The organism is Sphingomonas fuzhouensis (assembly GCF_034659795.1).
Classification (GTDB): domain Bacteria; phylum Pseudomonadota; class Alphaproteobacteria; order Sphingomonadales; family Sphingomonadaceae; genus Sphingomonas; species Sphingomonas fuzhouensis.
Genome location: NZ_JAXSQY010000003.1, coordinates 220,715 through 333,446, shown reverse-complemented (window position 1 = coordinate 333,446; position 112,732 = coordinate 220,715). Strand labels below are relative to the sequence as shown.

Here is a 112,732-nt window from a genome sequence, read left to right as displayed (position 1 = left end):
GTGACGAAGAGGTGGTCATAAAGGCGCTGCGCACGAATACCGCCTATCTCCAGCGCGAAGTCGCGCACCGGGTGAAGATGAAATATGCCGCGAAGTTGAAGTTCCTGCCGGACGAGAGCTTCGACGAGGGCAGCCATATCGATTCGCTCCTTCGCTCGCCCAAGGTGTCGCAGGATTTGGATGAGGGGGAGTCGTCCGAAGACTGACACCCGCCCGCCGTTCGGCCTGAGCCCTTCGGCTGGCTGGCAAGCCAGCCGCTCAGGATGAACTTCGGCGCTTCCCGCCGAAATCGAAGGTCACGTTTTGACCGTTGGAAAATAGGGTTCGCGCGAAGCCGCGAAGCCGCGAAGCCGCGAAGGTTTTTGGTTCGCGCAGAGGCGCGGAGGACGCAGAGAAGAAGAGCCCTCATCCAATAGGGAACGCCACCCCGGCGAAGGCCGGGGGCCAGTAGCAAAGCGTTGATGGCGCGCCGCGCCAAGGCGTATCCGCCGTAACTGGACCCCGGCCTTCGCCGGGGTGGTGCAGTATGGGGCCGTTTGGCGGAACCCCCTCTGCGTCCTCCGCGCCTCTGCGCGAACCTCATTCAAGCCGTTTCCCTTGGCCTTCGGCTTCGCTCAGGCTGAACGGGGTGAGGGGATGAGCTTATCCCCCGACCGGCATCAAGTCCGCGTCGATCACGATCGTCACCTGCCGCCCGACGATCAGCGGATAGGCGGTCATCCCGAAATCGCGCCGATCGATCCGCGTCGTTGCGGCGATATGGACCGGCTCGCGTCCCGTCATCGCGGTGAAGTCGCGCGAGAAATTGACCGCCAGCGCCGCCGGACGCGTGACACCCCGCGCGGAGATCATGCCTGCTACCGTTGCGCTATGCGGCCCGGTGCGGGTCATGCCGGTCGCGTGGAAGGTCACGCGCGGGTAGTGGTCGACATCGAAAAAGTCCGGCCCGCGCAACCGCGACCGGGTGAGCGCGTCGCCCGCCTCCAGCCCTGCCGCATCGATCCGCACGTCCAGCGTCACCGCCTTGGCATCGCGATCGGACAGCGCGACATGGCCCTCGGTGTGGGGAAAGCGTGCGGTCTTGCTGCCCAGCCCGAAAAAGCCGACCTTGGCCTGCACGCGGGCATGGGCGGGATCGATGGTGTAGCCGATCGCGCCGGTGCCGCTGGCCGAGGCCATGGTCCCCAGCGCCGCGACCACGACGGCCACGAGATTCGCGATTTTCAATCCACCCACCTCATGCTCGAAAAGCGGGCCCCCTTCCGATAAGGGCGGGCGATGGCCAAGCTCTATTTTTACTATGCCAGTATGAATGCGGGCAAATCGACCATGCTGCTGCAGGCCGATTTCAATTATCGCGAGCGGGGGATGAACACGATGCTGTTCACCGCCGCGATCGACGACCGCTTCGCCTATGGCACCATCGCCTCGCGCATCGGCCTGTCGCAGCCCGCGACGCCGTTCCAGGCGACGACCGATCTGGAGGCGTGTGCGCTGGACCGGCATGGTAAGACGCCGCTGGCCTGCATCCTGGTCGACGAGGCGCAGTTCCTGACGCCCGATCAGGTCGACCAGCTGGCGCGGCTGGCCGATGTCCATCGCATTCCGGTGCTGTGTTACGGGCTGCGCACCGACTTCAAAGGGCAGCTTTTCCCCGGTTCGGCGCGGCTGCTGGCGCTGGCCGATGCGCTGAGCGAGATCAAATCGGTGTGCGTCTGCGGGGCGAAGGCGACGATGAATCTGCGTGTCGACGGGCAGGGCAAGGCGATTGCCGAGGGTGCGCAGACCGAGATCGGCGGCAATGACCGCTATGTCGCGCTCTGCCGCCGCCATTTCGGCGAGGCGCTGGCGGGGGAGCCGGTGCTTGAGGGGAAAGCGAAGCCCGACTAACGCCTTGGCGATGCATGGATGGATCATTCTCGACAAGCCGCTGGGGCTCGGCTCGACCCAAGGGGTGAGCGCGGTCAAGCGCTGCTTGCGCCAGGGCGGCTATGGCAAGGGCATCAAGGTTGGGCACGGCGGCACGCTCGACCCGCTGGCGACCGGCGTGCTGCCGATCGCGGTGGGCGAGGCGACGAAGCTGGCGGGCCGGATGCTCGACAGCGACAAGGTGTATGACTTCACCATCCGTTTCGGCGAGCAGACCGCGACGCTGGATGCCGAAGGCGAGGTGGTGGCGGCCAGCGACGTTCGCCCGACTCGCGTGGCGCTGGAGGCGGTGCTGCCGTGCTTCACCGGGCCGATCCAGCAGGTGCCGCCCGCCTATTCCGCGCTGAAGATCGACGGCGAGCGCGCCTATGACCTCGCCCGCGCCGGGGAAGAGGTGGTGCTGGCGAGTCGCGCGGTGACGATCCATTCCCTCCATTCTTCCCCAAGCTCGCTTGGGGAGGGGGACCATCCGAAGGATGGTGGAGGGGCGCCGTCGCAGACGGCGGCTGACGCCGCCGCCCCTCCACCACGCCCTGCGGGCGCGGTCCCCCTCCCCATCGGAGATGGGGGGGAATTGTTGGAGGAGATCACCCTCACCGCGCATGTCTCGAAGGGCACCTATATCCGCTCACTCGCTCGCGACATCGCGCTCGCGCTGGGCACCGTCGGCCATGTCACCATGCTCCGCCGGACCAAGGCCGGGCCCTTCACCCTGGCCCCGGCGATATCGCTGGACAAATTGAACGAAATGGGGCAGGCGCGCACCCTTGAACAGATACTCCTGCCGCTGAGGGCGGGGCTGGACGACATCCCGGCTCTTGCTCTCGACCCCGACCAGGCAGGGGCGCTCCGTCAGGGGCGTGTGCTGGCCGGGATTGCCGTGGACGATGGCCAATATTTCGCGATGCTGGGGGAAACCCCGGTGGCGCTGGTGGAGGCGCTGGACGCAAATGTCCGGGTCGTTCGTGGTTTCAACCTCGATTAAGAAAGGATCACGATGTCGATCACCGCTGAACGCCGCCAGGAAATCATCAAGGATCATGCCCGCGCCGAGGGTGACACGGGTTCGCCCGAAGTCCAGGTCGCGATCCTGACCCAGCGTATTCAGAACCTGACCGAGCACTTCAAGACCCACGCGAAGGACAATCATTCGCGTCGCGGCCTGCTGATGCTGGTCAACAAGCGCCGCTCGCTGCTCGACTATCTGCGTCACAAGGATGGCGACCGCTATCTGGCGCTGATCGCCAAGCTCGGCCTGCGCAAGTAAGCCACGGGCGATACGCCACGCGAAAGGGCACTCCCATCGGGGGGTGCCCTTTTTTGTTGGCTGGTGTATGAAGCACCGGGCCGACCGGATGCCGCAAGTGCGCATCCCCAAAGCCTCTATGTCATGAAACCCGTCGAACGCGGCGGGTAGGATCGGAGGATCGGCAATTCGGCCGAACTCCAGAGCCAATCTTGGCTCAACCCATAGGCCCCGGCGGGATAGGCCCGTCGGAGTGAAGGATATTCCATGTTCAATACCAAGAAAGTGGCCATCGAGTGGGGCGGCAAGACGCTGACCCTCGAAACCGGCAAGGTGGCCCGTCAGGCCGACGGCGCGGTGATCGCGACGCTGGGCGAGACGGTGGTGCTGTGCGCCGTGACGGCCGCGAAGACCGTGAAGGAAGGGCAGGACTTCTTCCCGCTCACCGTTCACTATCAGGAGAAGTTCTCGTCGGCGGGCCGTATCCCCGGCGGTTTCTTCAAGCGCGAGCGCGGTGCGACCGAGCGTGAGACGCTGATCAGCCGCCTGATCGATCGTCCGATCCGCCCGCTGTTCCCTGAAGGTTTCTACAACGAGATCAACTGCATCTGCCAGGTGCTCTCGTACGACGGCGAGAACGAGCCCGACATCCTGGCGCTGGTCGCCGCGTCGGCCGCGCTCACCATCTCGGGCGTGCCCTTCATGGGCCCGATCGGCGCGGCGCGCGTCGGCTATGTCGATGGCGAATATCAGCTGAACCCGACCGACGCCGAGGCGCTGGCCGGTGACCTGGACCTGGTCGTTGCCGCCACCCACGACGCGGTGATGATGGTCGAGTCGGAAGCCAAGGAGCTGTCCGAGGAAGTGATGCTGGGCGCGGTCATGTTCGCGCACAAGGCGTCGCAGCAGATCATCGACGCGATCATCGACCTGGCCGAGCAGGCCGCCAAGGACCCGTGGGAGCTGAAGGTCGGCGACGACCAGAAGGCGGTCAAGGCCGAGCTGAAGAAGCTGGTCGGCAAGGACATCACGGCGGCCTACAAGCTGACCGACAAGCAGCAGCGCCAGACCGCGCTGGGCGAGGCGCGCGCCAAGGCGAAGGCCGCCATGGCCGACCGCACCCCGCAGGAGCAGCTGGTCGCCGCCAAGCTCGTCAAGAAGCTGGAAGCCGAGATCGTCCGTACCGCGATCCTGAAGGACGGCCGCCGCATCGACGGTCGCTCGACCACGCAGATTCGTCCGATCGAGGCGGAGGTTCACTTCCTGCCGCGTTCGCACGGCTCGGCGCTGTTCACGCGTGGCGAGACCCAGACGATCGCGACCACGACGCTGGGCACCCGCGACGCGGAGCAGATGATCGACGGCCTGAACGGCCTGTCGTACCAGCACTTCATGCTGCACTATAACTTCCCGCCCTATTCGGTCGGCGAAGTGGGCCGCTTCGGCGCGCCGGGCCGTCGCGAGATCGGCCATGGCAAGCTGGCTTGGCGCGCGCTGCACCCGGTGCTGCCGTCGAAGGAGGAATTCCCCTACACCATCCGCGTGACCAGCGACATCACCGAGTCGAACGGCTCGTCGTCGATGGCCACCGTCTGCGGCGGCTCGCTGTCGCTGATGGATGCGGGCGTTCCGCTGAAGCGTCCGGTCTCGGGCATCGCCATGGGCCTGATCCTGGAAGGCAAGGACTTTGCGGTCCTGTCCGACATCCTGGGTGACGAAGATCACCTGGGCGACATGGACTTCAAGGTGGCGGGCACCTCCGAGGGCATCACCTCGCTCCAGATGGACATCAAGATCGCCGGTATCACCGAGGAGATCATGAAGGTCGCGCTGGCGCAGGCCAAGGAAGGCCGTGCGCACATCCTGGGCGAGATGAACAAGGCGCTGGGCGAAACCCGCACCGAGCTGTCGGCCCATGCCCCGCGCATCGAGACGATGACGATCGACAAGTCGAAGATCCGCGACGTGATCGGCACCGGCGGCAAGGTGATCCGCGAGATCGTCGCCACCACCGGCGCCAAGGTCGACATCGACGACGAGGGCGTGATCAAGATCAGCTCGTCGGACGGTTCGCAGATCGAAGCCGCGATGAACTGGATCAAGGGCATCGTCGAAGAGGCCGAGGTCGGCAAGATCTACAACGGCAAGGTCGTCAACCTGGTCGACTTCGGTGCGTTCGTGAACTTCATGGGCGGCAAGGACGGTCTGGTCCACGTCTCGGAGATCAAGAACGAGCGCGTCGAGAAGGTCTCCGACGTCCTGACCGAGGGTCAGGAAGTCAAGGTCAAGGTCCTCGAGATCGATCCGCGCGGCAAGGTCCGCCTGTCGATGCGCGTCGTCGACCAGGAAACCGGCGCCGAGCTGGAGGACAATCGTCCGGCCCGCGAACCGCGTGAACCGCGCGGCGATCGTGGCCCGCGCGGCGACCGTGAAGGCGGTCGTGGTCCGCGCCGTGACGGCGGTGATCGTGGCGGCGAGCGTGGCGGTGATCGCGGGGGCGAAGGCCGCAGCGGCCCGCGTCGCGACCGTGGCGACCGTCCCCGTCGTGAAGGCGGCGAGCAGGGCGGTTCGTCCGAATTCGCCGCTCCGGCCTTCCTGACCGGCGATCGCGACTGATCCTTCGCCTTCGGGTGAATGGACAAGGGCTCGGGGGAAACTCCGGGCCCTTTTTCGTTGGGACCCCGCCCCTTCCACCACCCGGCTGCGCCGGGTGGTGGAAGGGGCGGGGACGCTTCCTGGTAAGGTGCTGGCCACGCAAAGACCTCACCGCGAATGCCCGTCCATCCAGCGGACAATTGCATCCACCACCTTATTCTCGATCCCATAATAACCATGCGGGGTCAGCGAGCCGCAGGGATTGGCCGACCGCGCCACCCCGCCCGATACCACGATCACCTTCGCATCCGGACTATGCGTCATCGCCGCCGCGATCCGCGCGGCATTGCCGGGCGGCGCGACCTTGCAGGCGTCATCACTGTTCGCGACCACCAGCGCAGGCACGGTCACGCATGCCGGATCGGCATCGAACACCGTTTCATGACTGCCGCCCAGCACCGACACCGACTCGGTCAGCACGACGCCCGCGATGCTGCCCGGTGCGGCATGGGCGGCGCCGTTCATCGCCGCGATCGATCCCTGGCTGGTGCCGAGCAGAAAGACCGGCCCGGGTCCCTGATGATGGGCCAGCGTGACCATGCGCGCCACCATCTGGGCATAAGCGGGTGTGCTGCGCAGGCCGCGCTGATTGGTGCCGCCGATCGCATCGGGGATGACCACGCCATAGCCTTTCGCCGCCCAGAGCGCGCGGGTGCGGACGGTGAAATTGTCGCCATGGGCGATAGAACCGTCGCGTCCGATCCCGACCTCGCCCGATCCGCCGGGCAGCATCACGATCATGCCGTGCGCGCCGGGCGGCACCGATACGAGGGCGCGCTGTGTGGGGCCACTGGATGGGGTCAGATCGACCACCACGTCGTGCACCGGCTGTGCAGAGATCGCGGCGGCTGCCAGAAGAGCAAAGAGCGTCATCGTCATGTCCCTCCACGCAGCCTCGCTTTATCGACGGTCTTGGCGGAATACGGGCCGACGATGGACAGGGCGGGCGGCGTCACCCTAAGCTGTATCCGGAAACCGACAAGGCAGGGGGGTGCCGTGATCGAGACACTGGCCATATCGGGATACCGCTCGCTACGCGACGTGGTCGTGCCGCTGGGGCCGTTGACCGTCGTTACCGGGCCCAACGGCAGTGGCAAGTCGAGCCTGTACCGCGCGCTTCGCCTCCTGTCCGATGTCGCGCAGGGCCGGGTCATTGGTTCTTTGGCCAGCGAGGGCGGGTTGATGTCGACCCTATGGGCGGGCCCGGAGCGGTTCAGCCGGGCGATGCGCAGCGGCGACATGCCGGTGCAGGGGACGGTGCGGAGCGCGCCGGTCAGCCTGAAGCTGGGGTTTTCGTGCGCGGATTATGGCTATGCCATCGACCTGGGGCTGCCGATTTCGGCTTCGACGGGTTTCCCGCACGATCCGGAGGTCAAGGTCGAGGCGCTGTGGATGGGGCCGGTGATCGGCCGCGCCAATCTGATCGCGGAGCGGCGCGGGCCGCTCGTCCGCCTGCGCCGCACCGAGGATGGCGGCTGGTCCGAACGCAGCCGTGGCATCGCCGATTATGACAGTATCGTCACCCATTGTGCCGATAGTAGCGATGGGCTGGAACTGCTGCGCCTGCGCGAACGGATGCGCGGTTGGCGCTTCTATGACGACCTGCGCACCGATCGCGACGCGCCCGCGCGACGGCCGCAGGTGGGCACGTTCACTCCCATATTGGCGAGCGACGGGGCCGATATCGGTGCCGCGATCATGACCATTTCCCGGATCGGTGAGGGCGGCGCGCTGGCCGATACGATCGCCGATGCCTTTGACGGCGCGAGCCTGGACGTGAACGAACGGTTCGAGGTGCTGATGCGCCAGCATGGCCTGTTGCGCCCACTATCGGTGACCGAACTGTCCGACGGGACGTTGCGTTACATCCTGCTCGCCGCTGCGCTCCTGTCCCCGCGTCCCCCTGAGCTGATGATTCTCAATGAGCCCGAGGCGAGCCTGCATCCCGATCTGCTCGCCCCACTCGCGCGGTTGATCGTGAAAGCTTCGGCGCGGTGCCAGATCGTCGTGGTGTCGCATGCGGCCCCGCTGGTCGATGCACTGGAGCGGAGCCCGGAGGCGCGGGCCATTCGCCTGCACAAGGAACTGGGCGAGACACTGGTCGAGGATGTCGAACGACCGCGCTGGAGCTGGCCGTCGCGGTAAGCCTCAGGCGGGGTCCTTGGCCCCCTCATGCGCGCTATAGCCCAGTCGCGCATGGCCCTGCACCGGCCCCGCCACATCGGCGACGAGGTAGAGCGGCCGCCGTTTCGCCTCGATATACAGCCGCCCCAGATATTCGCCGATCATGCCCAGCACGAACATCTGCACCGCGCCCAGGATGACGGTGACGAGCATGGTCGAGGTCCAGCCCTGTACCGCCGTGCCGGTCAGCCAGCCGATCGCGATATAGACCAGCAGCAGCAGCGACGCCCCGGTCAGCGCCAAGCCGATATGACTGGCCCAGCGCAAGGGCGCCGTCGAGAAACCCGTTACCGCGTCGAAGGCGAGCGCGATCATCTTGCCCAGCGGGTAGTGCGTCTCGCCCGCGTGACGCTCGGCGCGGTCATAGGGGAAGGGGACCTGGCGGAAGCCGACCCAGGCGACCATGCCGCGAATGAAGCGCGCCTGTTCGGGCAAGGACTGCAGCGCGTCGAGCGCGCGGCGGCTCATCAACCGGAAATCGCCGGTGTCGAGCGGGATCGGCGTGTCGGTCAGCCGGTCGAGCATTCGGTAGAAGAGCGCCGCCGTCGCCTTTTTGAACAGCGTTTCGCCCGCCCGCTTGCGGCGCACGGCATAGACCACGTCGGCGCCTTGCGCGGCCATGGTCGCGCGCATCTCGGTGAGGAGTTCGGGCGGGTCCTGAAGGTCGGCGTCGATGATCAGGATCTGCTCGCCCGCGCACAGGTCCAGGCCTGCGGTCAGCGCCAGCTGGTGGCCATGGTTGCGCGACAGGTTGATCGCGACCAGATGCGGGTCGGCGGCGGCGAGCCGCTGCATCACCGGCCAGCTATCGTCGCGCGAGCCGTCGTTGATCAGGACGATCTCATAATCCTCGCCCACCGCCGCCCGCGCCGCGCCCGAGATGCGCGCATGCAGCACGTCCAGACAGGCGGCTTCGTTGTAGCAGGGGACGACGACGGAAAGGGCGGGGCGCTTCATGACGCCGCCGGTTTAGCGGCGTCGAAGCCGTCCGTCACCCATTCACGACCAGCTTGACCAAACGGCCGGGCGTCAGCGCCTGTTCCGGGGCCAGCCCGTTCAGCGTGATGAATCGTTCGCGCTTGTAATCGGGAAAGGCCATGCGTGCCGACAGGCTGTCGATCGTATCCCCCGCCCTGACGGTGACGATGCTGATCTTCTTGCCCCGAATGCTATTGGCCTCGGCGGTGGACAGCGGTGCGACCGAGGCGAGCAGCGGCTGAAACGGCCCGATGCCCGAACCGGCGGGCGTGACCAGCGTGAACGTATAGGTCGCGGAAGGGAAGCGGTACGCGACCACCGTCGCATCGACCGCGCGGTTGTTCGCGGCGGCGCGGGTGGTGACATAGGCATAGGGAATGCCGTTGGCCGTACCGTTCTGAAGCTGGCCCGAGGGGGTGCCGGTGCCGAGCTGGCTGAAACGCTGGGTGATCGCCTGGCCCAGGTCGCTGCCCTGAGCCAGGCGCATTTCCGCTTGTCCGCCCTGTCCGGCGATGGTCACCGCGTCGCTGCCATTGGCGATGGCATAGCCGCTGGGGGCGGTGAATTTCAGCTTGAGGCCGGGATGGCGGAAGGTCTGGCCGTCGACGATCCCTTCCTTGGGATCGTCGCCATAGGGCATGCCGTCAAGCATCCGCAGAAAGGCGGTGTCCTGTGGCGGGGTGGTTTCGGGGCGGCCGGTCTGCTTGGCAAGGGCTGCGGCGCGGCGGACCCGGTCGGCGCTGTTCGGGTGGGTCGAGGCCCAGGTCGGAATCGCATTGGCGTCCTTGCCCGCCGTGCGCGCGGCGAGGTCGCTCGACGCCGCCAGCGAGGCGAGCATGTCGGCCGAGGCGTAAGGATCGTACCCGGCGGCGGTCATGTAGCGGATGCCCAGGCCATCGGCCTGATATTCCTGATCGCGCCCATATTTCAGCGTGTAGAGCTGCGCGCCGGTGCCGACGAGCTGGGTCGCGATATTGCTGCCGGTCAGTAGGCCCGCACCCGCCGCCAGGATCGATCCGATGGTCGAGCGGGTATTGCGGCTCTGCGAGTGGCGCGCGGCGACATGGCCGACTTCATGTCCCAGCACCGAGGCGAGTTCGGCCTCCGAATTCATCAGCGCGAGCAGCTGGCGCGTGACATAGATATAGCCGCCGGGAATGGCGAAGGCGTTCTCGACCGGGGAATTGAGCGTGGTGACGATGAAGTCGCCTTGTGCGTTGGACAGGCCGGACTGGACCGCGACCCGCTTGCCGACACGCTCGACGAACGCCGCCTGCGGACCGGTATAGCGGCCGCCATATTGCGCCACGAGCTGCGGATTGGCCTGTGCGCCCTGCGCCTTGTCGGAGGCGGAAATGGAGCGCGTGGTCTGTGCGGCAACAGGCGCGGCGACGAGCGCGAGCATGGCGGCGGCGGTGGCGAAACGCATGTTAAGATTCCCCTGTTCGCGCTTTTCAAAGCGCGTCGCGCGCGGGGGTTCCAGTATTTTGTGACGGAGGCGTCATTTTCATGTCAGGAAAGGCGAAGCGGGGCGGCCTTTCATTCCTCCCCATCGTCAGATGGGGAGGGGGACCGCGGCCGAAGGCCGGGGTGGAGGGGCATGGCCGGTCCGTCAGGCCCCTCCACCATCGCTGGCGCGATGGTCCCCCTCCCCAAGCGAGCTTGGGGAGGAATGAGGGAAGGCGGTGTCTTAAACCCGCTCCACCGAACTCACCACATCGGCCGCGCGCAAGGCGGCGATCAGGCGCATCAGATGTTGCAGGTCGTGCACCTCGACATCGATCAGGTTGGTGTGGAAGCGCGTGTCGCGCGTATCCAGCCGGACGTTGATGATGTTCGCCTTATGCTGGCCGATGATCGTCGCCAGGATGCCCAGCGCGCCGGGCTCGTTCTTGACCATGACCGAGATGCGCGCAGTCGCGCCCTCGCTGTCGTCGCCCCAGGACACGTCGACCCAGTCGGTTTCCTCGTCGGTGCGGTCGGCCAGTTCGGCCAGCACCGGGCACTGGATTGCATGAACCTCGATCCCCGCATCGGGGCGGCGCAGGCCGACGATGCGGTCGCCCGGCACTGGATGACAGCATTGCGCCAGGTCATAGGCGACGCCCGGCGTCAGCCCCTTGATCGAGATGGCGCTGGACTGCGGCGGTAGCGCGGCGACGTCCGCGCCCGCCGAACCGGGCATCAGCGCCTCCATGACGGCGGCGTCGGACAGGGTGCGACGCGCGATCGCGATCATCAGATGCGCCTCGTCGGGCATCTTCAACCGTTGCAGCGCATGGGTCAGCGCGTCCGCACCGATCTGGGCGGGCAAACGCCGGACGATATCCTCGTACAGCTTGGTGCCCAGGCTGACCTGCTCGGTGCGCTCGGCATGGCGCAGGTGGCGGCGGATTGCGGCCAGCGCCTTGCCGGTGATCGCCAGGTTCAGCCAGTTGGCCTGCGGCGTCTGGCCCGCCGAACGCAGAATCTGGACCTGATCGCCGTTCGAGATCACGGTCGACAACGGCACCACGCGGCCGTTCAGCTTGGCGCCCACCGCCTGGTCGCCCAGATCGGTGTGGACGGCATAGGCGAAGTCGATCGGCGTCGCGCCCTTGGGCAGCTGGATCAGCTCGCCCTTGGGGGTGAAGGCGAAGATGCGATCCTGATACATCGCCATCTTCGTATGTTCGATCAGCTCTTCGGGGCTGTCCGAAGTGTCGAGGATTTCGACCAGATCGCGAATCCAGCTGACCTGCGCATCGTGGCGGGTCGCCTGCTTGTAGGTCCAGTGCGCGGCCAGGCCGAAATCGGCTTCGGCGTGCATTTCGGGCGTGCGAATCTGAATCTCGATCCGCGCATTGTCGGCATGGATGACACTGGTGTGCAGCGAGCGATAGCCGTTGCGCTTGGGCGTCGAGATATAATCCTTGAACCGCCCCGGCACCATCGGCCAGCGGCGATGGATCAGGCCGAGCACGCGGTAGCAATCCTCCTCCGTCGGCACGATCGCGCGGAAGGCCATGACGTCCGACAGCTGCTCGAAATTGATGTGCCGCTCGTTCATCTTGCGGAAGATCGAGAAGGCGGACTTTTCGCGCCCCGTCACCTCGGCATCCACGCCGCCGCGCGACATGAGCAGCTTCAGGCCGGAGGCGATCTTGGCGATCCGGTCGCCGCCGCCCTCCTTCATCTGGGCGAGGCGCAGCGTGATCGATTCATACGCCTCGGGTTCGAGCTGCTGGAAGGAGAGCATCTGCATCTCCTTCATGAACTCGTACATGCCGATCCGCTCGGCGAGCGGAGCATAGATGTCCATCGTCTCCTTCGCGATGCGGCGGCGCTTCTCCGGCTTCGCGATGTGATGGAGGGTGCGCATATTGTGCAGCCGGTCGGCCAGCTTCACCAGCAGGACGCGGATATCGTCCGACATGGCGAGCAGGAATTTGCGCAGATTCTCGGCCGCGCGCTCGCTCTCGGTCTGCGCCTCGATCTTGGACAGCTTGGTGACGCCGTCGACCAGCCGCGCGACATTGGGACCGAACAGCCGTTCGATCTCGTCATAGGTGGCGACGGTATCCTCGATCGTGTCGTGCAGGATGGCGGTGGCGATCGTCTCGTCATCCAGATGCAGGTCGGTCAGGATGCCTGCAACCTCGATCGGATGGCTGAAATAGGGATCGCCCGAGGCCCGCTTCTGGCTGCCATGCGCCTTCATCGAAAAGACATAGGCGCGGTTGAGCAGCGCCTCATCGGCCTGGGGGTCGTAGTCGAGCACGCGGTCGACGAGTTCATACTGGCGGAGCACGATATCAGATTTGCGTGGTAGGGATGGGCATTGCAACATTTTTGATGCGATCAGGGTGATCGGGTGGGGCGGTTTTCCGCTTCTTCAAAGCCCCTCTCCCGGCAGGGGGAGGGGTTGGGGAGGGGCAAGGGCCAAGAACGCTGGTCTCCGTGAGGCCCTGTGCCCTCCCCCATCCCCTCCCGCCTGCGGGAGGGGAGCGGCTAGAGGCGAGGGTGGCCCATACCCAAACCCCCGTTCAGCCTGAGCGAAGTCGAAGGCCAAGGGAATCCCTCAAATCACTCCCCCATCGCCTCCGCCGCCAGCGCCTCGGCCTCGATCAACAGATCGTCGTCCGCACTCCCCGTCGCCACCTTCTCGCGCCCGATCAGCACCAGCACCGGGACCGCCAGCGGACTGACCCGCTCCAGATCGACGTGCAGCATCGTGCCCCCCGCCCGGTCGAGCAGATTCGCCAGCCGCCCCACATCGGTCATCCGCGCCCGCGCATCGTCCCACGCCGCCTGGAGCAGCAGATGGCCGGGCTCGTATTTGCGCAACACGTCGTAGATCAGATCGGTCGAGAAGGTCACTTGCCGCCCGGTCTTGCGCTTGCCGGGATGCTGGCGCTCGACCAGTCCGCCGATCACCGCGACCTCGCGAAAGGCGCGTTTGAGCAGGTGCGATTGCTGCACCCAGTCGACGAACTCGTTTTCGAGGATGTCGGGCGAGAAGAGGCTGGCCGGATCGGTCACCTTCTCCAGCCCGTAACAGGCCAGCGCATAGTCGCTGGCGACGAAGCCCAGCGGTTTCAGCCCCTGCGCCTCCATCCGCCGGGTGATCAGCATCCCCAGCGACTGGTGGGCGTTCCACCCCTCGAAGCTGTAGGCGACCATATAATGCCGCCCTTCGCGCGGGAAGGTCTCGACCAGAAGCTGGCCGGGGCGGGGCAGGACCGAGCGGCGGTCCTGCATCTCCAGCCAGTCATGCACGTCCGGGGGAAAGCGGTCCCATTCCCGCCGGTCGGAGAGGAACGCGCGCACCCGGTCGGCGAGGCTGGTCGACAGCGGCATCCGGCTGCCGCCATAGGTCGGGATGCGCGCCGGGCGGGAGGTGGCGCGGACGATCAGGTCCTCGCCGTCGATCGACTCCACCTCCAGGCTGAGCCCGGCGAAGAAGAAGGTGTCGCCCGGCGCGAGCGTGGCGGCGAATCCTTCCTCCACCCGGCCGAGTTGGCGGCCGTTGCGGAAGCGGACCTTCAGCATCGTCGCCTCGACAATGATCCCGGCGTTCAGGCGATGCTGCGCAACGAATTGCGGATGGGTGACCCGCCATCGGCCGTCTGGTTGCCGGACCAGCCGCTTGAACTTGTCATAGGCCTTCAGCGCATAGCCGCCGTCCGCGATGAAGTTCAGCACCCGGTCGAACGTTTCGTCGGGCAAGGCCGAATAGGGCATGGCCGAGCGGATTTCGTCGAGCAGCGCGCCCTGCTCGAACGGTGCGGCGCAGGCACAGGCCATGACATGCTGCGCCAGCACGTCGAGCGCGCCGGGGCGGAAGAGGTCGGGGTCCAGCTCGCCCGCCTCCACCGCGTCGAGCGCGGCGCGCGCCTCCAGATATTCGAAGCGGTTGCCGGGGACCAGGATCGCGCGGCTCGATTCGTCCAGCCGGTGATTGGCCCGCCCGATCCGCTGGAGCAGCCGCGACGAGCCCTTGGGCGCGCCCATCTGGATCACGCAATCGACATCGCCCCAGTCGACACCGAGGTCCAGGCTGGCGGTCGCGACCAGCGCGCGGAGTTTGCCGTCCGCCATCGCCGTCTCGACCTTCTGCCGCGCTTCCAGCGACAGCGAGCCATGATGGACGCCGATCGGCAGGCTCTTGTCATTGGCCTTCCACAAATCCTGAAAGATCAGCTCGGCCAGACTGCGCGTGTTGCAGAAGAGGATGGTGGTCCGGTTCGCCTCGATCACGCGCATGACTTGGGCGGCGGCATAGCGACCCGAATGGCCCGCCCAGGGGATACGGTCCTCGGGCAGCAGGATGGAGATGTCGGGCGGTGCGCCGGGCTCGCCGGTGACGAGGCCGACCGCATCGATGTCGCCATCCGGGGCCAGCCAGGCGCGATAGCCGTCCGGGTCCGCCACCGTCGCCGACAGCGCGACGCGGCGAAGGTCGGGGGACAGGCGCTGCAACCGCGCCATGCACAGAGACAGCAGGTCGCCGCGCTTGCCGGTGGCGAAGGCATGGACCTCGTCCACGACGATGGTTTTCAACCCGGCAAACATCGTTTCCGCATCCGGGTAGCTCAGCAGCAGCGACAGCGATTCCGGCGTCGTCAGCAGGATGTGCGGCGGCTTCACCCGCTGCCGCGCCTTCTTGTCGGACGAGGTGTCGCCGGTCCGCGTCTCGACCCTGATGTCGAGCCCCATCTCCTCGATCGGCGTCACGAGGTTACGGCGGATATCGACCGCCAGCGCCTTGAGCGGCGAGACATAAAGGGTGTGCAGTCCCTCGCTGGGCTGCTCGATCAACTCGGTCAGGGTGGGGAGGAACCCCGCCAGCGTCTTGCCCGCACCCGTCGTCGCGACCAGCAATGCGTGGCGTCCGGCGCGCGCTTCCTCCAGCATCGCCAGCTGATGGGTACGCGGCTGCCAGCCCTTGGCGGCGAACCAGTCGGTCAGGGCGGGTGGAAGGGAACCGGGGAGCATCCCGAAGGATATAGGTATCATGGTCAAGCTCGGCGACTGGATACAGCCCCATAAACACGGGATTTACGTGGCCCCCGCCGATGTGTGGGTCGACCCGTCCGAGCCGGAGGCCAAGGCGCTGGTCACGCACGGCCATGCCGATCATGCGCGTGGCGGGCACGGCACGGTCTGGGCGACGCCGGAGACGCTGGCGATCATGGAAGCGCGCTACGGCCCGCAGACGGGCGTGGCCGTCGGTTATGGCGAGACGATCCGGCTGGGTGAGGTGGAGGTCAGCTTCGTGCCCGCCGGGCATGTGCTGGGATCGGCGCAGATCGTGCTCGACTATCGGGGCGAGCGGGTGGTGGTGTCGGGCGATTACAAACGCCGTGCCGACCCGACCTGTACGCCCTTCGAGCCGGTGAAATGCGACGTGTTCGTCACCGAGGCGACCTTCGCGCTGCCCGTCTTTCGCCATCCCGAGACGGGCGACGAGATCGACAAGCTGATCGCACGGCTGCGCGCCAATCCGACCCGCTGCGTGCTGGTCGGCGCCTATGCGCTGGGCAAGGCGCAGCGGGTGATCGCCGAGCTGCGGGTGCGCGGGCATGAGGCGCCGATCTATCTGCACGGCGCGCTGGCGCGGTTATGCGGGCTGTATCAGGAACTGGGCGTCGATCTGGGCGAGCTGCGCATGGTCGCGGATACGCCCAAGGCGGAGATGGCGGGGCATGTCGTGCTGTGTCCGCCGGGTGCGCTCAACGATCGCTGGTCGCGGCGGCTGCCAGAGCCCATCACCGCCATGGCCAGCGGCTGGATGCGGGTGCGCCAGCGCGCGCGGCAGAAGAATGTCGAGCTGCCGCTGATCCTGTCCGACCATGCCGATTGGGACGAACTGACCCAGACCCTGACCGAAATCGCGCCCCGCGAGGTGTGGGTGACGCATGGGCGGGAGGAGGCGCTGGTCCACTGGTGCGAGACGCGGCAGATGAAGGCGCGGGCCTTGGCGCTGGTGGGGTTTGAGGACGAGGACGACTGACCGCGCCGTCGTCCCGCGAGGTTCAGGCCAGCGCCAAGGGCCGTACCGGTTCCGCCACCGCCGATCCCGGCACCGCGAACACCCCCTTCTTCGCCAACCGCTCGCCCGGCCGCACCTTGGCCGTCTCCATCGCCAGCCAGGGGGCCAGCAACAGCCCCAGCGTCACCGGCGACAGCCAGGCCCCCAGCATCGGGTTCAGGACCGATACGCCGAGCAGCGCCACGCCCACCCCCAGATGCCAGTAATAACGCGGCATCGCATCCGCCGCCGCCAGCCCGTCGCGCACCCGGCTCTGCGGGCTCCAGCCCGAGGGCTTGCCGCGCACGATGTTGATGAGGTCGATCGTCTGGGTCAGCGCGATCACCGGCGCGGTCAGGATCGACAGCGGCACGTCGAGCGCGACCGACGCCAGGATTCCCCGCGCGCCGCCATAGCTCGCCCGGCGTTCGCGGTCCGCCATCGCCCAGACGATGCTCAGGACCTTCGGCCCGAACAACAGGATCAGGGTGACGATCAGCACCTGTACCGACGTCACCGCGCGCACCGTCCGCGCATCGTCGGACAGGCTCTGCACGATCGAGGTCGCGATCAGGATCAGCCAGGCGGGCGACATCAGATAGGCGGAGGCGCCGATCAGCAGCTGCAACCGGCTGATCCAGTGGAAACCGCTCGCGCCCAGCAGCTTCAGATGCTGGGTATTGCCCTGCGCCCAGCGGCGGTCGCGCACCGCCTGGTCGATCAGGGTCGGTGGGAATTCCTCGAAACTGTCCTCGACCATCAGCATGTGCAGCCGCCAGCCGCGCCGCCGGAGCAACGCCGCCTCGACCATGTCGTGGCTCATGATCGTGCCGCCGAAGGGCGGGCGTCCGGGCAGGTCGGGCAGGCCGCAGCTTTCCGCAAAGGCGCGGATGCGGATCAGCGCGTTATGGCCCCAGAAGGTTGATTCCGATCCCGACCACCAGACGAGGCCTGCGGTCGAGATCGGCCCGTAGAAACGGCTGGCGAACTGCATCCAACGCTGGAAGAAGGTCGTCGCGCCGATAATCATCGGCACGGTCTGGAGGAGGGCGATCGAGGGGCGCTGCTCCATGATCTGCGCCATGCCGACGATCGTGTCGCCGCCCATCAGGCTGTCGGCGTCGAGCATCAGCATGAAGTCGTACGCCGCGCCGTGGTTGCGCACCCATTCGGCGACATTGCCGGGCTTGCGCCCAACATTCTCGGTCCGGCGGCGATAATAGAGCGGCACCCGCAACCGGGGCGCCCAGCATTCCCAGGCGGCGCGTTCCTCGACCTCGGCGGCCTCGCCTGAATCGGACAGTATGAAAATGGCGAAGCGGTCGGCCGCGCCCGCCCGGTCGATCATCGTCGCCATGCGCGCGATCCGGTCGAAGACGGCGTCGACATCCTCGTTATGCACCGGCACCAGTATCGCCGTGCGCGCCGTCGGGGGGGCCGCGCCGCGCGGCGCCGCGGTGATGCCGGGATGCGCGCCGGAGATCAGCAGGATGAACCCGATCGCCGCGGTGACGAAGCCGAACGAAATCCAGGCGAACAGCGGGAAGAACAGCAGCAGCAGCACCCCGTCGAGCAGGCTGAACCCGTCACTCAGCAACGCCTCCTTCACCGAGGCGGCGGCGGCGGTCGCCAGCAAGCCGGTCAGCAGCACCAGCAGCAACCGCCGCGTCAGGATATCGTCGGGGGCCAGGTTGATGCCGGGCCGGGGCTCGGGCGCGGTATGCGGCGGGGGCGGGCCGTCGAAGCGCTGGACCGGCATGGTCAGCGGTGCTGGCGGCGGCATCATGGCGCGGCTGTCGGTCATGGCAGGAAGATCGGCATCAACACCGTCTCGGTCAGCGCCTTGGCCCCCCGCTTCAGGAACAGGCGGACATCGGCGGGGCCCCCTCCACCCTGTTGCCCCTCGGGCGCGATATCGGCGGTGACGCGCCAGCGGTTGGGCTGGCCGACCACCGGATAGGCGGCCTGGGTCAGCAGTTTGCCATGCGTGACCGAGATATCGGCGGTGACCCCGCTCTGCCGGTCGAGCCCGGCCAGCGCCGGACCGACGAAATCGACCACCAGCTTGCGCGCGCCCGGCGTCGGCTCGGCGCCGGGGCGTCCGGCGGCACCGGTCCATTCGTCGACCGCATGCGCGACGGCGGGGACCACGGTCGGATCGGTCGAGGTCCAGCTCAGCCGGTAATCGAATTGCCGCATCTGCCCCGCCTTGGGCGCATCGGCGGGGTTCCAGAAGGCGACGATATTGTCGACCGTTTCCGACGCGGTGGGAAAGGCGTAGAGCATGACCTGCCCCTTGCCCCAGTCGCCTTGCGGCTGGACCCACAGGTTGGCGCGACGGTCATAGAACGCCCCGTCATCCTGATAATGATCGAAGTCGCGGTCGCGCTGGAGCAGGCCGAAGCCGCGCGGATTGGTGTCGGCGAAGCTGTCGAGCGTCGGGCGCGGCGGATTGACCAGCGGCCGCCACAGCCGTTCGCCCGCGCCGGTCAGCAGGGCTAGACCGTCGGAATCGTGAATTTCGGGCCGCCAGTCGGTGCCCGCCGCGCGATTGCCCTCGCCATACCAGAACATGCTGGTGACGGGCGCTATGCCCAGCCGCGCGACATCGCGGCGGAAGAACAGGACAGCCGACACGCGCTGCTCGACCCCGCTTGTGCCCTTGGCCGACTCGATCCGATACGCGCCGGTGACGCTGGGCCCGTCGAGCAGCGCATAGACGGTATAGGCCTGTGCGCCCGTCCGCTCGATCCAGAAATCGGTAAAGGCCGGAAACTCCTCACGCCCGTCAATGCCGGTGTCGATCGCGATTCCGCGTGCCGACAGGCCATATTGGTCCTGCGCTCCTGCGGTGCGAAAATAGGAGGCGCCCTGAAAGGCCAGCCAGTCGCTCTTCCCATCCGCCGTCATCGCGCGGAAGCCCGCAATGCCGAGCGGAGGGGCATGGCCCGCCTCGGCGGTGAACAGCGAGGGGGAGAAGGGAATGCTGCGCGCCTGGCCGTTCTCGACGATATGGATGCCGACCGGGTTGGGCGCGTAGCGGCCCAGCGGGAACAGCCGGATACCGCCCGCCAGCGTCTTGTCGTCGCGGTAACGGATGGTGCCGACCGCGTCGTAATCGATCGCGGCGGCGGCTTCGACCTTGGCCTGGGGGCGATAGGGCTGGCGGGCCAGCGCCTCGGCCTGCGCCTGGAGTTGTGCCCAGGAAAAGGGCCTGGGCGCGCCCGGCGATCCGCTGACTTGCGCGGCCAATCGAGTCGCGGCCCATGGCGACAGTCCCAGAACGGCGAAGGCGGCGACCAGCTCGCGGCGATTGGCCTGCATCATCGGCTCCCACATCTCCCTGCATCGGTGCACGGGCCGTCATGCGTGGCCAGCCCGGCCTTATGTTGCAACGCAACGTGCGATGATCGGTTGCCTAACCGGCATCAAATGCCCTTATCATAGATAAAGTATAATATATTTGACGATTATGACGTTTCCCGTCACATTTTTCCCAATAAAATCAAGATGGGGAAATGGGGTGTACGGAAATTACAAAACGCTGGCCTGTTCGGCCGGTGCGATTGCGATTGCGCTACTTTCCGTGTCGTCGGCGCACGCTCAGACGGCTCAAGCCGCGTCAGGGTCCCAAGCGGCGCAGGTGTCCGACGATGGCGATACCCCCAGCGAGGGCGAGCAGATCGTCGTCACCGGCACCCGCCTTCAGCGCCCCAACTTCACCAGCAACAGCCCGCTGACCGTCGTCGATGCGACCGAAATCCGCTATCAGGGCGCGATCCAGGTCGAGAATGTGCTGAACCGCCTGCCGCAGGTGACGCCGGATTCGAACGAGAATGGCTCGAACGGGTCGGACGGCACCGCGCGCGTCAATCTGCGCAACCTGGGCAGCAACCGGAACCTCGTGCTGATCAACGGCCAGCGCATGTTGCCGGTGCAGGCCAACGACCTGAACTTCATTCCCGCCGCGCTCATCAAGCGGGTCGATGTCGTCACCGGCGGCGCGTCGGCGGTCTATGGGTCGGACGCGATTTCGGGCGTGGTGAACTTCATCTTGCGCGACGACCTGAACGGCGTACGTACCGACGTCCAGTACGGCTTTGCGCAGCACCAGAACGACAACGCCTTCGCCCGCAGCGTACAGCGCCAGGCCAATTACCGGCTGGCCCAGCCGATGATCCTCGACGGGCAGAAGCTGGACGTGAACGTCGCCTTCGGCACCAACTTTCCCGACAATCGCGGCAATGTGACCGCCTATTTCGGCTATCGCGACACCAAGCCGATCCTGCAGGGCGATCGCGACGTGTCCGCCTGCGCCTTCGATCCGGCGGGGGCGGGTAATGCGACGCTGACCTGTGGCGGGTCGAGCAACAACCAGTACGGCCTGTTCGACCCGATCACCGGACCGAATGCCGATACGGGGGCGTTCAACAACACCCGCGACGGCAACCGGACCTGGGTGCCGTATGATTCCAGCTTCCGCTACAATTATGCGCCGCTCAACTATTTCCAGCGCAACGACACCCGCTACACGGCCGGGGCCTTTGCCAAGTACGAGATTTCGCCCGCGATCGAAGCCTATGGCAGCGTCATGTTCATGGACGACCATACCAATTCACAGGTCGCCCCGTCCGCGCTGTTCCAGGGCTATACCTATTCGATCAACTGCGACAATCCGTTCCTGAGCGCGCAGCAGGGCCAGATCCTGTGCGGCTCGGCCTATGGCACCAGTGCGACGCAGCAGGCCTATATCGGCTATCGCCCGGTGGCGGGGAATGCCCGGCCGCGTCGCGACGACCTGCGCCATACCGATTACCGCGTGTCGGGCGGCATTCGCGGCCAGATCGCCGAGGGCATCCGCTACGACGCCAATGCGCTGTTCTCAACCGTGCTCTATAACGAGACCTATGAGAACGACATCGACCCGTCGCGCGCCAATCGCGGCATCCAGGTGGTCAACGTCAATGGCACCCCGACCTGCAAGTCGGTGATCGACGGCAGCGATCCGCAGTGCGTGCCGCTCGATATCTTCCGCTACAATGGCATTTCGGACGCGGCGTTCAGCTATATCTATGCGCCAACCTCGACCCGCGGCGTCGACCGCGAAACCGTGCTCAGCGGCAATATCAGCGCGGACCTGGGCACGTACGGCGTCAAGTCGCCCTGGTCGGACGACGGCATCGGCGTCGTGCTGGGCGTCGAGCACCGCTATGAAAGCCTGGAGTTCAAGGCCGACGCGCTGGCGCTGCAAAAGGGGACCAAGGAGACCCAGGGCCGCTTCGACGTGAACGAGGTGTTCGCCGAAATCGAAGTGCCGATCATCCAGAACCGCCCCTTCTTCAAGGAGCTGGCGCTGAACGCAGGCTATCGCGGATCGGATTATTCCAACCTGTCCAAGATCGTATCGACCTACAAGGCCGAGCTGTCCTGGGCGCCGAGCAGCGACATCCGTCTGCGCGGCAGCTATAACCGCGCGATCCGCGCCGCCAATGTGTCCGAACTGTTCGGGCCGCAGTTCAACGGCAATGTCAGCGCGCAGGACCCCTGCGCCACCGCGACGCCGACCGCGACCTTCGCCCAGTGCGCGCGCACCGGCGTCACCCAGGCGCAATATGGCCGCATCACCGACTGTCCGGCGGAAACCTGCACCGCGCAGTTCGGCGGCAATCCGGCGCTGAAGCCCGAAACGGCCGACACGCTGACCGCCGGTATCGTGTTCACGCCGACCTTCCTGCGCCGCCTGTCGCTGACCGTCGATTATTTCGACATCAAGGTGCGCGACTATATCAGCTCGATCTCGGTGCCGCAGACGATCAGCCAGTGCATCGCGACCGGTAATCCGTTCTTCTGCAACCTGTTCAAGCGTGATCCGCGCGGCGGCATCATCTTCGGCGATCAGGGCTATATCGTCTCGACGACGCAGAATACCGGCTCGCTGCGCACCTCGGGCGTCGATTTCGGGCTCAGCTATCTCCAGCCGCTGGGCGGCGCGGGTTCGCTCGCCGTCGATTTCCAGGGGACCTGGAACCGCAAGCTGGTGAACGAGCCGGTCCCCGGCCTCGGCTCCTTCGACTGCGTCGGCTATTTCGGCCCGACCTGCGGCCAGCCCATGCCGGAATGGCGCCACCAGTCGCGCTTCACCTGGACCGATGCGGCCAAGGTCGGCTCGATCTCGCTGAACTGGCGCTATATCGGTCCGACGAAGCTGACCAACAATTCGACCGACCCGAATTTCGCGAACACGCCGTCGATCTTCAACAGCCGGATCAAGGCGTATAACTATTTCGACTTGGCGGGCACCGCCAAGGTGCAGGACGGCATCGTCTTCCGCGCGGGTGTGAACAACCTGTTCGACCGGGACCCGCCGATCATCGCGCAGGGGCTGCTGGCTGCGTTCGGCAACGGCAACACCTATCCGGGCATGTACGACGCAGTGGGCCGCACCGTGTTCATCGGCCTGACGGCGGAGTTCTGATGCGAAAGGGGGCGGTCGCGCGCCGCCCCCGATCCAACCGCTTTACCCCAGCCTGTCCCGTCCGGTTCATGCCGGGCGGGATTTTTTATGGGGTGGCGTCCGGCTTATTTGGCTTCGGCGAGCAGCTTGGTCGCCTCCGCCCCGGCCCAGTCGAAGCCGCCGGTCACGCGCCAGATTTCCTTGCCGTCCGCGCCGTAGAGGATCGTGGTCGGCAGATTGGCCTTGTAATGGACGCTCAAGGTCAGTTTCGGGTCGAGATAGATGGGCAGCGCGTCCAGCTTCTTGCCCGCCAGGAACGGCTTCACCTTGGCCATGTCGTCCTGCGCGACCGCGATCACCGCGACCTTACCCTTCAGCCGCTGGGCGGTGGCGGCGAGCGTCGGCATTTCCGCCACGCACGGCCCGCACCAGGTCGCCCAGAGGTTGACCAGCACCGGGCGTCCCTGGAAATCGTGAAGGCTGGCCGGTTTGCCGTCCATCGCGGTGAAGCTCAGCAGCGGCGCGGCCTCGCCCTTGTGGCTGCGGTCGACGGCCCCTGCGGGCTTGGGGGCTTCCGATCCGGTGGCCTCGCCGCTGGTGACTTCGCCGCTCGAAACTTCACCGCTGGAGGTGTTGGCGGCTTGCTCCGGCGCGGGGCTTTGCTTATCGCACCCGGCGACCATCAGCCCCAGGAGACAGGCGATCACGGTACGCGACGACATGGGCGGCTCCAACGCAATGTGGGGCGGGCGCTTCGCAGAAGGTCCCGCCGCGGTGATGCGCGAGATAAACGCGTCCATTCCCTTCGACAAGCGATTGTGGAAACAGGACATCGCCGGGTCGAAAGCGCATGTCGCGATGCTGGGCAAACAGGGCATCGTCTCGGCCGAGGATGCCGCGACGATCGCCGCCGGGCTGGACAAGGTCGCCGAGGATTATGCCGCCAACGGCGTGTCCGAGGACCTGACCCTCGAAGACATCCATATGCAGAGCGAGGCGAAGCTGGCCCAACTGATCGGCCCGGTGGCGGGGCGTCTGCACACCGCGCGGTCGCGCAACGACCAGGTCGCGACCGATTTCCGCCTGTGGGTGCGCGATGCGATCGACGAGACGCTGTCGGCCCTTGGCGCGCTGCGTAACGCGCTGCTGACGCGCGCCGAAGAGCATGCCGACAGCGTGATGCCGGGCTTCACCCATCTGCAGTCCGCGCAGCCGGTGACGCTGGGCCATCACCTGATGGCCTATCACGAGATGATCGTGCGCGACGCCAGCCGCTTCGTGGCGGCGCGGGCGCGGATGAACCAGTGCCCGCTGGGCTCGGCGGCGCTGGCGGGGACGGGCTTCCCGGTCGACCGCCACATGACCGCCGAGGCGCTGGGGTTCGACGAGCCGACGCGCAACTCGCTGGATGCGGTCAGCGACCGCGACTTCGCGATCGACTATCTCCAGGCGGCGACCAACTGCTCGCTGCACCTGTCGCGGCTGGCGGAAGAGTTCGTGCTGTGGGCGTCGCAGCCCTTCGGCTTCGTGGCGCTGTCCGACCAGTGGTCGACCGGCAGCTCGATCATGCCGCAGAAGCGCAACCCGGATGCGGCCGAGCTGGTGCGCGGCCATGCGGGGCGGATCATGGGTTGCATGACCAGCCTGATGGTCACGATGAAGGGCCTGCCGCTCGCCTATTCCAAGGACATGCAGGACGACAAGCCGCCGGTGTTCGAGGCGCACGACCTGCTGGCGCTGTCGATCGCGGCGATGACCGGCATGGTCCAGAGCGCCACCTTCCGCACGGAGCGGATGCGCGCCGTGGCGGAGGCCGGCTTCTCAACCGCGACCGATCTGGCCGACTGGCTGGTCCGCGTCGGCGGCATTCCCTTCCGCGAGGCGCATCACATCACCGGGCGCGCAGTCAAACTCGCCGAAGAAAAGGGCGTGATGCTGCACCAGCTGTCGATCGAGGACCTGACCGGCATCGACGCGCGCATCAACGACAGCATCTATGACGTGCTGTCGGTCGATGCCTCGGTCGCCAGTCGGGTCAGCTTCGGCGGCACCGCGCCCGCCAATGTCCGCGCCGCGATCGCGACCGCGCGGGGCCTGCGCGCATGAAGCCCGCGCTTGCCCTGCTGGTCGCGCTGGCGCTGACCGGCTGTGGTGCCGCCAACCGGCTGCAACCGGCCAAGGGCGAGAGCCTGCCGGTCGCGCCGCGCGGCGCCACCGCGACCCCGACGCCGCAGCAATTGTTGACGGCCACCCCCCAACAACGCCCGCAACGCTCCGACGAACTGATGACCCAGTCGCAGGATCGGCGTTCGGACGAATTTGATTTGCCCCCCCGCTGATGGACCATTTTCACTTCTCGAACGGCGAACTCCATGTGGAGGACGTGCCCGTATCCAAGATCGCCGCCGAAGTCGGCACGCCGGTCTATATCTATTCCGCCTCGACTTTCCGCCGTCATGCGCAGGTGTTCCGTGAAGGGCTAAGCGCCCTGCCGCGCGTGCACCTCGCCTATGCGATCAAGGCGAACCCAAACATCGCCGTGCTGCGCGTGTTGGCCGACGAAGGTTACGGTGCCGATGTCGTGTCGGTCGGCGAGATGCGGCGCGCGCTGGCTGCGGGGATGAAGGCGGAGGACATCGTCTTCTCCGGCGTCGGCAAGACCCGCGCCGAACTGGTCGCAGCGCTCGAGGCCGGGATCGGCCAGTTCAACCTGGAACTGGAAGAAGAAGGCGCGGTCCTCGCCGAACTGGCGCACGAACGCGGCCTCGTCGCCCCCGCCACGTTGCGGGTGAACCCGGACGTCGATGCGGGCACCCACGCCAAGATCTCGACCGGCCGCAAGGAGAACAAGTTCGGCGTGCCGATCGACCAGGCGCTCGGCATGTTCGACCGTCTGGCGGGGCTGCCCGGCATCGATCTGAAGGGTGTGGCCTGCCACATCGGCAGCCAGCTGGGCGATCTTGCGCCCTTGGAAGCCGCCTATAAGCGCGTCGGCGAACTGGTTGCCGAGCTGCGCGGGGCGGGGCACCGGATCAGCCGCGTCGATCTGGGCGGTGGCTTGGGCGTGCCCTACAAGCCGGGCGACGTGATGCCTGCGCCCGCCGCTTATGGCGAGATGGTCGCGCGCGTGACCAAGGACTGGGATGTCGAACTGATGTTCGAGCCGGGCCGGGTCATCGCGGGCAATGCCGGGGTTCTCGCGACCGAAGTCGTCTGGGTGAAGCCGGGTGTCGCCAACCCCTATGTCATCGTCGATGCGGCGATGAACGACCTGATGCGGCCCGCGCTGTACGATGCCCATCACGACTTCGTCGCGGTGAAGCCCACTGGCGAGACGATGATGGCCAATATCGCGGGGCCGGTGTGCGAGACGGGCGACACCTTCGCCATGAACCGCGAGATCGATGCGGTGAAGTCGGGCGACCTGGCGGTGTTCCGTACCGCGGGCGCGTACGGCGCGACCATGGCGTCGACCTATAACAGTCGTCCGCTGGTGCCCGAGGTGATGGTCGAGGGCGACCGCTATGCCGTTGTCGCCGACCGCATCGCCGCCGAGACGATCATCGCCGCCGAGCGCGTGCCGGAGTGGCTGAAGAAGTGACGGCATTTGCGGCCTTCCTCCCCTGTAAGGGGAGGTGGCAGGCCGCAGGCCTGACGGAGGGGTGTCACCGGTCGGGAGGGTGTATTTCCTCTCCGGCGGTGACACCCCTCCACCAGCTTCGCTGGTCCCCCTCCCCTTACAGGGGAGGAAAGGGGAGGTGAGTCTCGCCAGCCTGCCTTTGTTCGTCCGGCTGAACGGCCGCCCGGTCATTCTGGTCGGCGACGGCGAACCCGCGGACGCCAAGCGCCGCCTGCTCGACCGCGCGGGCGCGCAGGTCGTTGGCGAGGATGCGCAGGCCGCACTGGCCATCGTCGCGATCGAAGATGAGGACGAAGCCCAGGCCGCCATCGCGCGGCTGAAGGCGCGCGGGGTGCTGGTCAACGCGGTCGACCGCCCGGCGGCGTGCGACTTCACCCTGCCCGCCATCGTCGAGCGCGGGCCGGTGATCGTTGCGATCGGCACCGGCGGTGTGTCGGCGGGGCTGGCGGCGGCGTTGCGCCAGCGGTTGGAGACGTTGCTACCCGCCGGTCTCGGCACGTTGGCCGAGGGGCTTTACGCAGCCCGTAGCGCCTTGCGCGCGCGCTTTCCCGATGGGGCGGAGCGGCGACGCGCGATCGGGGCGGCGCTGTCGCCCGGTGGCGCGCTCGATCCGTTGGCGGGGAAGACCGATGTCGCGGGCTGGCTCTCGCAGACCGAGCGTCCGGCGGCCAAGGTCGACTCGTTCGTTCTCACCTCGACCGATCCCGACGACCTGACCCTGCGCCAGGCGCGCGCGCTGGCGGCGGCCGACCGGGTCTATCACCGTGCCGACGTGCCGTCCGCGATCCTCGACCGTGCGCGTGCCGATGCGGTGCGGATCGAAAGCGATGCGCTGCCCGCCGATCCGGGCGAGGGGCAGATCGTCGACCTCGCCATGGGCCGCGGTGCATGACCGGTTTCGCCTATCGCATCGATGGCGGACAGGCCGAGGCGATTCCGATCCGCGAGGCGGTGTCGACGCAAGGGCGGCTGGTCTGGACCCATCTGGAAACCAATGACGCGGTGGCGCAGCGCTGGCTGGGCGAGTCTGCGCATATCGGCGCCTATGTCGTCGATGCGCTGACCGCGACCGAGACGCGCCCCCGGTGCGAGGCGGTGGGCGAGGGGGCGTTCCTGAACCTGCGCGGACGGAGCAGCGCGCCGCTCGACGGATCGGACATGCTCGCCTCGGTGCGAATCTGGGCGGTGAAGGGGCGCGTCTATTCGGTCACGCGCCGCCCGCTGCTGGCGGTCGATACGGTGCGCCAATGCGTCGAGCGTGGCGAGGTGAAGGACCCCGGCGACCTTATCACCGCCTTCGCCACCGCGATCACCAGCGATCTCGACCCCGATGTCGCGGGCCTGGGCGATGATCTGGACGATTGCGAGGAGCAACTGGACGAACGCCGCGTCTTCCAGCTTCGCCGCACGGTCAGCCGGGTGCGCGTCGCCGCGATCGGCTATCGCCGCTTCCTCGCGCCCCAGCGGGCGGCGCTGGAGAAGCTGGCGGCGCTTCCCGGCGACTGGCTGGCCGATGACGACCGGCTGCATCTGTCCGCCGCCGCCGACCGCGCCGCGCGCATGGCCGAGGAACTGGAATCGATCCGCGAACGCTCGGCGCTGATCCACGAGACGCTGACCGACCTGCGCGCCGAACAGATCGACAATCGCGCGCTGGTCATCTCGATCGTCGCGATGGTCTTCCTGCCGCTGACCTTCATCACCGGACTGTACGGGATGAACGTCAAGAACCTGCCCTATGCCGAAGAGCCCTGGGCGTTCGATGCGATCCTGGGCGCCTGCGCGCTGATTTCGGCCGGGATCGTCATCTACTTCGTCCAGCGGCACTGGTTCCGCCGGTAAGGCCGGATCAGTTCTTCGGCGCGGCGTTCATCTTGCGCACGGTTTCCCATGCCTCGGCGATGTCGGCGATGCTCGTGGCGACGTTGCGGAAGATCTGCGCATCCTGACCCAGCGAGGCGTCGACGATCTGCTTGCGCGCGCCGCCATAGAGCTTGGCGAAGGTGATCGACATGTCACCGCCATTGTCGAAATCCAGACCCGCCTCCAGCGCGAACAGGATCGCGGTGGCGCGCGTCACCCGCTCGCTCTTGCGCGCGAGCTGGCCATGTTCGGTCGCCCAGGCGGCCGAGCGGAGCGCGGAGATCAGTTCCTCATAGAGCAGCTGCACCAGCGCGGGGCCGTCGGCCATGGCGGTGCGGCCGACCACGTCGATCTGGCGATAGACGGCGGCGGGATCGGTCAGGAAGGCCGAGGCATAGGTCATATCAGTTGCTCTTCGTCCACATCTTGACCTGCTGATCCATGAAGCTTTGTACCGATTTATACGCCGTGACGCGGCTGTTCATGGCCGAGAAACGCGCGGTCATCGCGTCGCTGGCCCGTTCGCGATTGTCCGACAGGCGGCTTTGCTGGTCCGCCAGATCCTTCTGCGATTCCGTCAGATTGTTGTACGACGCGGTCAGGCCGTACACGCTGCTGGTCGCCGACATCTGAACGCTGTTCATCCGCGCCGACAGACCGATCAGATTATCGCTGCTGGACTGAAACATCTTTTCGACCACGTCGGGATAGGCCGACAGCGTCTTGGCCAACAGCGTCTGGTCGACGGTGAGCGTGCCGTCCTTCTCGGTCTTCACGCCCAGATCGGCCAGCGTCTTCGGCCCCAGATCGACATCGTCGCCGGGCACCAGCTTGGTCGTCGTCAGCGTGCGCATCGTCTGCGCCAGCGACCGCGCGGCCGGATCGCTGCGCAGATCGCCGGTGATCGGGTCGATCGCCTTGTTCAGGGCGGTCATGTTGTCGTTGAAGGTCGACACGAAGTTGGAAACGACGGTGCTGAGCGCCGATGTCGGGCTGGAGCCGGTCAAGGACAGCGGCTTGGACGACACCGCCGACAGGGTCATCGTCACGCCGGATACCAGATCGTTGACGGTATTGGTCGAACGCTCGACGGTGACGCCGTCCATCGTGATGCTGGCATTGGCTGCGTTCGTCGATGTGGTCGTGCCACTGGCACCATTGCCGACGTTCAGCCGGGCAAGGCCCGCCGTATCGCCCTCGGTCGCGGTGATGGTGAAGCTGTTGTCCTTGCCGCTGGCCCCGGTGAAGGAGAGGAAGGCCTTGCCGTTGGCATCGGTGATGACCGACGCCTTGATCCCGGTATTGGCGGCGTTGATCTTGGCCGCGAGCAGGTCGGGCGTCGAATCATCGGCGCTGAACGACACCGAGACGGCATCCTTCGACCCCACCTTGATCGACAGGCTGCCGGTGCCCAGCGAGTCGCTTTTGGAAAAGGAGGACTTGGTCGACGAGACCTGGGCACTCGCCAGCGCGTTGATGGTGATCGACTTGGACATGCCCGACAGCTTGGCCCCGGCCGCCGTCGTCACGCTCATCGTCGAGGGGTCGGAACTGGTCGCCTGGGTGGCAAGCGTCCCTCCGCTGGCCAGCGAGGCCAGCGCCGAGGCGAAATCGGTGATCGCGCTCTTGATCGACGATACGTCCGAAATCTGCGCGGTCAGCGTGTCCGACTGGGCTTTCAGCGCGGCGGTCTTGGCGGCGAACTGCGCCTCGATCAGAGAGGGGACGAGGGTCGAGAGATCGACGCCCGAACCCGTCTGCAACGAATTGAACAGCGCCTGGGCGGCGGTCTTGGTCGCGTTCTGCGTCGCGCTGCCCGAGGTTGTCGAGCTGGAGGAGGACGAGGAGGTGCTCGTCGTGGTGTTCGACGATGTACTCGAGGAAACGGTGGTCATCGACGATACTCCGGCGCGCGCTCACCCTGTGTAACGGCCGCCGCCTGCGGGGATTTAGGCGGATGCGACGAATAAAGGACGGTCATCATGGCTGGGCCACGCCGTTTTCGTCGAAGCGCGCGGTGACCGGCACGTCGACCGGCGGCTGCGACGTACCGCCGGCCCCCGCATTGAGGCCGAAGACGAAGGCGAGGACGACGGCGATCGCCTGATACAGGTCGGCGCGCACCTCCTGGCCCTCGCGGCTGGTATAATAGACGGCGCGGGCGAGCTGGGGATATTCCAGCACCGGGGTCTCCAGCTCGGCGGCCAGTTCGCGGATGGCGAGCGCGGTCGCGCCGCGTCCCTTGGCGACCACCACCGGCACCTCGTCCTGCCCCCGGTCGTACCGCAGGGCGACGGCGAAATGGGTCGGATTGGTCAGGATGACATGCGCCTCCATCACCGCCGCGCGGACCGCCCGGCGCGACATCTCGCGCTGCTTGCCGCGGATATGCGCCTTGGCCTCGGGGTTGCCTTCGCTTTCCTTGTGCTCGTCCTTGACCTCCTGCTTGGTCATCTTGAGCTTGGAGAGCAGCTGGACGATCTGGATCGGCACGTCGAACCCGGCGATCAGCACCAGGCCGAAGCCCATGACCAGCAGGATCGAGATGAAGGTGCCGCCCAGCGAGCCGATCGCGCTGTTCAAATCGGATTGCGCCAGCCCCAAGGTGGTGCGCGACGATTTCCACAGCATATAGGCGCCGATCACGCCGAGCAGCACGATCTTGACCAGCGACTTGCCCAGCTCGGTCCAGCCCTGCATCCCGAAGATGCGCTTCAGGCCCGAGGCGGGGTTCAACTTGGACGGCTTGGGCGCGATCGCCTTCGGGTTGAACTGGAGCGAGCCCAGGCCCGCCTGCGACGCGATGGTCGCGACGATGGTCACCGCGAACAGCGAGGCGAGCGAGGGCAGCAGCTTCCACCCCGCCTCCATCAGCGGACGAAAGGGTTCGAAATCCTCGACATCGGCATGGGTGAACTGAAAGCTCGTCGCCATCACCGCCTTGCACGCACCCAGCAGGGTGGGCCCCGCAAACATCAGCCAGGCGATACCCGCCATCATCACCAGGGCCGCCGCCAGATCGCGGCTGCGCAGGATCTGCCCATCCTCGCGCGCCTTTTGGCGGCGCTTTTGGGTTGGGGCTTCTGTTTTATCGCCGCCCTCCGACATCAGCCGATCACCAGCGTTTCGGTGGCGGCCAGTGCCTCGCGGATGATGACGAGCATATAGTCGCCCATCGCCGGGAAGGCGACGGCGATGGTGATGACGCCGATGGTCAGCGCGGCGGGCATGCCTACCGACAACAGGTTGAGCGAGGGCGCGGCGCGGCCCATCATGCCCATGACGAGGTTCAGGCAGAGCAGCAGGAAACCGACCGGCAGCGCCAGCAGCAGTCCGGCCAGAAAGGCATAGCCGCCGAACAGCGCGATCGCCTTGAACTGCGCCGGAGCCATCCAGGCCTGGCCGGGCGGCAGCGCCTCATAGCTTTTTACGATCGTCTCGACGAGGACGAGGTGCCCGTCGACCGACAGGAACAACAGCGTCAGCATGACGGTGAAGAACTGGCCCAGCGCCTGGCTCGACCGGCCGTTGAGCGGATCGATCGTCGTGGCGAAGTTGAGTCCCATCGACCCGCCGATCAGTTCGCTGGCGACCAGCGGCGCGGTAAAGGCGATCTGCAGGATCAGGCCCAGCGCCAGGCCGATGATCGCCTCGGCGGCGACCGACAGGATGGTGGGGACCGAGAAGATGACGGGCGGCGGCACGACCGGATGGGCGGCCTGGACCAGAAAGGCGATCGAACCCGCCAGGGCGACGCGCACGGGCAGGGGGATCGACACCGCGCCGAACACGGGCGCGGTGATGAAGGCGGCCCCGATGCGGATCATCAGGAACAGGATCGCCCAAGCCTGCGGCTCGATCGAGAGGCCGAAGCCGAGCATCCTATTTTACGAGATCCGGGATGCGTTCGAACATGCTGACCATGAAGTCGCTGAGCAGCCCGACGATCAGGCTGCCGAAGATCAGGATCGAGACGGCGACGACGATCAGCTTGGGGACGAACGACAGGGTCTGTTCGTTGATCGAGGTCGCGGCCTGGATCATGCCGATGACCAGGCCCGATACGAGCACCGGCAGCAGGATCGGCGTGGCGGCGAGCGCCAGCACCCACATGCTCTGGTTGGCCAGCGTCAGGAAATATTGGGCGTCCATGATGCTCGTGTGCTTCCGTGGGGAGAGGGATTCCCGTGAGCGGCTTATGTGGCGAAAATGGTTAACGAAGGCCTGCTGCGCGGTGCCGGAGCGCGATCCATTCCTCCCCTGGAAGGGGAGGTGGCGCGCGTAGCGCGTCGGAGGGGTGTTACCCTCTCGATGGCGCGACACCCCTCCGTCAGGCCTTCGGCCTGCCACCTCCCCTTACAGGGGAGGAATGCTGGCCGCCCCGCCCGCTACGTCGCGAAACTGTTCGCCAGGCTGCCCATGGTCAGCGCCCAGCCATCGACCAGCACGAACAGCAGCAGCTTGAACGGCAGCGAGATGATCGACGGCGACAACATCATCATGCCCAGCGCCATCAGCACGGTGGCGACCACCAGGTCGATGACGATGAAGGGCAGGAAGATCAGGAAGCCGATCTGGAACGCGGTCTTCAGTTCCGAGGTGACGAAGGCGGGCAGCAGCACGGCATAGGGAATGTCGTTGGGGCTGGCATAGGGGCCGGACTTCGCCATCTCGGCGAACATCGTCACGTCCTTCACCCGCGTCTGCTTGGCCATGAAGGCATGGAGCGGAGCGCCGGCGGCCTTGATCATCTCAGTGCCGGGCAGGCGGCCTTGCGCATAGGGCTCGATCGCGTTCGCGTTGATCTGGCTGATCGTGGGCGCCATGATGAACAGCGACAGGAAGACCGACAGGCCGATCAGCACCTGGTTGGGCGGCGTCTGTTGCAGGCCCAGCGCCTGGCGCAGGATGGCCAGCACGATGACGATCCGGGTAAAGCTGGTCATCATCAGGATGATGCCCGGCAGGATCGTCAGCAGGCCCATGATGATGAGGACCTGGAGCGACAGGCTCAGCGAACCCGAGCCGCCATTATTGCCGCCGCCCAGCTGGCCGAGCGCGCGGTTGACCGCGTCGCCGACACCGGGGGCCGGGGCCGCGGCGGGAGCGGCGGCAGGCGTGGCCTGCGCAAAGGCGGGCATCGCGATGACCAGCGCCAGCAGCAGCGCGAGGACGATCCACAGTGGCTTCAGGCTGCGCTTCGGCCCGCTTTGGCCATGGGCGCGGATCAGCGCGGGGCCGGTGCCCCGGCGGGTCACGGAAATGCTCATTGGTCGAACGTCTTGGGCGCGAAGCGCGACACGAAATCGGCGCGGCGCGGGGTGGTCGGTGGGACGGGCCCCGGCGTTACCGGTGCGGTGCCCTTACCCTCGACCTTGTCGACCAGCTGGACGCCGCCGCGCCCGACCGAGACGAGCAGGTTGCGCCCCTCGAACTCGATGACCGCCAGGCGCAGGCCGGGCGAGATCATCATCGTCTCGCGGACATGGATCAGCCGCGTCGCGGGGCGACCCGGCATCCGGCTTTCCAGACGACGCCAGAGGTAGAGGCAACCGATCATCAGGCCGCAGATCAGCGGCAGCAGCACGGCCAGTTTCAGGACATAGGACCAGAGCATCGCCGGATCAGCCGCGCTTGTCGGGATTGACCAGCTCGGTCAGGCGCACGCCGAACCGATCGCCGACCGTCACCACCTCGCCGCGCCCGATCAGCGTGCCGTTGACCAGCACGTCGAGCAGTTCGTTGGCCTGACGGTCCAACTCGATCACGCTCGATTCGGACAACGCCAGCAGTTCGCGCAGCGACAGCTGGGTCGAGCCGATCTCCACGGTCAGCTTGACATCGACATCCTGGAGCAGCCGGAAATTGGCCGCGACCGATGTGTCGACGGGGAAGCCCCCGGCCATGTCGTTCATTCTTCGAATCCTTCGTGAGCGCGGGCCAGTCCTTCGATGGACCGGTTGAGCGAGGTAAGCTGGACGGCGGCGCGGCCATTGGCGGTGCCGACCGTGCCCATGCCGAGCAGGTCGCCGCCGACCATCACCGGTACTTCCGGGCCGAAACTGATCGGGATCACGTCACCGGTCTTCAGCTCCATCAGGCGGCTGAGCGAAATGACGGGCTCGGCCAGCACCGAACGAACCGGAAAGCGCACCGTCATCACCGCGCGGGTCAGGTCGCCGCGCCAGGCGGGGTCGACCTCGGCCTGCTTGTCGACGACCTTGCCGGTCAGGGCGGAGCCGTGCGGCTTCAACGCGCTGACGGGATAGAGGATGTCGATCATGGTCGGGCGGCGATCGCGTCCGGCGATACCGAAGCGGGTGACGATCATCGCATCGTCGCCCTCGATCCCCGCCAGCATGGCGGGCGAGGCTTCGGGGCGGCGGGCACGGAAGTCGATTCGCGCGAGCGATTCCCAGGCGCCGCGCAAGGGCACGGCCATCATGTCACCCAGCTGGGCCACCATCGCCTCGGCCGCGGGCGAGAATTCGGTGGGCAGGGGTTCGGGCACGCTGCCCGTGCCGCCGAACAGCAGGTCGATCAGCGACATGCTGAACGCACCGTCGATGATGATCAGCGCCTGGGCATCGGCGGTGGTGCCGTTGGGCGAGGTCATCTCCATCGGCATCCACGCGCTCAGGCCGTCGCCGCGCTCGGCCCGGTAATCGGCGAAGCGCTGGACGACCAGCGGCTCCGCCCAGCAGCGCAGCTCGTCGCGAAGCAAGGATTCGAACAGCCCCCGCAGCGTCCGCGCCAGGCGCGCGGACAGATGCTGCATCGTGTGCAGGTCGCCGAACGGATTGAGCTTGGTCGCGCCCAGCGCGCCATGATCGGCGGGCTGTTCGCGATTGCGCTCGCGGCGTTCAACCTGAGGGGCGGCGTTAACCATGCCTCACTGAACAACGAAATTGGTAAAGTAGACGTTAGCGATGCCCCCGAAACCCTCCTTTTGCCGCAAAATCTCGTTGATCGAGTCGACCAGCTTGCGTTGCAGCTGGCGCTTGCCCTCGCTGGAGAAGACCATCTCCTCGTTGGCGTCGCCCAGCGTCATCAGGATCGCCGAGCGGACCGCCAGGTCGTTGGTCTTCAGATTGTTGATGACCGTGTCGTCATAGGGGGTCGAAACGGCCAGCCCCACCTGGATGATATGCACCGAGTCGCGCATGTTCGAGGTGAAGTCCTTGGGCAGCTCATAATAGTTGGACGCATAGCGTTCGCCGCCATCGCCCACCGGGGTCGGCATGCCCTTGTTTTCCTTGGCTTCACCGCCGCCTTCGCCGTGACCGCCCTCGCCGCCACCTTCGCCGCCGCCATGGCCGCCTTCGCCGCCTTCACCCTCGGCACCGGCGCGCTTCTGCTCGGACTTCGGGACCAGCTTGGGGCCGGGATGCTTGGCCTCGGCCTCGGCCTCGCCATTGTCTTCCTTGGCATGGCCGCCGCCGATCAGGCCGGAATTGGCCGCATACAGCCCGGCCCCCACGCCCCCGCCCAGCAGGACGAGCACGCCGACCACCATCACGATGATCTTGCCCAGCTTGCCCTTCTTCTTGGGCGCCTTTTCGTCGGTTTCCTTCGCGTCACTCATGGTTCAATCCTCAGGCGATTCGGGTGGAGGCGGCGGCGGAATCTCCGGCGTCGCTGGAAGCGGTGGTGCTGTTGAAAGCCGGGCGGGTGGGCAGCACGGGATCGGGGCGGCGCGGTGGCGCCTGTCGATCGCCGCCCGCGCCGGACTGGCCCAGATCGACCGCCGTCTGGCCCAGCCGCATGCCCTTGTCCTCGGCCAGACGCGCCAGCGTCGGCTGGGCATCGGCGAGCATGGTCGCGGTCTGCGCCTGATCGGCGGTGAAGTGGATATGGGTCGTGCCGCCTTCCTGGCTGACCTTCACCGCAATGCCGCCGAGCGCGTCGGGCGACAGCTGGATGCGGGTATCGGCGGTGGCGGCGTCTTCGCGCATCCGGTCGATCCGGTCGATCATGTCTTGCGGCCAATGCGCCTGCGTCATGTCGAGCGGGGCCTGCTCCGCCCCCGATGTCGCGGTCACCGGCATCGCGGTCAGCGAATCGGCGCGGGTCAGCGTCGCGGGATCGACCGACAGCGCGGCCTCGTCCTTGCGGCGATCCGTGCGTGAGTCGCCGCCGCTCTGCTCGCTGCGCAGCGAAAGGCCGAACAGCTGGGCGGCGGATGCGGTCTGGCCTGGCTGCATCGTCGGGGCAGGGGCCTCGGCGGGCAGGGGCGCGACGACCGGCGCGGACGCGCTCGTCGCGGTAAAGCGGCTGGGTATGTCCTGCCGCCTCGGTGCGGACGCTGCGCCATCGGATGACAGGGTGACGGGTGCGGTGTCGACCGGCGTCGTCGATGCGGATGCGTCGGCGCGGCTGGCGAGCGGGACGGCCGTGCTGGTGTCGCGAGCGGTCGTGGTGGCTTGCGCAGCGGCGGGGATGGCCAGTGGAACGTCCGAACCCGTGTCGCCAGTGGTCGCAGCCGTCATGGCGGGCGGGACCGGCATCGTCCCCTTCGTCGAATCGGGCGTGGCCGTCGTCGTCAGGGTCGCGGAGCTGGTTGTTGCGGACGTGCGAGCGTCGGGCAGGGTCGGCATTGCCGCCAGAAGCGTGGTGATCGGTGCGGCCGACGCGCCCGTCGTCGTGACCGGTGCCGCAACGGGTTCGGGCTGGGCAAGCGGCAGGGTCGGAATCGCGAACGGCATCCCCGGCAAGGCGACGGCATCGCTCGGCAACTCCTTGCCGTCCTTTTCCGTCGTGCTGCCGTCCTCGCCCGCGCCGTCGTCCTTCGTCTTGGACTGGCCATCGCCGGTGCCCGTGGCGGTCGTATCCGCCGCGCCCGGCATCATGGCGAAGAGCATCGCGAAGGCGGAGGCCATGGGATCGCCCGCGCCGGCCCCTGCTGCCGAGCGGGCAGAGGCGGTGCCGGAGGGCGTGGTCGAGGAGATGGAAGACATCATGACACGTCTGTCAGCAAGGATCGTGCCGATTGCGCCGACCACCGCCGCTGGCCGGCATATCCTCCAGCGCGCGCATTTCCGCGCGGATCGCGGCGATCCGCGCGCGGTCGATCAGCTTTTCGACGGCGGTCTGGTCGCGCTTGGCGGACTTGGTCTGTTCGTTCGCCTGGGCGGCACGCTGCTCGGCGGCGTGGACGCGCGCGGTCGCGGCATCGGCCGATTCGAGCAGCCGGTGGCGGAAATGCGCATTCGCCATCAGCGACGCCGCCGATGCGGTCGCCGCCGGGGTCGGCGACACCGCCTCGATCAGCTGGCCGATGCGTTGGGACAGCTGGTGCTCGGTCGCGACACGCTCCTGCGCGCGCGCTTCCTCGGCCAGGGTCAAATTGAGTTGCAACGTGCGGACCCGGTGAAGCCGGGCCAGCATCGTCTGTTGCCGGGATGCCATTCATGTCCCCCCTTGGAACGGGTCAGCCCAGCGGCTGACCGAAAATGCCCACCAGTTCCTCGACCGCATTGTCGAGCGGCACGACCTCGTCGGCGTCCTGCCGGATATATTCCATCACCGCCGGGTGGCAGGCGATGGCGGCGTCGATCGCGGCATCCGCGCCCGCGCGATACGCGCCCATCAGGACGAGATCGCGATTCTCCTCATAGGTCGCCAAATGACGGCGCAGCGTCCGCGCCGCCTGCGCATGCGGGCGGCCGACAATGTCGGTCATCACGCGGCTGACCGAGGGGCCGATGTCGATCGCCGGATAGACGCCGCGCTCGGCCAGATGGCGGTTGAGCACGATATGCCCGTCCAGGATCGAGCGCGCCGAGTCGACCACCGGATCATTGCCGTCGTCGCCGTCCGCCAGCACCGTATAGATGGCGGTGATCGATCCGGTCCCATGTGCATCGGCACCCGCCCGCTCGATCAGATTGGGCAGCATCGCGATGGCGGACGGCGGATAGCCGCGCGCCGAGGCTGGTTCACCCAGCGCCAGCCCGATCTCGCGCCCTGCATGGGCCACGCGGGTCAGCGAATCCATGATGAGCAGGACCTTCTTGCCCTCGGCGCGGAACGCTTCGGCAATGGCGGTGGCGCGCAAGGCCCCGCGGATACGCAGCACCGGCGAGTGGTTGGCGGGCACCGCGACCACGACCGAGCGTGCCCGCGCCGCGCCCGCGACCTTGGTTTCCAGGAAGTCGGCGACTTCGCGACTACGCTCGCCGATCAGGCCGATGACGATGACATCGGCGCGTGCCGCGCGGACCATCATGCCCAGCAGCACCGACTTGCCGACGCCCGACCCCGCCATGATGCCGACGCGCTGGCCCTGGCCGATGGTGAGAAGCCCGTTGATCGCGCGCACGCCGACATCGAGCGGCTCCAGCACACGACCCCGGTCGAGCGGCGACTGCATCTTGCCCGCCAGCGGCCAGTGGCTCGCACCGCGGATGGGGCCGAGGCCGTCGATCGGCTTGCCCGAACCGTCGACCACGCGGCCGAGCATGGCCTCGCCCACTTCCGCCTCACCCGGAGGGCCAAGCGGGCGCACCGGCGCGCGCGGGAGCAGGGGGGCAGGGCCGCCCAGATTCATCATCAGCGTGCGGCCGTTGCGGAAACCGATCACCTCGGCCTCGACGCAGTGGCCGTCCTTTTCTCCGATCGCGCAGACCGTGCCGACCGGCAGCGACAGGCCGACGGCCTCCATGAGCAGACCGTCATAGGAGGCGAGCCGCCCCGCCACCATGGGACGCGGCGCGAAATCCGCCTGGGCCAGCGTTTCCAGATAATCGGTCGTGAAACGGTTCAGCATTGGGGAACGGGCACCTTGTCGATCGCGGCGGCGAGCTGGTCGAGCCACAGCGAGGGACCGTCCTCGATGATGGTCGAGGCGCTTTCGAGGACGAAGCCGCCGCGCTCCACATTCGGATCGCCGACGGGGAAGACGGTTTGCGGCAGGCGCTCGGTCAGCAGCGCGACATCGTCCGGATGGACGCGCAGCATCGCGGCTTCCTTGGCATCGGACAGCAGGTCGATCGCCGCCTCGATCCGGCCGGTCAGCCGATCGGCATCGACGCCGATCTCGCCCACCAGCTTGCCGACCAGCATCAGCACGGTCTGGCGTAGCTGTTCGGCCATCGCCTGGCGATCGATACGCGCGGACAGGGCCTCGGTGATCGACGTGACCATCTGGCCGTCGCGCGCTTCGGCCTCGGCCTGTGCCTGGAACTGCCGGGCGGCCGCAGCCAGCCCTTCGGCATAGCCCTCGGCATGGCCGGAGGCGTGCGCGGCGGTGATCGGATCGACCGCCGGTTCGGCGACATCCTCGCACGCGGCAAAGGGGTCCCAGCCCTGGGTCGGATCGTGATCGCGGCTTGCGGGGTGGAAATGACGTGGGTGGCCGGGTGCGGCGTCGTCGGCCGCCGTCGCGCCCAGGCCGCCGGTCGGCGCCTGGGGGCGAAACGAGATCGGCCCCGATCCCAGGTCGATATTGAGACCCGGCACGCCCGATGGCGCAAAGCCACCCGGCGGCGCAAAGGCCTGTTGCAGTGCTGCCGCTGCGGCGTTCTGCCGGGCGGAGAAGCCAGCGACGAAATCAGACATAATCGTCCTCGCCTCCGCCCATCATGATGGTGCCTTCCTTGGCGAGGTTGCGGGCGGTGGTGATCATCGCCTTCTGCGCTTCGAGCACTTCGGACAGCTTCATGGGGCCGCGCGATTCGATCTCGTCGCGGATACCGGCCGCCGCACGCGCCGACATGCAGCCCAGGAAGCGTTCGCGTGCGCTCTCTTCCGCGCCCTTGAGCGCGCGGGTGAGGACTTCGCCATCGACATTGCGGATGAGCGTGCCGAGATTCTTGTCGTCCATGTCGAGCAGATTGTCGAAGATGAACAGCGCTTCCTCGATCTGCTTGGCGACGTCGCGGTCGATCTTGAACAGCTTGGGCATGACCCGCTGCTCGGTCGCCTTGCGGGCGCTCGACAGGATCTTGGCCGCCTCGCGCGAACCGCCCATCGCCAGACCCTGGCCGCTGCTGCCGCCTTCGCTCCAGCGCTTGAGCACGCCGTTCAGCGTCTCGATCGCCTGCGGCGTCACCGGACCCAGCCGGGCGACACGGTGCAGGATGTCGGGCTGCATCGCATCGGGCAGCGATTCCAGCACCTTGCCTGCAACGGCGGGATCGCAATTGGCGATCAGGACCGCGCCGATCTGCGGATGTTCCTTCTCGACGATCTTGGCGATGTCGGAAGGGTCGAGCCAGCCGAGCATCTCGATCTCGCACTGCGCCTCGGTGGGCACGATACGCGACAGCACGCTGCCGGCACGTTCGGGACCGAGCGCGCGGTTCATCAGATTCTCGACCATCGGCTTGGGCTGGAACGCGATCGAGGAGCGGGCGCGGGCGCAGCCGACGAAATCGTCGAGCACGAAGCCGACATCCTGCTCGCTGACATCGGCGATCGAATACATCGCCTTGCCCAGTTCGCGGACCTCGTCCGGGTCCAGCTTCTGCAGGATGGCGGCGGCCTCTTCCTCACCGACCAGCATCATCAGGACGGCGGCGCGTTCGACTCCGGAATAGACGCGCCCCTCTTCGGCGGTGGCCATTATTGCTGCGCCTCCGAGCGGATCATGTCGCGCACCGCAAGTGCGGCGCGGCCCGGATTGTCACGGGTGAAGCCGCGCACCTTGGTGATCCGTTCGTTGAAATTGTTGGTGTCTTCGATCTCGTCGAGCGTCACGGCGGGTGCCTGGCTGCCGATCATGCCGGGCATGGGCTGACCATCCGCGCCGACCCACATGGGCTGGCCATCGGCACCGATCCGCACGGGCTGGCCGTCCGGGCCGATCACCGGCTGGCCGTCCGCGCCCATCAGGACATTGCCCACGCCTTCGCCCGCCCCGTCGGCGGCCCCCATGGGCAGCGCCTTGGCCGCGTCGGCTGCGTCCTTCTTCTTCGACATCGCCTTCACCAGCGGACGCACGCCCAGCAGCAGGACGAGGAGCGCGATGACCAGCGCCGTCGCATTGCGCGCGACGATGGGCAGCCAGCTATTGTCGTACCAGGCACGCTTCTCGTCGACGCCTGTATCGGCGAACTTGCGGCTGATGACGGTGACATTGTCGTTGCGCTGCTGATCGAAGCCGACCGCCGACTTCACCAGGTCGGAAATCTGGGTGATCTCCATCTGGCTGCGCTTGCCGGTGGCGGGGTCGCGCAGCAGGACGGCGACGGTCAGCCGCTTGATCGAACCCGGCGCGGCGCGGGTCACCGACACTTCCTTGTTCAGGTCATAGGCGCGCTGGAAGGCGTCGGACTGCTTTTCCGGGTTCAGGCCCGGACCACCGGCAACCGGCTTGCCATCGGCGGGCGGCGCACCGCTCGCACCATTGGCGGCCTGCGGCTGTTGCAGCGTGCTGGCGGGCGGCGGCGTGTTGGACAGCGCGCCGGGAATGCCGCCGGGGGTGGTCGGGTCCTTCTGGTTGCCGGTCCAGTTGCCGGTTTCGGCGCGCAGCGCCCCGTCCTTGTCATAGCGTTCGCGGGTCGCGCTGGTTTCGTCCAGATTGACCTCGGTCTGCACCTCGGCGGTGAAGTTGCCCGCGCCGACCAGCGGGGTCAGCAGCTGGATCAGCTGGGTGCGGTACTTCTCCTCCAGGCGGCGCTGGAATTCGATGCGGCGATCGTCGCCGTTCGCGCCCTCGGCACCCTTTTTGGACAGCAGGCCGCCCATCTGGTCGACCACGGTCACGTCCTCGGGCTTCATGCCGGGCACCGACGAGGCGACGAGGTTGACGATCGACTGGACCTGCGATTCCGACAGCGAGCGCCCGGCATTGAGCTTCAGCACCACCGAGGCGGAGGGCGAGGACTTGTCGCGGATGAAGGGCGAGGCATCGGGCGTGGCGAGGTGCACGCGCGCCTCTGCCACCGCGTCGATCTCCTCGATCGAGCGCGCCAGTTCGCTCTCGCGCGCCTGGCGAAGGCGTTCGCCCTCGACCGCGCGGCTGACGCCCATCGGCAACTGGTCGAGGATGGCGTAACCGCCGGGTGCCTGTTTGGGGAGCCCTTGGCCCGCCAGCAGCATTCGCGCCCTGGAATAATCCTCTTCGTTGACGGTCAGCGCGCCGGTGCCGTCGTTGATCTTGCTCTTGATGTTCGCGGCCGACAGCGCGGTCGTCACCGCCTGCTTGTCCGCGTCCGACAGATTGTCGAACAGCGTCTTTTGCGGCGGGCTGGACAGCGCCATCCAGGCGAGCGCGGCGGCGGCGACCAGTCCGATCAGCAGCGCCATGGGCGCGGAGCGACGGACGGCGGGCTGTGCCATCACCGATTTGATCTGGCGAAGCGGGTTGGCGAACTTTTCCGGCAAAGGCGGCAGGGCCGGTGCGGGATTGGTCGATGCGGGGGTGAGGGCAGTGCTCATCTTACACCGGCATGCTCATGATGTCCTTATAGGCGGACAGGAGTTTGTTACGGACTTGCAAGGTCGCCTCGAACCCGACCGATGCCTGCTGGCGGGCCATCATCACTTTCGCGATGTCGACGGTTTCACCACGTTCATAGGATTCGGACAGGCGGGCGGCCTGCTGCTGGCCTTCGTTCACGCCCTTCAGCGCGGACTCCAGCGTATCGGCAAAGCTGGTCGGCGACGCGACCGGCTGAGTCTGGGCGGCCTGTGCCGCTTGGGTGGCACCGGCCTGGCTTGCCGCCTTGAGCGCTTGATTGCGTTCCAGGATCTGGGCGCGGAGCGCCATCACCCGGTCGACGCTCATTGCGCCGCCGACACCGCCGACGCTCATGCCATCACGGCCCGGCTAGACGGGCGGATGATCTCTTCACCCTGTTCGCGCGCCTTGGCGAGACGGTAGCGCAGGGTGCGCTCCGAAATGCCGAGGCGCTTGGCGGTCTCGACCCGGTTGCCGCCGCAGGCTGCCAGCATCTCGCGGATCGCGGCGAACTCGCTCATCTGCACGACCTTGCCGAGCGTCGCTTCCGCGGTCGTCACGGTCAGCGGCTCGTCGTCCAGGTCGTTGGCGATCATCGGACGGTCGAACACGATATGCTCGGGCTCGATCGTCGCGCCACCGGCAAAGAGCAGCGCGCGCTGGATGACGTTTTCCAGCTCGCGGACATTGCCGGGCCAGTTGTGCTTGGCGAGCTTGTCGATCGCCATCGCGCTCGGCCACGGAATGACGGTGCGGCCGGCGGCGTGGCGCAGGATCATCGTCGCGGCGAGCGCGGGGATGTCCAGGCGACGCTCGGCCAGCGCCTTGGTGGTCAGCGGGAAGACCGACAGGCGATAGTACAAGTCGGCGCGGAACCGGCCCGCCGCCACTTCGGCCTGAAGATCGCGGTTGGCGCAGGCGATGACGCGGACATCGACCGACTGCGGCATCGACGCGCCGAGCGGGATCACCTCGCGCTCCTGCAGCACGCGGAGCAGCTTGGCCTGGAGCTGGAGCGGCATCTCGGCAATCTCGTCGAGGAGCAGCGTGCCGCCATCGGCCGCGCGGAAGAAGCCTTCGCCCGCCTGCGCCGCGCCGGTGAACGCGCCCTTCTGGTGACCGAAGAGCAACGCCTCCAGCATCGATTCGGGCAGGGCCGCACAGTTGATCGCGACGAACGGCTTGTTGGTGCGGGCCGATTGCGCATGGATGGCGCGGGCGACGACTTCCTTGCCGGTGCCGGTCGGGCCGTTGATGAGGACGGTGATGTCCGACTGGGCGACCCGCTCGGCCAGCGTGAAGAGCGCCAGGCTCTCCGGGTCGGCGGCGGTCGGCATGGCCGATCCGGCCAGCAGCGCGCGGACGAAGCTGTTGCCCACGCCTGCTTCGGCGGAGGAATAGGTCACCGTCGCGGGATGGCCACCCAGTGCGGGGATGATGGCGGGGACCGGGCCGTCGGTGACGACGACGGTGCGCGCCGGATGCTCGATCACGTCGCCCTCGGTGACGAGGAACAGGTCGCCTGCCTGCGGGGCGGCGCCCTGCTCGGCAATGGCCATGCCCTGGGCCCGCAACCCGGAAATCAGCGCATATTTCTGCTTAACGAGCGCAGCGGAGGGATGAATCGACGACATGTGACGTGGAGTCCTTTCGTGACTCCGCAATGGGCCTTGTTTGGTAAAACCGTGGTTAATGCGGCAACGGCAGCGGCAAGTTTTTTCCGGGCGCGACGCGCGCCCGTATGTGAGCGGGCGTCGCCCGGCCGCGCGCGCGACCGTTCCGGCAATACCGGCAAGCGCTCCGGCAAAAATTTGCATGGCTTCGGCTAAAACCTGCCGGAAAGCGGCCGTTACTCCACTTGGCGGCTCGGTGGTCCAGAGGGGACACAGACGGATCGCCGAGCAGATTTGGAGACAACACATGACCGTTATTGCAAGCAATATCAGTGCTTTGCGTGCTACCTCGGCGTCGACCTCGGCCTCGCTGGCGCTCAGCACCTCGATGGAGCGTCTGTCGACCGGCCAGCGCATCAACTCGGCAAAGGACGACGCGGCCGGTCTGGCCATCGCCGGTTCGATGACTTCGCAGATCAAGGGCATGGCGCAGGGCATCCGCAACGCGAATGACGGCATCTCGATGGCGCAGACGGCGGAAGGTGCGCTGAACGAAGTCAGCAACATGCTGCAGCGGATGCGCGAACTGAAGGTCCAGTCGTCGAACGGCACCTATTCCGACGCGGATAAGGCAAACATCACCAACGAGCAGACGACGCTGGCCGCGCAGATCAAGTCGGTGGTGAACAATACCAAGTTCAACGGTAAGGCGCTTTTCAATGCTGCCTCAACTGTTTCGATCCAGACCGGCGCGACGACGAGCGACACGGTCAGCATCGGCCTGCGCGATCTGACCGCGACCTATGGCGCCGGTCCGCCCGTCGTTGGTTCGAAGCTGAATGTGATCGTCGACTTTGCCGCAGCGGATACCGCCGCACTGAAGTCGTCGGGTGATACTCTGGGCAGCTATGATGATGCGATCGCCGACGTGTCGTCGATCCGTGCAGGCTTGGGTGCGGTGCAGAACCGGCTTCAGTCGGCGGTCAACAGCGCGACCTCGAACATGACCAACCTGGCCGAAGCGCGCAGCCGCATTCAGGATACGGACTTTTCGGAAGAAACCACCGCGCTCGCCAAGGCGCAGATCCTGAGCCAGGCGTCCACCGCGATGCTGAGCCAGGCCAACCAGTCGCAGCAGGGCGTGCTGAAGCTCCTCGGCTAATCGCCCTGGGCGAGTGCCGACCGCGGTTTTCCCCTCGGTCGCGGAAGGTGGACCCCCCGATGCCTTATAATAAGGTGTCGGGGGGCTCCGCCCGAAAAAATGCGCCCATTTGACTTTTTTCTCTAAAGCACGGTTCCAAGCGGTCGTTACCCGTCTTGGCAGCTCGACCTTCGCCTTGGGGGCGGCGGAGAGCTCCGGCTTTGGAGAACGACCATGACGGTTATCGCCAGTAATATTTCGGCGTTACGCGCATCGAGCGCCAACGGCGCCGCATCGGAAGCGCTGAACGTATCGATGCAGCGCCTGTCCACCGGCAAGCGAATCAATTCCGCGAAGGACGACGCCGCAGGCCTCGCCATCGCTGCGTCGATGACCTCGCAGGTCCGCGGCATGAACCAGGGTATCCGCAACGCCAATGACGGCATCTCGATGGCGCAGACCGCCGAAGGTGCGCTGGACGAAGTGAGCAATATGCTCCAGCGGATGCGCGAACTGCAGGTTCAGAAGCTGAACGGCATCTATTCGACCAACGACAAGCTCAACATTGCCTCCGAGCAAAAGGCACTGGCGAATCAGGTGTCGAACATCCTGTTCAATACCCAGTTTAACGGCCAGAAGCTGTTGGACGGTACCGCTGGCGCATCCGGCGTTGTCTCCATTCAGGCTGGTGCCAACGTGAACGACGCGATCAAGATGACGTTCGGCGACTTGACCACCGATGCCGACATTACCAACGCGGTTGCGGTCAACTCGGATGGAAGCAGCGCGGATATTGCTTCGGGCGTCACGCTGGACAAGTTCGATAAAGCCATCGGCAAGGTCGCCAACACCCGTGCAGGCCTCGGTGCCACGCAGAACCGGCTCCAGTCGGCGGTCAACAACCTGACCTCGAACGTCACCAACCTGACGGATGCGCGCAGCCGCATCGAGGACACCGATTTCTCGGCGGAAACCACCGCGCTCGCCAAGGCTCAGATCCTGAGCCAAGCGTCGACCGCGATGTTGAGCCAGGCCAACCAGTCGCAGCAGGGCGTGCTCAAGCTGCTCGGCCAGTAATTCCCGGTTCCTGAGCGCCCCGGCACCGCGCCCCCACTCGGGTGGCGGGGCCGACCGGTCGCGAGATCCTCACGGACCGGTTCGCAGGACAAACCCCGGCGGCAGTCATGCCGCCGGGGTTTACTTGCGTCGACTCACTCGGCGCGCAACACCAGGGCAGGCGGGGTTCGCCCCGCACGCCAGGCGGGATAGAGGCTGGCCAGCACCGCCCCTGCCAGCACGCTCATGGCGATCACCGCCAGCTCGGTGTGCGAAATCCCGATCGGCAATGACAGGAACACGTCCCATTCGGCCTGCCGCGCCGGGGACAGATGGCGCACGGCCGCGACGATCGCGGCCCGCTGCGTCAGCAGGGCGGCGGCCAGCGACAGGCCGATCCCCGCCCCGATCAGCGCGATGATGCTCCCCACCGTGGCGAAGATGCGCATGATACTGCGCGAGGATACGCCCATCGTGCGCAGGATCGCGATCTCGCGCCGCTTGGCCCGCGCGAGCAGGGTCATCGACGACAGGATGTTGAACAGCGCGACCAGCGTGACCAGCCCGACCGCGATCGTCATGCCGATCTTTTCAGTGACGAGCGCGGCGAGCAGCGCGCGATTCGCCTGTTGCCAACTGGTGATCGGATAGCCCGGCCCCAATTGCCGCCGGATCGCCGCGGTCACCGCCGCTTCCCGATCGGCCGCGGTCAGCACCACCGCGATCCGGCGGGTGACGACCGAATTATCCTGCAGAATGGGCAGCGAATCGAGTGGGGCGAACAGCGTCACCTGGTCGCTGCTCGTGTCATCATCCGGGTAAAAGGCCGCGACGCGCGCCGGGGTCAGGTCGAGCGACAGGGTCTGATCGGGGCCGACACGGACTCGGCCGATCGCGATCCGGTCACCCGGAAACAGCCCCAGTTGCAGCGCGGCATTCTGGCCGATCGCCACGGCGCTGGTCGGGTCGGGGCTATGCGCCAGGGCCGAGCGCATCGTCGGCACGAGTCTATAGAGTGTCTGCGGGTCGCGGCCCTGGAGTTTGACGGGCGTGATCCGGCCGTCGATCGACAGCCCGGCGGTGATTTCGCGAATCGGCTCGGTACGCGCGACGCCGGGAATCCGGGCGATCACGGCGGCGACCTGCGCCTCGGTCAGCCTGGCGCCTGCGGGCACGGTGACGCTGAGATGCCCGTCGACCGGCGCGACGCTGTCGGCCAGCTTGGTCTGCGCGCCATTCATGACCGCGACGACCAGCACCAGTGCGGCGACGCCGATCATGACGCCGGTACAGCCGATCGCCGCGACGAGCAGCACCAGCCGCCCGCCCGCACCCGGCCACAGATAGCGCGCGATCAGATGGCGTTCATGGCGTGCGAACATGGGCTCCCCCGGTCAATCGGGGAAGCGCTTAGAGCAAGTTGGGGCGATCGGGAAAGCCACCCATTCCTCCCCTGTAAGGGGAGGGGGACCAGCGAAGCTGGTGGAGGGGTGTCCCGCTATCGAGAGGGCGACACCCCTCCGTCAGGCCTTCAGCCTGCCACCTCCCCTTGCAGGGGAGGAATCAATTCAACGCTGGCTGGCCAGCGCTTTTTTCAACCGGGCATGGGCCGCGCTCTTGATCTGGCAGACGCGCGCCGCGCCGACGCCCAGCACCTGGCCAATTTCCTCCAGGTTGAGTTCCTCGACATAATAAAGCTGGATCACCATCGCCTCGCGCTCGGGCAGGGCGGTGATGGCGGCGATCAGCGCGTCGCGCAGGTCGCTTTCGGCCAGCTGTTCGAAGGCGTCGGGCGTGTCGTCGGCGAACCAGGGCAGATCGTCCGAATAGACATCGTCGATCGCCTCCATCCGCACGGCCTCGGCGGTCTTATAGTCGGCGCGTAGCCGCTCGACCGTGATGCCCAGCTTTTCGGCGACCGCCTCGTCAGCCGGGATTTGACCCCCGGTCTGCGACAGGGCGTTGACCGCCTCGTGATATTGGCGGCGGCGACGCATCGCGCCGCGCGTCGTCGTCGCCTGACGCCGAAGCTCGTCGATCATCGCGCCGCGCAGGCGCGACTTCAGATAATGGCCGAACTCGACGCCACGCTCCTCGAACGAGGCGGCGGCCTCGACCAGGGCGACCAGGCCGACCTGGACCAGATCCTCGACCTCGATCATGCTCGACATCGACCCATGCACATGCCACGCGATCCGGCGGACCAGCGGCAGATGCTGGCGGATGATCGCATTGGCATCGGCGCCGGGGACGCCCGCACGGCGCGGCGCCGGGCGATAGGTCAGCGGTCGATCGACGGCCGTGGGATTGGCCAGGGCGGGATCGAAATTTACCGGGTTGAAGCTCTGCGCGTCCATGAACGCGCCGCTCAGGGGATGTGCGCTCATGCGGCCAACGCCTGTTGCTGGTGATGATGGGGAGAGCCGATGACGGCGACGACTTCGACGGCCTTGTCCTCGGGCACTTCAAAGAAGGAGAGGACGGGGGTGTCGGGCAGGCAGGTGCGGACCAGCTTGCGCATCGCGATGCGCACGCCCGGTTGGACGACCAGCGCGAAGGGCTTGGCCTCGGCGATCAGCGGCTGGGCGGCTTGGGTCAGCGCCTCGGTGATGCGACGGCCCAGATCGGGTTCGATCACATGGCGGCGTGCGGTGTCGGCGCGCATGGCCTGGCCCAGCAGCCCTTCGAGCTGACCGTCCAGCGTCATGACGCGCAGCGGTTCGCGCATCCCGCACAGCTTCTGGATGATGAGCGCGCCCAGCTGCGGCCGGATCAGCTCGACGATCTCTTCGGCGTCGAGCGTCTTCTGGGCCGCCACGGCGATCGCGCTGGCGATGCGGCGGAACTCCTTCAAGGTGATATTCTCCGAAAGAAGGCCCTTGAGAACCTGGGTCAGGGTGGTGAGCGGCAAGGGGTTTGGGCTGAGCGAGGCGGCGAGTTGCGCGGCGCGCTCCTTCAGCCCGTCGAGCAGCGACTGGACCTCGTCGGGGCCGAGCAGCTCGGCGGCGTTCGAGGACAGGATGTGGTTCAGGTGCGTCGCCATGACGGTGCCCGGATCGACGACCAGATAGCCCATGCCGGTGGCGGCATCGGCGTCGCCCTTCAGAATCCAGGTGGCGGGCAGGCCGAAGGTCGGGTCCTTGACCGGCTTGCCGCTGAGCGAGCCGAACGCCTGGCCGGTGTCGAGCGCCAGCATCTCGTCGGGCGACACCTGATCCTCGGCGGCGACGACGCCGTTGATGAGGATGCGATAGCTATAGGGCGCCAGGTTGATGTCGTCGCGGACGCGGGCTTGCGGCACGACGAAGCCGAGATCCTTGGACAGCTGGCGACGGACGCCGGTGATGCGGGCCATCAGCGGCGCACCGCGACGCTCGTCGACCAGCGGCACCAGGCCGTAGCCGATGTCGATATGCACCTGCATCCCGTCGATGACCTCGTCCCAGCCGATGCGCGACGGATCGACCGGTTCGGCGGCGGGGGGCGGGGGGACGGGGACCGGGCGCTTCTCGATCTGGCGCAGCTTCCAGGCGGTGAACCCGGCGATACCGGCGGCGGGCAGCAGCACCAGATGCGGCATGCCGGGCAGGACGCCCAGCAGGCCCAGGATCGCGGCGACCGGAATCCAGGTCTTGGACGCGCCGAACTGCGACCCGATCTGGCCCGCCAGATCCTTGTCGGACGACACGCGCGTCACAATGGCGGCGGCGGCGATCGACAGCATCAGCGACGGCAACTGCGCGACCAGCGCGTCGCCGATGGCGAGCAGGATATAGGTCTTGGCCGCGTCGGCGATGCCCATGCCATGGCTGACCGGACCCAGGATCAGGCCGCCGATGACATTGGCCGCCAGGATCAGCATGGCGGCGACCGCATCGCCCTTCACGAACTTGGACGAACCGTCCATCGAGCCGTAGAAATCGGCCTCGGTCGACACCTCGACGCGGCGCGCCTTGGCCTGGTCCGGCGTGATCAGACCGGCGTTCAGATCGGCGTCGATCGCCATCTGCTTGCCGGGCAGCGCGTCCAGGGTGAAGCGGGCGGACACTTCCGACACGCGGCCTGCGCCCTTGGTCACGACGATCAGGTTGATGATCATCAGGATCGCGAAGACGAAGAGGCCCACGACATAGTCGCCGCCGATCAGGAAGGTGCCGAACGCCTCGATGACGTGACCCGCCGCGCTCTCGCCCTCATGGCCATGGACCAGCACGATGCGGGTCGAGGCGACGTTCAGGCCCAGGCGGAACAGGGTCGCGAACAGGAGGACGGTCGGGAAGGCCGAGAAGTCGAGCGGCTTTTCGGCGTTCAGCGCGACCATCAGCACGGCCAGGCTGATCGCGATGTTGGCGACGAAGAAGATGTCGAGCAGCGCCGGCGGGATCGGCACGACCATGACCAGCACCAGCAGCAGGATCGCGGCGGGCAGGGCCATGGTACGGCCGCTGGAGAAGAGCTTGCCCATCGCTTAGCCACCCATCCGTGCGAGCATCATATAGGCGAGGCGCGCATGATCGGGCTTGGGCCGCAGCACGCTGTCGCCGGTGGTGTTTCCACGCATGCCCAGCTGGTTCATGGTGCTGTTGGCCCAGGCGATCGCATCGGCGGCGCTTTCATTGTTGCCGGTGACGACGGTCGCCTCGCCATTGGTGCCGGACAGGGCAAAGGCCTGGGCGGCGAATTGCAGATTGGCGGCGCGCGTCTCGTCGCTATCCGCCTGGGTTCCGGCCAGCTTGGCGGAAAAGCGGTCGTAAATGTCCGAGAGCGAACGCGGCTGACCGTTCGAGGCGTAGAAGACCGAACGGTTGGCACGCGCGGCGGCGGGGAAGAGCGCGGCACCGCTGGCCTGCGGGTTGCTGGCCATGGTGCCCAGGAACTTGGTCGCGCCGCCCAGACCCAGGAAATGCGCCATGTACAGGTCGGTGCCATTGGCGTCGCGGCCCAGCGTCGATTCCAGCGCGGCCTTGTTGTCCGAGGCATGTTCGGCCGCCATCAGCGAGGCGGCGGTGGGGTCGTTGCGCAGGCCCATCACGGCCGAGCGCGCGCCGCCGGAGACATAATAGCGTCCGCCCGACTGGCCGATCGCATCGGCGGCCCAGCCCAGGCCATGTTCGGCGCCGTGCTTCTTCACGACCGCCAGCCAGCTCTGCTCGACGAACTGGTACAGTCCCGAGGCCGAGGAGGTGCCCGCGCGGGCATTGGCGTTCAGGCCGGATTCCAGCTTCGCCTGGCCGAGCAGATAGCCGAAATCGACGCCCGTGCGGCTGGATGCCAGCGCGATGGCCGATTGGATTCTGGCGTGGGAGACGGGTTGGACGGTCATGCTGTATCAGAAAAGCCTTTGTTCGGGCTCTACACAGCAAGGGGCGTGCCAATTTCTGACGGTGCCGACAGATGTGCGACATGAATCGGCGCGGGGCACAAAAAAAGCCCGGAAAACCGGGCTCTTGTCGATCTGGGGTTTCAGGTATGGCCAGGGGGGCTGCCGCCATTGCCGCTGCCGATCCGGCAAAGCGGCAACGCGTTGCCGCCCGGCAAGCGGCAATCAGGCATAGGCGCGCATGGCGGGGCGATAGCCCATGCCGGAGTCCCCGGTCAGCGTCTGCAACCGGCGGCGGACATTGGCCGCCATCAGGTTGACATAGATGCGGCAGGTCTCGTTCAGGCGATTGGCCTCGTCGGCCAACTCGCGCAGTTCGGGGCCCGCAGGGCCGGTGCCGAGGGCAGCGACCTCTTCGATCGCGGCCAGCTTGTCGGTGGTCGCGCGTTCCAGCGCGGCGACGTCGTTGACCTTCAGTGCCGCGATTTCGCGATGAAGGGCCTCGATGACCCGGATCAGAGCGTCACGGCGCGTCATTTACCATTCCAATCGAGCTTCAGCGCAATCATCTGGTCGGCGATGGTCGCCGGCAGGATCGGAAAATCGCCATTGGCGATGGCCTTCTTGATCTGGGCGACACGATCCACATCGACCGGCGGTTGCGCGGCCAAGGTGCGGGCCATGTTACTGACGCCGCTCATCTCGTTGTTCGCCTTGACCGGGGCTTGCGCGGTCTGGGTGGTGCCAGCGAGCGCGTTGGGACGCGCCACGGCGGCGACCCGCCCGACCCTCGCTTCCCCGGCACTCAGCCTTGTTACATCCACCATGCCCGCACCCTCTGGTTCCGCTGACATGAGGTATAACGGCCGAGCGCCCGTATTCTTTAGCGGGAATTTACGCTCCCTGTCGGGATTTTCATGGTCATTCCGACCAGCCGGGCAGGGTGGCGCGACCGCTGGCGAGGGCCACCGCCTGGATCGGCTGGCGGGCGGATTCGATGCGCACCGGAAAGTGCGCGCCGGGGGCTGCGTCGGCCATGGCAACCCCTTCTCTTGTAATGGAAAATCCGTCCGATCCAGCCTCGATCACGATCGGGTCGCCGCGTTTGATGACGGGTTCGGCCTTCACCACGGCAGCCGCGACCACGCGCGGTTCGGCGGGCTTGGGGGTGGAGAGGACGGGCACGAAGATGCGCCATTGCGGGCTGGAACAGGTGATGACGACCGCGTCATGCGCCTCCGTCCGCCAGGACAGCGCGACCGTGGGGCACTGGGCCAGCTTCAATCGATTGTCGATCGGCGAACGTGGGCCGCCCTCTATGCCGACCGGGCGGCCGGTAAAGGCGGTGACGGCGGCATCGAGCGCGGCGATATCCTGGAAACCGGCGGCACCGGCCAGAAGCAGGGACAGGATCATCATCAGGGTCTCCGTGAAGGCTCGCCGGCAAAGACGAGCGTGACCATCGCGACGCGAGGGCCCGGCTTTCCGGCGGTGGACAGGATCAGGCGGTCGGCGGCGGCGGGGCCGATCAGCGCGGCGGCGGCGCGCGCGCGGTCGGCGGCCAGCACGACCGAACTATGGCTCAGGGAATCGACATCGGCGGCGCTGCCATCGGTGGACCCGACGATCGCCAGACGGACGCGCGGATCGGCCAGCGCCTCGCGCGCCCAGGGGCCGAACAGCGGATCGGGTTCGATCGGTACGGCCGACCCGGCGGCAAAGCTCAGCGAGGCGGCGGCGACCGGCATGGCCGGGGGCGGGGCAGGGGGCAGGCGCAGCGCCTGATCGGCATGGTCGCCCGCGCCGAACTGCGCGCGCAGCCCGTTGAGCAGCGCGGGCCGCCGCTCCGCCCCGGTCGCCTGGACCAGAACGAGGAAGCCGACCAGCAGCAATGCCAGGTCGGCCAGCGTCATCAGCCAGATCGGGCGCGTGGGTGGCGCCTCGGGGAAGAAGGGTTCGGTCATGCGACGCTCACCAGATTGGGGGCGGCTTTGGCCGCGGGGCTCGTCCCGCGCGACGGGCGCGGCGCCTCGCGCGCGGCCAGTGCGGCCAAGGGGGCCACCAGGCGGGTCCGCTCGAACGCCTCGATCCGTGCCGCGCGGCGCAGCCGCATCGCGATCGGCTGGGCGACCAGATTGGCAAAGAGCGCGCCGTACAGCGTGGCGAGCAAGGCGATCGCCATCGCGCCGCCGATCCGCTGCGGATCGTTCATCGTCGCGAACATCGTGGCCAGACCGATCAGCGTGCCGACCATGCCCATGGCGGGTGCGATCTCGGCCGCGCCGGTCCAGGCATCGGCGACCGCGACATGCCGCTCGACCCGCGCGGTGCGCGCCATGGTCAGGCGGTTGGCGACGGCCTCGGCCGCTTCGCCATCGACGATCGCGGCGACCGCCTCGGCCATGTCGGGATCGGTGATGACCGAGCGGTCGAGCGTCAGAACGCCGTGGCGCTTGGCCATGCGCGAGAGATGCGCGATCTGCTCGACCAGCGGGTCGGCCGAAAAGGGGCGTCGCGCCAGCACCGCCAGCGCCCGTATCGCGCGCCTGGCATCGCGCCAGGGCGTGCGGAGCAGCGTTGCGATCAGCGTTCCGCCCAGCACGATGGCGAGCGCGGCGGAATCGAAGAACTGGTGAAGCGGAGGAAGTGCGGTCATGCGCGCTCCCACGCAAAGACCGGGCCAATTCGGCATCGGCCCGGCAGGGCGGCCAATGGAGCAGGGCGCGCTGCCGCCGCATTGCCGCCGACCGGCAAAAACCGGCAACCGCTTGCCGAACGACGTGCCGGAAGCGCTGCCGCCTCTCCTGCACAGGCAATTGGCACGGTCATTGCGTGAACCCGGCCATCGCGATGTTCCGCGTGGGAAAGGAGGTTGAACGATGGCCGCAGAAACACTGTTCGGCGTGCACGGTGCCGCACTGGAGGTGCGGGCGCAGCGCATGGGTGTCCTGGCGTCGAACATCGCCAACGCCTCCACCCCCGGCTTCAAGGCCCGCGACATCGACTTCAAGGCGGCGCTCGCCGCGGTCGAGGGCGGTCAGGATCAGGGCCGGGGCATCGCGGATGCGATGAAGTACCGCGTGCCGATCCAGACCTCGCTCGACGGCAACACGGTCGAACTCAACCAGGAACAGACCGCCTTTGCCGAGAATGCGGTCCAGTATCAGACGACGCTGTCGTTCCTGAACGGCCGCATCTCCACCATCACCCGCGCGCTGAAGGGCGAATAAGCGATGCCGAACGGACCGCTTTCCATCTTCCAGGTCGCCGGGCGCGCCATGTCGGCGCAGCTGGTGCGGATGAACACCACCGCGTCGAACCTGGCCAATGCCGGTGGCATCGCCGGGTCGGTCGAGACCGCGTACAAGACGATGAAGCCGGTGTTCCGCACCAGCTTCGACGCCGCGACCGGCCTGTCGACCGTCGATGTCGAGAAGATCGTGACGGCGGGCGAAGACCCCACCAAGCGCCACGATCCCAACAACCCGGTCGCCGACAAGGACGGCAACGTCTTCGAGGCGGCGGTCGACGAAACCCGCGAGCTGGTCGACATGATGGAGACCGCCCGCACCTATCAGAACAATGTCGAAGTGATGCAGACCGCCAAGTCGCTGATCCTCGATACCCTCAAGCTGGGCCGCTGATCATGACCTCCACCGCGATGGACTCGACGCTCGACAATCTGGGCATCAAGCGCGCCGGTAGCACGACCAGCGGCACCGCCGCCTCGTCCTCGGCCAAGAAGACGACGCTGGGCCAGTCCGACTTCCTCCAGCTGCTCACCGCGCAGTTGAAGAACCAGGACCCGTTCTCGCCGATGGACAATACCCAGATGGTTGCCCAGATGGCGCAATTCTCCAGCGTCGCGGGCATTTCCGAGATGAACAGCACGCTGTCCTCGATCGCCACCAAGCTGAACGCCACGACGCCGTCGGACGCGATGAACTATGTCGGCAAGACCGTGCTGACCCAGGGCAACACCGCCTATGGCCGGACCAGCGGCGGGCTGGCGGGCCAGGTCGAACTGGACGGCGCGGCATCGGACGTGTCGGTGACGATCGCGGATTCCAGCGGCGCGGTGGTCAAGTCGCTGTCGCTCGGCAAGCAGACCGGCGGCACCGCCAGCTATGACTGGGACGGCAAGACCGATGACGGCAAGGAAGCCGGTTCGGGGCCCTTCACCATCTCGGTCTCGGCGATGAACGGCAGCACGACGATCGGCAGCCGCTCGCTCGTCTGGGCGCCCGTCCAGTCGGTTTCGATGCCCTCCACCGGTTCCCCCGTCCTGACCGTCGCCGGTCTCGGCCAGGTCCAGCTTTCCGCCGTCCGCTCGGTCGGTTGATCCCCCTTTACGCACCAGGAAGATAGCCCATGTCCTTCTACACCTCGCTCAGCGGCCTTCAGGCTTCGCAGACCGACATGTCGGTCATCTCGCACAACCTTGCGAACGTCGGCACCAACGGCTTCAAGAAGAGCCGCGCCGAATTCGCCGACGTGATGGCGGCCAATTTCTCGACCGATCCGTTCAAGCAGGTCGGCTCGGGCACGGTGGTCAAGGCCAACCGGCAGGAGTTCAAGGAAGGCAATTACACCAGCACGTCCAACGCGCTGGACCTCGCCATCTCGGGCGACGGCTTCTTCACGGTGCAGTCGGGCGGGACGACCGGCACGCTGCAATACACCCGCAACGGCTCGTTCCAGGTCGACACCAACAACTATGTCACCGACACGCAAGGCAACCGGATGCAGGTGTTCCCGGTCGACAAGGACGGCAACGTCACCTCGTTCGGCAATGACGGCCTGACCAGCCTGCAACTGCCGCCGACCAGCGGTACGCCGGTCGCGACCAAGAGCGTGACGCTGGACATCAACCTGTCGAGCACCGCGGTCGCGCCGACCGGCGCGTTCGACCGGACCAACATGGGCACGTACAACAACACGACCCAGACCAAGATCTACGACACGTCGGGCAATGCCATGACGCTGACCAACTATTATGTCCTTGAGCAGTTGCCGACGGATTCGAACGGCAAGCCGATCCAGCCCGCCGACGGCAGCAGCAAGTGGAAGGTCTATAGCTACGTCAACGATCAGCAGATGACCCAGAACGGCTCGACCGCGCCGATCGAGATGGTCTTCGATTCGGGCGGCAACCTGAAGTCGCCGTCGGCCCCGGTGAAGTTCGACAACTACACCCCGCGCACCTCGATCATCTCGCAGCCGCTGACCCTGGACTATACCGGGTCGTCGCAGTCGGGTTCGATCTTCTCGGTCGCCTCGCGCACCCAGGACGGCAAGGCGGTCGGCCTGCTCTCTGGCGTGTCGGTCGGCGAGAACGGCCTGGTCACGGCGTCCTTCACCAATGGCGAGACCGCCAATCTGGGCAAGGTGGCGGTGGCGACCTTCGTCAACATGCCGGGCCTGCGCCAGGAAGGTAACAGCTATTGGGAAGCGACCGGCAAGTCGGGCGACGCCAAGTTCGGCACCGCCAATGAAGGGGCTTACGGCGCGATCCGGTCGAGCACCATCGAGGGGTCGAACGTCGACATCACCGAGGAGCTGGTCAACCTGATCGCCGCACAGCGCGACTTCCAGGCGAATGCGAAGGCGCTCGATACGTCGAGCCAGATCTCGCAGACCATCTTCAACATCCGCAGCTAAGCACGCCAGGGGGCTAACGGGGAACCGCGATGGACAAGCTGGTCTATACGGCATCGACGGGCATGCGGGCGCACATGGCGGCACAGACCGCGATCGCCAACAACATGGCCAATGCCTCGACGATCGGGTTCCGCGCCGACCGCGTCGTGTTCGACCGCATCGACCTGAAGGGCGGCGGCGCGGCGTTCGAGGCGCGGATGCCCACCGCCGAGGAAGTGACCGACGCCGACCGCGCGCCGGGCACGGTCCAGCATACCGGCAACGCCCTGGACGTCGCGATCGCGACGTCGAGCGCCTGGCTGGCGGTGCAGGCCCCGGACGGTTCGGAAGCCTATACCCGGCGCGGCGACCTGGAGGTCACGGCCTCGGGCGTGCTGCAGACCGGCGACGGCTATCCGGTGATCGGCCAGAACGGCCCGATCACGGTGCCGCCCTATAATTCGATGACCGTCGCCCCCGACGGCACGCTGTCGATCATTCCGCTGGGCGCCGGGCCCGATACCCAGCCCCAGGTGATCGACCGCATCAAGCTGGCCGACACGCGCGGCACGCAGACGGTGAAGGGTCTCGACAATCTGCTGCGCGTCAAGGGCGGCGGCACGATGCCGCAGGACATGGACGCCACCGTCCAGTCGGGCGCGCTCGAAGGGTCGAACGTCAACATGACCCAGACGCTGGTCGACATGATCGAGAACCAGCGCAGCTACGAGGTGCAGGCCAACCTCATGAAAGAGGCCAAGTCGTTGGATGAGAACAGCGCATCGCTGATGCGTCTGCCGAGCTGAGGAATAAAGGTTTATGTCTTCCGCCGCTTTGCACGTCGCGCGCACCGGGCTCGATGCCCAGGATATGCGCATGCGGGTCATCTCGAACAACCTGGCCAACGTCAACACAACCGGGTTCAAGCGCGATCGCGCCGCGTTCGAGACGCTGGCCTATCAGACGATCACCGCGCCCGGCGCGGCCAGCTCGACCGAGAGCAAGTACGCGACCGGTCTGAACCTGGGCACCGGCGTCCGTATTCAGGGGACCGCGCGCATCAACACGCAAGGGTCGATGCAGACCACCAACAACAGCCTCGACATGGCGCTGGACGGTGACGGCTTCTTTCAGGTGCAGATGCCCGGCGGTACGCTCGGCTATACCCGCGCGGGCAATTTCTCGCGCTCGGCCGAGGGACTGTTGGTCACCGCCGAAGGCTATCAGGTGATGCCGGGTATCACCATCCCCGAGGGCACGACCCAGATCACCATCGGCACCGACGGCACCGTCTCGGCGACCCTGCCGGGCCAGACCGCGGCGGCCGAGATCGGCCAGATCCAGATCGCCAGCTTCCCGAATGCCGCGGGGCTCCAGTCCAAGGGCGACAATTACCTGACCGAAACCGCCGCCTCGGGCGCCGCGAACATGGGTGTCGCCGGGCTCGAAGGGCGCGGGCAGATTCGTCAGGGCATGCTCGAAGGCTCGAACGTCAACGTCGTCGAGGAGCTGGTCGACATGATCGAGACCCAGCGCGCCTATGAGGTCAACTCGAAGATGATCAAGTCGACCGACGAGATGCTCCAGTACGCGAACCAGAATCTGTGACCATGACCATCCGCTTTCCCACCTTGCGTTTCGACTATTGGACCGAGCTGGCGCTGTCGGCGGCGGCGGGCACGATGGTCGCCGCCGCGCTGATCCCAGCACCCGCCCATGCCAGCCTGTTCGGCCGCAAGAAGCCCGCCGAGGACTTCACGACGGTTCGTCCCGCGCCGATGCCGATGCAGCCGGTCGCGCAGCCCGCCCAGCCCAATGGCGGCATCTTCCAGGTGTCGGACGGCTATGCCGCGCTGTACGAAGGCTGGCGCGCGCGCAAGGTCGGCGATCCGCTGACCATCGTGCTCGTCGAGCGGACGGCGGCGTCCAAGTCGGCCAATTCCAAGCTCGGCTCCAAGGGCGATCTGGGCATCAACCCGCCGACCACCGGCCCGCTCGGCTCGCTGCTGAAGTCGACCGATATCGGCATGGGCGGCAGCCGCAACTTCAACGGATCGGGCGCGGCGGATCAGTCCAACTCGCTGTCGGGCGAGATCACCGTGACCGTGGCGCAGGTGTTCCCCAACGGCACGATGCTGGTTCAGGGCCAGAAGCGCGTGACGCTGAACCGCGGGGACGAGTTCATCCAGATCAAGGGGCTGGTCCGCATGGCCGATGTCGGCATCGACAATCGCGTGCCGTCGACCCGCGTCGCCGATGCGCAGATCGCCTATACCGGCAAGGGCGATGTCGCCCGCGCCAGCCGCCAGGGCTGGCTGAGCCGCTTCTTCCAAGCCGTCAGCCCGTTCTGAGGCCTTTGACCATGATCGTCCGCTTCCTTCTCGCGCTCCTCGCCACCTTCGCGATCGCAGGCCCGGCCTCGGCCGACCGGATCAAGGATCTGGGCGGGTTCCAGGGCATTCGTTCCAACCAGCTGACCGGCTACGGCGTCGTCGTCGGCCTGCCGGGCACGGGTGACGACAATCTGGAATATACCGTCCAGTCGCTGAAGGCCGTGGTCTCGCGCTTCGGGCTGCAGCTGCCGCCGACCGCCAATCCGGGCATGAAGAATGCCGCGGTGGTGATGGTCACGGCCGAGCTGCCGCCCTTCGCCAAGCCAGGGCAGAAGCTGGACATCACCGTCGCCTCGATGGGCAAGGCCAAGTCGCTTCGCGGCGGCAGCCTGATCCTCACCCCGCTTCAGGGTGCGGACGGCCAGATCTATGCGATGGCGCAAGGGAATCTGGCGGTCGGCGGTCTGGGGGCCGAAGGCGCGGACGGATCGAAGATCGTCGTCAACATCCCCTCGGTCGGTCGTATCCCCGAAGGGGCGACGGTCGAGCGGGCGGTCGCCACCGGCTTTGACACCGCGCCCAGCCTGACCTTCAACCTGGCGCGCGCCGACTTCACCACCGCGCAGAATGTCGCCCAAGCGATCAATGCACGGCTGGGGCTGGGCACCGCCCAGGCGATGGACGCCGTGTCGGTCGCGGTGCGCGCGCCGATGGGCGCCGATGTCCGCGCCACGCTGATGTCCGAGATCGAGAATCTCAACGTCACCTCGGCCGAGCCGCCCGCCAAGGTCATCGTCAACGCCCGCACCGGCACCGTCGTCATCAACTCGGCAGTCCGCGTCGGCCCGGCGGCGGTCACCCATGGCAAGCTGACCGTGAAGATCGACGAGCAGCAGCGCGTCAGCCAGCCCGGCCCGCTCAGTGGTGGCCAGACGGCGGTGACGCAGAAATCCGGCGTCTCGGTCGAGGAGGAGAAGCGTCCGATGTTCATCATGGCCCCCGGTCCCAAGCTGGCCGACGTGGTGAAGGCGGTGAACGCGATCGGCGCGGCCCCGTCCGACCTGGTCGCCATTCTCGAAGCGCTGAAGGAAGCCGGCGCGCTCAAGGCGGAGTTGATCGTCCTGTGACCCAGAGCATCGCACCCACGTCCCCCGCATCGGCGGCCTCCGCCATCGCGGGCACCGTATCCACCGACACCCGCCGCCTGTCGACCGGGGCCAATCTGGACAAGGCGGGCACCCAGTTCGAGGCGATCTTCACCGGCATGATGCTGAAGGCGATGCGCCAGACCAAGCTGAGCGAAACCATGTTCGACTCCAAGGCGCTGGACACGTTCCGGGACATGCAGGATCAACAGGTTGCCCAGACGATGGCGACCCAGGCGCCGCTGGGGATCGGCAAGGCCGTGACGGCATTCCTCGCCAAATCTCAACCTGTCGTTAACCAGACATAACGTACCGCAGTAACCATGAGCGATCTGCTCTCTATCGGCGCTTCGGGCGTCCGCGCATACCAAACCGCGCTGACCGCCGTTGGTGAGAATATCGCCAATGTCGGAACGGACGGCTATTCGCGCCGGACGGTCTCGATGCAGGAAGTCTCCTCCGCCGCTGGCCTGTCGGCGAACAAGGTTTCCGCAGGCTCGGGCGTCATGGTGGTGGGTATCGCCCGCGCCACCGACGTCTATGCCAGCGCCGCCGTGCGCGCCGCCACCGCCGACCTGTCGCGCACCACGACCGGCGCGACCTGGCTTAGCCGGGTCGAGAGCGCGATGACCGGCGATCAAGTCCAGACCCGCCTGACCTCCTTCTTCACCGCCGCGCGCACGCTGTCGGCCGACCCCTCGTCGCAGGCGCTTCGCTCGACGATGCTGGAGGCGGCCCGTTCGACCGCGACGGCGTTCAGCGCGACCAATGGCGCATTCGATCAGATTCAGGCCGATTTCGACGGACAGGCGCGTCAGGCGGCGCAGGACCTGTCGTCGCTCGCGACCTCGCTCGTCCGCGTGAACGACGGTCTGGGCCGGACCCAGCCGGGCACGGCGGCGGCGGCGCAGCTGGCCGATCAGCGCGACCAGATTCTGGCCAAGATGAGCGGGCTGTCGGATATCACCAGCACGACCGACGAACTCGGCCGCGCGACCGTGCGACTCGGCTCCCAGGGCGGCCCGGTCCTCGCGTCGACCGACAATGTCGGCTCGGTCGTCTATGATCCCAATGTCCGCCAGTTCGCCGTCGCGATGAAGGGGCAGGTGCAAAGCTTCACCCCCTCGGGAGGATCGATGGCGGGGATGCTGGACGGCTGGGAGCGGATCGAGACGACCCGCAAGGCCTTCAACACGGTCGCCGAGAATTTCGTCGACCAGGTCAACGCGCTGCAAAGCTCGGGCAAGGACCTAGGCGGCTATACCCTGGCCAATGGCCAGGACGCGCAGGGCAACACGGTCTTTCAGAGCAAGATGTTCGTGCTCTCCGGAAACACCGGCGATACGTCGCGCAATATGTCGCTGGTGATGACGGACGGCGCGCGTATCGCGGCGTCGACCGCCACCGGGTCCACGTCGGGTGTGCGCAATTCCGACACGCTGTCGGCGCTGGAAAACCTGCGCTCCAGCACGTCGGGCGGCAATTACGAGAACCGGCTGACGGCGATCGTCACCGACAACGCCACCGCCCTGAAGCAGCGCCAGACGGTTGCCGATGCGCAGTCGGCGATCAGTGACGGGGCCAAGGCGACGCTGTCGGCGGCCTCGGGCGTGACGCTGGATTCCGAGGCGGTGACGCTGATGCGGTTCCAGCAGGCCTATTCCGCGACGAGCCGGGTGATCCAGGCCGCCCGCGAAACCTTCCAATCCATTCTCGAGCTTCGGTAAACGCGATGCAGATTTCGACCAACGTCTTCTATGACATGGCGGCGCGTCGCATGACGTCGCTGACCGGCAAGGCCAATACGCTGCAGGTCGAATTGTCGACCGGCAAGAAGCTGCAATCGCCCTCCGACGATGCCGCGGCCTCGGCCCAGATCGCCGAATTCGATCGTCGCGATGCCAATGACGCGGTCTACAAGACGAACCTGACGCTGGCCAGATCGCTGCTGCAACAGTCCGATACCGCGCTGGGCCAGCTCGGCAATCAGGTGCAAAAGGCGCTGGAACTGGCGACCCAGGCGGCGAACGGCACGCTCAACGCGGCCAATCGCGCGAGCATCGGCGATCAGATCGCCTCGATCCGCGACGCCATGATGGGGCTTGCCAATTCCAAGGACGCGCGCGGCCAGCCGCTGTTCGGTGCCACCGCGCAGAACGCCGTCCAGGTCGATGGCAACGGCAATTACAGCTATTCGAGCGCGAACTCCTCGGAAATCCCGATCGCCGACGGCCAGTCGGTCAGCGTGTCGGTCGGCGCGGATCAGGTTTTCAAGGCGGGCGGCAGCGACACGTTTACCGTGCTTAACAACCTGGTAACCGCGCTTAAGTCAGGAACTGGTAGCACCCTCACGTCCACAATCCAGGACGCGATGACCAAACTCAGTGCGTCCAACGACAATATCGCCAGCGTGCAGGCCTCGGTCGGCGCGCGTCAGGCGCGTGTCGAACTGCAACAGGGGTTGCAGCAACAGGCGAGCACGGACCGCGCCACGCTGCGGTCCAGCCTGGAGGACGCAGACGCCACCACGACCATTACGCAACTGCAACAGACGATGACCGTGCTGCAGGCGACCCAAGCCAGTTTCACCAAGCTGAGCAGCCTGTCCCTGTTCGATTATCTGAAATGATTGCGGCCGGGCTGGGGCTCGGTAACTCTATTTTGACGGAACCTGTCTAGGCCGGTGATCTGATTGGCACTGCGGCTGGTCTTCGGGAGAATCGGTTCACCATGTTTCCTGCCATTGGCCTTGTCATCCTGCTCGGCATGGTGTTCGGCGGCTTCGCCATTACCGGCGGCAAGCTGGGCCCCGTGTTCGAGGCGATCCCGCACGAAATGCTCATCATCGGCGGCGCGGCCGTCGGCGCGCTCGTCATCGGCAATTCCGGCAAGGAGCTGAAGGCGCTGGGCGGCGCGATGGGCAAGATCTTCAAGGGCCCGAGATACAAGAAGCAGGACTATCTCGACGTCATCTTCCTTGTCTCAAAGCTGATGAAGATGCTGCGCACCGAAGGCCCGATCGCGCTGGAGCCGCATGTCGAGGACCCCAAGTCCTCCTCGGTTTTCGCCGAATATCCGCGCCTGATCGCCGACCATACGCTCGTGAACCTGATCGCCGACACGCTGCGCCTCGTCGTCGTCTCGTCCGGCACGCTCGACGTGCATGCGGTCGAAGAGGTGATGGATAACGCGATCAAGACCCATCACCACGAGACCGAGGGGCCGCAGGGTACGCTCCAGAGCCTCGCCGACTCGCTGCCCGCACTCGGCATCGTCGCGGCGGTGCTCGGCATCGTGAAGACCATGGGGTCGATCGACAAGCCGCCGAGCGTGCTGGGCGGCATGATCGGCTCGGCACTGGTCGGCACCTTCATGGGCGTGTTGCTCGCCTATGGCATCGTCAATCCGTTCGCGGGTCGCCTGAAGCAAGTGATCGATGCCGACGCCGCCATCTATCACGTCGTCAAGCAGATCATCATCGCCTCGCTCCACGGCCATCCGCAGCCGCTGGTCATCGAAGCCGCCCGCTCCGGCATCGCGCACAAGGACCAGCCCGGTTTCGCCGAAGTGTTCGACGGCCTGCGGGGCAAGTAAGCCATGGCCCGCGCACCGCACGGCAAGAACGAGCCGCCCAAGATCGTCATCGTCAAGAAGATCATCGCCGATGGTCATGGCGGGCATCATGGCGGCGCATGGAAGGTGGCCTATGCCGACTTCGTGACGGCGATGATGGCGTTCTTCCTGCTGCTCTGGCTGCTGGGTGCGACCACCGAGAAGCAGCGCAAGGGCATCGCCGACTATTTCGCGCCGACGCTGATCGATACAAGGTCGATGGGTATCGGCGGCGGCGTGCTGAACGGTGGTCCCGGCGCGGGACGTCAGCAAAGCGGTGTCACCGGTCGTATCCAGCTGATCGTGCCCAAGGCGTCCGAGGGTGGCGGCGACAAGGCCGGGACCGGCGACAAGGGCTCGTTGCGCAACCCCAATTCCAAGGCGCAGGACCAGAAGACGTTCGACGCGATCAAGCGCGAGCTGCTGAAGAAGATGGATGTCACGCCCGAGCTCAAGAAGCTGGCGCAGCATGTCCGCTTCATCCCGACCGATGACGGGTTGCGGATCGATCTGGTCGACAATGCCGATTATTCGATGTTCGCGACCGGCACCACGACCCTGTCCCCGGCTGCGTCCGAGCTGATCGGCACCATCGCCAAGACGGTCGCCGACGTGCCCAACACGATCATGATCCGCGGTCACACCGACAGCGTACCATATGGCGACCCGCGTGCGATGAACAACTGGCTGCTCTCGTCCAGCCGCGCCGAGGCGACCCGGCGACGCCTGGCCGCCGGTGGCCTGCCCGAAGCGCGGTTCGAACGGATCGAGGGCGTTGCCGATCGCGAACCGATGATCACGGACAACCCCTCCGACCCGCGCAACCGCCGCGTGGCGATCACCCTGCTCTATCGCAAGGGCGTGTTCGGGCAGTGACCCGCAGGAACGTTCGGTGGACGGTCGTCCGCCGAACGGCCTTGCCCGTTCCAGACGCTGTCGCCATGGCGAACGTCGTTCCGGTCCGGTCATGTCGGGGATGGCGACGATGCTGCCGATGTTGAAATTCGACGGTCCTGTCTGGCGGCTATTGCCAGAGGCGAGCCTTGCTGATCCGGCGGTTCCGGCGCGTGCGCCCGAGGGGCGATTCCACCATGATGGGCAAATCGCAGCCTATGCCTCGTTGACGGCGGAAGGAGCGGGTGTCGCGATCCGGCGCTATCTCGGCGACGGGGTCGCACGGGTGCTCATCCCAATGTGGTTGACCGCGCAGCGCGTTGCGGACGCCAGGGGATTGGTCTCCGCCTCGGTCGTTTGGCAGGATGTGACGGCGGCGAAAGGGGTATCGCCGACCTGGGCGATTTCGGACATGGCGCGGCAAGCGGGGGCGCAGGCGATGCTATATTCGTCGCGGTCGCGGCCCGATCTCTCGCATATCGTGGTGTTCCGCCCGGAATGCCTCCATGGCTTTGGAGACGCCACGGCCTATGTCCCCTAACCGCAAGGGCGGGCTTGGGTGCGGGGGGGGGAAGCGACCTCATAGAAAAGGGCCCGCCCGGCGATCATCCCCTGGGAGTCGGGTGATGACGGCCGGGCGGGCCCCTTTATAAGGCGGAAACCGCGCTTATTCGGCGTCGGCGGCTGCCTCGCCCTTGCGCGGCTTACGCGCGGCGGGGGTGGCGGCGGCGTTGCGCGGACCCGGCTTGCGGCCCAGGCCGATCTTCTTGGCCATCGCGCGACGGCTTTCCGAATAGCTTTCGGCAACCATCGGATAATCCGGCTTCAGGCCGTAACGCTCACGATATTCTTCCGGCGTCAGGCCATGGGTGGCCAGGTGACGACGCAGCGTCTTGTAAGGCTTGCCGTCGATCATCGAAACGATGTGATCCTTCGACGCCAGCGACTTGCGGACCGAAACGGCCGGGACATATTCGGTCGGCGCTTCGACGTCGGTCGCCTGCGGCGCGCTGCCCAGAAGCGAAGACACGGTCTCGTGCATCTTGTTTAGAAAGGCCGGAACCTCTTCCGACGAGGTGCGGGTATTGGGATTTCCCAGCCACGCGATGGTCAGTTCGGTCGCCAGTTCTACGGCATTCACATCGATAGGGTCGTCGGCCATGATACGCTCCTGTTGTTTCCGTGTGACCTAACGGTCCATCGCACGGCGTCAACCATCGGATGCAGCATCGGATCAAAAAATACCGGATTATGACCAAATTTATATTTGAGCGATGTTGGGAAATCCGTCCGACCCGGCCGGGATCATTCTTACTATCGTGCGATTTTGACCGACGTGATCGGCCATAATCATCGATAATCCGCCAATATCGCTATCGGAAGATCAGAAGCGGGGTCGGAACATCATTTTGCTTGAGATCAAGATTTGTCGCGCGGAATCAGGGGGATTGCAAAAAATGCAAATGAAATTGATGAGGTTGCATTTGTGTTAATCGGACCCTTTCGGCATAGGGAACGGGCCTTTCAGGCATCCTCTCCTAAAAACTTTCATGGCTGGTCTCACGACCAGCCTTTTTTTGGCTTGCTTCCGCCGGGTATCGGCTTAGGCTACCCCATCGCCGCGCTTCAACGATAGATATAAGCAGGAGTGGAAGCCGCCGGGAAAACCGGCATCGCGCGTCGATGCCGGGGGTTGAGCGACAGCGTCGCTCCCCCCGTTTTGCTTTCTATGGCTGCTGGAATCGCGTGTAAGCGGCGATCGGGTTCATGCGTGTGGGCGTCCCATCCATCCGTCATGGCGTCGCTACGCGCGCAATGACGGATTTGGCCAGGGATGCGCCGTCACGCCTTGGGTTTGTCGTCGGACGGCGCGGGACGATGGATGAACTGGTCCAGCGCCGAGAGCGCCATGCCCGCAAAGGCGGCGACCTCCGACATGCCCGAGCGGGTGGTGCCGCCGTGACCGGGTGTTTCGGACGGTTCGGTCTTCGTCGAATCAGGCGCGGGAGCGGGCGCGTCGGTCGTGCGCCGCCCCGTCTCGCGCGCCAGGGCCGAGGCCGCGACGATCAATCCGGTCGCCAGCACTTGCCGCCCCGCCGGGCTGCGCGCCTGGTCGAGCAGGGCCTGGCCGATCCGGTGCAGCGGCGAGGAGCCGGGCGGCGTGCCGGGCTGTTCGTCCAGCTTGGCCTTTTTCTGCTTTTTCTTGTGCTTCTTCTTGCCCATCGGCCTGGCCTCGCGACGTTGTGTATGTCTGATGTAATACACATGGCGCGCCGTTCAAGCCGTTGACCGTGTTACCCGCTCAGGGCCCGCGCCCGACGCCGCTGCACGGAGCTGCCGATGCCCAGCGACTCGCGATATTTGGCGACCGTGCGCCGGGCGATGTCGAAGCCCTTGGCCTGGAGCAGTTCGACCAGCGTGTCGTCGGACAGGATCTTCGCGCCTTCATTGGCGATCAGCGCCTTAATCGCGCTCTTCACCGCTTCGGCTGACACGGCATCGCCGCCGTCCGCCGCCGCGATGCCGCTGGTGAAGAAGAATTTCAGTTCGAACAGTCCGCGTGCGCAGCTGAGATATTTGTTGCTGGTCACCCGGCTGACCGTCGATTCGTGCATCCCGATCGCCTCGGCGACACGCGCCAGCGTCAGCGGGCGCAGATGCGCGACGCCGTGGAGGAAGAACGCCTCCTGCTGCTTCACGATCTCGGTCGCGACGCGGATGATCGTGCGCTGCCGCTGGTCGAGCGCCTTCATCAGCCAGTTGGCGCTAGCCAGGCAATCGGCCAGCCAGGCTTTCGACCCCTTGTCCTGCGGGCCGTGGCGAAGTTCCTGATAATAGCGGCGGTTCACCAGTACGCGGGGCAGGGTGGCGGTGTTGAGTTCGATGCCCCAGCCCGCCTTGGTCCGGGTGACGAACAGATCGGGCACCACCGCCTGGGACGGTTCGCCGCCATAGCGGCAGCCGGGCTTGGGATCGTAACCGCGAAGCTCGCGGATCATGTCCGCCATATCCTCGTCATCGACGCCGCAAAGCCGCTTCAACCGGGCGAGGTCGCCGCGCGCCAGCAGGTCGAGATTGGCGATCAGCTTGGCCATGCACGGGTCGTAGCGATCGACCTCCTTGGCCTGAAGCGCCAGACACTCGGCCAGATCGCGTGCGCCGACGCCGGTGGGGTCCAGGCTCTGGACGACGGCCAACACCGATTCGACTCGGGGCAGCGCCACGCCCAGCCGCTCGGCGATCTCGGCCAGCGGCACGGTCAGATAGCCTGCCTCGTCCAGCTGGTCGATGATGTGCGCCGCGATGGTCAGGTCGACACCCGACAGGATCAGCGCGACCTGCGCCTCCAGATGCTCGGCGAGATTGGGTGCGTCATCGGGCAGCGAATCCCAGTCGGGCCCGTCTTCGCCCCCCAGTGCGCCGCTGCTCGCCCCGTTCAGCGACAGGCCGCCATCCGGCCCCGTGCCGCCATCGGCGATGCTGTCCTGCTGATGGCTCTCCGTGGCGTAGTCCAGATCGAGGCCACGGTCTTCGGCCGGGGCGGTCCCGGCAACCAGTTCGTCCGCGCCCGCAGGCGCCTCGCGTTCGGGGCGCTCGGGGGTCGCGACCTCGCGCACTGCGCTGGCGTCGAGCAGGGGGTTCTTTTCCACCTCCTCGGCGATGAACGCCTCGACCTCCAGGTTGGACAGCGTCAACAGCTTGATTGCCTGTTGAAGCTGCGGCGTCATCACCAGCGATTGCGACTGGCGGATGTCGAGGCGCGGGGCGAGGCTCATCCTGAAATTCCTCCCCTGCAAGGGGAGGGGGACCATGCGCAGCATGGTGGAGAGGAGTGGCAGGTCGAACCCGCCCCGCGGGTTCGAGGATTGCCGGGGGCAATCCGACCTGCCGCTCCCTCTCGATGGCGGTACACCCCTCCGTCAGGGCTTCGCCCTGCCACCTCCCCTGCAAGGGGAGGAAAGGGGGCCATGCCGATCCGTCCCGCGACGCCCACCACGCCGGTCATGCCATCGGATGCGGATCGACGGGCGGTCCTCATGCGATCAGAGCGAGAAGCCCTCGCCCAGATAGAGGCGGCGGACATTGGCGTCGGCGACCAGCTCCTCCGGCGATCCGCTGAACAGCACGCGGCCGTCATAGATGATGTAGGCGCGGTCGACGATGTCCAGCGTCTCGCGGACATTATGGTCGGTGATGAGCACGCCGATGTCGCGCCGCTTCAAATCCTTCACCAGATCGCGGATATCGGCGATAGAGATCGGGTCGATGCCCGCGAACGGCTCGTCGAGCAGCATGATCGAGGGATCGGCGGCCAATGCGCGGGCGATTTCAGCGCGGCGACGCTCGCCGCCCGACAGCGCCATGGCGGGGGCGGCGCGCAGCCGGGTCAGGCCGAACTCTTCCAGCAGCTTGTCCAGCTTGCGCACGCGCTCGGTCGGATCGGGTTCGGCCAGTTCGAGCACGGCCAGGATGTTCTTCTCGATCGACAGGCCACGGAAGATCGAGGTTTCCTGCGGCAGATAGCCCAAGCCCAGGATCGCGCGGCGATACATGGGAAGGCCAGTGATATCCTCGCCGTCCAGCATGATGCGGCCCGAATCGGGCTTCACCAGGCCCATGACCGAATAGAAGCAGGTCGTCTTGCCCGCGCCATTGGGGCCGAGCAGCCCGATCACCTCGCCGCGCCCGACCGACACCGACACGTCGGTCAGGACGACGCGCTTGTCATAGCTTTTGGCGATCGACACGACCTGAAGGCCTTTGGCGACCGGCGGTTCCGACACGGGGGCATTGCGATGGCCCGCGCGCTGATCGGCCTCGCGAATCGGGGTTTCCATGTCCATCGGCCCGTTCTTTCCTTAGCTGATACCAGGTTAGCGCGGGCCACCCTCCCGCGTCACGCCTCAGTTGCGATCGGGGACCGAGAAGGTGCCCGTGACCCGGCCCGACGGGGCGCGGCTGACCGTGCCGCCATTGCCCGACGCGGCGCCGCCCGCCACCGCCGACCCGTCGATCACCGCGCGACCGGTGTCGAGGTTCAGCGTCAGCCGCCCGCCATTCACCGTATTGCCGCCCTGGGTCAGGGTGACATTGCCCAACATGGTGATGACCCGGCGATTGAGGTCGTAGATCGCGTAATTGCTGCGCGCGGTCTGGTCGGGCCGCTTGACGACGACGTTGCCTGACGCCTCAAAGCGCGACACCTGCGGCTTTCCGCCAATCACCTGACCGGTATAGATAATCACCACCCGAGCCGCCGTCAGCGTCATCTCGGCCTGACGCAGCGAGACGTTGCCCGACAGGACGCCGCGGTTCTGCTTGTCCTGCAATTCGATGACGTCGGCGCCGAAGTCGATCGGCGCGCGGCTGTCGTGCTTGACCTGTGCGGCCGCGGAGACTGCCAGAACGATAAGGGCCGGAGCCGCAGCGGCGAAGAGCTTGTGCATGGGCGGCTATTTCGGGCTTTACGGGACGATGCGCAAGCGGGCGTTGCCTTCCAGGCGGACGGTCCGGTTTTCCAGGTCGGCCCGCAATCGGTTGGCGCTGAACGTGCCCTGCGGCACGCGGCCGGTCACTGCGCCGCCCGATGCGAGCGTGCGCTGTTGCAGATCGATGGTCGCGTCATGGGTCTGGAGATCGTATCCGCCCGCCGATTTGAAATCGAGCGGCCCGTCCAGCTTCACCTGTTCGGTGCTCATGTCATAGCGGCCCGAATTGGCGCTGACCGTGGCGGGGCCGTCCGACAGGCGAATCTGGGCGGCCAGCTTGTTGAGCTGCACCACCGGTTCCGCCGAACTCCGCTGAATAGCCGAGCCTGCGTCCAGCACGAAGGGCTGCCCCTTGTCGTCGACGCCGCGATATTGCGCCGCCTGGATCTTCAGCCGTTCCTTGGCGACCTCGACCTTCTTCTTGTCGAGCACGAAGGAGACTTCGTTCGACGTATAGATGGGGGCCATCACCAGGAACGCGGTCAGCACGCCGATCGCGCTGGGCAGCAGCCAGCGCGCCACCGTCACGAACCGGTCGTGGCGGCTGCCCGGCGCGGCCCAGAGCTGGCGCTGGGTACGGACGCGGTCGGCGATCTCGGACATGATGGCTCCTTACGCGACGCGGGGGATCAGGCGTGGGCGAAGATATCGACCTCGGGCCAGCCCGCCAGATCCAGTTCGGCGCGGGCGGGAAGGAAATCGAAACAGGCCTGGGCCAGTTCCATCCGGCCCTCGCGCGTCAGTCGCTTGTCGAGCTCGACCTTCATCCGGTGCAGATAGCGCACGTCCGAGGCGGCATATTCGCGCTGTGCATCGGACAGCTCGGGTGCGCCCCAGTCCGACGACTGCTGCGCCTTGGACAGCTCGACACCAAGCAGTTCGCGGACCAGCTCCTTCAGGCCGTGCCGGTCGGTATAGGTGCGGATCAGCCGCGACGCGATCTTGGTGCAATAGACGGGGGCGGCGACGACGCCCAGATAATGGCGGATCGCGGCGATATCGAACCGGCCGAAATGATAGAGCTTCAACCGCGCCGGATCGGCGAGCAGGGCACGAAGGTTCGGTGCGGCGTAATCGCTGTCGGGGGCGAAGCGCACCAGATGCTCGTCGGGGCCGCCGTCGGACAGCTGGACGACGCACAGCCGGTCGCGCGGGGTGATCAGGCCCATCGTCTCGGTATCGACGGCGATCGCGGCGCCCGCTGCGAACAGATCGGCGGGAATATCTTCTTCGTGCAGATGAACGGTCATGCTGCCTGCCCTAGCGGCGGCGGGGCAAAGCCTCAACCGCGATCGGGCAGCGGTGGACGTGCGATTCGGCGATTTTTACCGGGGTGATGTGGAGTTTTGGCCACAATTCCGACGTAATCTGCCTCGTTCGCGCCAAAGCGAGACTGGTTCGCACGATTTCGTTCGCGATACTTGTGCTTCTGCGTTATGGATCGCCACTAGGCGCAAAAGGTTTGGCGCCAAAAGATCCGCGCTCTTCGTCCGGCGCACGGTTCTTGATGACAGGATTTGCGGGCGAACCGGGAAGACGAACAGGGCTTATGAGTTTCGATAGAGGTAGCCGGGGCAATCGCGGCACGCGTGGTCGCGACAAGCGGGACAATTTCGGCGGCGACGACTCCGGCAGCAGCTTCGGCGGCGGCTTTGGTGGCGGTGATCGCTTCGGTGGCGGTGGCTTCGGCGGCGGTTTCGGTGGCGGCGATCGCTTCGGCGGCGGCGGCGACCGTGGCGGCTTCGGCGGCGGTGACCGCTTCGGCGGCGGCGGCGGTTTCCGTGGCGGCGGCGGTGGCGGCTTCGGCGGCGGTCGTGGCGGTGGCGGCGGCATGCCCCCCCAGGTCGTTGGCGAAGGCACGGGCGTCGTCAAGTTCTTCAACGCGCAGAAGGGCTTCGGCTTCGTCGTGCGCGATGACGGCGGCGAAGACGTGTTCGTCCACATCTCGGCGGTCGAGCAGGCGGGCCTGACCGGCCTGGCCGAGGGCCAGCCGCTCGGTTTCACCCTCGTCGATCGCGGCGGCCGTATCTCGGCTACCGAGCTGAAGATCGAAGGCGAGCCGCTTCCGGTCCAGGACCGCGCGCCCCGCGAACCGCGTGAAGGCGGCTTCGGCGGCGACCGCGATCGCGGCCCGCGCGGCGGTGCGGCCGGTGGTTTCGGCGGCGCGCCCCAGCGTCAGCTGACTGGCGAGAAGGCGACCGGCACGGTCAAGTTCTTCAACGCGATGAAGGGCTTCGGCTTCATTCAGCGCGACGACGGACAGCCCGACGCGTTCGTGCACATCTCGGCCGTCGAGCGCGCCGGCATGGGCTCGCTGAACGAAGGCGACCGCCTGCAGTTCGAGATCGAGGTCGATCGTCGCGGCAAGTACGCAGCGGTCAACCTGCAGAACGAGGGCTGATCTCCCTCGGCTAAATAAGCCATCCCTTTTCGGGCGACGGGGCCCGGCGTTGCAGCGATGCGACGCCGGGCCTTTTCGTTTGTCCGGGGGGCGCTGCTGAAGGCCCCCGATCAGTGACCTGCCGCAAGGCCAAGGCGCATTCCGACCCGAGTCGTTCGCTGGCGGGCCCTGTCGCCAGCCGCCGTAACCCGTTCCGGGGGGACCTCCTTTCAGGGCGTATCGACATTCCGGCCAGGCCGCCTTCATGCCTTCACGGCAATGGAGGACGAACACTCGAAACACGGTTGAGTGATGTGGCTGGCGGCGAGTCCGGGAAGATCTCGCCCCTCCATCAGACCTTCCGCCTGCCACCGCCGCTCGCAAGGAAGGCGTGACCTGCGTGTCGGCTGCCCCGGTAAGGGGTGGTCATCGCCTTCGTCCGGCGGAGTCGCTCGCCCCTGTGCGGTCGATGACGGCCCTATGCTTTCACCATCATCCTCAGGCCTGGAACCGGGCTTCCCCGCCGCGCGGTATCGCAGATAAGAAGTCATCCGATGCCGCGCTCTTCCATCACCAACGTCCTGTTCGTCTGCAGCCAGAACCGCCTGCGCAGCCCGACCGCCGAGCAGGTCTTCGCGTCCCGCCGCGATCTGGAAGTCTCGTCGGCGGGCACCAACAACGATGCCGAAAATCCGCTGACCGCCGAACTGGTGACATGGGCGGACGTCATCATGGTCATGGAGAAGACCCACCGTACAAAGGTCCAGGAGCGGTTCCGCAAGGTCTTGAACGGCAAGCGCATCATCTGCCTCGACATTCCCGACGACTATGCCTTCATGGACACGGCGCTGATCGCGTTGTTGAAGACGCGGTTGGCACGACACTTTCCAACGCGCGATGATGGTGATGATCGAGTGGCGACGGGGGCGTGATAGCCTGGCTGAAGAGGCTTCTGTCTTCCAGGAAACCGGCGTCACCCATCCGTATCGAGCCGCCGACATGGCTCGAAGGATCGGTGGAACAGCGCTATGCGGCCTTGGCCGATCACTGGGCGCGGGCCGAAGCCGATTACTATACACCGGGCCATGACGAGGATGGCATCACGGCGTTGGAGGCGCGCTATGGCATCCGCCTGCCACCCGAATTCCGCAACTATCTGTCGATCGCGGCCCCGCGCAAACAGTTTATGGACACGGAAACCATAAGCTGGTGGTCGGTGCGTGACATCAAGTCGCTCGCGGACGAATGCGCCCGTTGGGAACCCGGATGGGGCGGCGATGCCGTCGAGGCCGACCAGCATGGCTATCTGGTCTTTGCCGATTACCTGATCTGGTGCTGGGCGTGGACGATCTGTTGCGTGGAGGGGCCGCATTATGGGCGGATCACGGTGATTCGCGGCAGTCCGCCCGATATCTTCGTCGCCGACGACCTGAGCGCTTTTATCGGCATCGCCCTGCACGACGATCCCCGGATACACTGACAGGCGGCCGCCCCTTATTGCGCCATGGCGTCTTCTCCTGTACCGATCGATACAGAATCGACTATTTGGTCTGGAGGTTTCCCAATCATGCGTCCGCCCCTGCCGCCATTCACCACCGAAACCGCCGTGCAAAAGGTCCGCGCGGCCGAGGATGGCTGGAACAGCCGCGATCCCGAGCGCGTCGCGCTGGCCTATACGCCCGACTGTCCCTGGCGGAATCGCGACCACTTCCTGGCGGGGCACGACGCGATCGTCGCCTTCCTGCGCGCCAAATGGGAGCGCGAGCGCGACTATCGACTCATCAAGGAGCTGTGGGCGTATCAGGACAGCCGGATCGCGGTCCGCTTCGCCTATGAATGGCATGACGCGGAGGGCCGGTGGTTCCGGTCCTATGGCAATGAGAATTGGGATTTCGCCGAGGACGGCCGGATGCGGCGGCGGATCGCGTCGATCAACGATCTGGCGATCCGCGAAGAGGAGCGGCTGTTCCATTGGCCGCTCGGACCGCGCCCGGCGGACTATCCCGGCTTGAGCGAGCTAGGCCTCTAACCATGGCGCGAATGATCGCCGAGCGCGCCGATGCGCTGCCGGGGCTGGCCGAGGTGTTTCGCGAATATGGCTATGCGGGCGCCAGCCTGTCGCTGATCGGCACCGCGACCGGGCTCGGGCGGGGGAGCCTCTATCACTTCTTCCCTGGCGGCAAGCAGGAGATGGCGGCGGCGGTGCTGGCCGATGTCGCGGGCTGGTTCGATGCGGCGATCTTCACGCCGTTGGAGCAGGCCGACGACCCGCGCGCCGGGATCGATGCGATGATGGTCGAAGTCGACCGCTATTTCGCATCCGGCCAGCGCGCCTGCCTGATCGGGGCCTGGGGATTGGGCGCCACCCGCGATCCCTTCGCTGAGTCGATTGCGGCCTATTTCCGCCGCTGGATCGCCGCGCTCCAGACGCTGCTGGCGCGGGCGGGCGTGGCGGAGGATCATGCCACCACGCTGGCGCAGGATGTGGTCAGCGGCATCCAGGGCGCGGTCGTCCTGGCGCGGGCGCTGAACGATCCCTCGCTGTTCCGCGCGACGCTGGGGCGGCTGACGGCGCGGCTCTACACCGCGCTCGCCGCCGCCTGACCGGTCAGATCGCCGCCAGCGCCTGTTCGCAATCGGCGATCAGGTCGTCGGCATCCTCCACGCCGATCGAGATGCGCACCAGATTGTCGGTGATGCCCAACGCCGCCTTGCGCTCGTCGGGGACCGACAGGTGCGTCATCGCCGCCGGGTGGCTCGCCAGCGTCTCGGTCCCGCCGAGACTGACCGCCAGCTTGGCGATGCGTAAGTTGTCGAGGAAGCGGAAGGACTCCGCCTCGCCACCCTTGAGGTAGAGCGAGAAGGTCGATCCGCCGCCGGTGCAGTGGCGGCGATAGATATCCGCCTGCCGCTCCAGGCCGGGCGTATCCGCCAAAAAGCCGAGATAGCCGACCCGTTCGACCTTCGGATGATCGCGCAGGAAGGCGCAGACCTTGGCGGCGTTTTCCCCTGCGCGGCTCATGCGCAACTCCAGCGTCTCCAGCGAGCGGAGCAGCATCCAGGCCGTATTGGGATCGCAGATCGTGCCGATCGTGTTGCGCATCGACCGGATGGTGGCGATGTGCGCCTTCGATCCCAGCACGCCGCCCGCGACCAGATCGGAATGGCCGCCCGCATATTTGGTCAGCGAATAGACGACCAGATCGGCGCCGTGCTTCAGCGGCCGCTGCCAGAGCGGGCCGAGGAAGGTGTTGTCGATCGCGATGGGCGGCTTTTCGGGCATGTCGGCAAAGACGGCGTCGCGCGCCGCCGCCACCGCCTCGATATCGACCAGCGCGTTGGTCGGATTGGCGGGGCTTTCGAGGTAGATCAGCGGAACCCGGCCCATGGCGGCGGCCTTGGTCAGCACCGCGTCGATTTCCTCGCGGGTGGCGCCGGCGGGGAAGTCGAGCCACTGCACCCCGAACCGGCCGAGGATGCGCCCGATCAATGTCTCGGTCGCGGCATAGAGCGGACCGGAATGGACGATGACGTCGCCCGGCTGGACCAACGACAGGAACAGGGTGGCGATCGCCGCCATGCCGCTGGAAAAGGTCAGCGCGTCCTCCGCCTCGTCCCAGATCGCCAGGCGATCCTCCAGGATTTCCTGATTCGGCCCGTTGAACCGCGAATAAACGAGGCCATCCGCGCCGCCCGGACGCTTGCCGGTCACCCCCTCGAAATGCCGTTTGCCCGCCGCCGCATTGGGGAAGACGAAGGTCGAGGTGAGGAAGATCGGCGGCTTCAGCGAGCCTTCGGACAGGACGGGGTCGAAGCCATGGCCCATCATCAGCGTGGAGGGTTTCAGCTTGCGGCCGCCGATGCTGGTCGCATCGCTCTTGGTGGAAGCCTTGGCGGGATCTTGGGGCGAAACGCCGGTCAGATCGGATTCGGTCGGCATGTCGGTCTCCTTGCGAACGGATGCCGCTCTGTCGGCGGCCATGTCCCCAGGATAACGCGGCAAACCACTTTAGCGATGCTCAGACGAGGCCGATCAGCGAAATCTGGCGACCGTAGGAGGGTTCGCCGCGATGGGTGGCGCGACGGAAGCTGAAGAAGCGATCCTCCTGCGCATAGGTGTCTTCGCCGAGCGCGGCGACGCGGGCGACCCCGGCGCTGGCCAGGCGGTGGGCGACATAGGCCTCCAGATCGAACTGGTAATGATCCGCGCGGGTGCCGTCGGCGAAGAAGCGTTCATTGTCGGGCGCCTGCTCGACGAAGCGGCGCAGGAACGCGGCGTCGACCTCGTAACTGGCGCGCGCGATGCAAGGGCCGATCGCGGCGGCGATCCGGTCGCGGCGGGCGCCCAGCGCTTCCATGGCCAGCAGCGTGGCGTCGGTGATGCCACCGAGCGCGCCCTTCCATCCGGCATGGGCGGCCCCGACCACACCCGCCTCCGCATCCGCGAACAGCACCGGCGCGCAATCGGCGGTCAGGATGCCGAGCAACAGGCCCGGCCGATCGGTCACCAGCGCATCGCCATGCGGGCGAATATCGTCCTCGGGGGCGGTCAGCACCGTCACCGCCTCGGCCGAATGAATCTGATAGCAGGTGACGAGCCGCGCACCGGGCAGCACCGCATCGCGGGCGCGACGGCGGTTCTCGGCGACCGAGTCGGCATCGTCCTCCGATCCCAGCCCGACGTTCAGCCCGCCGTGAATGCCCGCCGATACGCCGCCGCGCCGTCCGAGAAAGCCGTGCGGAATGGGATCAAGCAGCGGCGTGCGGAGCGTTTCGATGGTCATAGCGACAGCCTCATGATCCGGTCCTCGTCGATCGTCTCACCCACGGGAAAGTCGTAGCGGCCGATATCGACAAAGCCGTAGCGGGTGTAAAAGGCCTTGGCCCGGTGATTGTCGACATAGACCGACAGGATCAACTGGCTCGCCCCGCGTGCCCGTACCGTCGCGATCGCCCAGTCCATCAGTGCCGGGCCGACGCCCGCGCCCAAATGGCTGGAGGCGACATAGAGCTGGTAGAGTTCGATTGCGTCGTCCGGCCACTCGCCGGGAAAGCCGACGGGACCGATCTTGGCGAAGCCGATGATCGCATCGCTCTGGGTCGCCAGCCGGATGGTGAAGGCGGGATGGCCGATCTGGCTGGGCAGGCCTTCGGGACCGAAGGCGTCGTTCAAAAAGGCGTTCAGGTCGGCCGCCGGATAGAGATGGCCGAAGGTCTCGGTAAAGGCAGCGGCGGCCATCGCGGCCAGCCTATCGCCGTCACCGGGTACGGCGTCCCGATAGACGATCATTCGCCATAGCCCGCAGGCACCGGCCAGTCCGGCCGGGTCACCGCCAGCGCCCGGAACAGCGTGCCCATGTCCTGCATCAACCGGTTGCGGTCGGCGAGCAGCGCACCGGCACGGTCGGGATGCGCGCGGGCGAGCGACGCGGTCCGCTGGTCGATGCCGAGTGCGCCGAGCAGATCGCGCTGCGTCACCGGGCCGAAGGCGGCGAGGCCCGATCCTTGCGCGGCGGCGGCGAGCGTCGTGAAGTCGACATGCGCGCTCAAATCCTGCTCGCCGGGCCGGTCGAAGGGGTTGGCGTAAGCATGGCCGCGCACCGCCTGCAACGTGTCGGCGATGGCGGGGCCTTCATAGCCGTAATCGACGATCAATGCCGCCCCCCCTTGTGCCGCGATCCGGGCGGATAGGGCGCGCATCACCGCGACGCTGGCGGGGGAAACCTCGATCACCGACCCGGCTTCCGCCTCGCGCAAGGCTTCCGGGATGATCTCGGACGGGACGGGCGGCCCGGCGATCGGCAGGAACAGCAGGTCCTGCGCGGCGACCAGCCGTTCGTGCCAGCCATCGCCGCGCCGGACCAGCTGGCGGATGGGCAGCGCGTCGAAGAACTCGTTGGCGACGACGATCAGTGGCCGGTCGGTCGGCAGCGTCTCGACCGTATCGTGCCAGGTTGCATCCGCCACCCGCTCCGCCTGGGCGGTACGCAGTGTTGCGCTGGTTTCGACGAAATGGATGCTGGGGTGGAAGCCTGCCTTCGCCATCGCCCGCCTGGCATCGGCGGCGAGCGTGCCGCGCCCCGGCCCCAGCTCGACCCAGTGGACCTCGGGCCGTCCCGCCCGGTCCCACAGATCGGCGCACCACAGGCCGACCAGCTCGCCGAACATCTGGCTGATCTCGGGGCTGGTGGTGAAGTCGCCGCCCGCACCCAGCGGATCGCGGGTGCCGTAATAATGCGCATTGGCGGCGGCCATGAACTGCGCCACCGGGATCGGCCCGGCCAGCGCGATGGCGCGGGCGAGCCGTTCGGGCAGGGCGTCCTCCGGCGCGGGCTTGTGATCGGCGGGGGGGATCAGCGGGTTGGTCATGCCCCCGCTCTGCCGATCCCGTCCCGCCACCGCAAGACTATCAGGAAACGCTCTCGCTGCCCGCGATCGGCTCGACCCGGACGCGGCGCGCCTTGGCCGAGTTCATCAGGTACAGCCCGCCCAGGATCATCGGCACGCACAGCCACTGGCCCATGTGCAGCCCGGTCGCCTGCGCAAAGGCGCGCAGCTGCTGGTCGGGCTCGCGGAAGAATTCGACGATGAAGCGCGCGATGCCATAGCCGAGCAGGAACAGGCCCGACAGCTTGCCCGGATCGTACCGCGCTTTGGTCCGCCAGAAGGCGAAGCTCATGACCGCGAACAGGACCAGGCCTTCGAGACCCGCTTCGTAAAGCTGGCTGGGATGACGCGCCGGATCGGGCAGGCCGAAGGGCACGGTGTGCGGGAAGATGATCGCCCAGGGCACGTCGGACGGCTTGCCCCACAGCTCGCCATTCACGAAATTGGCGAGACGGCCCAGGAACAGCCCGACCGGCGCGGTGCAGACCAGATAGTCGAGGATGCGCAGCCAGTTCAGCTTGTGCTTGCGCGCGAACAGGATGACGCCGATCCCTGTGCCCGCCGCGCCGCCGTGAAAGCTCATGCCGCCGTCCCACAGCCGCAGGATGCGCAAGGGATGCAGGAACATCTCGGGCGCGTAGAAGATCACATAGCCGATCCGCCCACCCAGGATGATGCCCAGCGTCGCATAGAAGACCAGATCGTCGGCATGCGCCCGCGCCATCGGCGCACCCGGCCGGTCGAGCATCTTGCCCAGATACCACCAGCCGAACAGGATGCCGGTGATATAGGCCAGGCTGTACCAGCGCAGCGTGAAGAAGCCGATCGAGAAGACGTCCGGGTGCAACCCCAGATCCTCGAACCGGATATGGCCACCCGCGGCGGCAAGCGTGGAGAGGATCAAGTGCGTTTCCCTTTCTGGCCTGCTTCATAGAGCGGCGGGGCGACAACACCAAGACCATGGGTTCGGTGCCGTCCTTTGCGGGGGCGGGGCATGGCCGCCGGGAAATAGGGTTCACGCGAAGCCGCGAAGGCGCGAAGGTTATTGCGCGCAGAGGCGCGGAGGGCGCAGAGGTGTCTGGTCCGGCCGCAAGGCCAGTCCATAGTCGGTGAGCGGCACGGTCTGCCGATCGATACGGTGGGATGCCCGTGCCGCCGGTCCCCCTCTGCGTCCTCTGCGCCTCTGCGCGCCAAAATCTTCGCGCCTTTGCGTGAACAATCGACCCCCTCGCTTTGAGACAGAGAAACCCTGCGCTTGCCTGCCCGCGCCTGTCCGGTAAGGCTCCGCCGCGATGGAATGGAGCAGGCGCAATATCTTGGTCGGCGGGGGCGTGGGGGCCGGGTTGCTGGTCGCCTGGGGGCTGTGGCCGCGCGCCTATCCGCCCAGCCTGACGGCGCGGCCGGGCGAGCAGGCGTTCGGTGCGTGGCTGAAGATCGGGCGCGACGGCATCGTCACCGTCGCGGTGCCGCAGGCCGAGCATGGCCAGGGGATCGCCACCACGCTGGCCCAGGTCGTCGCCGACGAACTGGGTGCGGACTGGCGCACCGTCGCGGTCGAGCCCGCGCCCATCAGCCCGCTCTACGCCAATCCGATCGGCGTCGACTCGTTGTTCGAAGGCGCGTTCGACCGGCTGCCCGAGGGGATGCGCGACGAGTGGTTGCGGCGCGACCGGGTGATGCTGACCGCCGGATCGAGCTCGCTGCGCATGTTCGAGGCGCCCGCGCGGGCCGCCGCCGCGACCGCGCGCGCGCTGATGGCGCAGGTCGCCGGTCGGCGCTGGGGCATCGACTGGACCAGTTGCAAGGCCAGGAACGGCTTCATCACCCATGGCGATCAGCGGTTGCGCTTCGCCGAACTGGCCGAGGCGGCGGCGAACGAGACGGTGCCGCATCCCCTGCCGCTGGGTAGTGGCGGCGCGGGCGCGCTGGCGGGCAAGGACGTTCCGCGGCTCGATTCGCCCGCCAAGGTGGATGGTTCGGCCAATTTCACCGCCGATATCCGCTTGCCCGACATGGTCCATGTCGCGCTGCGCCATGCACCGCTGGGCCGGACCGCTGCGATCCGGATCGACCGTGCGGCGGCAATGAAGCTGCCCGGCGTGGTCGAGGTGATCGCGGGCGGCGACTGGGTGGCGGTGGCGGCGGCAAGTTGGTGGATCGCACAAAAGGGGCTCGACGCGCTCGCACCGCAGGCGGTGGGCGATGGAGCGGTGCCCACATCGCAGGCCGTCATGCAGGCGCTCGACACCGCGCTCAAGGAGGAAGGACGCACGGTCCTGACGCGCGGCGATGTCGCATCGGCGCTGGAGGGGCAGGGGCTGATCGAGGCCGTGTACCGGGTAGGGGTTGGCGTCCATGCCGCGATCGCGCCGCGCGCGGCGGTGGCGGCGTGGCGCGACGATGGGCTCGAACTCTGGGCCCCCACCCAGGCCCCTGAGAGCGCCCGCACGGCGGCGGCAAAGGCGGCAGGCGTGGCGGAGGAGCGGGTGATCGTCCATGCCATGCCGATCGGCGGTGGCTTCGGCCTTGGGCTGGAAAGCGATGCGGTGGCGCAGGCGGCGATGATCGCGGCGAAGCTGAAGCGGCCGGTCAACGTCCAATGGTCGCGCACCGAGGATCTGCGCCGCGACGCCTATCGCGCGCCCGCCACCGCGCGCATGACCGCGCGGCTCAGCCAAGGCAAGCTGGTCGGCTGGCGGAGCCGGATCGCGACCCCCGCGACCGGCAAAGCGCTGGCCGAGAGGGTGATGCCCGCCGGGTTGGTCCGCTGGGGAATGCGGGGCGAGGGGCGGGGGGACGCCTATGCGATGGGCGGGGCGGTGCCGCCCTATGCGATCCCGGCGCTGGCCGTGCATCACCATGATGCCGTGCTGTCCATTCCGACCGGCCATGTGCGCGGCGGGGCGCATGTCGCCAATTGCTTCATCACCGAATCCTTTGTCGACGAATGCGCACGGGCGGCGGGAGCCGATCCGCTGGCGTGGCGGATCGCGATGCTGGGGCAGGAGCCCCGGCTGGCCCGCTGCCTGTCGACCGCCGCGTCGCTCGGCGGTTGGGAAGGGGGCGCGGCGGGCAGCGGCCAGGGTGTCGCCGCCCACGGCTTTCGTGGCAGCTATGTCGCGGTCATGGCCGAGACGCACCGAGACGAGAAGGGCCGGCCGGTGGTCGACCGTCTGGTCGCCGCGATCGACTGTGGCCGGGTGGTGAACCCCGACATCGTGCGGCAACAGATTGAGGGCGGGCTGATCTTTGGCCTCGCCGCCTTGCGCGGCGGGGCGGTCGGGTTCGATCGGGGCTGGGCCACGCCGTCGCGGCTGGGCGCGCTGAACCTGCCGCGCCTCGCCGACACGCCCGACATCACCGTCGAGATCATATCCTCCGACGAAGCCCCCGGCGGGGTGGGCGAACTGGCGGTGCCGCCGGTCGCGCCTGCCATCGCCAATGCGCTCGCCACCCTGCCCGGCTTCCCACGGATACGAAGCCTGCCGATGGAGTTGTCCGCCTGATGCTGCCGCCCGACCATCCCCCCGTGCCGCGCGCCAAGATCGGCGTGCTCCTGATGAACCTGGGCACCCCCGACGCACCCGACCCCAAGGCGGTGAAGCGCTATCTGGGCGAGTTCCTGTCCGATCGCCGGGTGATCGAGATTCCGGCGCTGCTGTGGCAGCCGATCCTGCGCGGTATCATCCTGAACACCCGGCCGAAAAAGTCGGCCCATGCCTATTCGCTGGTCTGGCGCGACGACGGCTCGCCTTTGGCTGCGATCACCAAGGCCCAGGCGGTGGCGTTGAAGGATGCATTCGGACCGCACGTCATGGTCGACTGGGCGATGCGCTATGGCCGTCCCGCCATTGCCGACCGGGTGCAGGCGATGAAGGATGCGGGGTGCGAGCGTATCCTGCTCGCGCCGCTCTATCCGCAATATTGCGCGGCGACGACCGCCACCGCCAATGACCGGGCGTTCGCGCATCTGGCGACGATGCGCTGGCAGCCTGCGATCCGCACCCTGCCGCCTTATTATGACGATGCGCTCTATATCGATGCGCTGAAGACCCAGCTTGAGACGCAGCTCGCCGCGCTCGATTTCGAGCCCGACGCGGTGGTTGCCAGCTTCCACGGCATGCCGCAGCGGACGCTGGAACTGGGCGATCCCTATCATTGCCATTGCCGCAAGACCGCGCGGCTGCTGGCCGAGGCGATGAAGGAAACGCTGGGCGATCGCGAACTGCTGGTCGCGTTCCAGTCGCGATTCGGCCGCGCCAAATGGCTGGAGCCCGCGACCGACACGGTGCTGGAATCGCTGCCCGCACGCGGCATCCGCAAGGTGGCGATCCTGGCGCCGGGCTTTTCGGCCGATTGTATCGAGACGCTGGAGGAACTGGCGATTCGCGGTCGTGAAAGTTTCGAGGGTGCAGGGGGAACCCATTTTGCCTATCTTCCGTGCCTTAACGACAGCGAGATCGGCGTGGCGATGCTGCGCAAATTGATCGAACGCGAACTGCAAGGCTGGTTGCCGTAACGTAATATTACGTTTCACTTCGGCTTTGCCATTGCGGAGCCTCCCTGCCCATTTTAAGCCACAATCTCACATGGGAGAGGTTTAATGGCTCGGGTTGCGATCGTGACGGGTGGTACGCGCGGTATTGGCGAGGCGATCAGCCTGGCCCTGAAAGAGGCGGGCGTCACCGTCGCCGCCAATTATGCGGGCAATGACGAGCGCGCGCGGGAGTTTTCCGAACGCACCGGGATCAAGGCATATAAATGGGACGTCGCCGATTATGACGCGGTCCAGGCGGGCGTCGCGCAGGTCGCCGAGGAACTGGGCCCGGTCGACATCGTCGTCAACAATGCGGGCATCACCCGCGACGGCACGCTGCTGAAGATGACCTACCAGATGTGGAAAGAGGTCATGGATACCAATCTGGGCGGCTGCTTCAACATGGCCAAGGCGGCGTTCCCCGGCATGCGCGAGCGCAAATGGGGCCGCATCGTCAATATCGGCTCGATCAACGGCCAGGCGGGTCAATATGGCCAGGTCAACTATGCCGCCGCCAAGTCGGGCATCCATGGCTTTACCAAGGCGCTGGCGCAGGAAGGCGCACGGTTCGGCGTGACCGTCAACGCGATCGCGCCGGGCTATATCGACACCGACATGGTCGCCGCCGTCCCCGCCGACGTGCTGGAGAAGATCGTCGCCAAGATCCCGGTCGGCCGTCTGGGCCAGGCGCACGAGATCGCACGCGGCGTCGCCTTCCTCTGCTCGGACGAGGCGGGCTTCGTCACCGGCTCGACCCTGTCGATCAACGGCGGTCAGCATATGTATTGATAGTGCTCGCCTGCTTTCCTCCCCTTGCAGGGGAGGTGGCAGCGCGCAGCGCTGACGGAGGGGTGTTACGGCCAGCGGGGGACACCCCTCCACCGTCCTTCGGACGGTCCCCCTCCCCTTGCAGGGGAGGAATAGAAGATAAGCAAGAACGCCGACCTCCTTGGGGGAGATCGGCGTTCCGCCCTCGATACGCTACGCGAGGAAAACTGGGGCGGGTGGGGCAGATACAGGCCCCGTCCGCCCTAACCGTTTAGCTTAGCGGCAATAGCCGGGGCGACCCGACCGCTCGATCGCACGGCCCGCCAGCGCGCCTGCGCCGCCGCCGATCAGCGTGCCCAGCGTGCGGTCGCCCTGGGTGTCGATGGTCCGGCCCAGCAAGCCGCCCGCCACCGCGCCGACGATCGTGCCGGTCGTGCCCGAGCGGCGGCACTTGCTGGCCTGATACTCGGCCCGCGCGCCGTCATTATAGCCGCGATAATAACGATCCGAATGATGCGCCCGGCGATAGCGATGCGCATCCGCGGCGGTCGCGGGCAGCACGGCGCCACCGATCATCGCCATCGCGGTTGCCGCCAGGGTCAGGGTCTTCATCATGGTCTCACTCCCGAAACTCGTATCGATCGACGGTCCCGTCCGTCGTCGTCGAGGGCCTTTCTGGGCGATTCGGATTGAGCCTTTCCTGAATGTCCCCGTTATCCTCCGTTCATACAATCGGCCCCCGGCGGCCGTGTCGGAAGGGGCTGTCGTGCTGCGCCGCAGCGCGTATGAGGCGTCATGCGCATCCTCTTATCCTGCCTGTTGATATTGGCCCTGGTGCCGGGATGGTCGGGGGAAGAGCGGCTGGCGCTGTTCGAGGGCAAGCCGCAAATGGATGTCCGCCGGGTCGACCTCGATCCCCGCGACCCGACGCGGCGGCGGGTCGGGGCGTTGACCTATCTCGGCGGGGTCGTCCTCACCAGCCGCATGTCGGCCTTTGGCGGCTATTCCTCGCTCGCGGTGGCGGGGGACCATTTCGTGCTGCTCAGCGACGGTGGCAATATAGTGCGCTTCCGCATGGGGGCGGACTGGCGGCCCCATGACCTGCGGTTCGGCAATCTGCCCGCCGGGCCCGCGACCGGCTGGATGAAGGCCGATCGCGACAGCGAGTCGCTGGCGGTCGATCCCCGGACCGGGCAAGCCTGGGTCGGGTTCGAGAATTTCAACCAAATCTGGCGCTACGCCCCCGACTTCACCCGTGCGGAGGGCTATGTCGCGCCGCATGACATGGAAGACTGGCCCGGCAATGGCGGGGCCGAATCGCTCGCCCGGTTGCCCGATGGGCGATTCGTGACCATTTCCGAAGTCGCGGAAATTTCGAAGAAAGCCTGGCGCGGCGGCGAGGCATCGCGAGAGAACAGCCGACAGGGGGTGATCTTCGCAGGCGATCCGCTGAAGGGCCAGGCCCGGCGCTTCGCCTATCGCGTGTCACCGCATTATGATGTCGCCGATGCTGCCGCCCTGCCTGACGGATCGCTGGTGGTCGTCGAGCGGCGTTTCCGGCTGCCGTTCCGCTTCTCGAATCGGATCATGCTGGTCCCCGCCGATCAGATCGCACCCGGCCGGGTGGCGCGGGGACGCCTGCTCGCCGAACTCGACGCGCCGCTGATCCATGACAATTTCGAAGGGGTGGCGGTGACCCGCGAAGCGGGAGCGACCATCCTGTGGCTGGTGTCCGACGACAACCAACTGTTCCTGCAGCACAGCTATCTGCTCAAATTCCGGCTGGACGACCACGCCATAGGGCATTGATTCGACCGCATAGGGGAGATGGCAGGTCGAAGGCCTGACGGAGGAGGCGTCGGGGAGAAACGACCGCTCTCCTGATCGGGTGCACAAGCTCAACGACGAAAACCCGCCGCTCCGGGGAGCGGCGGGCTTCAACCCGTCAACCGACGCGTCGCGGATTAGGCGGCGGCGGCTTCGGTCTTGGCGGCGGCCAGCTTCTTGACGACGTCGCGCTTCAGGCGACGCACGCGCAAGGAGAGCTGATCGTCCGAGGTCTTGACCAGCCAGTTGTCCAGCCCGCCATTATGCTCGACCGAACGCAGGCCGTGGGTCGAAACGCGAAGACGGACGCTCTTTTCGAGCGAGTCCGAAATCAGCGTGACGTTCTGCAGGTTCGGCAGGAACGTACGCTTGGTCTTGTTGTTGGCGTGGGAAACGTTGTTACCCACCTGCCGGCCCTTGCCGGTCAGCTCGCAAATGCGCGACATGATCGTTATCCTGGTTTCAGGCAGTGCCCGGAAAGGCCGCGCCGATACCCCGTCCGGGGGGTGGCGTCAACCGATTCCCGGAAAAGAGGGGTGCAACTGGGCTTCGTCGGCTGCGTTGTTACGGCAACGAACCTTTGGGAGCCAGGGTCATGCGCGCTTTTCTCGTCCTGTTGGGCATCGTCCTTCTGCTGGTTGCCGGTGCCATGGCGATGGGCTGGATCAATATCGACCAGACCCGCCCGGCGGTGGTCCAGGCCCCCGCCTTCCGCGCCGAAGGGCCCAAGGTGTCGGTCGGCACCACCCAGAAGACGGTCGAGGTGCCGACGGTGAGCGTCGAGAAGCCCGCCGACAACGCCCAGTAAGTCCGCCCAAGCGCCCTTGCCCGGAGGACGGGCGCGGGGCAGGGAGGGGCGATGTTTCCGCTCCCCGTCCCGATGCGCGCCGCGCTCGACGCCGCTGCCCAGGCGGGGCTGGCGGGCGAGGTGCCGGTGGGCGCGGTGGTGATACGGGACGGCGCGATCATCGCGACGGGGGCGAACGCGCCGCGTCGCCTGCACGACCCGACCGCCCATGCCGAAATCCAGGCGATTCGCGCCGCCGCCTTGGTGCTGGGCCGCGACCGGCTGGAGGATTGCGACCTGTGGGTCACGCTGGAGCCGTGCGCCATGTGCGCGGGAGCCATCGCCCATGCCCGAATCGCCCGGCTCTATTACGCCGCTAGCGACCCCAAGGGCGGCGCGGTCGAACATGGTCCGCGCTTCTTCGGTCAGCCGACCTGTCACCATCGGCCGGAAATCTACGCGGGGATGGGCGAAGCGGAGGCGGCCAGCCTGCTCCGCGACTTCTTCAGCGCGCGGCGATAGGGATGGGGATGGCCATGGCCGATCGGATAGTCATTGATCCAGACGCGTTTTTGGAAACCGATCACGGGCGGGTGTGGACACCGGAGCGAAACGAGGCGGCTTGGGCATGGGCCTATGGGGCGCTGGAACAGGCGATCTCGCGCGCTCCCCGGTCTGGTAAGGTCATCTTGGTTTGCGGGGTGCAGGGCGCGGGCAAGACAAGCTGGATCGCGTCCCAACCCGTCTGTCCGACGACCATCTATTTCGATGCGGCACTACCCGGCATGCGCCACCGCGCCAGGATCATCGCCATCGCCCGGCAAGCCGACATGCCGATCGAGGCGGTATGGATCGATACGCCGGTCGCGATTGCCCTGGCCCGCAACGCATGCCGCCCGGCCGATAAGGTCGTGCCGGAATCCGCTATCCTGTCGGTCGCCGCGCAGTTCGAGCCACCATCATTGGTCGAAGGGTTCGCGCGCGTTCATGTCCACAAGGGCGGATAAGGCGCGTTCGACTAAGGCAAAGGGCCCGGACGGTATCCCGCCCGAGCCCTTTCCCATCAGCGAATCTCCAAGCGATCAGCGCAGATCGCCCTCGCGGATCGGCACGATCTTGATCTCGACACGGCGATTGGCGGCGCGGCCTTCCTCGGTGTCGTTCGAGGCGATCGGCTGCGACTTGCCGAAGCCGCGCGTGCCGATGCGGGCAGGCTGCACCCCGCGCGACGCCAGATAGTCGGCGACCGCCACCGCGCGCTGTTCGGACAGGCGCTGGTTATAGGCGTCGCTGCCGGTCGAATCGGTATGGCCGTACACGTCGATATAGGTCTGCTTATACTGCGACAGGATGTCGGCGACCTGATCCAGCGTCTGGCGGAACTGCGGCTGCACCTGCGCCGAATTATAGGCGAAGGTGATACCCGAGGGCAGGTTCAGCAGCAGGTCGTCGCCCTGGCGGACCACCTGGACATCGGTGCCCGCGGTGCGTGCGCGCAGGTCGCGCTCCTGCTTGTCCATATAGGCGCCGATGCCGGCCCCGGCGAGGCCGCCGATCCCGGCGCCCAGGATCTTCTCGGTCCGGTCGTGCCGTCCGCCGACCAGATCGCCCAGCAGATAGCCGCCGACCGCGCCGCCGATGCCGCCGATCGCGGCCTTGGACAGGCGCTGCTGGCCGGTTTCCGGGTCGGTGGTGCAGGCCGAGGTGGCGACCAGGGCCGACAGGGCGGCGGCGGTCAGAAACTTTGCGGGCAGTCGCATGAACATGATCCTTCTTGGCTTTTCACAGCGTCTCGTCCCCCGGAACGCCGTGTCGCTTGGCCTTGTTCCGCAGGCGAACTGAACGGAACATGACGACAGGAGTTGTCGAAGCCCTGTCCGCCCCGCTATGAGCACTTCGTACCGATGGCACCGCTGCCCCCCTTTCCGTGGATCGACGTCCTCATCATCCTCGCGCTCGTCGCCCTGAACGGGGCGTTCGCGATGAGCGAACTTGCGATCGTCTCGTCCCGGCGTGCCCGGCTGGAGGCGATGGCGCGGAGCGGGCGCAAGGGCGCGCAGGCCGCGCTGACGCTCGCTGCCGATCCCGGCAAGTTCCTGTCGACCGTCCAGATCGGCATCACCCTGACCGGCATCATCGCGGGCGCCTATTCGGGCGCGAGCCTGGGCACGCCGACCGCGGCGCGGCTGGAGGCGCTGGGCGTATCACCCTCGACCGCCGCGACCCTGGGCTTCGCGCTGGTCATCGGCCTGACCACTTATGCTTCGCTGATCCTGGGCGAACTGGTGCCCAAGCAGTTCGCGCTGCGCAAGCCCGAGCCGATCGCCGCCTTCGTCGCGGTGCCGATGCGCTGGCTGGCGGTCGTGACCGCGCCGATCGTCTGGATACTCGATTCGACCAGCGGGGTGATCTTCAAGCTGCTGGGCCTGAACCGCGATAACGAGGATCAGGTGACGGCCGAGGAACTGCACCTGATCGTCGCCGAGGCGTCCAAGTCCGGCGTGATCGAGGAGCATGAACGCTCGATCATCTCGGGCGTGGTGCGGCTGGCCGACCGGCCGGTGCGCGAGGTGATGACGCCGCGTACCGAGATCGACTGGCTGGACTGCACGCTGGATGACGAGGCGATCCGCGCCAAGCTGCTGGAAAGCCCGCGCACCCGCCTGCCGGTGGGTGAGGGCTCGATCGACGCGGTGGTCGGCGTGGTGCAGGCGCGCGACATCGCCATGGCGCTGTTTCGGGGCGAGCCGCTCGACCTGAAGCATCTGATGCGCAAGGCGCCGGTCGTGATCGACCGGATCGATGCGATGGACGTGCTGCTGGCGCTGCGTCAGGCCGAGGTGCCGATGGCGCTGATCCATGACGAATATGGCCATTTCGAAGGGATCGTGACCCCGTCCGACCTGCTGGCCGCGATCGCGGGCGAGTTCGCCTCCGACGCCGATCCGGGCGAGGCGCCGTCGGTGGTCGAGCGCGACGACGGGTCGCTGCTGGTCGCAGGCACCATGGCGGCGGACGCGCTGGCTGACCGGCTGGGCATCGACCTGCCCGACGACCGCGATTACGCGACCGTCGCCGGGCTGGCGCTGGCGGTGTTCCGCCATCTGCCCGGCGAGGGCGAGAGCTTCGTCGAACAGGGCTGGCGCTTCGAGGTGGTGGACCTGGACGGCCGTCGGATCGACAAGCTGCTGGTCAGCGAGGCTTAAGCGCTTCCGGCTTCGGCGGCGGCGGCAGGGCCACGAAGCCGATCCGCTCGAACCCAGCCTGTTGGGCGAGGTAGATGACCCCGGCGGTGCAGCGATAGGGTATGTCGGCCGCGCTGCCGATCGAGGCTGAAGCCCAGCTCCGACGCGCTTCGCGTAATGCCGTCATCGCGGCCGCATCGTCTTTGGGCAATGTGAAGAGCTGATCCAACACCTTCATCGTACAGATGTCGGGCGGGGTGTGCGCCATCGTGATTTGGAGCGAGGCTTCGGCTTTACGGTCGGAAGGGGCCATGGCCAAAGCCGCCGGGGCCATGGTCATGATCACGGGCAGTGTAGCGATCGACCAAGGCGTCATGCGATGAAGGCTATCAGTCGTTCCTGATGTCGACAATGGCCGGTGGGCTTCGTGCGTCCCGATCATGTCATCCCGCTTTAGAAGCGGCGGCGGCGGCCAGCCTCAACCCTTCAACATGATATCCCCAGACGCCACCACCCGCGCGATGTGGGGGAGGATGTTCTGGATGGTGAAGGCATGAAGGTCCGACGAGCGCGAGGCGCAGGCATCCTCGGCGATGACCACGTCATAGGACAGCTCCCACGCCGAGCGTGCGGTCGATTCGACGCCCATGTTGGTCGAGATGCCCGCGATCACCACCGTTCGCACCCCGCGCCGCCGCAGGTGCAGGTCCAGGTCGGTGCCGGTGAAGGCGCCCCAGTGGTGCTTCAGGACGACGATGTCGCCGGGCTGGCGCAGGTCGGGGACCAGTTCGCTGAACTCGGGCGGGGTGCCCTGGGGCGGCAGGCTGGGGCGGTCGACAGTCTGGCTGGGCATCGTCTCCGGCGTGAAGCCGACATGGACCAGCACCACCGGCGCGCCCGCCTCGCGGAAGCGGGTGGCGAGCGGCTTGGCGGCTGCCACCACCTCGTCGCCTGATCGCGGGCCGCCCGCATAAGGAAGGATGCCCTTTTGCAGGTCGATGAGGATCAGCGCGGTGGTCTTGGGATCGAGCGTCGTCATCGCCCCTCAACCGGCAAGCGGGGCGGCCGTTCCGTTACAGCCGCCCGAACACCGCCTCGAACCCCGCCCGGTCGCCCGCTGCGAGCAGCCGCGCCTGTTCGAGCCAGCGGTCGCGCGCCATACGCCCTGAAAAGGCCCCGAGTTGCGCGTCGAGCGCCTGGGCCTGGGCCTCGCTGAGCGCCGCCATGTCGCCGACCGTGGCGATGCCATGCTCGGCCAGCTTCTGGGTCAGCTTGGGCCCCAGGCCCTTCAACAGCGTGATCGGCTGGTCTTCGGGCCGCGCCGCGCCTGTCGAGGCCGGGGCGGCCTCGGCAGCGGGGCTGGCCGCCATCGGGGCAGCGGCGGCCACCGGCTCGTCGTTGAGCGGTTCGTCGGTGACGACCGGCTCTTCGGGCGCGGCGGGGGCGGGCATTACCGGCGGCGGGGGCGGCGGTGGTGTGACCGGGGTCGGCGTCGGGGCAGGGGCAGGCGTCGCCTTCGGCTCGGTCAGCGAGGCTTCGCTAAGCGGCGTGCTGTCCGGCTGGCGCAGCGCGACGCCCGCTTCTTGCGCATTCTCGTCCACCTGCCGCGCGGCATGGGTGCGCCGCCGCTTCAGCCGCATCCCGATCACGATCACCGCGATGGCGGCGAGCGCGACCAGGGCGATCAGGACGAAATGGATGGTCGTGATAGTGGCCACGCCATCGGGGATCAGGCTTGTCGCTGGTGCTGCGGTCGTGTCGTTCATTGCCTCACCCTATTATCCCATGGCCTTGGTCGCGAGCCCAATCGATCGGATCAACCCTGGGTTCCCGACTCGCGGGCAACCTCGCGCCAGCCGATGTCGCGGCGGCAAAAGCCATCGGGGAAACGGATCGCATCGACCGCGCGGTACGCGGCGGCCTGTGCCTCGGCGACGCTGGGCGCGCTGGCGGTCACGGCCAGTACGCGGCCGCCGCTGGCGACCAGCTGTTCGCCGTCTTGTCGCGTGCCCGCCTGGAACACGACCGCGCCGGTCGCCTCGGCGGTGTCGAGTCCGTCAATGGACCCGCCCGCCTTGGGCGTGCCGGGATAGCCCGAAGCCGCCATCACGACGGTCAGCGCGGGATCGTCGGAGAAGCTGGGCGCAGGGATGTCGGCCAGCCGCCCCTCGGCCACCGCCAGCATCACCGCCAGCAGATCGCCCTGGAAACGCAGCATCAGCACCTGGCATTCGGGATCGCCGAAGCGGGCATTATATTCGATCAGCTTGGGCCCCTGCTCGGTCAGCATCAGCCCGGCATAGAGCACGCCCGAAAAGGGCGTTCCCTCGGCCCGCAGCGTATCGACGGTCGGGCGAACGATCCGGTCGATCGCCTGTTGCTCCAGCTCGGGTGTCAGGACCCGCGCGGGGCTGTACGCGCCCATGCCGCCGGTATTGGGGCCGGTATCGCCATCGCCGACGCGCTTGTGGTCCTGTGCCGAGCCGAAGGGGAGCAGAGCCTCGCCATCGGTCAGGACGAACAGGCTCGCCTCCTCGCCCTCCAGGAACTCCTCGATCACCACTTCGGCGCCGGGCACCGAGAACAGGTCGGTGATCGCGCCCTCGGCCTCGGCCTTGGTGAAGGCGACGGTCACGCCCTTGCCCGCCGCCAGCCCATCGGCCTTGATGACCACCGGCAGGCCGAAGGTCGAGGCGAGCGCGGCCTGCGCCTCCGCCAGCGTGCCCACCCGGACATAACCGGCGGTCGGGATGTCGGCGCGGCGGCACAGATCCTTGGTGAAGCCCTTCGAGCCCTCCAGTTGCGCGGCGGCCTTGCTCGGCCCGAACACGGGCACGCCCTCGGCGCGCAGCGAATCGGCCAGGCCGTCGACCAGCGGTGCCTCGGGGCCGATCACGACCAGGCCGATCGCGTGATCCTTCACGAACGCTACCACGGCGGCGTGATCGGTCGCGTTCAAGCCTACGCAGGTCGCATGGGCAGCGATACCGGGGTTGCCGGGCGCGGCGTAGAGCGTATCTAACCCGTTCGACTGTGCCAGCTTCCACGCCAGCGCATGTTCGCGGCCACCCGATCCCAGCAACAGGACGTTCATGCCCGATCCTTATCCCTATGACGACAGTGCGAGGCTGGTAGCCGAGGAGATCGCTGGCGACAACGCGCTCGCGCTATCGGTGGGCGAACTCAGCCTGAAGCTGAAGCGGATGGTGGAGGGCGAATTCGGCCATGTCCGCCTGCGCGGTGAGATTTCGGGCTATAAGCGCGCCACCTCGGGCCATGTCTATATGAGCCTGAAGGACGAGAATGCGGTCATCGACGCGGTCATGTGGAAGGGGGCGGCGAACACCTTGCCCTTCCAGCCGCAGGACGGGGTGGAGGTGATCGCCACCGGCCGCCTGACCACCTTCCCCGGCCGGTCCAAATACCAGATCGTCGTCGAGCGGATGGAACTGGCGGGGGCGGGCGCGCTGATGGCGCTGCTCGAAAAGCTGAAGGCGAAACTGGCGGGCGAGGGGTTGTTCGACCGCGACCGCAAGCGCGCGCTCCCCTTCATGCCGCCGGTGATCGGCGTCGTCACTTCGCCCACCGGCGCGGTGATCCGCGACATCCTCCATCGGCTGGAGGATCGCTGTCCCACCCATGTCATCGTCTGGCCGGTGAAGGTCCAGGGCGCGGGCTCGGCGGAAGAGGTCGCCGCGGCGATCCGGGGCTTCGACGCGATTGCGCCCGGCGGCACGGTGCCGCGTCCCGATCTGGTGATCGTCGCGCGCGGCGGCGGTTCGATCGAGGATTTGTGGTCGTTCAACGAGGAGATCGTGGTGCGCGCGGTGGCGGAGTGCTCCATCCCGATCATCTCGGCGGTGGGGCATGAGACCGACACGACCCTGTGCGACTATGCCGCCGATCTGCGCGCACCGACCCCCACGGCGGCGGCGGAGATCGCGGTGCCGGTGCTCGCCGACCTGCGCCTGACGGTCGCCAGCCACCGCCAGCGCACCGAACGCTGTGCGCGCCGCTATGTCGAGCGCGGTCGCGAGCGGCTGGATGCGATGGCGCGGTTGCTGCCCAAGCGCGACCAGTTGCTGGGGCCGCAGCGCCAGCGCGCGGACGAAGCGGGCGCGCGGCTCGATCGCGGGCTGGAACGGCGGGTGACGCTGGCGCGCGGCGGGCTGGACCGGGCAGGCGCGGCGCTGCGTCCGGCTGTGCTGGAGCGGCAGGTGGAGCGCGGGCGCGACCGGCTGGCCGCGACGTGGCGGCTGGTCCAGTCGCTCAATCCCGACCGTATCCTGGAGCGCGGCTATGCCCGGATCACCGCGCGGCCCGGCGGCGAAACGCTGTCCTCGGCCGAGGCGGCGCGCGCGGCCGACACGCTGACCCTGCGTTTCCGTGACGGCACGGTCGATGTGGCGGTGGAGCGGGCCGGGGTTGAGCGGCCTGCGCCCAAAATCTATGACAAGCCCAGGCGGGAACCGAAAGCCGACCAGCCGACGCTTCTCTGATGCTTTCGAAAGAGCGAATATGTTGATGTCGAATACCGATCGCCCCGCGCGGCTGCATTATATGGCCAATGGTTTTCGCGTGCTGGCGCCGGGCGACCATGTCGTCTGCGCGGTGACCGGGCGGCGGATTCCGCTGGAGGATCTGAAATATTGGAGCGCGGCGCGGCAGGAAGCCTATGCCGATGCGGAGGCGACGGCCAAGGTGCTCGCGCCGCAATGAGGCTGGGCGGCGGAGGGCTTGCGCTGTTGCTGGCCGGATGCGTCGCGCCCAGCGGGCTGGTCCCGGCCCCGGCCGCAACCCCCGCGCCGCAATCCACCGCCGTGCCTGCCCCGCCGCCTGCCCAACCCTCGGTCGTGCCGCTCACCCCGTTCCGCTGGACCGGGGAACTCAGCCAGGGCGGGTTGATCCGGGGGCAGGCGCCCGCCGGTGCGGTATCGGTGACGCTGAATGGCGAAGCGATCCCGCTCGCCCCCGATGGCGCGTTCCTGGCCGGGTTCGACCGCGATGCCGGACCCGCAGCGGAACTGGTCGCGATGCTGGTCGACGGGCGACAGGTGCGCCAGCCGCTTGCCATCGCCCCGCGCGCCTGGCGGATCGAGCGGCTGAACACGCTGCCCAAATATCCCGTGCCTGATCCCGAGTTTCAGCGGCTGCGCCCCGCCGAACTGACGCAAATCCGCGCCGCCCGCGCGCAAGCGACGGATGCGGACGGCTGGCGACAGACGCTGCGCTGGCCCGCGACCGGCCGCATCTCCGGCCTGTTCGGCGCGCAACGCATCTATCGCGGTGAGCCGGGCAGCTATCACTCCGGCACCGATGTCGCCGCGTCCACCGGCACCATCGTCCGCGCGCCCGCCGAAGGCGTCGTCATCCTGGCGGCCGAGCAGCCCTTCACACTGGAGGGCCATCTGTTGATGCTCGACCACGGCCAGGGCCTGAACAGCGCCTTCCTCCATTTGTCGCGCATCGACGTGCGCCCCGGCGATCATGTCCGCCAGGGCCAGCCGATCGGCGCGGTCGGCGCGACAGGCCGCGCGACCGGCCCGCACCTCCACTGGAGCCTGCAATGGCGCGGCCGCAAGCTCGACCCGCTGCTGGTGACGGGGCCGATGCCGTAGGGGGGGTCGGCGATCAGCGGATGCGTTTGACCAGGATCGACCGCCCTCCCGCGACCGAGGCGCGATAGCCGCCGAGCGGCGCTTCCTTCAGCACGATCCTGTCCCCGGCGTCGGGGGGGAAGCCAAGCGTGTCGATGGTCTGCCACACCGATCCGTTGGCCAATTCCATGTTCCAGCGGCCTTGGGCGTTGGCGGCTTTGACCGCCCTGATGCTGCTGTCCAACTGGCGCACCGCGGTTGCATCATCGGCCTTGCCGCCGCCGAACATCTCGCCCGTCGGCACGGCAAGGCCGAAGCGCGACTGCTTGCGCGCGATAACCGTTTTGCGATCCAGCACCATCAAGTCGCCCGCCGCGCGCGAGGCCAGAATCGTCGTCGCCGCCCGATCGTAACAGGCCAGTCTCGCATGATCGTCGGGTGTCGTTTTGCAACGTTGCAGTTCGTCGAACTGGCGTACGGCCGTTTCGTCCTGGGCCAGGACTGGCGACGCCGCGAGATTGATCAACATTATGGCTAGCGCGCAACATATTCTCATTGTTTCAATCCCTTAGTATGGCGGTCTGGCTCATTTATAGGCATCCCGAGTGCGTATCCGATGAGAACCTGACGGGAGAAAGGCGCCTGTTTTGTTGCAGCCAAGGTGCCCCTTTTGTCATGAATGCCTCGTGAGCTTGCGCCTGTGGCACTTTTGCTACAATATCGTAAAAAGGTAATAATCTAACCAGAACGTGATTGTATATGGTCGTCCGCGGATTACGCTGATGTCATGCAGCAAGGTCAACTTGCGCAGGAAAGGCCCAGATCACGGGCTCTGAAAAGGGGTTAGACATGAAGCAGTTTTTCCGCGGGCAATTGCTCGCGACCAGCTTGCTGGCCGGCACGGCCATTTTGGGCGCCACGCCTGCCTTCGCGCAAACCACGGATCAGACTGGCAATGCGCCCGCCGCCGCGCCGCAGGCCGCTCAGGAGTCCGGCGTCCAGACCAACGAGTCCACCTCGTCCACGACGACCGGCGGTGACGTCGTCGTTACCGGCACGCTGATCCGCAATCCGAATATCGTCGCGACCAGCCCGGTCACCGTCGTCAGCCAGGAGGAAATCCGGCTCCGTCAGGTCAACGTCGCCGAACAGATCCTGCGCGAACTGCCGGGCGCAGTTCCCTCGATCGGTTCGCAGGTCAACAACGGCAATGGCGGTGCGTCCTTCGTCAATCTGCGCGGCCTGGGTTACAACCGCAACCTGGTCCTGCTCGATGGCGCGCGTATTGCTCCGGCCAACCTGACCGGTGCGACCGACCTGAACAATATTCCGCTGGCGCTGATCGAGCGCATGGACGTGCTGACCGGCGGTTCGTCGACGACTTATGGCGCCGATGCGATCGCGGGCGTCGTCAACTTCATTACCCGCAGCGATTTCTCCGGCGTCGATGTTGCGGTGACCGACCAGATCACCGGCAAGGGCGATGGCCACAGCTATCGCGCCGAACTGACCGTCGGCACCAATATGGACGATGGTCGCGGCAATGCGGTGCTGAGCATTGGCTATCAGGAACAGGACCCGGTCTATCAGGGCGCGCGTTCCTATGGCGTGCAGGCAATCGACTCCTACTCCGGGACTCCCGGCGGCTCGGGCACAACCGTTCCTGGCCGCTTCTCGATCACCGGTGTCGGCACGCAGCAGATCAATACGGCGACCAACACGTTCGTCCCGACCTACGCGCCGTTCAACTATAACCCTTACAATATCTATCAGACGCCGTTCCGTCGCTTCAACATCTTCGGTTCGACGAAGTATGAAGTGTCGGATCACCTGGAATTCTATAGCCAGGCGATGTATTCGAAGAACACGGTTTCGACGATCATCGCGCCGTCGGGCACCTTCGGCAATCCGCTGACCATTCCGATCAGCAATCCCTATCTTTCGGGCGGGGTGCGCGACACCTTCTGTCTCAATTCGGTCGATGCCGATCCGGCAACCGCCGGGCGTCAGGCACCGACACAGGCGCAGTGCAACAGCTATTACGCCGCGACCAGTCCGAGCGATCCGAATTATCGTACCTTCACGACCGCGGCATCCCGCCGTTTCGTCGAGGCCGGGCCGCGCATCAGTGAATACACGACGCAGCTGTTCAACATCCGGGCCGGTATCCGTGGTGCTCTGGTCGGCAATTTCAACTATGACGTGTTCGGCACGTACGGTGAGAGCGAGAACGTTCAGCGCCAGTCGGGCAACGGCCTGCTCTCGCGCCTTCAGCAGGCGGCACTGGCGACCAGCACGACGAGCTGCGTCAACACCGCCAACAACTGCGTTCCGATCAACCTGTTCGGCCCGGCGGGCAGCATCACCGCCGATCAGTTGGGCTTCATTCTGGGCGTGAACACCAGCAGCTCCGTCATGACCACGCTCGGCACGTTGCGCGGCGTCATCTCGGGGGACTTCGGCGTGTCGAGCCCGTTCGCCGAAACCCCGGTCAGCATCGCGTTCGGCGGCGAGTACCGTAAGTACACCGCGCGCACGACCTCGGATGCCGCCACTCAGACTCCGTCGGAAGTGTTGGGCAACGGTGCGGCGACGCCCGATGCCAGCGGTCGGTACGACGTTAAGGAAGGGTTCGTCGAACTCGTCGCCCCGCTTGTCGAGGATAAGCCTTTCTTCCGTAGCCTGACGCTCGAAGCCGGTGCCCGCTATTCCGACTATTCGCGGTCGGGTGGCAACTGGACGTGGAAGGCTGGCGGCAGCTGGGAGCCGGTGGCGTCGTTCAAGTTGCGCGGCCTGTATACGCGTGCAGTGCGTGCACCCAATATCGGCGAACTCTTCTCGCCAGCGGTGACCGGGCTCGACAATCTGGCGGTCGATCCGTGCGCTGGTTCTGCACCGGTCAACAATGCCAATCTGCGCGCGGTTTGCTTGGCGCAAGGTGCTCCGGCGTCGACCATCGGCAACATCAACAACGGCTCGTCGGGTCAGATCAACACGACGGGTGGCGGCAACCCGAACCTGGGCGTGGAAAAGGCGACCACTCTTACGGTCGGTGCTGTGATCCAGCCGACCTTCCTGTCGGGCTTTGCGCTGACGGTCGACTATTACAACATCAAGGTGACCAACGCGATCGGTTCGCCGACCGTGGGTGACGTGATCAATAGCTGTTTCGGCAATCTGACCGCCGCCAGCGCCACCAGCGCGGCCTGCACGGGTATCCGTCGCAATCCGTTGACCGGTAGTCTCGACGGCAGCTTCGCGACGACACCGGGCCTGCCGGTGCCGCTCGCCAATGTCGGCCAGCTCCTGACCGACGGTATCGACCTGACGGCCAACTACCGCCACAATCTGGGCTTCGGCAAGCTGGCGCTGGCTTTCAACGGCAACTGGACCAGCCGTTCGAAGTTCCAGGCGACGCCGACCTCGGTCTATCGCGAGTGCACCAGCTATTATTCGGTGAACTGCGCGTCGATCCAGCCGGAGTTCTCGTTCAACCAGCGCACCACGCTGTCGATCGACAAGGTCGATCTGTCGGTGCTGTGGCGCTTCCTGTCGCCGGCCAAGTATGAACCGCTGGCGCTGGCTGACGACATTGCGTCGGGTGGCGGGCCGGTCGCCGCTTATCAGCGGATCGGCGCCTATCACTATTTCGATCTGGCGGCGCAGTTCCAGGCGACCGACCGTTTCTCCCTGCTGTTCGCAGTGCGGAACGTGTTCGATCGCAAGCCGCCGTTCGTGGGTTCGTCGATCGGTTCGACCTCTTACAACAGCGGCAATACCTATCCGTCGACTTACGACCCGCTCGGTCGTCTGTTCTCGGTCACGGCGCGCGTTACGCTCTGACCCGACGGAAATCCTGAACATTGAGGGCGGTGGCTTCGGTCACCGCCCTTTTTTTGTGTGCCATCTGCGGTGCGATCACGGCCGTATCAGGGGCGCACGCGACAATGGCCGCAGCGCTCCATTGTGACGTTCCCTGCGCCACACACCAGTGTGACGGATTAGCGACAATAAGACATAAATAGTGTCGCAAACTGTATCATAGCAGCCTTACGATGCTCTCCCTGCAATCGATGCCAGCAGTATAGGTAAGGAGAGATAACTGATCGTTCGCCGCGCAACGGCCGGCCCTGCCGAAGAATTTTCCCGTCTTTACAATGTGATCTCCTGGCGGCAATCAAGCAACATTCGGTTACGGAAGGGAAAATCCGTAACGCGGAGTCAGGAAGCCGATGCACCGAATGCGGGTGTCGGACGGGAAAAAGGGGTAGAGACCATGACCAATTCGTGGATGGGGCCGCGCAAGCTCGGCTTGCTGGCGACCGTTGCGCCGTTGTCGATGCTGCTGGGCGCGCCGGCGCTGGCGCAGAGCGTACCTGCGGCCAATCAGAATGCCGAAGCCAATGCCCAGGTGGGGCAGGGGGCCGAACAGGCCGATGCCGGTACGGGCGGCGATATCGTCGTCACCGGCTCGATCATCCGCGGTGCCGATGTCGGCCCGTCGCCGGTGTCGACCATCACCGCCGAAAATCTGGACGTTCGCGGCATCAACACGGTGCAGGCGGGTATCCAGGCGCTGGCGTCGAACAACGGTCCGGCGCTGACCAATTCGTTCACCGCCAATGGCGCGTTCGCGAGCGGCGCGTCGTCGGTGTCGCTGCGCGGCCTGTCGACCAACTCGACGCTGGTGCTTTTCGACGGTCTGCGCGCCGCTTATTATCCGCTGTCGGATGACGGCACGCGCAACTTCGTCGACCTGAACACCATTCCCGACGACATCGTCGACCGCGTCGAAGTGCTGCGCGACGGCGCGTCGTCGAGCTATGGCGCGGACGCGATCGCGGGCGTGGTCAACATCATCACCAAGCGCTCGGTGAAGGGCGTGATGGGCCGCGCCGAGGCGGGCATTTCGCAGCGCGGCTACAATGCCAACCAGCGCGTCTCGCTGACGGCGGGCACCGGCGACCTGGATGAGCAGGGCTATAACGCCTATATCAGCGGCTTCTATTACCGTGCCGAGGGCGTGCGGGCGAGCCAGCTGCCAGCGCCGTACAACTCCAGCGACGAACGCGGCATCTGCTCCAACCGCACCGGCACCACCATCTGCGGCCCCAACAACATCGCCAACGGACTGGACCTGAACGGCCAGTATACCAATGGCTTTGCGATCAACACGCCGAACTTTTACGTCCGCCCCGCCGACGCGACCAACACCACGCCGAGCGGCCGCTATCAGTTGCTGAACCCGGCGGCGGGCTGTCTGACCGGCACGCCGTATAATCCGACCGCCGCCGAACTTGCGCTGCCCGCCAACGCGACCGCGCCCGGCACCGTCTGTCAGGTCGACACCCAGCGGCTGTACGGCAACATCACCCCCGATATCGAGCGGGTCGGCGGATCGGCGCGCTTCACCGCGAAGATCGGTGACACGTCGGAAGCCTATCTGCAGGTCAATTTCCAGCAGGCGACGACCAGCTATACCGGCACCCCGACCGTGATCCGCGCCAATGCGCCCGCCGGTATCCTGTTCCCGCAATATTCGACGTCGCAGAACCCGACCCCCGCGATCGACCCGAACTCGGCGATCCTGGCGCTGCCCGTCTATATCTGCCCGCGCGCGACCGTCGGCGCATGCAATGCGACCAACGGCACGCTGAACCCGAACAATCCGTTCGCCGCCACCGGGCAGGTCGCGCGTCTGGTCGGCACGCTGCCGAACAGCTTCGAATCGACCAAAACCCGCAGCCGCGTCTACCGCGCCGCCTTCGGGATCAACGGCACGATCTTCGACGATGTCGATTATCGTTTCGACGCGACCGCGATGCACACCGATCTGCGGCTCGAGCAGAACGGCTATGTCTATATCCAGCACCTGCTCGATGTCATCAAGGACGGCAGCTACAACTTCGTCAATCCGGGCCTGAACAGCCAGGCGACGCTCAACTATCTGACGCCGACCAACATCACCAACGACAGCTCGGACCTGCTCCAGGCGCAGTTCACCCTGGGCAAGGCGATCATGACCCTGCCGGGTGGCGACCTGCGCGTCGCGGTGGGCGGCTCGATCTTCTACGAGGCGATCGACGCGCCCAGCGCCAATCCGGACGAGAACGGCCCGACCCAGCGCTATTTCCGCCTGAACGCCTTTGGCACCAGCGGCAACCGCACCGTCTCCTCGGCCTTTTACGAGGTCAACGCGCCGATCGTCGATCAGCTGACGGTCAACGCGTCGGGTCGCTATGACCATTATTCGAGCGGCCAGAGCGCTTTCTCGCCCAAGTTCGGTGCGATCTTCAAGCCGATCCGCCAGGTCGCGCTGCGCGGCACCTATTCGCGCGGCTTCCGCATTCCTTCGTTCGGTGAGGCCAACGCCCTGCCGACCACCGGCTATGTGACCCAGTCGCTGAGCAGCATTCCCGACGCCTTCCTGCGTCAGTACAGCATCAATCCGGGCGCCGGGCAAATCTGTTCGCAGAACACGCCGACCAACTGCGCGGGCTATATCTCCAACTATTCGATCGGGCAGACGACGCTGGCGTCGCAGAATCTCGACCCCGAAAAGTCGCGCAGCTTCACCGCCGGGATCAAGGTCGATCCGGTGCGCGGCCTGTCGCTGACCGTCGATTACTTCAACATCCGCAAGACCGGGGCGATCACCACCCCCGACCTGTCGCCCGCCATTGCCGCTTATTATGCGGGCGCGGCGATCCCGGCCGGGTTCGAGGTCATTCCGGATGCCGTCGACATCAACAACCCGACCGCCACGCCGAAGATCGCCTTCGTCCGCTCGCAGCTGATCAATGCCCAGACGATCAAGTCCGAAGGCATCGATTTCGGCATGAACGGCTTTTACGACTTCGGTTCGTTCCGGTGGAACACCAACCTGAACGCCAGCCTGATCCTGGAGCTGAGCACCACGGTCGACGGCGTGCGCCAGACCTATGTCGACACGCTGGGCAATTTCAACCTGACCGCCGGTTCGGGCACGTTCGAGTGGAAGGGCAACTGGGTCAACACCTTCGACTTCGGGAACTTCGCGTTCACGGGCACGGTCAACTACACCTCGGGCTATGACCTGTCGGCCATGGACCAGGGTGACGCGTATAAGGATTGCGGCCAGGCCCCGGCCTATTTCGGCTGCCGCGTGAAGAGCTACATCACCGCGGATGCGAATGCGTCGTTCAAGGTCAACGACAAGTTCACCTTCTACGTGAACGTGCTGAACGTGTTCAACCGCCTGCCTCCGATCGATCCGGTCACCTACGGCGCGTATCTCTACAACGCGGTGCAGGGCGGCGACGGCATCTTCGGCCGCCAGTTCCGCGCGGGCGCCAAGTTCAACTTCTAACCCCAGGGTTCGTTTCGGCGAGCCCCACTTGGGGGCGGCTCCTTCGGGCGCCGCCCCCTTTTTATGGACCTTACGCCACCGACAGCGTCAGCTTCCCGTCGCCTTCGTCGACGGTCACGATCGCGCCGTCCTTGACGTTGCCGCGCAGGATTTCCTCGGCGAGCGGGTCCTGGAGGTGGCGTTGGACCGCGCGGCGTAAGGGGCGTGCGCCGTATACCGGGTCGTAGCCTACCCGGCCCAGCCACTCGCGGGCGGCATCGGTCAGGTGCAGGCTGATCTTGCGATCGGCCAGCAGCTTGGCGACGCGGGCGACCTGGATGTCGACGATCGGGCCCATATGGCACTGGCCCAGGCGGTGGAACAGGATGATCTCGTCCAGCCGGTTGAGGAATTCCGGGCGGAAATGGGCGCGGACGATCTCCATCACCTGTGGCTCGACGCTCTCGACGCTTTGCCCGTCCTCGACACCCGCCAGATACTGGCTGCCCAGGTTCGAGGTCAGGATGATGAGCGTGTTCGAGAAGTCGACCGTCCGGCCCTGACCATCGGTCAGGCGACCGTCGTCCAGCACCTGGAGCAGCACGTTGAATACGTCGCCATGCGCCTTCTCCACCTCGTCGAACAGCACGACCTGATAGGGCCGCCGCCGCACCGCCTCGGTCAGGACGCCGCCTTCCTCATAGCCGACATAGCCCGGAGGCGCGCCGATCAGCCGCGCGACACTGTGCTTCTCCATGAACTCACTCATGTCGAGACGCACCATCGCGGATGGATCGTCGAACAGGAATTCAGCGAGCGCCTTGGTCAATTCGGTCTTGCCGACGCCCGTCGGCCCCAGGAACAGGAACGATCCGAGCGGCCGGTTCGGGTCCTGCAGCCCGGCCCGCGCCCGGCGGACGGCGGTGGAGACGGCGCGGACCGCATCCTCCTGGCCGATCACGCGTGCACCGATCACCTCCTCCATGCGGAGCAGCTTTTCGCGTTCGCCCTGCATCATCCGGTCGACCGGCACGCCGGTCCAGCGGCTGACCACGCCCGCGATATCGTCGGCGGTCACTTCCTCGCGCAGCATCGCACCCTCGGTCGCGGACTGCGCCTCGGCGAGTTGTTTCTCCAGCTGGGGAATGCGGCCATAGGACAGTTCGCCTGCGCGTCCGAGGTCACCGCTGCGCTGCGCCTGGTCGAGTTCGATCCGCGCCTGGTCGAGCTGTTCCTTCAGCCGCGCCTCGCCCGCGATCTTGTCCTTCTCGGCCTGCCAGCGCTGGGTCAGCGCGTGCGACTGTTCCTCCAGATTGGCGAGTTCTTCCTCCAGATGCTCGAGCCGGTCGATACTGGCGGCGTCGCTCTCACGGCGCAGCCCCTCGCGCTCGATCTTCAGGCGCAGGATGCGGCGGTCGAGCGTCTCGATCTCCTCGGGCTTGGACTCCACCTCCATGCGGATGCGGCTGGCGGCCTCGTCCATCAGGTCGATCGCCTTGTCGGGCAGGAAGCGGTCGGTGATGTAGCGGTTCGACAGCGTGGCCGCCGCCACCAACGCGCCGTCGGTGATGCGCACGCCGTGATGGAGTTCGTACTTTTCCTTCAGGCCGCGCAGGATCGAGATGGTGTCCTCGACCGTCGGTTCGCCGACAAAGACCGGCTGGAAGCGCCGCTGGAGCGCGGGGTCCTTTTCGACGTACTTGCGATATTCGTCGAGCGTGGTCGCGCCGACGCAGTGGAGTTCACCGCGCGCCAGGGCGGGCTTTAGCAGGTTGGAGGCGTCCATCGCCCCGTCGCCCTTGCCGGCACCGATCAGCGTGTGCATCTCGTCGATGAACAGGATGATGTCGCCTTCGGCGGCCTTCACCTCGTCGAGTACGCCTTTCAGCCGCTCCTCGAACTCGCCGCGATATTTGGCACCCGCGATCAACGCGCCCATGTCGAGCGCCATCAGCTTGCGGTCCTTGAGCGTATCCGGCACGTCGCCGTTCGCGATACGCAGCGCCAGCCCTTCGGCGATCGCGGTCTTGCCGACGCCGGGTTCGCCGATCAGCGCGGGGTTGTTCTTGGTCCGACGCGCGAGGATCTGGATGGTGCGACGGATTTCCTCGTCGCGGCCGATCACGGGGTCGAGCTTGCCGTCGCGCGCCGCCTGGGTCAGGTCGCGGGCGAATTTCTTGAGCGCGTCATAGCGGTCCTCGGCGCCCGCCGTGTCGGCGGTGCGGCCCTGGCGCAGCTGTTCGATCGCGCCGTTCAGGGCCTGCGGGTTCACGCCCCCCGCCGCCAGCGCCTTGCCAGCGGCCGTGGTCGAAGCGAGGGTGAGGGCGAGCAGCAGCCGCTCGACGGTGACGAAGCTGTCGCCCGCCTTTTGTGCGACCTGTTCGGCCTGGTCGAGCACGCGGACCAGATCATTGTCGAGGCCGGGCGAGGTCTGTGCGCCAGAGCCCGAGACGGCGGGAATCTTGGCCAGCGCCGCATCGGTCTCGCGTTCGACGCGCTTGGGGTCGCCGCCCGCCGCCTGGATCAGGCCGGACGCCATGCCCTGATCGTCCTCGATCAAGGCCTTCAAGAGATGTTCGGGGGCGATGCGCTGATGGCTGTTGCGGATCGCCACGGTTTGCGCAGCTTGGAGAAAGCCTTTGGCGCGGTCGGTGAATTTTTCGAGGTTCATCTGGTCTTCCTGTCGCTTTCCAGGTCAGATGGTGTTGCAATTTGGCAACACAAGGGGTGGGTGCAATTTGACGCCCGCAACATGGGAAGGCCGTTTCGATAACGAAAGGGTGCAGCCACGATCCGTGTAAAATCCGTTCGTTTTGCCGGGATTGCGGATCGCCGCCCGCCCGCTATGCTCCGGCCATACACTGAGTGGGGAGACTCAAAACCTATGCGTATCAAGTCCGTGGCGCTGACCGGCGCCGCCGCCCTTGCGTTCGTCCTGCCCGCCCAGGCCGTGCTGGCCCAGGCGACCACCGCGACGAAGGCCGCCGCGCAACCCGCGCCCGTCTCGGCGCTCGTGAAGGCGGTCGACATCCCCTATCAGACCTTCACCCTGAAGAACGGCCTGCGCGTCGTCGTCCATACCGATCGCAAGGCGCCGGTCGTCGCGGTCAGCGTGTGGTATGATGTCGGGTCGAAGCATGAGCCCAAGGGCAAGACGGGCTTTGCGCATCTGTTCGAGCATCTGATGTTCAACGGCTCGGAAAATGCGCCGGGCGACTTCTTCGCGCCGCTCAAGTCGGTGGGGGCGACCGACTATAACGGCACCACCTATTTTGACCGGACCAATTATTTCGAGACGGTGCCGACCGCCGCGCTCGACCGGGCGCTGTTCCTGGAATCGGACCGCATGGGCTATCTGCTCGGCGCGGTGACGCAAGGCGTGCTGGATGAACAGCGCGGCGTCGTCCAGAACGAAAAGCGTCAGGGCGACAACCAGCCTTACGGCCTGACCCAATATAAGGTGCTGGAGGGGCTATTCCCCGCCGGGCACCCCTATGCACATAGCACCATCGGTTCGATGGCGGACCTCGACCAGGCCTCGCTGGAGACGGTGAAGGACTGGTTCCGCAGCCATTATGGGCCGAACAACGCCGTGCTGGTGCTGGCGGGCGATATCGATGTCGCCACCGCCAAGCCGCTCGTGGAAAAGTATTTCGGCGCGATCAAGCCGGGCCCCAAGAGCGTCCTGCCGACCGTCACCATCCCGACCCTGCCCGCGCCGGTCAACGAAGAGATGAAGGACCGCGTCGCCGCCGTCATGATCAGCCGCAACTGGGCGGTGCCGGGCTTGAACGATCCCGAAAGCGCCTCGCTGGTCGTGGCGGGTTCGATCCTGGGCGGGCTTGCCTCCTCGCGGCTCGACAATATCCTGGTGAAGCAGGAAAAGCTGGCGGTGCAGGTGTCGGCGGGCGATCGTCCCTTCGCGCAGGTCGGCATGTTCAACATGACCGCCATCGTCCGCCCCGGCGTCGACCCGGCGCTGGTCAACAAGCGGATGGGCGAAATCCTCGCCGACTTCCTGAAGAACGGCCCGACCGCCGACGAGGTGCGGCGTGCCGTGACGCGCTATGTGTCGGGTCGCGTTCAGGGTCTGGAATCGGTTGGCGGCTTCGGCGGCAAGGCGGTCGCGCTGGCCGAGGGGGCGCTTTACTCGAACGATCCGGGCAAATATAAGAAGCAGCTGGAGGCGATCGCGGCGCAGACGCCCGCGACCGTCAAGGCGGCGGCGGACAAGTGGCTGTCGCGCCCGGCCTATACGCTGACCGTCGTGCCGGGCGCGCGCGACGCCTATGAAGAGGCCAAGGTGCCGCCGCGCGCCAATGTGCCTGCCGCCCCCGACCAGGCGCCCAAGGGCACGCGCGGGGCCCTGCCCGATGTCGGACAGGTCAAGCCGCTGAGCTTCCCGGCCGTCGAGCGCAGCCGCCTGGCCAACGGGATCGAGCTGATCTACGCGCAGCGAACCGCCGTGCCGGTGACGCAGATCGCGACCTCGTTCGATGCCGGTATCGCCGCCGACGTGCCCGGCAAGCTGGGCACGCAGCGCATGGTGCAGGCGATGCTGGATGAGGGCACCACCCACCGCAACACCATCGCGATCGCCGAGGAGCAGGAGCGGTTGGGCGCGACGATCGGGTCGAGTGCCTCGAACGACCGTACCGTCGTCGGCCTGGACGTGCCCAGCATCAACCTGGTCCCGGCGCTTGATCTCTATGCCGATATCGTCCGCAACCCGGCCTTCCCCGACCCCGAACTGGCGCGGGTGAAGGCGCAGACGCTGGCCGGGATCAAGCAGGAACTGACCAGCCCGCAGGGGCTGGCCGCCCGTGTCCTGCCGCCGCTCGTCTATGGCCCGACCAGTCCCTATGCCAAGGCGCAGGGGGCGGGTGATCCGGCTGCGGTGGCGGCGATGACCCGCGACCAGCTGATCGCGTTCCAGCAGGCCTGGCTGCGTCCCGACAAGGCGAAGATCTTCGTCACCTCGGACCGTCCGCTGGCCGAGGTGAAGGCCGCGCTCGACCGCGTGTTCGGCGACTGGCGCGGCAGCGGTGCGGGCGGCGTGAAGAGCTTCACCGCGGGTCAGCCCTCGGCGCCCAAGATCGTGCTGGTCAACCGGCCCGACAGCCCGCAGTCGATGATCCTGGCGGGCGCGCCGACGCCGCTGAAGGGCGTCGACGACATGCTGCTGGTCAACACCGCCAATGACGCGCTGGGCGGCAGCTTCCTCAGCCGGATCAACACCGATATCCGCGAAAACAAGCACTGGTCCTACGGCGTGCGGGGCGGGTTCCAGACGTCCGAATTCGCCGCGCCCTATGTCATGTCGGCGCCGGTGCAGGCGGACAAGACCGGCCCGTCGATCGACGCGCTGCGCAGCGACGTCACCGAATTCCTGACCACCAAGCCGATGGATCAGGTCGAATTCGACCGCGCGATCACCGGCGCGATCCGGTCGCTGTCGGGCAGTTTCGAAACCTCGGGCGCGGTGCTGTCGGCGATGCAGACCAACGACCTGTTCCATCGCCCGGACAATTACTATGCGACGATCACCCAGCGTTATCAGGCGATGACGCTGCCCGAGCTGAACAAGTCGATCGAGGCGGCGTTGAACCCCAAGCGCTTCGTCTGGGTGGTGGTCGGCGATGCCAAGGCGGTCAAGCCGCAGCTCGACACGCTGGGTCTGCCCGTCGAGGTAATCGAGCCGTCGGCGGTCGTCGCACCCGCCCCGGCGGCACAATAAGGGAGAGTGAAGATGGCCGATATCGACGGAACCTGGAACTGCATCGTCAAATCGCCGCTGGGCGATCAGGAGATGACGCTGACCGTCACGACCGAGGGTGATCGCTTCACGGGCTCCGGCGGCGGCCAGATGGGCGCGATGGACATTGAGGGTGACGTGTCCGGCAACACGATCAGCTGGAAGATGTCGATCAGTTCGCCGATGCCGATGACGCTGGACTGCGAAGCGACCGCCGATGGCGACACGCTGACCGGATCGGTCGGCGCGGGCGCGTTCGGCAGTTTCCCGCTGTCGGGAACGCGCGCGGGGTGATGTCGCGTCTCCTGCGATGAAGAGGGGCGGTGCGTCGGGTCGACGTGCCGCCCTTTTCGTTGCGGCGGCCTTCGCCTCGCTCGGCTCGTAAGCGGTTCTAATCCCGCCGGAACCGCTCTACGCTGCGCCCCGATGCGACATAAAGGGGGACGGGCATGATCGACCGGCGGCATTTTCTGGGTGGGACGGCGGCATTCGCCTTGGCGACGCAAACCGAAGGCGTCGTGGCGCAGGGGGGCGCGTCTGCCCGGCTGACCGCGCTGTTTGATACGCTGGTCCAGGAACAGCTCCGCCGCAGCCCCGAGGGCGCGACCAGCCTGGGGCTCGATACCGGCGCCAATGCCGATCTGCGCAGCCAGCTGTCCGACCAGTCACCCGCAGGCCTGGCGGCGGCCAAGGCCGCGACCAGGGCCGACCTGACCCGGTTGGCGGCGATCGATCCCGCCAGCCTGTTACCCGAAGAGCGGATCGACCTCGAATCGATCCTCTACACTCGGCATTCGGCGCAGGCGGTGCAGGCGTTCGACTTTGGCGGCTATTCCTATGGCCCCAGCCCCTATGTGGTATCGCAACTGTCGGGCGCCTATCAGTCGGTCCCCGATTTCCTCGACACCAAGCACAAGATCGCCAGCGCAGGTGACGCCGATGCCTATCTGATGCGGCTGCGCGCCTTTGCCCGCCAGATCGATGCGCAGACCGACCGGATGCGCCATGATGCCGGGCAGGGGGTGGTGCCGCCCGACTTCATCCTCGACCTCGCGCTCGAACAGATGGCCAAGACGCGCCAGCCCGCCGACCAAGCGCTGGTCGTCCAGTCGCTCGCGCGCCGAACGGCCGAAAAGGGCCTGGGCGACCGCTATGCGGCGCAGGCCGCCCAGATCTATGATGCGGAGGTGTTGCCAGCACTCGACCGCCAGATCGCCTATGCCAGGGCGCTGCGGGCCAAGGCGACGCACGACGCGGGCGTCTGGAAACTGCGCGAGGGCGCGGCCTATTACCCGGTCGCGCTGAAGGCCAATACGACGACCAGCTTCTCGCCCGACGAGGTCCACCGTTTCGGCCGCGACCAGGCGGCGATGCTGTCCGCGCGGCTCGACACGCTGTTGAAGAAGCAGGGCTACACCAAAGGCACGGTGGGTGAGCGCATGGCGGCGCTCTACAAGAACCCGGACCAGCTCTATCCCAATACCGACGAAGGCAAGCGCGCCGCCATCGCCTATTGCAACGCCCGGCTCGACGCGATCCGTACCCGCCTGCCGCAGGTGTTCGAGCGGATACCGCCTTACGGCTTCGAGGTGCGCCGCGTGCCGCCCCAGACCGAGGCGGGCGCAGCGGCGGCCTTTGCGCAGGGGCCTGCGATCGATGGATCACGGCCGGGTCTCGTCTATTTCAACCTGAAGGACAGCGCCGACTGGCCCAAATTCTGCCTGGCGACGACCGTCTATCACGAAGGGCTGCCGGGGCATCAGATGGAGGGCGGCCTCGCGCTGTCCAACACGCGCCTGCCGCTGATCCGCAAGATCAACGGTTTCTCGGGCTATGGCGAGGGCTGGGCGCTCTATGCCGAGCAGCTGGCGGACGAGATCGGCATGTATGACGACGATCCGCTGGGGCAGTTGGGATATCTCAAATTCCTGCTGTTCCGCGCCAATCGCTGCGTCGTCGACACCGGACTGCACCACCTGCGCTGGACCCGCGAACAGGCGATCCGCCATTTCGTCGAGGCCGAGGGCGAGGCGGAGGGCTTCGCCACCCGCGAGGTCGAGCGCTACTGCGTCAATCCCGGCCAGGCGGCGAGCTACAAGCTCGGCCATTCGGTCTTTGTCGACATTCGCGACCTGGCGAAGAAACAGAAGGGCGACCGCTTCGACCTGAAGGCGTTCCACACCGCCGTCCTGCGCCACGGCCGTGTGCCGCTCGACGTGCTGCGCCGGGTGGGCGAGGAATGGGCCAAGGCTTGACCTGAATCATCATCGCGGTGATCTTGCCGGGCGGGAGAACATCGCGATGCAGGTCAGCGCTTCGATCGGGCCGGACGGCGGGCGGCGGCGGACGGCCGTCATCGCGACGGTGGCCGTTCATGCCCTATTCGTCGCGCTGCTGCTCAGGGGGGCACCAGGCCATCCTGTGATCGATGATTCCGAGCGGCCCCGGCTGACGCTGTTCGATCTGCCGCGCCTGCCCGAACCACCGCCCGCCCCGGTGCTGCCGCCGCCGGTATCGCCCGCCCCGGTCAAGCGCGAAGCCATGGTCATTCGCCCGACCGCCGGGGGTGGCTCACCACGTCCGGTGCGCGCCAACCCGGCGGAGCAGGCGGCCCCGCATGCCGTCACGCCCGCGCGGTTCGATACGGTCGACCGGCCCGCCCCGGCGGCGGATATCGGGGCCGAACTGCCGCTGCTGGCTGGAACCGCCATCTCCGACGGGGTCGGAACAGGCATCGCCAGCGGACGGGGCACCGGCGGGGAAGGGGATGGCACCGGCAACGGGCGCGGCGCTGGCGACGGCCCGGGACAGGGGCGGCTCCGCTTTGCGCTGGCGGAATGGATCGAAAAGCCGAGTCAGGCCCTGATCGACGAGGCGTTCCCCCGCATGGCCCGGAGTGGCGGCGTCAGCGGCGTGGCGGTGCTGCTCTGCGTCGTGCCGAAACCGGGCAGGCCCAAAAGCTGTACGGTTGCGGCGGAGCGGCCCAAGGGGCGCGGCTTCGGCCCGGCGGCGCTGGGGCTCTACCCCCAGTTCCGCATCCGGCCGGTGATGAAAGGCGATGAGGTCGTCCAGG

General features: G+C 66.7%; 108 protein-coding genes (2 of these 108 cut by a window edge). 51 read left to right on the top strand and 57 right to left on the bottom strand.

What is annotated here, in order from left to right; genetic code table 11:
• On the top strand, positions 1-206 hold the 3' portion of the coding sequence (rbfA, locus tag U1H82_RS09780) for a 30S ribosome-binding factor RbfA (RefSeq protein WP_322964737.1). The gene continues 202 nt to the left of window position 1, outside the view; the window shows 206 of its 408 coding nt (coding positions 203-408); its start codon lies beyond the left edge, outside the window; it ends in the stop codon at positions 204-206.
• A 436-nt stretch (positions 207-642) separates the two neighbouring features.
• Here rbfA and U1H82_RS09775 read toward each other — a convergent pair whose 3' ends face one another.
• Entirely contained in the window at positions 643-1,209 is a 567-nt protein-coding gene (locus U1H82_RS09775; protein WP_322964736.1) for a YceI family protein, read from the bottom strand.
• 69 nt (positions 1,210-1,278) lie between these two features.
• On the opposite strand from U1H82_RS09775, the gene U1H82_RS09770 reads away from it, so the two are divergent.
• From U1H82_RS09770 to pnp, 4 genes are all read left to right on the top strand, one after another.
• A complete protein-coding gene (locus U1H82_RS09770) occupies positions 1,279-1,890 on the top strand; it encodes a thymidine kinase (protein ID WP_322964735.1) in 612 nt (203 codons plus the stop codon).
• A gap of 10 nt (positions 1,891-1,900) precedes the next feature.
• Positions 1,901-2,914, top strand: coding sequence for a tRNA pseudouridine(55) synthase TruB (truB, locus tag U1H82_RS09765; protein ID WP_322964734.1), 1,014 nt, complete (start codon positions 1,901-1,903; stop codon positions 2,912-2,914).
• Between the two features lie 12 nt (positions 2,915-2,926).
• Positions 2,927-3,196, top strand: a complete 270-nt coding sequence (gene rpsO, locus U1H82_RS09760) for a 30S ribosomal protein S15 (protein WP_007406197.1) — start codon at positions 2,927-2,929, stop codon at positions 3,194-3,196.
• 246 nt (positions 3,197-3,442) lie between these two features.
• Entirely contained in the window at positions 3,443-5,791 is a 2,349-nt protein-coding gene (gene pnp / locus U1H82_RS09755; protein ID WP_322964733.1) for a polyribonucleotide nucleotidyltransferase, read from the top strand.
• A gap of 147 nt (positions 5,792-5,938) precedes the next feature.
• Here pnp and U1H82_RS09750 read toward each other — a convergent pair whose 3' ends face one another.
• Positions 5,939-6,703: an alpha/beta hydrolase gene (locus tag U1H82_RS09750; RefSeq protein WP_322964732.1), complete on the bottom strand. Its 765-nt coding sequence runs from the start codon at positions 6,701-6,703 to the stop codon at positions 5,939-5,941.
• 123 nt (positions 6,704-6,826) lie between these two features.
• On the opposite strand from U1H82_RS09750, the gene U1H82_RS09745 reads away from it, so the two are divergent.
• A complete protein-coding gene (locus tag U1H82_RS09745; protein ID WP_322964731.1) occupies positions 6,827-7,975 on the top strand; it encodes an AAA family ATPase in 1,149 nt (382 codons plus the stop codon).
• 3 nt (positions 7,976-7,978) lie between these two features.
• Here the strand turns inward: U1H82_RS09745 and U1H82_RS09740 are convergent, their stop codons facing one another.
• The 4 genes from U1H82_RS09740 to U1H82_RS09725 all read right to left on the bottom strand — a co-directional run bounded on the left by U1H82_RS09740 (position 7,979) and on the right by U1H82_RS09725 (position 15,469).
• Complete coding sequence (locus tag U1H82_RS09740; RefSeq protein ID WP_322964730.1) at positions 7,979-8,971, bottom strand: glycosyltransferase family 2 protein; 993 nt, start codon at positions 8,969-8,971, stop codon at positions 7,979-7,981.
• 34 nt (positions 8,972-9,005) lie between these two features.
• Entirely contained in the window at positions 9,006-10,421 is a 1,416-nt protein-coding gene (locus tag U1H82_RS09735; RefSeq protein ID WP_322964729.1) for a M48 family metalloprotease, read from the bottom strand.
• Positions 10,422-10,682: 261 nt separating this feature from the next.
• On the bottom strand, positions 10,683-12,782 hold the full coding sequence (locus U1H82_RS09730; protein ID WP_322964728.1) for a RelA/SpoT family protein: 2,100 nt from the start codon (positions 12,780-12,782) through the stop codon (positions 10,683-10,685).
• Positions 12,783-13,057: 275 nt separating this feature from the next.
• The gene (locus U1H82_RS09725) at positions 13,058-15,469 is read right to left on the bottom strand and encodes a ligase-associated DNA damage response DEXH box helicase (RefSeq protein ID WP_322964727.1); all 2,412 of its coding nucleotides are present in this window, start codon (positions 15,467-15,469) and stop codon (positions 13,058-13,060) included.
• Positions 15,470-15,488: 19 nt separating this feature from the next.
• On the opposite strand from U1H82_RS09725, the gene U1H82_RS09720 reads away from it, so the two are divergent.
• Positions 15,489-16,487, top strand: coding sequence for a ligase-associated DNA damage response exonuclease (locus U1H82_RS09720; RefSeq protein ID WP_322964726.1), 999 nt, complete (start codon positions 15,489-15,491; stop codon positions 16,485-16,487).
• Positions 16,488-16,509: 22 nt separating this feature from the next.
• Here U1H82_RS09720 and mdoH read toward each other — a convergent pair whose 3' ends face one another.
• Together mdoH and U1H82_RS09710 are read right to left on the bottom strand one after the other, a co-directional pair.
• Positions 16,510-18,309 (bottom strand): glucans biosynthesis glucosyltransferase MdoH, encoded by a 1,800-nt coding sequence (gene mdoH / locus U1H82_RS09715; RefSeq protein ID WP_322964725.1) that lies wholly within the window; start codon positions 18,307-18,309, stop codon positions 16,510-16,512.
• On the bottom strand, positions 18,306-19,832 hold the full coding sequence (locus U1H82_RS09710) for an OpgD/OpgG family glucan biosynthesis protein (protein WP_322964724.1): 1,527 nt from the start codon (positions 19,830-19,832) through the stop codon (positions 18,306-18,308). Before U1H82_RS09710 ends, mdoH begins: the two co-directional genes overlap by 4 nt.
• A 316-nt stretch (positions 19,833-20,148) precedes the next feature.
• On the opposite strand from U1H82_RS09710, the gene U1H82_RS09705 reads away from it, so the two are divergent.
• A complete protein-coding gene (locus U1H82_RS09705; protein WP_322964723.1) occupies positions 20,149-22,980 on the top strand; it encodes a TonB-dependent receptor domain-containing protein in 2,832 nt (943 codons plus the stop codon).
• Positions 22,981-23,084: 104 nt separating this feature from the next.
• On the opposite strand, the gene U1H82_RS09700 is transcribed toward U1H82_RS09705, so the two are convergent.
• On the bottom strand, positions 23,085-23,681 hold the full coding sequence (locus U1H82_RS09700) for a TlpA family protein disulfide reductase (RefSeq protein ID WP_322964722.1): 597 nt from the start codon (positions 23,679-23,681) through the stop codon (positions 23,085-23,087).
• A 16-nt stretch (positions 23,682-23,697) separates the two neighbouring features.
• Here U1H82_RS09700 and argH point away from each other — a divergent pair, with 16 nt between their 5' ends.
• The 5 genes from argH (at position 23,698) to U1H82_RS09675 (ending at position 28,441) form a co-directional block, all read left to right on the top strand.
• Positions 23,698-25,065, top strand: a complete 1,368-nt coding sequence (gene argH, locus U1H82_RS09695; protein WP_322964721.1) for an argininosuccinate lyase — start codon at positions 23,698-23,700, stop codon at positions 25,063-25,065.
• Positions 25,062-25,298 (top strand): hypothetical protein, encoded by a 237-nt coding sequence (locus U1H82_RS09690; protein WP_042487426.1) that lies wholly within the window; start codon positions 25,062-25,064, stop codon positions 25,296-25,298. The genes argH and U1H82_RS09690 overlap by 4 nt, the downstream gene beginning before the upstream one ends.
• The gene (gene lysA / locus U1H82_RS09685; protein ID WP_322964720.1) at positions 25,298-26,560 is read left to right on the top strand and encodes a diaminopimelate decarboxylase; all 1,263 of its coding nucleotides are present in this window, start codon (positions 25,298-25,300) and stop codon (positions 26,558-26,560) included. Before U1H82_RS09690 ends, lysA begins: the two co-directional genes overlap by 1 nt.
• 157 nt (positions 26,561-26,717) lie before the next feature.
• Complete coding sequence (locus U1H82_RS09680; protein ID WP_322964719.1) at positions 26,718-27,491, top strand: precorrin-2 dehydrogenase/sirohydrochlorin ferrochelatase family protein; 774 nt, start codon at positions 26,718-26,720, stop codon at positions 27,489-27,491.
• The gene (locus U1H82_RS09675) at positions 27,488-28,441 is read left to right on the top strand and encodes a zinc transporter ZntB (protein ID WP_322964718.1); all 954 of its coding nucleotides are present in this window, start codon (positions 27,488-27,490) and stop codon (positions 28,439-28,441) included. Before U1H82_RS09680 ends, U1H82_RS09675 begins: the two co-directional genes overlap by 4 nt.
• A gap of 7 nt (positions 28,442-28,448) precedes the next feature.
• Here the strand turns inward: U1H82_RS09675 and U1H82_RS09670 are convergent, their stop codons facing one another.
• The 18 genes from U1H82_RS09670 to U1H82_RS09585 form a co-directional block, all read right to left on the bottom strand.
• Positions 28,449-28,865 (bottom strand): flagellar export chaperone FliS, encoded by a 417-nt coding sequence (locus U1H82_RS09670; RefSeq protein WP_322964717.1) that lies wholly within the window; start codon positions 28,863-28,865, stop codon positions 28,449-28,451.
• 1 nt (position 28,866) lies between these two features.
• Entirely contained in the window at positions 28,867-30,357 is a 1,491-nt protein-coding gene (fliD, locus tag U1H82_RS09665; RefSeq protein ID WP_322964716.1) for a flagellar filament capping protein FliD, read from the bottom strand.
• A gap of 85 nt (positions 30,358-30,442) precedes the next feature.
• On the bottom strand, positions 30,443-31,570 hold the full coding sequence (flhB, locus tag U1H82_RS09660) for a flagellar biosynthesis protein FlhB (RefSeq protein WP_322964715.1): 1,128 nt from the start codon (positions 31,568-31,570) through the stop codon (positions 30,443-30,445).
• Positions 31,570-32,343: a flagellar biosynthetic protein FliR gene (gene fliR, locus U1H82_RS09655; protein ID WP_322964714.1), complete on the bottom strand. Its 774-nt coding sequence runs from the start codon at positions 32,341-32,343 to the stop codon at positions 31,570-31,572. The genes flhB and fliR overlap by 1 nt, the downstream gene beginning before the upstream one ends.
• A 1-nt stretch (position 32,344) precedes the next feature.
• Entirely contained in the window at positions 32,345-32,614 is a 270-nt protein-coding gene (gene fliQ / locus U1H82_RS09650; RefSeq protein ID WP_322964713.1) for a flagellar biosynthesis protein FliQ, read from the bottom strand.
• Positions 32,615-32,850: 236 nt separating this feature from the next.
• Positions 32,851-33,732: a flagellar type III secretion system pore protein FliP gene (gene fliP / locus U1H82_RS09645; RefSeq protein ID WP_322964712.1), complete on the bottom strand. Its 882-nt coding sequence runs from the start codon at positions 33,730-33,732 to the stop codon at positions 32,851-32,853.
• Positions 33,729-34,079, bottom strand: coding sequence for a flagellar biosynthetic protein FliO (locus U1H82_RS09640; RefSeq protein WP_322964711.1), 351 nt, complete (start codon positions 34,077-34,079; stop codon positions 33,729-33,731). Before U1H82_RS09640 ends, fliP begins: the two co-directional genes overlap by 4 nt.
• Positions 34,080-34,086: 7 nt before the next feature.
• On the bottom strand, positions 34,087-34,377 hold the full coding sequence (gene fliN / locus U1H82_RS09635; protein WP_042487397.1) for a flagellar motor switch protein FliN: 291 nt from the start codon (positions 34,375-34,377) through the stop codon (positions 34,087-34,089).
• Positions 34,374-35,351: a flagellar motor switch protein FliM gene (locus U1H82_RS09630; protein WP_322964710.1), complete on the bottom strand. Its 978-nt coding sequence runs from the start codon at positions 35,349-35,351 to the stop codon at positions 34,374-34,376. Before U1H82_RS09630 ends, fliN begins: the two co-directional genes overlap by 4 nt.
• A 3-nt stretch (positions 35,352-35,354) precedes the next feature.
• Positions 35,355-36,047 carry a flagellar basal body-associated FliL family protein gene (locus U1H82_RS09625; RefSeq protein ID WP_322964709.1) on the bottom strand — a complete coding sequence of 231 codons (693 nt, stop codon included), beginning with the start codon at positions 36,045-36,047 and terminating at the stop codon, positions 35,355-35,357.
• Between the two features lie 10 nt (positions 36,048-36,057).
• A complete protein-coding gene (locus U1H82_RS09620) occupies positions 36,058-37,422 on the bottom strand; it encodes a flagellar hook-length control protein FliK (RefSeq protein ID WP_322964708.1) in 1,365 nt (454 codons plus the stop codon).
• Between the two features lie 10 nt (positions 37,423-37,432).
• A complete protein-coding gene (locus U1H82_RS09615) occupies positions 37,433-37,870 on the bottom strand; it encodes a hypothetical protein (protein ID WP_322964707.1) in 438 nt (145 codons plus the stop codon).
• 22 nt (positions 37,871-37,892) lie between these two features.
• Complete coding sequence (locus U1H82_RS09610) at positions 37,893-39,230, bottom strand: FliI/YscN family ATPase (RefSeq protein WP_322964706.1); 1,338 nt, start codon at positions 39,228-39,230, stop codon at positions 37,893-37,895.
• Entirely contained in the window at positions 39,224-40,021 is a 798-nt protein-coding gene (locus U1H82_RS09605; RefSeq protein ID WP_322964705.1) for a FliH/SctL family protein, read from the bottom strand. Before U1H82_RS09605 ends, U1H82_RS09610 begins: the two co-directional genes overlap by 7 nt.
• Entirely contained in the window at positions 40,014-41,027 is a 1,014-nt protein-coding gene (gene fliG / locus U1H82_RS09600) for a flagellar motor switch protein FliG (protein ID WP_322964704.1), read from the bottom strand. The genes U1H82_RS09605 and fliG overlap by 8 nt, the downstream gene beginning before the upstream one ends.
• Positions 41,027-42,844 carry a flagellar basal-body MS-ring/collar protein FliF gene (fliF, locus tag U1H82_RS09595; RefSeq protein ID WP_322964703.1) on the bottom strand — a complete coding sequence of 606 codons (1,818 nt, stop codon included), beginning with the start codon at positions 42,842-42,844 and terminating at the stop codon, positions 41,027-41,029. Before fliF ends, fliG begins: the two co-directional genes overlap by 1 nt.
• Position 42,845: 1 nt before the next feature.
• The gene (fliE, locus tag U1H82_RS09590) at positions 42,846-43,220 is read right to left on the bottom strand and encodes a flagellar hook-basal body complex protein FliE (RefSeq protein WP_322964702.1); all 375 of its coding nucleotides are present in this window, start codon (positions 43,218-43,220) and stop codon (positions 42,846-42,848) included.
• Positions 43,217-44,500: a sigma-54 interaction domain-containing protein gene (locus U1H82_RS09585; RefSeq protein WP_322964701.1), complete on the bottom strand. Its 1,284-nt coding sequence runs from the start codon at positions 44,498-44,500 to the stop codon at positions 43,217-43,219. The genes fliE and U1H82_RS09585 overlap by 4 nt, the downstream gene beginning before the upstream one ends.
• 286 nt (positions 44,501-44,786) lie before the next feature.
• On the opposite strand from U1H82_RS09585, the gene U1H82_RS09580 reads away from it, so the two are divergent.
• Positions 44,787-45,641: a flagellin N-terminal helical domain-containing protein gene (locus U1H82_RS09580; protein WP_322964700.1), complete on the top strand. Its 855-nt coding sequence runs from the start codon at positions 44,787-44,789 to the stop codon at positions 45,639-45,641.
• A 213-nt stretch (positions 45,642-45,854) separates the two neighbouring features.
• Positions 45,855-46,697 (top strand): flagellin N-terminal helical domain-containing protein, encoded by an 843-nt coding sequence (locus tag U1H82_RS09575; protein ID WP_322964699.1) that lies wholly within the window; start codon positions 45,855-45,857, stop codon positions 46,695-46,697.
• Between the two features lie 134 nt (positions 46,698-46,831).
• Here the strand turns inward: U1H82_RS09575 and U1H82_RS09570 are convergent, their stop codons facing one another.
• The 9 genes from U1H82_RS09570 to U1H82_RS09530 all read right to left on the bottom strand — a co-directional run bounded on the left by U1H82_RS09570 (position 46,832) and on the right by U1H82_RS09530 (position 54,652).
• Complete coding sequence (locus U1H82_RS09570; protein ID WP_322964698.1) at positions 46,832-48,058, bottom strand: ABC transporter permease; 1,227 nt, start codon at positions 48,056-48,058, stop codon at positions 46,832-46,834.
• 186 nt (positions 48,059-48,244) lie between these two features.
• A complete protein-coding gene (locus U1H82_RS09565) occupies positions 48,245-49,063 on the bottom strand; it encodes a sigma-70 family RNA polymerase sigma factor (RefSeq protein ID WP_322964697.1) in 819 nt (272 codons plus the stop codon).
• Positions 49,060-51,141 (bottom strand): flagellar biosynthesis protein FlhA, encoded by a 2,082-nt coding sequence (gene flhA, locus U1H82_RS09560; RefSeq protein WP_322964696.1) that lies wholly within the window; start codon positions 51,139-51,141, stop codon positions 49,060-49,062. Before flhA ends, U1H82_RS09565 begins: the two co-directional genes overlap by 4 nt.
• Before the next feature lie 3 nt (positions 51,142-51,144).
• The gene (locus U1H82_RS09555) at positions 51,145-51,999 is read right to left on the bottom strand and encodes a lytic transglycosylase domain-containing protein (protein ID WP_322964695.1); all 855 of its coding nucleotides are present in this window, start codon (positions 51,997-51,999) and stop codon (positions 51,145-51,147) included.
• 222 nt (positions 52,000-52,221) lie between these two features.
• A complete protein-coding gene (locus U1H82_RS09550; protein ID WP_322964694.1) occupies positions 52,222-52,533 on the bottom strand; it encodes a flagellar protein FlgN in 312 nt (103 codons plus the stop codon).
• The gene (gene flgM, locus U1H82_RS09545) at positions 52,530-52,766 is read right to left on the bottom strand and encodes a flagellar biosynthesis anti-sigma factor FlgM (protein WP_322964693.1); all 237 of its coding nucleotides are present in this window, start codon (positions 52,764-52,766) and stop codon (positions 52,530-52,532) included. The genes U1H82_RS09550 and flgM overlap by 4 nt, the downstream gene beginning before the upstream one ends.
• 151 nt (positions 52,767-52,917) lie before the next feature.
• Positions 52,918-53,415 carry a flagella basal body P-ring formation protein FlgA gene (locus U1H82_RS09540; RefSeq protein WP_322964692.1) on the bottom strand — a complete coding sequence of 166 codons (498 nt, stop codon included), beginning with the start codon at positions 53,413-53,415 and terminating at the stop codon, positions 52,918-52,920.
• On the bottom strand, positions 53,415-53,960 hold the full coding sequence (locus tag U1H82_RS09535; RefSeq protein ID WP_322964691.1) for a hypothetical protein: 546 nt from the start codon (positions 53,958-53,960) through the stop codon (positions 53,415-53,417). Before U1H82_RS09535 ends, U1H82_RS09540 begins: the two co-directional genes overlap by 1 nt.
• Complete coding sequence (locus U1H82_RS09530) at positions 53,957-54,652, bottom strand: motility protein A (RefSeq protein ID WP_322964690.1); 696 nt, start codon at positions 54,650-54,652, stop codon at positions 53,957-53,959. The genes U1H82_RS09535 and U1H82_RS09530 overlap by 4 nt, the downstream gene beginning before the upstream one ends.
• Before the next feature lie 223 nt (positions 54,653-54,875).
• Here U1H82_RS09530 and U1H82_RS09525 point away from each other — a divergent pair, with 223 nt between their 5' ends.
• The 14 genes from U1H82_RS09525 (at position 54,876) to U1H82_RS09460 (ending at position 66,161) form a co-directional block, all read left to right on the top strand.
• A complete protein-coding gene (locus U1H82_RS09525; protein ID WP_322964689.1) occupies positions 54,876-55,226 on the top strand; it encodes a flagellar basal body rod protein FlgB in 351 nt (116 codons plus the stop codon).
• Between the two features lie 3 nt (positions 55,227-55,229).
• Positions 55,230-55,640 (top strand): flagellar basal body rod protein FlgC, encoded by a 411-nt coding sequence (flgC, locus tag U1H82_RS09520; RefSeq protein ID WP_322964688.1) that lies wholly within the window; start codon positions 55,230-55,232, stop codon positions 55,638-55,640.
• 2 nt (positions 55,641-55,642) lie between these two features.
• Positions 55,643-56,338, top strand: a complete 696-nt coding sequence (locus tag U1H82_RS09515; protein ID WP_322964687.1) for a flagellar hook assembly protein FlgD — start codon at positions 55,643-55,645, stop codon at positions 56,336-56,338.
• A gap of 29 nt (positions 56,339-56,367) precedes the next feature.
• On the top strand, positions 56,368-57,657 hold the full coding sequence (locus tag U1H82_RS09510; RefSeq protein ID WP_322964686.1) for a flagellar hook protein FlgE: 1,290 nt from the start codon (positions 56,368-56,370) through the stop codon (positions 57,655-57,657).
• 29 nt (positions 57,658-57,686) lie between these two features.
• Entirely contained in the window at positions 57,687-58,442 is a 756-nt protein-coding gene (locus U1H82_RS09505) for a flagellar basal-body rod protein FlgF (protein WP_322964685.1), read from the top strand.
• 13 nt (positions 58,443-58,455) lie between these two features.
• Positions 58,456-59,244 carry a flagellar basal-body rod protein FlgG gene (gene flgG / locus U1H82_RS09500; RefSeq protein WP_322964684.1) on the top strand — a complete coding sequence of 263 codons (789 nt, stop codon included), beginning with the start codon at positions 58,456-58,458 and terminating at the stop codon, positions 59,242-59,244.
• Between the two features lie 74 nt (positions 59,245-59,318).
• Positions 59,319-59,987: a flagellar basal body L-ring protein FlgH gene (locus tag U1H82_RS09495; RefSeq protein ID WP_322964776.1), complete on the top strand. Its 669-nt coding sequence runs from the start codon at positions 59,319-59,321 to the stop codon at positions 59,985-59,987.
• An 11-nt stretch (positions 59,988-59,998) separates the two neighbouring features.
• Entirely contained in the window at positions 59,999-61,096 is a 1,098-nt protein-coding gene (locus U1H82_RS09490; protein WP_322964683.1) for a flagellar basal body P-ring protein FlgI, read from the top strand.
• The gene (locus U1H82_RS09485) at positions 61,093-61,422 is read left to right on the top strand and encodes a rod-binding protein (RefSeq protein WP_322964682.1); all 330 of its coding nucleotides are present in this window, start codon (positions 61,093-61,095) and stop codon (positions 61,420-61,422) included. The genes U1H82_RS09490 and U1H82_RS09485 overlap by 4 nt, the downstream gene beginning before the upstream one ends.
• Positions 61,423-61,437: 15 nt before the next feature.
• On the top strand, positions 61,438-62,841 hold the full coding sequence (gene flgK / locus U1H82_RS09480; RefSeq protein ID WP_322964681.1) for a flagellar hook-associated protein FlgK: 1,404 nt from the start codon (positions 61,438-61,440) through the stop codon (positions 62,839-62,841).
• 5 nt (positions 62,842-62,846) lie between these two features.
• Entirely contained in the window at positions 62,847-63,743 is an 897-nt protein-coding gene (gene flgL / locus U1H82_RS09475; RefSeq protein ID WP_322964680.1) for a flagellar hook-associated protein FlgL, read from the top strand.
• Between the two features lie 101 nt (positions 63,744-63,844).
• Positions 63,845-64,708 (top strand): flagellar motor stator protein MotA, encoded by an 864-nt coding sequence (gene motA / locus U1H82_RS09470; RefSeq protein ID WP_322964679.1) that lies wholly within the window; start codon positions 63,845-63,847, stop codon positions 64,706-64,708.
• A 3-nt stretch (positions 64,709-64,711) separates the two neighbouring features.
• Positions 64,712-65,602, top strand: coding sequence for a flagellar motor protein MotB (locus tag U1H82_RS09465; protein WP_322964678.1), 891 nt, complete (start codon positions 64,712-64,714; stop codon positions 65,600-65,602).
• A 118-nt stretch (positions 65,603-65,720) separates the two neighbouring features.
• On the top strand, positions 65,721-66,161 hold the full coding sequence (locus U1H82_RS09460; protein WP_322964677.1) for an RES family NAD+ phosphorylase: 441 nt from the start codon (positions 65,721-65,723) through the stop codon (positions 66,159-66,161).
• Between the two features lie 126 nt (positions 66,162-66,287).
• Here U1H82_RS09460 and U1H82_RS09455 read toward each other — a convergent pair whose 3' ends face one another.
• The 7 genes from U1H82_RS09455 to U1H82_RS09425 all read right to left on the bottom strand — a co-directional run bounded on the left by U1H82_RS09455 (position 66,288) and on the right by U1H82_RS09425 (position 72,359).
• Entirely contained in the window at positions 66,288-66,782 is a 495-nt protein-coding gene (locus U1H82_RS09455) for a Ros/MucR family transcriptional regulator (RefSeq protein ID WP_322964676.1), read from the bottom strand.
• A 680-nt stretch (positions 66,783-67,462) separates the two neighbouring features.
• Positions 67,463-67,843, bottom strand: coding sequence for a hypothetical protein (locus tag U1H82_RS09450; protein ID WP_322964675.1), 381 nt, complete (start codon positions 67,841-67,843; stop codon positions 67,463-67,465).
• A gap of 71 nt (positions 67,844-67,914) precedes the next feature.
• The gene (gene rpoN, locus U1H82_RS09445; RefSeq protein WP_322964674.1) at positions 67,915-69,396 is read right to left on the bottom strand and encodes an RNA polymerase factor sigma-54; all 1,482 of its coding nucleotides are present in this window, start codon (positions 69,394-69,396) and stop codon (positions 67,915-67,917) included.
• Between the two features lie 267 nt (positions 69,397-69,663).
• On the bottom strand, positions 69,664-70,464 hold the full coding sequence (gene lptB / locus U1H82_RS09440) for an LPS export ABC transporter ATP-binding protein (RefSeq protein WP_322964673.1): 801 nt from the start codon (positions 70,462-70,464) through the stop codon (positions 69,664-69,666).
• A 60-nt stretch (positions 70,465-70,524) separates the two neighbouring features.
• Positions 70,525-71,067: an LptA/OstA family protein gene (locus U1H82_RS09435; protein ID WP_322964672.1), complete on the bottom strand. Its 543-nt coding sequence runs from the start codon at positions 71,065-71,067 to the stop codon at positions 70,525-70,527.
• An 18-nt stretch (positions 71,068-71,085) separates the two neighbouring features.
• Positions 71,086-71,712, bottom strand: a complete 627-nt coding sequence (gene lptC, locus U1H82_RS09430) for an LPS export ABC transporter periplasmic protein LptC (RefSeq protein ID WP_322964671.1) — start codon at positions 71,710-71,712, stop codon at positions 71,086-71,088.
• Between the two features lie 26 nt (positions 71,713-71,738).
• The gene (locus tag U1H82_RS09425) at positions 71,739-72,359 is read right to left on the bottom strand and encodes a ribonuclease D (RefSeq protein WP_322964670.1); all 621 of its coding nucleotides are present in this window, start codon (positions 72,357-72,359) and stop codon (positions 71,739-71,741) included.
• A gap of 299 nt (positions 72,360-72,658) precedes the next feature.
• Between U1H82_RS09425 and U1H82_RS09420 the strand changes: the two genes are divergently transcribed.
• The 5 genes from U1H82_RS09420 (at position 72,659) to U1H82_RS09400 (ending at position 76,093) form a co-directional block, all read left to right on the top strand.
• A complete protein-coding gene (locus tag U1H82_RS09420) occupies positions 72,659-73,510 on the top strand; it encodes a cold-shock protein (protein ID WP_322964669.1) in 852 nt (283 codons plus the stop codon).
• 533 nt (positions 73,511-74,043) lie between these two features.
• A complete protein-coding gene (locus tag U1H82_RS09415; RefSeq protein ID WP_322964668.1) occupies positions 74,044-74,421 on the top strand; it encodes a low molecular weight protein tyrosine phosphatase family protein in 378 nt (125 codons plus the stop codon).
• 83 nt (positions 74,422-74,504) lie between these two features.
• Positions 74,505-74,969 (top strand): SMI1/KNR4 family protein, encoded by a 465-nt coding sequence (locus tag U1H82_RS09410; protein WP_322964667.1) that lies wholly within the window; start codon positions 74,505-74,507, stop codon positions 74,967-74,969.
• 87 nt (positions 74,970-75,056) lie between these two features.
• Positions 75,057-75,518, top strand: a complete 462-nt coding sequence (locus U1H82_RS09405) for a nuclear transport factor 2 family protein (protein WP_322964666.1) — start codon at positions 75,057-75,059, stop codon at positions 75,516-75,518.
• A gap of 2 nt (positions 75,519-75,520) precedes the next feature.
• On the top strand, positions 75,521-76,093 hold the full coding sequence (locus tag U1H82_RS09400) for a TetR/AcrR family transcriptional regulator (RefSeq protein ID WP_322964665.1): 573 nt from the start codon (positions 75,521-75,523) through the stop codon (positions 76,091-76,093).
• 4 nt (positions 76,094-76,097) lie between these two features.
• On the opposite strand, the gene U1H82_RS09395 is transcribed toward U1H82_RS09400, so the two are convergent.
• The 5 genes from U1H82_RS09395 to lgt all read right to left on the bottom strand — a co-directional run bounded on the left by U1H82_RS09395 (position 76,098) and on the right by lgt (position 80,780).
• Positions 76,098-77,429, bottom strand: coding sequence for a cystathionine gamma-synthase family protein (locus U1H82_RS09395; protein ID WP_322964664.1), 1,332 nt, complete (start codon positions 77,427-77,429; stop codon positions 76,098-76,100).
• Between the two features lie 79 nt (positions 77,430-77,508).
• The gene (pgeF, locus tag U1H82_RS09390) at positions 77,509-78,273 is read right to left on the bottom strand and encodes a peptidoglycan editing factor PgeF (RefSeq protein ID WP_322964663.1); all 765 of its coding nucleotides are present in this window, start codon (positions 78,271-78,273) and stop codon (positions 77,509-77,511) included.
• The gene (locus U1H82_RS09385) at positions 78,270-78,779 is read right to left on the bottom strand and encodes a GNAT family N-acetyltransferase (protein WP_322964662.1); all 510 of its coding nucleotides are present in this window, start codon (positions 78,777-78,779) and stop codon (positions 78,270-78,272) included. The genes pgeF and U1H82_RS09385 overlap by 4 nt, the downstream gene beginning before the upstream one ends.
• The gene (locus U1H82_RS09380; protein WP_322964661.1) at positions 78,776-79,858 is read right to left on the bottom strand and encodes a class I SAM-dependent methyltransferase; all 1,083 of its coding nucleotides are present in this window, start codon (positions 79,856-79,858) and stop codon (positions 78,776-78,778) included. The genes U1H82_RS09385 and U1H82_RS09380 overlap by 4 nt, the downstream gene beginning before the upstream one ends.
• A gap of 40 nt (positions 79,859-79,898) precedes the next feature.
• Entirely contained in the window at positions 79,899-80,780 is an 882-nt protein-coding gene (lgt, locus tag U1H82_RS09375) for a prolipoprotein diacylglyceryl transferase (RefSeq protein ID WP_322964660.1), read from the bottom strand.
• A gap of 388 nt (positions 80,781-81,168) precedes the next feature.
• Between lgt and U1H82_RS09370 the strand changes: the two genes are divergently transcribed.
• From U1H82_RS09370 to phbB, 3 genes are all read left to right on the top strand, one after another.
• A complete protein-coding gene (locus U1H82_RS09370; protein WP_322964659.1) occupies positions 81,169-83,382 on the top strand; it encodes a xanthine dehydrogenase family protein molybdopterin-binding subunit in 2,214 nt (737 codons plus the stop codon).
• A complete protein-coding gene (hemH, locus tag U1H82_RS09365; protein ID WP_322964658.1) occupies positions 83,382-84,395 on the top strand; it encodes a ferrochelatase in 1,014 nt (337 codons plus the stop codon). The genes U1H82_RS09370 and hemH overlap by 1 nt, the downstream gene beginning before the upstream one ends.
• Positions 84,396-84,479: 84 nt before the next feature.
• A complete protein-coding gene (gene phbB / locus U1H82_RS09360; RefSeq protein ID WP_322964657.1) occupies positions 84,480-85,202 on the top strand; it encodes an acetoacetyl-CoA reductase in 723 nt (240 codons plus the stop codon).
• Between the two features lie 255 nt (positions 85,203-85,457).
• Here phbB and U1H82_RS09355 read toward each other — a convergent pair whose 3' ends face one another.
• Positions 85,458-85,796 (bottom strand): glycine zipper 2TM domain-containing protein, encoded by a 339-nt coding sequence (locus U1H82_RS09355; RefSeq protein ID WP_322964656.1) that lies wholly within the window; start codon positions 85,794-85,796, stop codon positions 85,458-85,460.
• 180 nt (positions 85,797-85,976) lie between these two features.
• Between U1H82_RS09355 and U1H82_RS09350 the strand changes: the two genes are divergently transcribed.
• Entirely contained in the window at positions 85,977-86,990 is a 1,014-nt protein-coding gene (locus U1H82_RS09350) for an esterase-like activity of phytase family protein (protein ID WP_322964655.1), read from the top strand.
• Positions 86,991-87,145: 155 nt separating this feature from the next.
• Here U1H82_RS09350 and rpmB read toward each other — a convergent pair whose 3' ends face one another.
• Positions 87,146-87,454 (bottom strand): 50S ribosomal protein L28, encoded by a 309-nt coding sequence (gene rpmB / locus U1H82_RS09345; RefSeq protein ID WP_056432158.1) that lies wholly within the window; start codon positions 87,452-87,454, stop codon positions 87,146-87,148.
• Between the two features lie 149 nt (positions 87,455-87,603).
• On the opposite strand from rpmB, the gene U1H82_RS09340 reads away from it, so the two are divergent.
• The 3 genes from U1H82_RS09340 (at position 87,604) to U1H82_RS09330 (ending at position 88,802) form a co-directional block, all read left to right on the top strand.
• The gene (locus U1H82_RS09340) at positions 87,604-87,816 is read left to right on the top strand and encodes a hypothetical protein (protein WP_322964654.1); all 213 of its coding nucleotides are present in this window, start codon (positions 87,604-87,606) and stop codon (positions 87,814-87,816) included.
• A gap of 72 nt (positions 87,817-87,888) precedes the next feature.
• Positions 87,889-88,317 carry a nucleoside deaminase gene (locus U1H82_RS09335; RefSeq protein ID WP_322964775.1) on the top strand — a complete coding sequence of 143 codons (429 nt, stop codon included), beginning with the start codon at positions 87,889-87,891 and terminating at the stop codon, positions 88,315-88,317.
• An 8-nt stretch (positions 88,318-88,325) separates the two neighbouring features.
• Positions 88,326-88,802 (top strand): AAA family ATPase, encoded by a 477-nt coding sequence (locus U1H82_RS09330; RefSeq protein WP_322964653.1) that lies wholly within the window; start codon positions 88,326-88,328, stop codon positions 88,800-88,802.
• 75 nt (positions 88,803-88,877) lie between these two features.
• Here the strand turns inward: U1H82_RS09330 and U1H82_RS09325 are convergent, their stop codons facing one another.
• Positions 88,878-89,555, bottom strand: a complete 678-nt coding sequence (locus U1H82_RS09325) for a YiaD family glycine zipper/OmpA-like lipoprotein (protein WP_322964652.1) — start codon at positions 89,553-89,555, stop codon at positions 88,878-88,880.
• Positions 89,556-89,699: 144 nt separating this feature from the next.
• Here U1H82_RS09325 and U1H82_RS09320 point away from each other — a divergent pair, with 144 nt between their 5' ends.
• On the top strand, positions 89,700-91,001 hold the full coding sequence (locus tag U1H82_RS09320) for a hemolysin family protein (RefSeq protein WP_322964651.1): 1,302 nt from the start codon (positions 89,700-89,702) through the stop codon (positions 90,999-91,001).
• Here U1H82_RS09320 and U1H82_RS09315 read toward each other — a convergent pair.
• The 4 genes from U1H82_RS09315 to purD are packed head-to-tail and all read right to left on the bottom strand — an operon-like array spanning position 90,988 to position 94,074.
• A complete protein-coding gene (locus U1H82_RS09315) occupies positions 90,988-91,422 on the bottom strand; it encodes a hypothetical protein (protein ID WP_322964650.1) in 435 nt (144 codons plus the stop codon). The genes U1H82_RS09320 and U1H82_RS09315 overlap by 14 nt on opposite strands.
• Positions 91,423-91,458: 36 nt before the next feature.
• Positions 91,459-92,019, bottom strand: a complete 561-nt coding sequence (locus U1H82_RS09310; protein ID WP_322964649.1) for a hydrolase — start codon at positions 92,017-92,019, stop codon at positions 91,459-91,461.
• A gap of 34 nt (positions 92,020-92,053) precedes the next feature.
• Positions 92,054-92,746 carry a helix-hairpin-helix domain-containing protein gene (locus U1H82_RS09305; RefSeq protein ID WP_322964648.1) on the bottom strand — a complete coding sequence of 231 codons (693 nt, stop codon included), beginning with the start codon at positions 92,744-92,746 and terminating at the stop codon, positions 92,054-92,056.
• Between the two features lie 50 nt (positions 92,747-92,796).
• Entirely contained in the window at positions 92,797-94,074 is a 1,278-nt protein-coding gene (gene purD, locus U1H82_RS09300) for a phosphoribosylamine--glycine ligase (RefSeq protein ID WP_322964647.1), read from the bottom strand.
• Between purD and xseA the strand changes: the two genes are divergently transcribed.
• From xseA to U1H82_RS09285, 3 genes are read left to right on the top strand one after another with little or no spacing between them, the layout of a single operon-like run.
• A complete protein-coding gene (xseA, locus tag U1H82_RS09295; RefSeq protein ID WP_322964646.1) occupies positions 94,073-95,479 on the top strand; it encodes an exodeoxyribonuclease VII large subunit in 1,407 nt (468 codons plus the stop codon). The genes purD and xseA overlap by 2 nt on opposite strands.
• 19 nt (positions 95,480-95,498) lie before the next feature.
• Positions 95,499-95,699 (top strand): DUF2093 domain-containing protein, encoded by a 201-nt coding sequence (locus tag U1H82_RS09290; RefSeq protein WP_322964645.1) that lies wholly within the window; start codon positions 95,499-95,501, stop codon positions 95,697-95,699.
• Positions 95,696-96,598 (top strand): M23 family metallopeptidase, encoded by a 903-nt coding sequence (locus U1H82_RS09285; protein WP_322964644.1) that lies wholly within the window; start codon positions 95,696-95,698, stop codon positions 96,596-96,598. Before U1H82_RS09290 ends, U1H82_RS09285 begins: the two co-directional genes overlap by 4 nt.
• A gap of 13 nt (positions 96,599-96,611) precedes the next feature.
• Here the strand turns inward: U1H82_RS09285 and U1H82_RS09280 are convergent, their stop codons facing one another.
• Complete coding sequence (locus U1H82_RS09280) at positions 96,612-97,106, bottom strand: hypothetical protein (RefSeq protein ID WP_322964643.1); 495 nt, start codon at positions 97,104-97,106, stop codon at positions 96,612-96,614.
• Positions 97,107-97,426: 320 nt separating this feature from the next.
• On the opposite strand from U1H82_RS09280, the gene U1H82_RS09275 reads away from it, so the two are divergent.
• Together U1H82_RS09275 and U1H82_RS09270 are read left to right on the top strand one after the other, a co-directional pair.
• Positions 97,427-100,420, top strand: a complete 2,994-nt coding sequence (locus U1H82_RS09275) for a TonB-dependent receptor domain-containing protein (protein ID WP_322964642.1) — start codon at positions 97,427-97,429, stop codon at positions 100,418-100,420.
• A gap of 433 nt (positions 100,421-100,853) precedes the next feature.
• Complete coding sequence (locus U1H82_RS09270; RefSeq protein WP_322964641.1) at positions 100,854-103,925, top strand: TonB-dependent receptor domain-containing protein; 3,072 nt, start codon at positions 100,854-100,856, stop codon at positions 103,923-103,925.
• A gap of 70 nt (positions 103,926-103,995) precedes the next feature.
• On the opposite strand, the gene clpB is transcribed toward U1H82_RS09270, so the two are convergent.
• A complete protein-coding gene (clpB, locus tag U1H82_RS09265) occupies positions 103,996-106,575 on the bottom strand; it encodes an ATP-dependent chaperone ClpB (protein ID WP_322964640.1) in 2,580 nt (859 codons plus the stop codon).
• Positions 106,576-106,788: 213 nt separating this feature from the next.
• Between clpB and U1H82_RS09260 the strand changes: the two genes are divergently transcribed.
• The 4 genes from U1H82_RS09260 to U1H82_RS09245 form a co-directional block, all read left to right on the top strand.
• Positions 106,789-109,641 carry a M16 family metallopeptidase gene (locus U1H82_RS09260; RefSeq protein ID WP_322964639.1) on the top strand — a complete coding sequence of 951 codons (2,853 nt, stop codon included), beginning with the start codon at positions 106,789-106,791 and terminating at the stop codon, positions 109,639-109,641.
• Between the two features lie 12 nt (positions 109,642-109,653).
• Positions 109,654-109,953, top strand: coding sequence for a hypothetical protein (locus U1H82_RS09255; RefSeq protein WP_058716715.1), 300 nt, complete (start codon positions 109,654-109,656; stop codon positions 109,951-109,953).
• Positions 109,954-110,108: 155 nt separating this feature from the next.
• Entirely contained in the window at positions 110,109-111,914 is a 1,806-nt protein-coding gene (locus U1H82_RS09250; RefSeq protein ID WP_322964638.1) for a DUF885 domain-containing protein, read from the top strand.
• A 46-nt stretch (positions 111,915-111,960) separates the two neighbouring features.
• Positions 111,961-112,732: the 5' portion of an energy transducer TonB gene (locus tag U1H82_RS09245; protein ID WP_322964637.1), read on the top strand. 41 nt of this gene lie beyond the right edge of the window; the window shows 772 of its 813 coding nt (coding positions 1-772); it begins with the start codon at positions 111,961-111,963; the stop codon falls past the right edge of the window.

What these genes read in the sequence shown, in the direction of transcription:
- U1H82_RS09770 (WP_322964735.1), top strand. Translation starts at nt 1,279, where the DNA reads ATGGCCAAGCTCTATTTTTACTATGCCAGTATGAATGCGGGCAAATCG.
- truB (WP_322964734.1), top strand. Translation starts at nt 1,901, where the DNA reads ATGCATGGATGGATCATTCTCGACAAGCCGCTGGGGCTCGGCTCGACC.
- rpsO (WP_007406197.1), top strand. Translation starts at nt 2,927, where the DNA reads ATGTCGATCACCGCTGAACGCCGCCAGGAAATCATCAAGGATCATGCC.
- pnp (WP_322964733.1), top strand. Translation starts at nt 3,443, where the DNA reads ATGTTCAATACCAAGAAAGTGGCCATCGAGTGGGGCGGCAAGACGCTG.
- U1H82_RS09750 (WP_322964732.1), bottom strand. Translation starts at nt 6,703, where the DNA reads ATGACGCTCTTTGCTCTTCTGGCAGCCGCCGCGATCTCTGCACAGCCG.
- U1H82_RS09740 (WP_322964730.1), bottom strand. Translation starts at nt 8,971, where the DNA reads ATGAAGCGCCCCGCCCTTTCCGTCGTCGTCCCCTGCTACAACGAAGCC.
- U1H82_RS09735 (WP_322964729.1), bottom strand. Translation starts at nt 10,421, where the DNA reads ATGCGTTTCGCCACCGCCGCCGCCATGCTCGCGCTCGTCGCCGCGCCT.
- U1H82_RS09725 (WP_322964727.1), bottom strand. Translation starts at nt 15,469, where the DNA reads ATGCTCCCCGGTTCCCTTCCACCCGCCCTGACCGACTGGTTCGCCGCC.
- U1H82_RS09720 (WP_322964726.1), top strand. Translation starts at nt 15,489, where the DNA reads ATGGTCAAGCTCGGCGACTGGATACAGCCCCATAAACACGGGATTTAC.
- mdoH (WP_322964725.1), bottom strand. Translation starts at nt 18,309, where the DNA reads ATGACCGACAGCCGCGCCATGATGCCGCCGCCAGCACCGCTGACCATG.
- U1H82_RS09710 (WP_322964724.1), bottom strand. Translation starts at nt 19,832, where the DNA reads ATGATGCAGGCCAATCGCCGCGAGCTGGTCGCCGCCTTCGCCGTTCTG.
- U1H82_RS09700 (WP_322964722.1), bottom strand. Translation starts at nt 23,681, where the DNA reads ATGTCGTCGCGTACCGTGATCGCCTGTCTCCTGGGGCTGATGGTCGCC.
- argH (WP_322964721.1), top strand. Translation starts at nt 23,698, where the DNA reads ATGTGGGGCGGGCGCTTCGCAGAAGGTCCCGCCGCGGTGATGCGCGAG.
- U1H82_RS09690 (WP_042487426.1), top strand. Translation starts at nt 25,062, where the DNA reads ATGAAGCCCGCGCTTGCCCTGCTGGTCGCGCTGGCGCTGACCGGCTGT.
- lysA (WP_322964720.1), top strand. Translation starts at nt 25,298, where the DNA reads ATGGACCATTTTCACTTCTCGAACGGCGAACTCCATGTGGAGGACGTG.
- U1H82_RS09675 (WP_322964718.1), top strand. Translation starts at nt 27,488, where the DNA reads ATGACCGGTTTCGCCTATCGCATCGATGGCGGACAGGCCGAGGCGATT.
- U1H82_RS09670 (WP_322964717.1), bottom strand. Translation starts at nt 28,865, where the DNA reads ATGACCTATGCCTCGGCCTTCCTGACCGATCCCGCCGCCGTCTATCGC.
- fliD (WP_322964716.1), bottom strand. Translation starts at nt 30,357, where the DNA reads ATGACCACCGTTTCCTCGAGTACATCGTCGAACACCACGACGAGCACC.
- flhB (WP_322964715.1), bottom strand. Translation starts at nt 31,570, where the DNA reads ATGTCGGAGGGCGGCGATAAAACAGAAGCCCCAACCCAAAAGCGCCGC.
- fliR (WP_322964714.1), bottom strand. Translation starts at nt 32,343, where the DNA reads ATGCTCGGCTTCGGCCTCTCGATCGAGCCGCAGGCTTGGGCGATCCTG.
- fliQ (WP_322964713.1), bottom strand. Translation starts at nt 32,614, where the DNA reads ATGGACGCCCAATATTTCCTGACGCTGGCCAACCAGAGCATGTGGGTG.
- fliP (WP_322964712.1), bottom strand. Translation starts at nt 33,732, where the DNA reads ATGAGCATTTCCGTGACCCGCCGGGGCACCGGCCCCGCGCTGATCCGC.
- U1H82_RS09640 (WP_322964711.1), bottom strand. Translation starts at nt 34,079, where the DNA reads ATGCTCTGGTCCTATGTCCTGAAACTGGCCGTGCTGCTGCCGCTGATC.
- fliN (WP_042487397.1), bottom strand. Translation starts at nt 34,377, where the DNA reads ATGAACGACATGGCCGGGGGCTTCCCCGTCGACACATCGGTCGCGGCC.
- U1H82_RS09630 (WP_322964710.1), bottom strand. Translation starts at nt 35,351, where the DNA reads ATGGTTAACGCCGCCCCTCAGGTTGAACGCCGCGAGCGCAATCGCGAA.
- U1H82_RS09625 (WP_322964709.1), bottom strand. Translation starts at nt 36,047, where the DNA reads ATGAGTGACGCGAAGGAAACCGACGAAAAGGCGCCCAAGAAGAAGGGC.
- U1H82_RS09620 (WP_322964708.1), bottom strand. Translation starts at nt 37,422, where the DNA reads ATGATGTCTTCCATCTCCTCGACCACGCCCTCCGGCACCGCCTCTGCC.
- U1H82_RS09615 (WP_322964707.1), bottom strand. Translation starts at nt 37,870, where the DNA reads ATGGCATCCCGGCAACAGACGATGCTGGCCCGGCTTCACCGGGTCCGC.
- U1H82_RS09610 (WP_322964706.1), bottom strand. Translation starts at nt 39,230, where the DNA reads ATGCTGAACCGTTTCACGACCGATTATCTGGAAACGCTGGCCCAGGCG.
- U1H82_RS09605 (WP_322964705.1), bottom strand. Translation starts at nt 40,021, where the DNA reads ATGTCTGATTTCGTCGCTGGCTTCTCCGCCCGGCAGAACGCCGCAGCG.
- fliG (WP_322964704.1), bottom strand. Translation starts at nt 41,027, where the DNA reads ATGGCCACCGCCGAAGAGGGGCGCGTCTATTCCGGAGTCGAACGCGCC.
- fliF (WP_322964703.1), bottom strand. Translation starts at nt 42,844, where the DNA reads ATGAGCACTGCCCTCACCCCCGCATCGACCAATCCCGCACCGGCCCTG.
- fliE (WP_322964702.1), bottom strand. Translation starts at nt 43,220, where the DNA reads ATGAGCGTCGGCGGTGTCGGCGGCGCAATGAGCGTCGACCGGGTGATG.
- U1H82_RS09585 (WP_322964701.1), bottom strand. Translation starts at nt 44,500, where the DNA reads ATGTCGTCGATTCATCCCTCCGCTGCGCTCGTTAAGCAGAAATATGCG.
- U1H82_RS09580 (WP_322964700.1), top strand. Translation starts at nt 44,787, where the DNA reads ATGACCGTTATTGCAAGCAATATCAGTGCTTTGCGTGCTACCTCGGCG.
- U1H82_RS09575 (WP_322964699.1), top strand. Translation starts at nt 45,855, where the DNA reads ATGACGGTTATCGCCAGTAATATTTCGGCGTTACGCGCATCGAGCGCC.
- U1H82_RS09570 (WP_322964698.1), bottom strand. Translation starts at nt 48,058, where the DNA reads ATGTTCGCACGCCATGAACGCCATCTGATCGCGCGCTATCTGTGGCCG.
- U1H82_RS09565 (WP_322964697.1), bottom strand. Translation starts at nt 49,063, where the DNA reads ATGAGCGCACATCCCCTGAGCGGCGCGTTCATGGACGCGCAGAGCTTC.
- flhA (WP_322964696.1), bottom strand. Translation starts at nt 51,141, where the DNA reads ATGGGCAAGCTCTTCTCCAGCGGCCGTACCATGGCCCTGCCCGCCGCG.
- U1H82_RS09555 (WP_322964695.1), bottom strand. Translation starts at nt 51,999, where the DNA reads ATGACCGTCCAACCCGTCTCCCACGCCAGAATCCAATCGGCCATCGCG.
- U1H82_RS09550 (WP_322964694.1), bottom strand. Translation starts at nt 52,533, where the DNA reads ATGACGCGCCGTGACGCTCTGATCCGGGTCATCGAGGCCCTTCATCGC.
- U1H82_RS09540 (WP_322964692.1), bottom strand. Translation starts at nt 53,415, where the DNA reads ATGATGATCCTGTCCCTGCTTCTGGCCGGTGCCGCCGGTTTCCAGGAT.
- U1H82_RS09535 (WP_322964691.1), bottom strand. Translation starts at nt 53,960, where the DNA reads ATGACCGAACCCTTCTTCCCCGAGGCGCCACCCACGCGCCCGATCTGG.
- U1H82_RS09530 (WP_322964690.1), bottom strand. Translation starts at nt 54,652, where the DNA reads ATGACCGCACTTCCTCCGCTTCACCAGTTCTTCGATTCCGCCGCGCTC.
- U1H82_RS09525 (WP_322964689.1), top strand. Translation starts at nt 54,876, where the DNA reads ATGGCCGCAGAAACACTGTTCGGCGTGCACGGTGCCGCACTGGAGGTG.
- flgC (WP_322964688.1), top strand. Translation starts at nt 55,230, where the DNA reads ATGCCGAACGGACCGCTTTCCATCTTCCAGGTCGCCGGGCGCGCCATG.
- U1H82_RS09515 (WP_322964687.1), top strand. Translation starts at nt 55,643, where the DNA reads ATGACCTCCACCGCGATGGACTCGACGCTCGACAATCTGGGCATCAAG.
- U1H82_RS09510 (WP_322964686.1), top strand. Translation starts at nt 56,368, where the DNA reads ATGTCCTTCTACACCTCGCTCAGCGGCCTTCAGGCTTCGCAGACCGAC.
- U1H82_RS09505 (WP_322964685.1), top strand. Translation starts at nt 57,687, where the DNA reads ATGGACAAGCTGGTCTATACGGCATCGACGGGCATGCGGGCGCACATG.
- flgG (WP_322964684.1), top strand. Translation starts at nt 58,456, where the DNA reads ATGTCTTCCGCCGCTTTGCACGTCGCGCGCACCGGGCTCGATGCCCAG.
- U1H82_RS09495 (WP_322964776.1), top strand. Translation starts at nt 59,319, where the DNA reads ATGGTCGCCGCCGCGCTGATCCCAGCACCCGCCCATGCCAGCCTGTTC.
- U1H82_RS09490 (WP_322964683.1), top strand. Translation starts at nt 59,999, where the DNA reads ATGATCGTCCGCTTCCTTCTCGCGCTCCTCGCCACCTTCGCGATCGCA.
- flgK (WP_322964681.1), top strand. Translation starts at nt 61,438, where the DNA reads ATGAGCGATCTGCTCTCTATCGGCGCTTCGGGCGTCCGCGCATACCAA.
- flgL (WP_322964680.1), top strand. Translation starts at nt 62,847, where the DNA reads ATGCAGATTTCGACCAACGTCTTCTATGACATGGCGGCGCGTCGCATG.
- motA (WP_322964679.1), top strand. Translation starts at nt 63,845, where the DNA reads ATGTTTCCTGCCATTGGCCTTGTCATCCTGCTCGGCATGGTGTTCGGC.
- U1H82_RS09465 (WP_322964678.1), top strand. Translation starts at nt 64,712, where the DNA reads ATGGCCCGCGCACCGCACGGCAAGAACGAGCCGCCCAAGATCGTCATC.
- U1H82_RS09460 (WP_322964677.1), top strand. Translation starts at nt 65,721, where the DNA reads ATGTTGAAATTCGACGGTCCTGTCTGGCGGCTATTGCCAGAGGCGAGC.
- U1H82_RS09455 (WP_322964676.1), bottom strand. Translation starts at nt 66,782, where the DNA reads ATGGCCGACGACCCTATCGATGTGAATGCCGTAGAACTGGCGACCGAA.
- U1H82_RS09450 (WP_322964675.1), bottom strand. Translation starts at nt 67,843, where the DNA reads ATGGGCAAGAAGAAGCACAAGAAAAAGCAGAAAAAGGCCAAGCTGGAC.
- rpoN (WP_322964674.1), bottom strand. Translation starts at nt 69,396, where the DNA reads ATGAGCCTCGCCCCGCGCCTCGACATCCGCCAGTCGCAATCGCTGGTG.
- lptB (WP_322964673.1), bottom strand. Translation starts at nt 70,464, where the DNA reads ATGGACATGGAAACCCCGATTCGCGAGGCCGATCAGCGCGCGGGCCAT.
- U1H82_RS09435 (WP_322964672.1), bottom strand. Translation starts at nt 71,067, where the DNA reads ATGCACAAGCTCTTCGCCGCTGCGGCTCCGGCCCTTATCGTTCTGGCA.
- lptC (WP_322964671.1), bottom strand. Translation starts at nt 71,712, where the DNA reads ATGTCCGAGATCGCCGACCGCGTCCGTACCCAGCGCCAGCTCTGGGCC.
- U1H82_RS09425 (WP_322964670.1), bottom strand. Translation starts at nt 72,359, where the DNA reads ATGACCGTTCATCTGCACGAAGAAGATATTCCCGCCGATCTGTTCGCA.
- U1H82_RS09420 (WP_322964669.1), top strand. Translation starts at nt 72,659, where the DNA reads ATGAGTTTCGATAGAGGTAGCCGGGGCAATCGCGGCACGCGTGGTCGC.
- U1H82_RS09415 (WP_322964668.1), top strand. Translation starts at nt 74,044, where the DNA reads ATGCCGCGCTCTTCCATCACCAACGTCCTGTTCGTCTGCAGCCAGAAC.
- U1H82_RS09405 (WP_322964666.1), top strand. Translation starts at nt 75,057, where the DNA reads ATGCGTCCGCCCCTGCCGCCATTCACCACCGAAACCGCCGTGCAAAAG.
- U1H82_RS09400 (WP_322964665.1), top strand. Translation starts at nt 75,521, where the DNA reads ATGGCGCGAATGATCGCCGAGCGCGCCGATGCGCTGCCGGGGCTGGCC.
- U1H82_RS09395 (WP_322964664.1), bottom strand. Translation starts at nt 77,429, where the DNA reads ATGCCGACCGAATCCGATCTGACCGGCGTTTCGCCCCAAGATCCCGCC.
- pgeF (WP_322964663.1), bottom strand. Translation starts at nt 78,273, where the DNA reads ATGACCATCGAAACGCTCCGCACGCCGCTGCTTGATCCCATTCCGCAC.
- U1H82_RS09385 (WP_322964662.1), bottom strand. Translation starts at nt 78,779, where the DNA reads ATGATCGTCTATCGGGACGCCGTACCCGGTGACGGCGATAGGCTGGCC.
- U1H82_RS09380 (WP_322964661.1), bottom strand. Translation starts at nt 79,858, where the DNA reads ATGACCAACCCGCTGATCCCCCCCGCCGATCACAAGCCCGCGCCGGAG.
- U1H82_RS09370 (WP_322964659.1), top strand. Translation starts at nt 81,169, where the DNA reads ATGGAATGGAGCAGGCGCAATATCTTGGTCGGCGGGGGCGTGGGGGCC.
- hemH (WP_322964658.1), top strand. Translation starts at nt 83,382, where the DNA reads ATGCTGCCGCCCGACCATCCCCCCGTGCCGCGCGCCAAGATCGGCGTG.
- phbB (WP_322964657.1), top strand. Translation starts at nt 84,480, where the DNA reads ATGGCTCGGGTTGCGATCGTGACGGGTGGTACGCGCGGTATTGGCGAG.
- U1H82_RS09355 (WP_322964656.1), bottom strand. Translation starts at nt 85,796, where the DNA reads ATGATGAAGACCCTGACCCTGGCGGCAACCGCGATGGCGATGATCGGT.
- U1H82_RS09350 (WP_322964655.1), top strand. Translation starts at nt 85,977, where the DNA reads ATGCGCATCCTCTTATCCTGCCTGTTGATATTGGCCCTGGTGCCGGGA.
- rpmB (WP_056432158.1), bottom strand. Translation starts at nt 87,454, where the DNA reads ATGTCGCGCATTTGCGAGCTGACCGGCAAGGGCCGGCAGGTGGGTAAC.
- U1H82_RS09340 (WP_322964654.1), top strand. Translation starts at nt 87,604, where the DNA reads ATGCGCGCTTTTCTCGTCCTGTTGGGCATCGTCCTTCTGCTGGTTGCC.
- U1H82_RS09335 (WP_322964775.1), top strand. Translation starts at nt 87,889, where the DNA reads ATGCGCGCCGCGCTCGACGCCGCTGCCCAGGCGGGGCTGGCGGGCGAG.
- U1H82_RS09330 (WP_322964653.1), top strand. Translation starts at nt 88,326, where the DNA reads ATGGCCATGGCCGATCGGATAGTCATTGATCCAGACGCGTTTTTGGAA.
- U1H82_RS09325 (WP_322964652.1), bottom strand. Translation starts at nt 89,555, where the DNA reads ATGCGACTGCCCGCAAAGTTTCTGACCGCCGCCGCCCTGTCGGCCCTG.
- U1H82_RS09320 (WP_322964651.1), top strand. Translation starts at nt 89,700, where the DNA reads ATGGCACCGCTGCCCCCCTTTCCGTGGATCGACGTCCTCATCATCCTC.
- U1H82_RS09315 (WP_322964650.1), bottom strand. Translation starts at nt 91,422, where the DNA reads ATGATCGGGACGCACGAAGCCCACCGGCCATTGTCGACATCAGGAACG.
- U1H82_RS09310 (WP_322964649.1), bottom strand. Translation starts at nt 92,019, where the DNA reads ATGACGACGCTCGATCCCAAGACCACCGCGCTGATCCTCATCGACCTG.
- U1H82_RS09305 (WP_322964648.1), bottom strand. Translation starts at nt 92,746, where the DNA reads ATGAACGACACGACCGCAGCACCAGCGACAAGCCTGATCCCCGATGGC.
- xseA (WP_322964646.1), top strand. Translation starts at nt 94,073, where the DNA reads ATGCCCGATCCTTATCCCTATGACGACAGTGCGAGGCTGGTAGCCGAG.
- purD (WP_322964647.1), bottom strand. Translation starts at nt 94,074, where the DNA reads ATGAACGTCCTGTTGCTGGGATCGGGTGGCCGCGAACATGCGCTGGCG.
- U1H82_RS09290 (WP_322964645.1), top strand. Translation starts at nt 95,499, where the DNA reads ATGTTGATGTCGAATACCGATCGCCCCGCGCGGCTGCATTATATGGCC.
- U1H82_RS09285 (WP_322964644.1), top strand. Translation starts at nt 95,696, where the DNA reads ATGAGGCTGGGCGGCGGAGGGCTTGCGCTGTTGCTGGCCGGATGCGTC.
- U1H82_RS09280 (WP_322964643.1), bottom strand. Translation starts at nt 97,106, where the DNA reads ATGTTGATCAATCTCGCGGCGTCGCCAGTCCTGGCCCAGGACGAAACG.
- U1H82_RS09275 (WP_322964642.1), top strand. Translation starts at nt 97,427, where the DNA reads ATGAAGCAGTTTTTCCGCGGGCAATTGCTCGCGACCAGCTTGCTGGCC.
- U1H82_RS09270 (WP_322964641.1), top strand. Translation starts at nt 100,854, where the DNA reads ATGACCAATTCGTGGATGGGGCCGCGCAAGCTCGGCTTGCTGGCGACC.
- clpB (WP_322964640.1), bottom strand. Translation starts at nt 106,575, where the DNA reads ATGAACCTCGAAAAATTCACCGACCGCGCCAAAGGCTTTCTCCAAGCT.
- U1H82_RS09260 (WP_322964639.1), top strand. Translation starts at nt 106,789, where the DNA reads ATGCGTATCAAGTCCGTGGCGCTGACCGGCGCCGCCGCCCTTGCGTTC.
- U1H82_RS09255 (WP_058716715.1), top strand. Translation starts at nt 109,654, where the DNA reads ATGGCCGATATCGACGGAACCTGGAACTGCATCGTCAAATCGCCGCTG.
- U1H82_RS09250 (WP_322964638.1), top strand. Translation starts at nt 110,109, where the DNA reads ATGATCGACCGGCGGCATTTTCTGGGTGGGACGGCGGCATTCGCCTTG.